Origin of the sequence: Hyphobacterium sp. CCMP332, from assembly GCA_014323545.1 — a bacterium.
Taxonomy (GTDB): Bacteria; Bacteroidota; Bacteroidia; order Cytophagales; family CCMP332; genus CCMP332.
Genome location: CP058647.1, coordinates 346,029 through 435,000, shown reverse-complemented (window position 1 = coordinate 435,000; position 88,972 = coordinate 346,029). Strand labels below are relative to the sequence as shown.

Genomic DNA, 88,972 nt, shown 5'->3' with positions numbered 1-88,972 from the left:
CCCTGAAACCATGCGCTTACAAGCGGTCGGAGCTCCGATTTATCGGGGTGACGGCGTGCCTTTTGCATAATGAGCCTACGAGTTACACCTATTTGGCAAGGTTAATCCTGTAGACAGGAGCAGCCGCAGCGAAAGCGAGTCTGAACAGGGCGCCATAGTCAGGTGGGGTAGACGCGAAACTTGGTGATCTACCCATGGCCAGGTTGAAGCTCCGGTAACACGGGGTGGAGGACCGAACCCGTTGACGTTGAAAAGTCTTGGGATGAGCTGTGGGTAGGGGTGAAAGGCCAATCAAACTGAGAAATAGCTCGTACTCTCCGAAATGTTTTTAGGAACAGCCTGGGAGGATGTCTGCTAGAGGTAGAGCTACCAATAGGACTAGGGGGAGTCACATCCTACCAAATCCTGATGAACTCCGAATGCTAGTAGATTACTCCTGGAGTGAGGGCTAGGGTGCTAAGGTCCTGGTCCGAGAGGGAAAGAACCCAGACCGTCAGCTAAGGTCCCAAAATATATGCTAAGTTGAACTAAGGAGGTCCAGTTGCAGAGACAGCCAGGAGGTTGGCTTGGAAGCAGCCATTCCTTCAAAGAGTGCGTAACAGCTCACTGGTCGAGCGACAGGGCATCGATAATAATCGGGCATAAAGCATATTACCGAAGCTACGGACCCGCAAGGGTGGTAGGAGAGCATTCCAATGGCGGCGAAGGCGTGTCGTGAGGCATGTTGGAGCGATTGGAAAAGAAAATGTAGGCATAAGTAACGATAAGGCGGGTGCGAAACCCGCCCACCGCAAGACTAAGGTTTCCTGATCAACGCTAATCGGATCAGGGTTAGTCGGGGCCTAAGGCGAACCCGAAGGGGGTAGTCGATGGATAACGGGTTAATATTCCCGTACTGGCTTTATAGAGTGATGTGGAGACGAAGAGGCGTAAGCTCTGCGAACTGACGGAATAGTTCGTTGAAGACCGTAGGTATATTTAGAGTAGGCAAATCCGCTTTGAATGCTGAAAGTTGACAGTACTACAATGCTTCGGCAGCGTAGATAATGAGCCCAAGCGTACTTCCGAGAAAATCCGCTAAGCGTTTACTATAAAGCGACCCGTACCGCAAACCGACACAGGTAGTCGAGGAGAGAATCCTAAGGTGCTCGAGTGATTCATGGCTAAGGAACTAGGCAAAATGACCCTGTAACTTCGGGAGAAAGGGTGCCTCCCATGGAGTAGTGTTTACACTCACTTCATGGAGGCCGCAGTGAAGAGGCCCAAGCGACTGTTTAGCAAAAACACATGGCTTTGCGAAGTTGAAAGACAACGTATAAGGCCTGACACCTGCCCGGTGCTGGAAGGTTAAGGGGGGGCGTTATTGTCTTCGGATGAGAAGCGCTGAACTGAAGCCCCAGTAAACGGCGGCCGTAACTATAACGGTCCTAAGGTAGCGAAATTCCTGTCGGTAAGTTCCGACCTGCACGAATGGTGCAACGACTTGGGCGCTGTCTCAGCCATGAGCTCGGTGAAATTGTAGTATCGGTGAAGATGCCGATTACCCGCAACGGGACGAAAAGACCCCGTGAACCTTTACTATAGCTTTGCATTGGCAATGGGTAAGAGATGTGTAGGATAGGTGGGAGACGTTGAAATGGCCTCGCTAGGGGTTGTGGAGTCGTTGGTGAAATACCACCCTTCTTTTATCTGTTGTCTAACCACTACGGTGGGACATTGCATGGTGGGTAGTTTGACTGGGGTGGTCGCCTCCTAAAAAGTAACGGAGGCTTTCAAAGGTACCCTCAGCATGGATGGTAATCATGCGCAGAGTGCAATAGCATAAGGGTGCTTGACTGAGAGACCTACAAGTCGATCAGGTAGGAAACTAGGATATAGTGATCCGGTGGTTCTGTATGGATGGGCCATCGCTCAAAGGATAAAAGGTACTCCGGGGATAACAGGCTGATCTCCCCAAGAGCTCACATCGACGGGGAGGTTTGGCACCTCGATGTCGGCTCGTCACATCCTGGGGCTGGAGAAGGTCCCAAGGGTTGGGCTGTTCGCCCATTAAAGTGGCACGCGAGCTGGGTTCAGAACGTCGTGAGACAGTTCGGTCTCTATCTGTTGTGGGCGTTAGAAGCTTGAGAGGATCTGACCTTAGTACGAGAGGACCGGGTTGGACAAACCGCTGGTGTATCTGTTGTGCCGCCAGGTGCAGTGCAGAGTAGCTACGTTTGGAAGAGATAAGCGCTGAAAGCATCTAAGCGCGAAACTCCCCTCAAGATGAGGCTTCTTTATAAGGGTCGTTGTAGATGACGACGTTGATAGGCTGCAGGTGTAAAGTCAGAGATGACAAAGCCGAGCAGTACTAATTACCCGTAGACTTTCAGGGTCCCGGTGCAAACCGGGACCAGAACCATTTGGTTGATGTTGCCGTTCTGCTTTTTGTCCCATTCATGTCTAAGGTATTTATCCCATTAGGGATATCCATCATTCCTGCCGCCGATAACTATCGGGGCGGGACAAGATGTTGTGGTGATTCTGCGAGGGGGTCCCACCTCTTCCCATTCCGAACAGAGCAGTTAAGCCCCTCAGCGCCGATGGTACTGGTCTAAAGCCGGGAGAGTAGGTCATCGCCACACTTTTATTTATAAACCCCAATTAAGAGTAATTTTAGTTGGGGTTTTTTTATGTCTTACTTTTTATAATTCACAACAAATTTTATAGTTTCTGACTGCGTTGTATTTTAGCCGCCTAATTATAAATAATGAACTCAATTCTAAAAGTACTCTGGATTTTGTCCTTTGTTTCTGCCGGTCTATTACTAATTCTATCTTATGGATATCTTCCCGATGACATCATCCTTTTTGATGCATCCTATTCGGTAATGAGCAAGTCAACATTTTTCAATTATAATCTTATTACCCTTGCAGTTTTATTCTTTATCGCCAGAATTTTTCATAAAGGAATTAGAGAAATGAACTGGGCATTTGTATTTCCTCTGAGTAGAAATTGGAGAAAAGACGCTGAAAAACGCGATGCCTATCGGATTCACATAGACTCATGGCTCACTTCAATTTTTATGGTTTTTAATGTGTTGTTTATGATTACCATATTTTTGATTTGGAGTGGCAATGATGGCTTGGTCTTTTCATATCAGAATGTTTTTATTGTGGCTTTATTATTATTTGCAACAATTTTAATTTTAACTTTAATTATTCCTCCTTTTATCATCTATCGTGGACCAGTAAATTCTGAAAATGGCAGCTAATCACAATTATACAGAAGACAATATTCGCTCTCTCGATTGGAAAGAACACATACAGCTTCGTCCGGGGATGTATATAGGTAAACTAGGCGATGGCTCTTCTCATGATGATGGCATTTATGTGCTTTTCAAGGAAATTATGGATAATGCCATCGATGAGCATATGATGGGTTTTGGTAAAAAAATCGATGTAAAATTAAGGGATAACCATTTGGAAATCAGAGATTACGGACGAGGGATTCCATTGGGAAAAGTTATTGACTGTGTTTCTAAAATAAACACTGGCGGTAAATACGATTCCGAAGCCTTTCAAAAATCAGTGGGTCTCAATGGTGTTGGTACCAAAGCTGTGAATGCCCTCTCAAGTTATTTTTGTGTTGAAGCTTACAGGGAAGGGAAAGTAAAAAAGGCCGAATTTAAAGATGGCGTATTAACCGAAGACCATAAAATATCTAAAACGGATGAAAGAGATGGCACTTTTGTGAGTTTTTACCCGAACAGTGAAACATTTAAGCATTATAAATTCCGTCATGAATTTATTGAGGATCAAATCTGGAATTACGCCTACCTGAATTCAGGGCTGACTATCTATTTTAATAGTCAAAAGTTTCATTCTGAAAATGGATTAAAAGATCTTTTAAGCAGAAAAATTGATGAAGAAAGTATTCGCTATCCATTTATTCATTTAAAGGGAGAGGATATTGAAATTTGTTTATCGCACTCCAGTCAATATGGAGAAGAATATTATTCCTTTGTGAATGGACAAAACACCACACAGGGAGGAACTCATCAGGCGGCCTTTCGGGAAGCGGTAGTTAAAACCATTCGCGAATTTTACAATAAGAATTTTGAACCTTCAGATATACGTCAGGGCATAGTGAGTGCAATTGCAATCAGGGTTCAGGAGCCGGTATTTGAATCTCAAACCAAAACAAAACTGGGTTCTCAAAATATTGCACCGGATGGAGTGACCATCAGAACATTTGTCAATGATTTTGTAAAAAAGAATTTAGATAATCATTTACATAAATTTCCAAAAACTGCAGAAGCGCTCTTAAAAAGAATTCAACAATCCGAACGCGAAAGAAAAGAACTGGCAGGTATTAAAAAATTGGCAAATGACAGGGCAAAGAAGGCCAACCTTCACAATAAGAAGCTAAGAGATTGCAGATACCATCTTAACGATAAAAAGCAGGAAAAGGCTTTAGATACGACCTTATTTATTACTGAAGGTGATTCGGCGAGTGGTTCCATTACCAAATCGCGAAATGTAGAAACGCAGGCAGTATTTAGTTTAAGAGGGAAACCTTTAAATTGTTTTGGATTGACTAAAAAGGTAGTTTATGAGAATGAAGAATTCAATCTCTTACAACATGCCTTAAATATTGAAGAAGGGCTTGAGGATCTTCGTTATAATAAAATTGTAATCGCTACTGATGCGGATGTGGATGGAATGCATATTCGCTTGCTATTGCTTACCTTTTTCCTTCAATTTTTTCCGGACCTTGTTCGAAACGGGCATGTTTCAATTTTAGAAACCCCACTTTTCAGGGTCAGGAATAAAAAAGAAACCATTTATTGTTACGATGATCAGGAGCGTCAGAATGCGATAAAAAAATTAGGGAACAAACCGGAAATTACCCGATTCAAAGGCTTGGGTGAAATATCACCAAATGAATTTGAAAATTTTATAGGCCAAGATATACGCTTACAACCGGTTCATCTTAACAATGAAACTCATATCAAAAAGCTGCTAACTTATTATATGGGTAAAAACACGCCTGAAAGACAGCAATTTATTATCAATCATTTAAAAATAGAGAAGGATTTAGAAGAAGAGCTGGTGGCTTAATCGATCAGCTGCTCAAAATCATTTCTTATTTCGATTTCATTGACATAACCCGTGGCATCAAATCTCAACTGGAGAAATTCACCGTATTCATCAATTGATTGATCACATTGCTTTCCTTCTTCCAGAAAATACACATAAAACTTTTGATGTCTTTTAGACAATCTGTGTCGATCCGGTCTCCCAAAAAAAGAGTTGACCTGTCTTTCAGGCCAGCGAAGAAAAACCTCTTTCGAATTTACAAGTTCGGATTTATTAGAACTTCTAAAACCTTCACAGGCATTTTTGTCTTTTTTCCATTGTGTTAGTTCAAAACTAAAATCCGGTTCTTCTTTACTGTCGCAGGAAATTAAAAAAATGGAAATCAGGAAAAAGTATAAATGTCTCATGTATTTTGGAATCGCAAAGAATAATTCTTTTGTGCTTTTCAATATTTTATAAATTCGCAAATCAATTCACTAACCTCTTAGCAATTTACAATGGCTGACGAAAATAAGGATGAAGAAGAGAATATCATACAAGATATACAACCTGTAAACGATCTTTATGAGAATTGGTTTTTGGATTATGCCTCTTATGTAATCCTTGAACGCGCTGTTCCTTCGGTTGTCGATGGTTTAAAGCCGGTTCAAAGGAGGATACTTCATGCATTAAAAGAAATTGATGATGGCAGATTCAACAAAGTGGCCAATGTGGTTGGTAGCACCATGCAATTCCACCCGCACGGTGATGCCTCAATAATTGATGCCATCGTTAATTTAGGTCAGAAAGAACTCTTGATTGAAACCCAGGGAAATTGGGGTGACATCAGAACAGGAGATAATGCTGCTGCCCCGAGGTATATCGAAGCCAGACTTTCAAAATTTGCCCTTGAAGTAGCTTTTAATGAGAAATTGACAGACTGGCAACTTTCCTACGATGGAAGAAAGCGCGAACCGGTATTTCTTCCTATGAAATTTCCTTTGCTGTTAGCGCAAGGCGTAGAGGGGATAGCGGTTGGTCTTGCCACTAAAATTATGCCCCATAATTTTATTGAATTATGTGATGCGTCAATCAGAATACTCAAGGAGAAAAAGATAAATATTGTTCCTGACTTTCCAAATGGAGGAATGGCAGACTTTAGTCAATACAATGATGGTTTAAAAGGAGGCAAAATAAAGGTTAGGTCTCATATCGAAGTGTATGATAAAAAGACATTGGTAATTAAAGATATTCCTTATGGCACAACAACTGTAAATCTTATTGATTCCATTATTAAGGCCAATGATTCCGGAAAAATCAAAATTAAACAGGTTGTTGATAATACAGCCAAAGACATCGAGATCTTTGTTTATTTAAGCCCGGGTGTTTCTCCGGATATTACAATTGATGCGCTTTACGCTTTTACCGATTGTGAGGTATCAATATCTCCTAATGCCTGTGTGATTGTTGAAGATAAACCAAGATTTATTGGTGTAAATGAGATCTTAAAAATCTCCACTGAAAATACCAAAGACCTGCTTAATAAAGAGCTGGAAATAAGAAGAAATGAGTTATTGGAAAAACTCTTATTTTCTTCACTGGAAAAGATATTTATTGAAAATAGAATTTACCGAGACATCGAAGAATGCGAAACCTGGGAAGCGGTAATTCAAACCATAGATAACGGCCTTGATCCATTTAAAAAAGAGTTTTACAGAGAGATTTCAGAAGAGGATATCGTCCGTTTAACGGAGATAAAAATTAAAAGAATTTCAAAATTCGATGCTTTCAAAGCTGATGAACTTATGAACAGGCTTCAGGAGGAGTTAAAGGAAGTTGAGCATCATTTGGCTAATCTCACAGATTACTCCATTGCCTATTTTGAAAAACTGAAAGAAAAATACGGTCCGGGCAGAGAAAGAAAAACAGAAATCAAATCATTCGATAGTATAGAGGCCCATGTAGTTGCTGCTAATAATGTCAAGTTGTACATCAACCGTGACGACGGATTTATGGGCTATGGTCTCAAAAAAGATGAATTTGTTACAGAATGCTCTGACCTCGATGATATTATAGTTTTCCGCTCTGACGGCAAATACCAGATTTCCAGAATTGCTGATAAGGTATTTGTAGGCAAGGGAATTATATATGCAGGCATTTTTAAGAAAAATGATGAGCGTATGGTTTATCACTGTGTCTATCTGGATGGAAAAACCGGGCGCTCAATGATTAAAAGATTTCAGGTAAGTTCTGTGACACGCGATAAGGAATACGATCTTACAACCGGAGCAAAAGGATCAAAAGTGCATTATTTCTCGGCTAATCCGAATGGTGAAAATGAGTTAATTACAGTAAAGCTTACCGCGGGGTCAAAAGCTCGAAACAAAGTTTTTGAATTCGATTTTTCTACCTTGGAAATCAAAGGTCGTAATGCAAAAGGAAATATTCTAACCAAATATCCTGTAAGAAAAATAGAATTATTGGAAAAGGGAGCTTCAACTCTGGGGGGTTTGGAAATTTGGTACGATGAGACAACAGGTAGACTGAATAGAGAAGAAAGAGGCTACTCACTTGGAGAATTTAACGGTGAAGAACATATTCTTGTACTGTACAAAGACGGATCTTATGAGCTGAGCAATTTCGAGCTAACGAATCGCTTTGAATCCTCTAAGGTCATTAAACTTTATAAGTTTGATGAAAACAAATCAATCAATGCCATTCATTACGATTCAGAAAATAAGACCAATTATGTAAAACGCTTTTTAATCGAGACAAGTACCCTGAATAAAAAATTCAGTTTCATAGGGGAGTCCAAAGGTTCAAAATTACAGTGGGCGGGTTATGGAGATGAAACAGAAATCGAAGTAACCATTAAAAAAGGAAGTAAGGGTGTTGAGAAAAAACGAGTGGATTTAAGCGAGATAATTGATGTTAAAGGTTGGAAGTCAATAGGAAATAAATTTCCGATTGAAAAATTTCACAAACTTGACTTAATCACAAGAGAAAAGAACAACGAGAAAACCGAATTGAGCAAGGAGGAATCTAACAAAGATGAATCCACAGAATTGGCTTCTGACAACACAAATCCGGAAAAGCCAAAGACAATTAAAAGTACCGATACTCAACTGCCTACAAAGACAAAAGAAGAGGAGAAAGAAAAGGAAGATGAGATTTTGAGTCCCGGGACCAGTATTGAACTTGAAATCAAGCCTAAAAAAGATGACAACTCCCAACTGGGAATGTTTGGGGAAGAAAAGTAGTATATTCTATTTATAAAAAACCTCCTCAATTTCTGAGGAGGTTTTATTATGTCTACTAGCAGTGTTTATTCAATCGTCAGTTTTTTAACTGCAGAACGATCACCCGAATACATGTTAACAAAGTATTGCCCGGCATCGAGATAGGATAGGTCGATCACTTTGTTAAATTTATTTCCCGCGCTGTACTCCTGTCTGAACACTTCCTGACCTTTAATATTAATTACAGAAATCAAGATTGTTTCTTCTGTATTAGGGATATCAAAAGTGACACTACCGGAACTTGGATTCGGGAATAAACTGATTTCCCTGGTCCAGCTATTCGAACTTAAACCCACACCCTGGCAATTGACAAATAAAGCTTTAGTGGTATCCTTTGAACAGGTTCCATCATAGGCTGTAAGTGTAATTAGAAATGACTGAGCACTGGCGTAAATGTAAGTTGGATTGATTTGTGTACTCGTTCCATTCAGTGGGTCACCAAATGTCCATCGCACGCTATCGGTGTTATTGCTAACCAATCCGGTAAAGTCCACCGTACAATTATTTACAGATTGCGTGAAATTCACAGTAGGTGTGAAGTTAACTTCTGCTGTAATGGTTTGTATTGGAGCAGTACATCCGTTAGAATTAATGGCCTGTATGTACAGAACGGTTGTTTGTGTAAAATTGGCTGTATATGTTGAACCGCTATTCACTTGATTAGTTAAAGCGGCATCGTCATACCAGTTGAGATTATCTCCTGTAAATAATACCTGAAGGGTTACAGAACCACCATTACAAACTTCACCGTTGATTATTGAATCAATTGTAGGCACGGCCTGATTGAAAATACAAAGTTGAGGCAATGCATTATTGGTTGAATCTTCATCACCAGCTAACACAACACGCACATCAATGCATTTCTGACCGGGACCTGAAAGATCCACACCGGAAATTGTATAGGTCTGTGTTTGTGCAAATGCTAAAGGTGCAGAAGCAGAAGCACCAATGATGTATGCCCCTCCATTGACAGAATATTCAATATCAAAGACATTCTGAGTATTGGCACCTTTGTTTTCCACATCTACGGTAAAGGACTCATTGCTACCTAATCCGCAGGCCGTTTGTAATCCGTTAATTGCAGTTAAAGCCAGATCATTATTTGGTGCATCTCTTAATCTCACTTCGTCAACGGCCATATCCCCGGTAAAGCTTGTTCCGCGAACACCCTGGAATCTGAATTGCACTGTATCGGTTGACGGGTTAAAAGGAACGGCAACATTGACCCAAGGATCAGTTGTTGTATTTTGTTGAGGTCCGGAAAGAGTCCAGATATTCACCCAGTTACCCGCACTATCCAATACGTCTAAATTCAATGTACCCATAGTAGCACCGTACATGTGATAGAAAAACTCAACCTGAGGTGCTGAAAGCCCGCTAATATCAATCGGCGGAGATTCCAATTCAGAAGTTTGACCTGCAGAACCACCACTGGTTTCCAGATAAACATATTTTCCAGTTCCACTTACATCACCGGCCGGACCAGTACTCCCTGAACTAGTCGTTAGGTCTTCTGTTCTCCAGAATGGCGCTGTCGTGGTTGTTTTATTCCAACACTGATCTATGTCAAATGGAGACACCAAACTCCAGGCGGGACCATCAAATGCTTCGAAGAAAGGTGCAATATAAATCGCACATGGAGTCGTGTAGCTCAAAGGTCCTGCCCATGCGGAAGTATCACCCGATGGACAAACTTCCCTTACATAGAAATCGTAAGACGTATTTTGAGTCAAACCTGTTACGGTTACATTTGGTGTGGAAGAAGCTGTGCCTATTCCACTTGGTAAATTACCTGCAGGCACGTTTACCCATAACCATGAATTGGCCAAAGCACCCGGATTCCATGACATGTCTCCTTGTGTAGAAAACAAATTATTCACTGCCAATCCTGTTGGAGGTGGTAAGCTCGATTGAACGACTCTACTCGCCGTATCATTTTGTCCTACCGTATCGGTCATTCCATTAGGATTCGATGTCCATACTGAGACATTGTATGGGTTATTTGTGGAGAAACTAAAACTTCCCAACAATATTTGACCTGTAGTCGCACCTGTACCACCGATAGTATCCAAATTACCGGTGAAGGTGACCGTTGGTTGCAAAACGCCATCAACTGACCAGTCAACGGTTACAGTAGTTACTTGTGTTGTTCCATAATTATTAATGGTTGCCCAAACATCTTCGGTACCCGGGCAGAATACTGCAGGAGAATCAATTCCTACAATACCTACATCATTTGGTGCACCAGAAGATAAAGGTCTTATTATTACAGTTCCATCATCCACATTTGCTCCTGCAAGGTTAAACTGGTTGGTTCCGGCATTAAAGGAACCACCACCTCCAGCTTCGGGGAAACCTGTAGTTCCACCGTGTGAACCTCCACCTCCGGAGTATCCACCACCACCGCCACCACGACGATTATTAAAACTACTGGCACCACCACCACCGCCAAAGCCGCCTTCTCCGCCACTTCCGGTCGTAATACCACCATTTCCGCCGTTCACAAAAGCAAATCCTCCGGCAGTACCAGTGCCATTTCCCAATAGTCCACCACCGCCATCGGCAGATATTGATGTAGAACCACCTTGGCCAGCAGTTCCTCCGGCTCCACCGGTACTACCGGTTCCGCCACCGGAATTACCGGCAGTTGTTACCGGCGCATCTGTAATATTTGTAAAAGCCGGGGCCCATGAACCACCACCGCCACCGGCAATGATTATTGGGTTATTAGAGTTATCAGTTATGAAAGTACCACCTCCACCACCAAATTGGTTGGTTCCTGAACCTACAGGGGGAGCACCTTTTTGTCCGACAAGGATTTTTACTGTTTCTCCACCACTAAATAAAAAGTCACCTTTCATTTTGGCTCCCCGACCACCAAAGGTTCCAAAACCCTGAGCACCGGAAACTTCAATCTCATAAAGTCCACCACCTGGAATCGTCCATTCCTGAATTCCGCCATTTACGGTAACTTGTCCAGAAAGGTTGGTACCATTATAGGCAGAATTACAATCTCCCTGACTTGGGCCAAAACGACCGCTAGCTCCACAATGTGTAAAACAGTAAGCATTCGGTGGACAGAAAAATGGCGTAGTATATGTAAAAGGTCCTGCCCATGCAGATGTGTCACCAGTTGCACACACTTCTCTGACATAAAAATCATAAGCTGTTTTTGGTGTTAATCCAGTTACCGTTGCAGATGCAGTACTTGCAACAGTTCCGGGACCAAATGGTGGGTTTCCCGGTGATACATTTGACCACAACCATGAGTTTGCAGATCCACCCGACCAGGTTAAAGTTGCCTGACTGGAACTAATTGCAGAAGTCATAATATTAGTAGGAGGCGGTAAATTTGATTGAAGAATTGCAATAGTTGAATCATTTTGAGTAACAGTATCAGCCACACCATTAGGTAAAGTAGTCCAAGAAGCAACAGAGAATGGATTATTGTTTGCAAAAACAAATGATCCCAGAAGAACAGAGGCTGTATTTGATCCGGTACCACCAGTTGTATCAAGTGTTCCGTTGAAATTAACAGAAGTTTGTAAAATTCCATCAACAGACCAGTTGACAGTAGCAGACGTTACCTGGTTTGTACCAAAGTTTTGAATTGTCGCATAAACATTAAAAGTTCCAGGACAAAAAACTGTAGGTGAATCGATTGAAACGATACCTACATCGTTAGGTGCAAAACTAAGTGGCAATTCCATATTCCAGGTATTTGCTATTTCCATAGCATCCAGAGCTCTATTATAAAACCTAAATTCATCCATGATTCCACCTGCAGGTAATGTAGAATTTCCACTATAGGCTCCAACAGTAAATGGACCAGCGCCGGAAATAGTAATAGGATTCGGTACTGTTACTGTTGTGTTCAAGACTCCGTCAACATATGACATTAACATTCCATTTGGGGAGTCGTATACAAAATGTGTTACGTGTGGTGCTACTGTGGCTGCGCCGTTCGCTAACAAATCGGGTATGGGACCTCTTAAAATCCAATTATTTGCCCCAGCTACACCGTTTGTAAAACAACGAAATCCTCCTGCCCCGGGATCTCCAAAAATATACCACAATGTTGCGCTAGGAGTGATGTTGGAAGAGTAAAATGATATAGTCCACGAACCTGTCAAACTCGTAGACCAACCAGTGTTTACATTATTACTTGTCCCTGTTCCTGTTGTGCCGACAAGACCAGTACCAAATTGGCCTGCACCTCCTTGACTAAAACCACCATTAATTATTGCAGGATTAGTGCCTACAGGGCTTGAAGCATGATTTTGAACATTGATTCCGGTACCGTTAAATTTGTAATACATCAACTCCGGAACTGTGCCATTTTGAGCTGTAATTGATAAACTCGAGGCAATTAAGACGAGTAACAGTAAATATTTTCTCATAATCCGAACTTATATTATTCTTTCAAGTTACAAATTTCATAATAAAAAAGCCACTCATTTTGAGTGGCTTAAATTCAATTTGAAAACTTGATTTGTTATTCAATCGTCAGTTTTTTAACTGCAGAACGATCACCCGAATACATGTTAACAAAGTATTGCCCGGCATCGAGATAGGATAGGTCGATCACTTTGTTAAATTTATTTCCCGCGCTGTATTCTTGTCTGAATACTTCCTGGCCTTTAATATCAATTACAGATATCAATATTGTTTCTTCTGTATTAGGGATATCAAAAGTGACACTACCGGAACTTGGATTCGGGAATAAACTGATTTCCCTGGTCCAGCTATTCGAGCTTAAACCTACACCCTGACAATTAACAAATACAGCTTTAGTGGTATCCTTTGAACAGGTTCCATCATAGGCTGTAAGTGTAATTAGAAATGACTGAGCACTGGCGTAAATGTAAGTTGGATTGATTTGTGTACTCGTTCCATTCAGTGGGTCACCAAATGTCCATCGCACGCTATCGGTGTTATTGCTAACCAATCCGGTAAAGTCCACTGTACAATTATTTACAGATTGCGTGAAATTCACAGTAGGTGTGAAGTTAACTTCTGCTGTAATGGTTTGTATTGGAGCAGTACATCCGTTAGAATTAATGGCCTGTATGTACAGAACGGTTGTTTGTGTAAAATTGGCTGTATATGTTGAACCGCTATTCACTTGATTAGTTAAAGCGGCATCGTCATACCAGTTGAGATTATCTCCTGTAAATAATACCTGAAGGGTTACAGAACCACCATTACAAACTTCACCGTTGATTATTGAATCAATTGTAGGCACGGCCTGATTGAAAATACAAAGTTGAGGCAATGCATTATTGGTTGAATCTTCATCACCAGCTAACACAACACGCACATCAATGCATTTCTGACCGGGACCTGAAAGATCCACACCGGAAATTGTATAGGTCTGTGTTTGTGCAAATGCTAAAGGTGCAGAAGCAGAAGCACCAATGATGTATGCCCCTCCATTGACAGAATATTCAATATCAAAGACATTCTGAGTATTGGCACCTTTGTTTTCCACATCTACGGTAAAGGACTCATTGCTACCTAATCCGCAGGCCGTTTGTAATCCGTTAATTGCAGTTAAAGCCAGATCATTATTTGGTGCATCTCTTAATCTCACTTCGTCAACGGCCATATCCCCGGTAAAGCTTGTTCCGCGAACACCCTGGAATCTGAATTGCACTGTATCGGTTGACGGGTTAAAAGGAACGGCAACATTGACCCAAGGATCAGTTGTTGTATTTTGTTGAGGTCCGGAAAGAGTCCAGATATTCACCCAGTTACCCGCACTATCCAATACGTCTAAATTCAATGTACCCATAGTAGCACCGTACATGTGATAGAAAAACTCAACCTGAGGTGCTGAAAGCCCGCTAATATCAATCGGCGGAGATTCCAATTCAGAAGTTTGACCTGCAGAACCACCACTGGTTTCCAGATAAACATATTTTCCAGTTCCACTTACATCACCGGCCGGACCAGTACTCCCTGAACTAGTCGTTAGGTCTTCTGTTCTCCAGAATGGCGCTGTCGTGGTTGTTTTATTCCAACACTGATCTATGTCAAATGGAGACACCAAACTCCAGGCGGGACCATCAAATGCTTCGAAGAAAGGTGCAATATAAATCGCACATGGAGTCGTGTAGCTCAAAGGTCCTGCCCATGCGGAAGTATCACCCGATGGACAAACTTCCCTTACATAGAAATCGTAAGACGTATTTTGAGTCAAACCTGTTACGGTTACATTTGGTGTGGAAGAAGCTGTGCCTATTCCACTTGGTAAATTACCTGCAGGCACGTTTACCCATAACCATGAATTGGCCAAAGCACCCGGATTCCATGACATGTCTCCTTGTGTAGAAAACAAATTATTCACTGCCAATCCTGTTGGAGGTGGTAAGCTCGATTGAACGACTCTACTCGCCGTATCATTTTGTCCTACCGTATCGGTCATTCCATTAGGATTCGATGTCCATACTGAGACATTGTATGGGTTATTTGTGGAGAAACTAAAACTTCCCAACAATATTTGACCTGTAGTCGCACCTGTACCACCGATAGTATCCAAATTACCGGTGAAGGTGACCGTTGGTTGCAAAACGCCATCAACTGACCAGTCAACGGTTACAGTAGTTACTTGTGTTGTTCCATAATTATTAATGGTTGCCCAAACATCTTCGGTACCCGGGCAGAATACTGCAGGAGAATCAATTCCAACAATACCTACATCATTTGGTGCACCAGAAGATAAAGGTCTTATTATTACAGTTCCATCATCCACATTTGCTCCTGCAAGGTTAAACTGGTTGGTTCCGGCATTAAAGGAACCACCACCTCCAGCTTCGGGGAAACCTGTAGTTCCACCGTGTGAACCTCCACCTCCGGAGTATCCACCACCACCGCCACCACGACGATTGTTCCAACTGCTGGCACCACCACCGCCGCCAAAGCCGCCTTCTCCGCCACTTCCGGTCGTAATACCACCATTTCCGCCGTTCACAAAAGCAAATCCACCGGCAGTACCTGTACCATTGCCGAGTAGTCCACCACCGCCATCGGCAGATATTGATGTAGAACCACCTTGTCCGGCTGTTCCTCCGGCTCCACCGGTACTACCGGTTCCGCCACCGGAATTACCGGCGGTTGTTACAGGGGCATCTGTAATATTTGTAAAAGCCGGGGCCCATGAACCACCACCGCCACCGGCAATGATTATTGGGTTATTAGAGTTATCAGTTATGAAAGTACCACCTCCACCACCAAATTGGTTGGTTCCTGAACCTACAGGGGGAGCACCTTTTTGTCCGACAAGGATTTTTACTGTTTCTCCACCACTAAATAAAAAGTCACCTTTCATTCTGGCTCCCCGACCACCAAAGGTTCCAAAACCCTGAGCACCGGAAACTTCAATCTCATAAAGTCCACCACCTGGTATCGTCCATTCCTGAATTCCGCCATTTACGGTAACTTGTCCTGAAAGGTTGGTTCCATTATAGGCAGAATTACAATCTCCCTGACTTGGGCCAAAGCGACCACTAGCTCCACAATGTGTAAAACAGTAAGCATTCGGTGGACAGAAAAATGGCGTAGTATATGTAAAAGGTCCTGCCCATGCAGATGTATCACCGGTTGCACACACTTCTCTGACATAAAAATCATAAGCTGTTTTTGGTGTTAAACCTGTAACAGTCACTGAAGCTGATGACACAGGGGTTCCATTTCCAATAAAAGTTTGTCCGGAAAGTACGTTACCCCATAGCCAAGTATTGGCTGAGCCGCCTGTCCATCCCAATGTAGCCTGGCTAGATGAAATAGCCTGCAAATTGATATTGGATGGTGGAGGCAAATTAGATTGTATGGCCGTTTCTAATGAGTCATTAGTGCTATTTAAATCTGCATTCCCATTTGGATTGGTGGTCCATGCCTCAATTAGATATGGATTATTTGTTGCAAAATTAAAATTACCGAGTAATACAAGTCCAAATCTGCTACCTGTACCACCGAGAGTATCCAGTAAACCAGAGAAACTTGCAGGAGATTGCAAGACACCATCAACGGCCCAGTTTACTGTAGCACTTGATATTTGATTGATACCAAAGTTTGCTATTCTGGCATATACATCAAATGAACCCGGGCAAAAGACAGAAGGCGAGTCAATAGAAACAACACCGGCATCATCGGTTATTAAAGCATATTCATCAGCTCCTATATCCGGAATGGTTGCACTTCGGGCATCGCCGTCAAGATCTATTGTAATAGGAGTAGGGGAACCCTGATTATTTGCCAATGGACCCACTACATGATAATCTCCCGGAGCGAAGAAAATTGGGTCTCCTTCATAGGACCCTGCGTTAAACTGAGGAAAAGAACCTTGCCATGTAATCAGATCCGGATAGGAGGTGCCTTCCCAAACCACAAATGCAGTTCCGCTGGTTTCGTAAATATTATTGTCAAGGCTTGTAACACCGGTTGTACCTGTATTGACATCTATTTCAAATGCATTATCATTATTGGAAATAAAAATATTATTTCTAACATCTAAACTATCTAAACCGTCAAAAGAATAGTCCAGATAAATGGCAGGCTCACCAAATATTGTGTTATGGAAAATATCAACGTTTTCACCATCAATGATATACAGACCGTAATCATTATTAGAAGTGATAAAATTATTCGCAATAACCGAATTGCCGCCAATACCATCTACATTTAAGTCAGCACAATAGACTGCCCAATCAGGCACATTAATAATGTTTTCTCTAAAAGTTAGGTTTTCAAAATCAAAGCTGTAAAATCCATCACCGTTTATGGCTTGTTGAATATCGCTTATAGTATTGCCTTGAAATACCAAGGAATCCTGCTCATCTCCATAAAAACCAAAATCATCAGCAAATCGAAGGGTATTATTAATAAATTTATTGCCAACATTCCAGCTTCCCGCGGTACCTCCTTCAAAAGTGATGTTTCTATCCCCACCTGAAATAACACAATTAGAAACTGTGGTATAATTGGCATTATTACCCTCGCCAAAATCTGTGGTTTCACTTGAAGAGGCTAGAATCCCGCATCGGTCATCATTTGTAGAAATGGGTAAGACAATATTACAGCTGTCAATGGTATTATGATCAGCCCCCATCATTAGCAATATACCCCATGAATCAAATCCTGTTGAAGTAGAAGAAACCGTCAAATTTTTAATCGTTACCCAATCTGCACCGGCGAGTTTTATTGTAGATGATTGAGTGGAACCATCATGCGAAATATTTACCAGACTGGTATCTCCACCGTCGATGGTAAGTGTATTGGTAGATGAACTACCAACTATAGGCCCTAAATTTATAAATTCATTGTAAGTACCCGGTTCTACTGAAACATTCACAGGTCCGCAAACACCTACAGCGTTTAGATCAGTAACCAAAGAGGAAAAATTAGCATAGTCGGCACCAATACTTGAACCAACTACAAGGTTCCCATTAAGGGAAGGTGTCAGCACTTGATAAAGAGAATCGTTGACGGTTACTGTATCTGTAGCACCATTTGGATTACTGGTCCAAACTTCGATGGTATCTTTATTGCTAATATTTTTGGTACCCAGGAAAACAGACGTTTGTGTATTTCCGGTTCCATTAACAGTATCCAATAGCTGAGTTACAGGTATGGGAGTTTCTAAAACACCATTAAAGGCCCAGTTAACAGTAAAATTATTGACTTGATTTGTTCCGTAATTTGAAATACGAGCGTATAAATTTTGATTACCTGCACAAAAAACTCCCGGGCTATCTAAAGAAGTTACACCAATATCATTGGGCGCTGTAGTCACAGGATATTCTAATCTTACGGTAACACAAAACGAGGAAAGATTTATACATCCTGTTAAACCACTATTAACTGCTGTTGTAGCCTGAGCTGTAATTACCACATTCCCATCGGAAGCCCAGTTCAAAAATGTTGCAAATGGTACTACATAGGTTGAAGAATCAATTCCTGTACATTGAGCCGGAATAATATTTGATGTTCCTAACAATACTCCTCCTTCTCCGAAAAAATCAATGGTTTCAGTAGTACTATTTAAATCGCCTCTGTAGGTAATTACAATTGTTGCATCACCATTTGCATTTGGAGGCACATTGTTAAAAGTAACAATTTCAGTCCCACCAGTATTCGGATTACATTGCTGAGGTAAGGTCACATTATATGCCTGAGAAAAAATATCAGGGCAATAGAAAAATGCTAAAAAAGTCGCTAGTATTATCAATTTTGATCTGTAAAAAGATTTCATGTGCTAAAGATTTTTGAGGATGTTCTTATAATAGGCTTATAAAGATAAAAAAACCGTTTAGACTAAAAAAAAGTGAAATAAGTATATGAATATGAAAAGCCTCTCATTATTGAGAGGCATAGGATTATTTGGCTTAATATTTACTTTATTGTCAATTTCTTGTTCGCCCTTTTGTTTCCTGAATTAAAACTTACTATATAAGAGCCCGGGTTTAATTGGCTAAGATTTAAATCAGTATTAAAATTATTATTTCCGTAAAATTCGCGCTTAAAAACTTCCTGTCCTTTTGAATCAATTATCAATATCAATATAGATTCCTCTACATTTTGAATATCGATTTTAACAAGACCCAAACTGGGATTTGGGAATAAGTTTATTTCTTTGGCCCATGAATTGTTTTCCAAACCGACCTGACAATTTACAAAAATTGCTTTTGTGGTATCTTTAAAGCAGGTTCCGTCATAAGCTGTCAAACTTACTAAAAAGGACTGAGCACTAGAATAGGTATAAATAGGGTTAAGTTGAGCACTTGTACCTACTCCATCTCCAAAATCCCATCTTACGCTATCGGTATTATTGCTGACAATGCTCGTAAAGTCTACCGTACAATTATTGGCAATGGAAGTGAAATTTACTGTTGGGGTGAAATTAACCTCAGCCGTAATGGTTTGTATAGGTGCTGTACATCCATTGGCGTTTATAGCTTGCAAATACAAAACAGTTGTCTGTGTAAAATTAGCGGTATATGTGGTACCACTGTTTACCTGATTCGTTAAAGCGGCATCGTCATACCAGTTGAGATTGTCTCCCGTAAAGGTCGCTGTTAATGTTACCGGCCCCCCATTACATACTTCTCCGTTTGTGATGGAATTAATGCTTGGTACGGCTTGATTGAAAATACAAACCTGAGGCAATGCATTGTTGAGAGAGTCTTCATCATTGGCCAAAACCACCCTTACATCGATGCATTTCTGTCCCGGACCTGAAAGGTCTACGCTTGAAATCGTATATGTCTGCGTCTGTGCAAACGGGAGAGGAGCACTGGCAGATGCACCTATTATGAATGGTCCGCCATTGACAGAATATTCTATGTCGAAATTATTTTGGGTAATGGCTCCCTTGTTTTCAACATCCACTGTAAATGACTCATTGCTTCCCAATCCACAGGCTGTCTGTAAACCATTGATTGCGGTTAAAGCCAAATCGTTGTTTGGCGCATCTCTTAATCTGACTTCATCAACAGACATGTCTCCCGTAAAACTAGTACCTCTAATGCCCTGGAATCTGAAATTGACAGTATCAGATGATGGGCTGAATGGAACCGAAACGTTAATCCATGGATCCGATTCAGAGGTTTGTTGTTGGCCTGAAAGCGACCAGATATTGACCCAGTTTCCGGCACTATCGGTAACATCAAGATTTAGCGTCCCCATGGTGGCACCATACATGTGATAGTAAAATTCAACCTGAGGCGCTGATAAAGCACTTATATCAATAGGTGGTGATTCCAATTCTGAAGTCTGACTTGCTGATCCACCGCTTGTTTCCATATAAATATATTTTCCATTTCCACTTACATCTCCCGAAGGACCCGTATTTAAGGAAGTGGTATTCAAATCCTCTACTCTCCAAAAAGGTGCAGAATTGGTTGTCCTGTTCCAGCACTGATCAATATCAAAAGGCGAAGTTAAGCTCCATTGGGCTCCATCGAAATCTTCAAAAAAGGGTGCTACATATAAGGCGCAAGGTGTTGTATATGAGAAAAGGGCCCAGGCTGAAGTATCGCCCGAAGGACAAACTTCACGAACATAAAAATCATACATGGTATTTTGAGTCAACCCTGTAAGTGTAACCGTAGCATTGCTCAAGGCAGAACCAATCCCGGTGGGTGATGTTCCTGCGGGTAAATTTTGGTATAGCCATGAATTGGCAGATCCACCGGTCCAGATAATGGTAGCCTGGGTGCTAAATAAAGCAGAAGCAGTAATATTTGTTGGGGGTGGAAGGTTGGATTGAATTATATCTACGATTGTATCATTTTGTGTTATTGTATCTAATACTCCATTTGGCATAGAGGTCCAGGCTGAAATGGTATAGGGGTTGTTTGTAGCAAAATTATTTGTACCCAAAAGAACAGATGCTGTATTTGAGCCGGTTCCTCCGGCTGTGTCAAGAAAACCAACGTAATTGACGGGCGCTTGCAAAACACCATCAATAGACCAGTTGATGATGGCAGAGTCAATTTGATTTATACCAAAGTTTCTTATTGTGGCATAAATGTCAAATATACCCGGGCAAAAGACCGTGGGGGAGTCTATGGAAACTATACCGACATCATTCGGAGCTGTAATAGGGAATTCCCAATAGACCTCAATTAAACCGAGATTTCCATTGAGCTCTTCACTAATAGCACCTGCAGGTCCCGTAGAAATGGACCCCTGATATAAAAGTCTGGTTAAGGTCACGGCATTTCCATCAATTGTACTTGTATATTGTCCGGTGGGCCCATAGGAAGTTAATGTTCCTGCCTGTCCTAATACTCCGACATGCTCTCCTGCTGAAATATCAATGTCAACATTTTGAATGACACCGTTGGGAGCGCCTTGTATATAGATTGCTGAAGTATAATTGGTTATTGTTCCGGGAAATGGTGGAGGAGGGGTGGGAAAAATAAAGAATTCAATATTTTGGGATCCTGCCCCAGCCCCTGAAGGAATTCTTAATCCGGTAATCTTCATATCTATGGGAGCTGTAAACCAAAAGCCTCTTACATTGCCATTATAGGTTGTGATTTGACCAGGTAGGGGTATTTGAGTTGCTTGTGCAAAAATTACATTATCAAAAGAAAAAATCGAAAATGCAAAAAACAGAGATAGGGTAATTATATTTTTCATAATCGGGATTTTATATTAAAAATAATGTTTTATCCTGATTATCAAATAACAAGGTCTAACAAATAAAAAAAGCCATTCCCGAAGGAATGGCTTTTCATCTAATCAATAATTAAAATTGTTTAACGCTGTATTATGAATTTATGTAATGCAATTTCATCTCCAAAGTTGAGTTTCATAATATAGTTTCCTGAAGCCAGATCAGAGACATTGATCTCCTTGGTTCCAACTATATTCTCATTTGAAGTTAGAATTGTACGACCCATCATATCTACAATTTGATAACCTTTAAGTGATTCGCTCTTTACTTCGATCACAAGACGATCTTTTGCAGGGTTTGGATAAACTTTCGCAAACTGCTCAAGTCTGTTGTTCAATCCTGAAATTACCATTACTGACTCACAAGTTGTATCACTACCACTGGCATTGCTTGCTGTTAAACATACAGTGTACGTTCCACCGGAAGCATAGGTATGACTTGGATTTTGAGATGTACTTGTATTTCCATCACCGAAATCCCAACTCCAGCTTGTAGGATTACCTGAAGAAGTATCAGTAAATGCTACAGTTTGGTTTGTTGCAGAATATGTAAATCCGGCAGAAGGAGGTGCAACCTGTGATACCTGAATATCAAACTGACCAACAGTTGCTGCCCATCCATCAACCTGAACATAAACTGTATCTCCCGCTGTTACAGCTGAAGTAGTCATTTCAGATAACCAGTTAGTGGCATCGATATCCTCACCACAACCGATTTCAGTGTAACCTGCATAGTCTCCACAACCATTACTTGCAAGATAGGCTGCTATTTGTGTATCATCATTTGGAGTACCTGGGAAGTTGGTTGTTACGAAGTAAGCGGCATTTACAGGCGCTACAAAATACATCCAAACCGTATTATCCAGGACACCGGATGTTCCACCTGAACCATCTGTCCAACATGAACCTGTAGGTTCGGCAGCATCAAATCCTGTACCTTCATTGGTAAACGAAGCAGGTGCGGCACCAACTACCAGTTCGGCGGCGTTACATGGCACATCATTTCCAACACCAAACTCAATTTCAATGTACTGTAGCGTACCCTGATCTGCACCGAAATTATCCTGATATCTCAGAATCCAGGTGCCGGCAGGAGAACCAGAATTGAATCCGGATAATGCACTATCAGGTGCATAAGGTCCAATAAATGGTGTTGTTCCAGCACTAATCGGCGTACTTGCTGTATCTGTGAATGTCAATACCGTATCACAAGCGCCATTGTTCAAACCAAAATGATCACCGCTTCCGCCATGTCCGTCAAATAATAAAACAGTGTCACCAGCAGGTGATACTAATTCCATTACGACATCACTGGTATAAGTATGATCTAATATCAGGTGAACCGCGCTAACAAATACATCTGCACCAAGATTAGCTCCTGAAGCATTGGATGCATCTATTGGAATTTCAAACCAGTTTGGTCCATTTCCATCAGGTAACAATTGATTAATACCACATAACGAAGGATTACCAATAGTTGTGTTGAAACTACCGGATAACCAAGTTGATGTATCTCCTGCACCACAAATTTCTCTAACGTATACATCGTATCCAGTGCTTTGCATTAATCCGGAGATTGTTGCAAAAGTATCTGTGCTCGATTGGAAAATACCTGTTCCCGGTACAAATCCTGCAGTATCATACTGGATTTCCCAAGTAGAACCGCTCGCATTAGAAGTCCATGATATGTCAGCCGTCATGGTTGTCACAGAATTAATCAATAATGCACTTGGCTTAGGACAAGTAGGTGCTTCGGTGATCGAGAATTCATCAATTGCCATATCGCCATTAAAACCACTTCCATAGACACCTACCCAACGGAATCGAATAGTTCCAAGTCCTGGCGCTAACACAATATTATTTTCAATAAATGGATCTGCATTTGTGGTTTGAACTGCACCAGCTTGTGACCATAAATTAGTCCAAACACCAGTGGCACTATCCTGCCATTCAAAATGCATACTTCCCATGTCTGAACCATACATATGGTACCAGAAATTTGCTTGAGGCAAAGTCATTCCGCTCATATCGATAAATGGTGTCAACAACCAAGCTGTATCTCCTACACCAGCAGGCGAACTCGCCTCAGTATACATGTACTGTCCACCACCACTTACGTCGTCTGCAGGACCCGTAGCAGTAGATGAAGTTCCATTGGCATCCGCTCTCCATGAAAAGCCGGAAGAACCTGTTGGAATTTTAGACCAGCAAGGATCAACATTCGCTGCTGTCCAAACGCTAGTACTATCAAAACTTTCGGATAAAGGTGCTGAGTAAGTCAAACAAGGTGTTTGAATAGAGACAGGTCCAACCCAGTTGGATGAATCACCAGGCGCACAAACCTCTCTCAGATACACGTCATAGGAAGTAGCAGGCAATAAGCCACTAATAGATGCCGGGGAACCGGTTCCAGCCACACCTGTTCCAGTACCTGCAGTATATCCCGGTGCTCCATATTCTAAAATGAATGAAGTTCCAGGTCCGCAAGAAGTGAATGAGAATGATGCATTGGTGGTTCCAACAGAAGTTGAAGTAAATAATGCCGGATCAGGACAAACACCTGCTGCAAGATTTTCAACCCTGATTTCATCAATTGCCATATCTCCTGTAAAACTTGTTCCTCTGATTCCTCTGAATCTGAATTGAACTGTGTCACTTGTTACACCAACACAGGCCAGAATCACACTTGCACTTAACCAAGGATCAGCACTTGCCGCTTGTTGTTGTCCACTAACATTGAATACATCATTAATCCAAGTACCATTGTTATTCACATCAACGGCCAGAGTACCCATGGTGGCACCATACATATGATATTTAAATGTTAATTCAGCAGCACTTAAACCACTAACATCAATGAATGGAGTATAAAGCTCAGCTACATCTCCTGCACCACCTGAAGTAGCTTCAGTATAGGCATATAAACCAGAACCGTCAGCATCCGCACTAGGTCCGGTGCTTCCTGAAGTAGTTGTTCCACTTTCTGGTAACCACACATACGTACTTGTACTTTGCGCAGACCAACAAGGATCAATTGTACTTGGTTCAGCCCAGTTTGGCCCTGCGATACTATCAACAAATGGAGCTGTGAAAGGCGCACAATTTGTAAATATAGAAAGTGGTCCTACCCAAAAAGATGAATCATTTGATCCACAAATTTCTCTCACATAAATATCATAACCGGTTGCAGCTGAAAGTCCGGAAATAGTTGGAGAAGTTGAAGATACAAACGAAGAAGTACCTCCTGTACCCGCTGTATAACCTGGAGCACCATATTCTACTTCCCATGCTGTTCCAGTTCCATTGCTATTCCAGGTAAGATCAACAGTTGAAAATCCAATACCCGTACTTGCCAAACCAGATGGAGCAGGACAGGTTATAGGCTGACCAATAATTAAATCATCCATATAGAAATAAAAATCTTCAGCGTCAGCAGTAATACCAGAAGTGGCATAAATTCCAACTAATACTTCATTACCAGCCGTTACACCTATAGGATATTGATTAAATGAAAATGATCCGGTAAGAATCGAAGAATCAGCTCTCGTAAAATCTTTAATAGAAGAATAAGAGGCTCCACAATCTGTAGATATCATAATACTAACGGTATCATCAGAACCCATAAGACTAGGATTGGTAGTTCCGCCACCAGACCAAGCCATTACAGCTGTTTTGATTGCTACAACTTCATTTCCGGAAACCGTTGTGAATTTTGGTCCTGAAATCCATTCTCCCGGATTTGCATTACTAAATATATTTATAGTAGCAGCTTCAGATCCAAGGAAAGCAGCCTGAGTAGTATTCGTTGAAAACCAATCTGATGCAGTGCCTGTTGGAGGTCCTTGTGCAGGTCCTCTCGCTTCTGTCCATCCAGCTGGAAGTGTGGCATTACTTCCTGTCCAGGCATCAAAATCCAATACTTGAGGAAGTGCAAAATTTGGAGAATTTGTAATTGAATAACCAGTTAAGACATCATTACTTGCATCTTGGTCTCCAGGCATCACTGCACTTGCAGTGAAATCATATGTGTTTGCTCCACTCATGTCGATTGTCCCAGGAATGTTCACCATCATAGTTGCTCCTGATGCTAAAGTACCCGTTGTTAATGTTGTAGAAATGGATGTGTACAAAGAACCATTTGTATCGACGCTTAAAGTAACCGGAGTATTATTAACTGAGAAATCAATAGAACTTGTTCCAAAATTTGAGATTTCAACAGTTCCTGTTTCACTAGCTCCTACACAACCATTGACAGGTGAAAGAATCGCAGTAGTTGCTAAATCATTTGCCAGGGGTGGTGCAAATTGCCAATATTGATTATCAGTATTACCTGAACCTAATCCTTGAAGGTTCCATGAACTGGAGCCATCTACACCCGTAGTATTATTGACCTGAACGCCAACTGAAGTTCCAGTAACACCAGTTCCACCGTACATTTCCATACAGTAAATTTTATTTGAAGTTTCCTCAAGGACAACCGCATTATAAAAAAATGCTCCTCCAGGACCCCATTCATATGAATGCCATCTAATCCAAAATTGACGATTTGGAGCGGTTCCAAATTCTTTCCAATAAACTCTGTCATTAGTACCAGTTGGTGCAAATCCAGTAAAAGGAGCCCAATAACTGGCAATTGTATTATTTGGCAAAGAATCCGAAGGAAGTGCTTCCGGAGTATTTGCCGGAACACCCGTTGCAGATGTGTCAAATGTTACAAGACCATTACCAGATGCTTTAAAATGAGTTACAGGCGTTCCTGCAAAATCAAATGCAAATGTAAGAGGAAATGCAGCAGACCACTGATTAGTTGATATGGATGGAGGTAGAACTTCAGTCCAACCCGTTGTTGAGAAGTCACTGTCTGTATTTGTGCCTCCAGGATTACCTGCAGATGCTCCACTTTGTGTGGCATTATATTGCGCCTGCACTACAATGGTGGATAAAAGCGTCAGCAAGGCTATTGCAAAAATTTTGCCATAAGAAGCCCAACCACGCCATCGATTTTGTCGAAGTATTGTCATAATAAGTGTATTTAATTAAAGAAAAGTTTCAAATAAAAAATGATCGAACAGCTAAAGTAAGGAAAACAGTTACAATTCACGAAATAAACGGTCGATATTTTAATATAAGCGGTCGATATCTGAGTAATTTAGATTGAATATAAAAAAAGCCAATCCGAAGATTGGCTTTAAATCATGTAAGATTTTTTCAATTATTCAATGACAATTCTTCCGTTGATCATAGTTTTGTCATTTCTGATTTTCAGTATATATGTGCCCTGCGCTAGTTTGTTTAATCGAATGTCGTGATTCAATTTATCACCCATCGCTTGCGCCTTTTCACTATAAACCACTGTCCCTGTCATTGACAATATTTCAATATTAACTTCTCCGTTTATATTTTCAGCAGAAATCCTAAATGTTCCGTCTGAAGGATTCGGGAAGACATTGAGATTCGTATATGCATTGTCATTAATTCCACCTACAGGTACAAACACGGCCTTGGTCGTATCTTTAATACAAGAACCTGCATAAGCCGTCAATGTAATCAAATACGATTGCGATTGAGGGAAAGTATGCTGAGGATTAGCAGCGGTAGCAAAAGTACCATCTCCAAAATCCCAAAGTACAGAATCCACATTCGGACTTAGTGAAGATGAAAAGGTAATGGTCAAACTTCCGGTGACCTGTGAAGTAAAATTGATTATTGGAGTTGTGCTGTGGAAAGCATAAACAGGTATTCTACCACTAAGGGTTACTGAATTACATCCAGTAGTGCTTTGTAATGATTCCACATAGAGCGTATCATCCTGAGTTACATTAGGAAGAGTATAAGTACTTCCAGTTCCTAAAGGACTTCCTCCTATCGGTACGTCAAACCATCTGTCGGTATCACCGGTAGAAAATACTTCCAATGTGACCGGCCCGCTTTCACAAGTCTCTCCATTAGCCACACTGTCTACAACCGGTGTAAAGAGCGAAGCGAATATTTTGGCACTTGAAGCATCATTGGTTGTGTCTTCATCATTTGCCAATGCTGACCTACCAATAACCGTATAAGTTTGCGGTACGGACAAGTCTGCGTTATTCGTAAAATTGTAAACAAAGGTAGAACCCGGATTAATTGGTCCCGGAATCGTTTCCATTGGTGAAGGTGTTCCATTTACAGTATAAAATACCGGAATATTAGACTGTGGTAAAATTCCCTTATTGGTTATTCTCATTGAGATAGGGGTATTGGCCGTATAACCGCATCCCGACTGAAGTCCAATTAATGAATCCACTTTGATATCATTATTAGGTGACTCGAGTATATGGAAGTTGTCAAATGCAAAACCTTCATCCTGAACACTTGCATCGGACCCAAATACCACGCGCATTAATACACCTGAATTTCCGGCATAACTTGTAAGATTATTTTCAGCCGTTAACCAGCCATTAGAGCCATTATTGCTTATTGCTCTTCCAGTCCAGCCTTCCTGATTTGTGAAAGACAGTCCATTGACGGTATTGTCAGTATACCAGTTGTCCGGATCACCAAATGCTCCGACCGGAGTCCATGTTGCGCCGGCATTGGTCGAAGCCTGAACCTGCGCTCCATCCCAGGAAAATTCGGAATTCCAGTTGACGTCAATTTTAATTAATGGCAGAGTTAAACTGCTAAAATCGAAACATGGTCCTAATACAAATGCTTCTTCATTGGCATTATAAACACCGGTTAAATTGGTATTCCAGGCATTAACACCCGATGAAGCTCCACTTATATTCGCAGTGGCGGGCGTTCCAAGAGCCCATGAACTATTGGTTCCACCTGAAGTCCAGCCACCATTACCTGATTCGAAATCTTCGTAATAAGGAAATGTTGTTATTACAGGAATACTTATTATATCAAGCCCAAGTGAATCATCCAATGGATTTTGATCGGCACTAAATGTAGCGACCGCTCCAAAGGCATATGTGGCAGGTACGGATAAATCCACCGTACTTGTAAATGTATAGAAAGCTGTATCACCCGGGAACAAATCAGATGCCAAGACCAGATTTTCGTTGGTTGCCACTCCATTTAAGTAATAAGTGAAATTCAAAGTAGTACCGGTTGTTATGGTATTTAGACCAATATTGGCATATTCTAAGATCACAGTGTCCGTAGCAGAAAGTCCACAGCCTGAGACAGGTGAAATAATATCGATTAACTCGACATTGAAAGGCAAAGCTGTTTCAACTAATTGGAAATTATCAAAGGCAACTCCTTCACCGGTTACTGATCCATCCGATCCAAACTGCATTCTGAACAGAGCATCGGGTTGTCCGCTAAGCGATGAAAGATCAGCAGTTGCTGTTAACCATCCTCCGGATTCATTACCAAACCTACCTCCCCAACCTTCAGGGTCTGAACCTGCATTTTGGAGACCGAAAAACGTACCATTATACCAGTTTGTTGAATTCGGATCACCAAGGAAACTTACTTTTTGCCATGTGAATCCGCCATCTAATGAATACTGCATTTGCATACCGTCAAAACTTGTTTCCGAATCCCACCACACATCTACAGAAACTTCAGGTGCGATCAATGAGTCAAATGCAAAACACGGTCCGGTAACAACTCCGTCTTCGTTATTGATATATGGCCCTGTCAAATTAGTTACCCAGGAGTTAGGAGCTGAAGCCGGAGCATTAATTATCGGTCCTGCAGGAGCACCAAGTGCCCAGGTTGAATTACCGCTGGACAACCATCCACCTGGTCCAGAATCAAAGTTTTCTGAATAGGGAAAATTGCTTATTATCGGAATACTAACCAAAGCGAATCCAAGTGAATCGTTTAAAGGATTCTGATCTAGAGAAAAGGTCGCTTTGGCACCAAATTGATAGGTAGCCGGCACGGATAAATCAACGGGGGCTGTAAATGTATAAAGTGCAGTATCGCCCGGTAATAGATCTGCAGTTAGAACAAAATTTTCATTGGTGGCAACACCATCTAGGAAATAGCTAAAGTTAATAGTAGTTCCTGATGCTACAGCGTTTAAACCAACATTGGCATATTCAATTTGAACTGTTTCAGTCGCAGTAAGCCCACAACCAGATCCAGGAGATAATATTTCTATCAATTCCAGGTTGAAAGGTAATGCCGTTTCAACGATTTGGAAATTATCAAAGGCAACACCATCAAAAGAACCGGTTAAGAAACTCGATGCAAATGCCATTCTAAACAATACATCACTTTGTCCCGCAACATTTGACAAATCTGCGGATGCCACAAGCCAACCGTTTGAGCCTGTAGTACCATTACCACTCCAGCCGTCGCCATCAGCAAATTGTGCTTGAAGTCCATCAACAGTATTGTCATTGTACCAGTTCGTAGAATTCGGATCGCCAAATGAACTTACTTTATTCCAGGTCATTCCAGCATCTGTAGAATATTGCATTTGTACACCATCCCATGAAAAGTTGGTATTCCAGTTAATACTCACGTTAACTTCAGGAACAATCAGTGAATCAAAATTGAAGCAAGGGCCGGTGACAAAAGAAACATCATTGGTTGGATATCCTCCTGTGAGATTTGTCATCCAGGCATTTGGTGAAGAAGCCGCGGTATTTATTACACTACCAGCCGGAGCACCCAATTGCCATGGATTTGTACCTGTTGTAGTCCATCCACCGGGGCCAGAATCAAAATCTTCAGAATAAGGATAATTCACGATTGTTGGAATATTTGTGATTAGAGCAAAAGCGGTATCATTCGTATTGGAAGAATCTCCGGGTAATTGTGTGTACACTTTGAAATTGTATCCACCGCTTGTACTTAAATCAATAGGCGTGCTAAATGTATAGCTCAAAGTATCCCCAGGTGCAAATGTTGATCCAAGTGTGATAGTTTCGGTAGTAATCAGTCCGTTTATATCCGCTTCAATTGGGAAAGTAAAGCCACTGTTAAACGTGGCGCTACCAAAATTGATTATTCTCGCTGATAGCGTTTCATTGGCTGTCAATGCACATCCAGTCAAAGGAGAATCAATGGCAATGACGGAAAAATCTTCCGGTATTGGTTGATAAATTCTGATTTCATCCAAACACATGTCTGCATTAAAAGAAGATCCTGTTGAACCTATCGAACTGACAAAAGATATTGTAATTGTGTCATTGGCAAAATTGGTCAATGGTACAGAAATAAAAGTCCATGGATCGTTAATTGAAGTATAGTTTGGATCAACGCCAACCAATGTTAATACGGTGTCTGTTGTACTTACACCATTAACAATTACATGGAAATCGCCCATTCCATTTCCAAATCTGTGATAATTAAAGTCCAACTGAGGAGCGGTTAAATTACTAACATCTACAGGAGGTGTTGTTAATGTTGAGGTTGCACCAACCGAACCACTCGATGCTTCCGGATAAACGTAAGTTCCCGGACCGTTGACATCACCGGTTGGTCCTGTAGCTGTGGAAGAGGTTGTGCCGGTATTTCCTCTCCAGGAGTAGCCTACCGTTGGGTTTCTCGACCAACACTGATCAATCGTTGCACCTCCAACCGGCCAGTTACCATTGTCGAAATCTTCAAAATATGGATTTGGAAAAATAGTACAGGTAGTAGTAAAGTTAGCAGGTCCGGTAAAAGATGATGTATCTCCGGCACCGCAAATAGATCTTACATAATAGTCATAAGAGGTATTTGAACTAAGCCCGGTAAGAGAAAATGGATTGCTAGAAGTAACAATAGAGCTCCCACTTCCCAGCACAAATCCGCTGGGCCCGTATTCGATTTCCCACTGGCTTGAAGAACCAATTTCCGTCCAGTTTAATTGAGCTGAATTAGATAAAACATTGGATGCAAATAAGTTGGCTGGAGCTTGAATTGAAGGGCTTAATGTAAGCTCCAAGGTATCATTAACATTTACTGTATCGGCCACGCCATTTGGAACAGAAGTCCAGACTTTTAATACATTAGTTCCTGAGATTGATTTATTGCCAAGCGTAATTTGAGCTGAATTGGCTCCCATTCCATTGATGGTATCTAAAGGTGTGGTTACTAAAATAGGAGTTTCAGGGGTTCCATTCCAGGTCCAGTTGACTGTGTAATTATTTACCTGATTGGTACCATAGTTTTGAACAGTAGTCACCAAATTATAATTACCGGAACAGAAAAAAGTACCGGGAGAGTCCAGGGAGGCAACGCCAATATCATTCGGTCCGGTTACTACAGGATATCGAAGCCTTGCAATTACGCAAAATGAATTTCCTGAACAAATATTATTAATTGTAGCATCGCCATCTGCAATTATAGTAACAGTACCATCTGAAGCCCAGTTGAGAATTGTGGCCAAAGGAATGATGAATGAAACCGAATCGTAATTAGCGCCACATTGTGCGGTCGCATTTGATTGGCCAATGGTATTTCCGTTTTCATCTATAAAAGTTATAAACTCAGGATTTGTCGGCGTTCCATTTAAATCTCCATTATAGGCAAATGTTAATGTGGCATCTCCATTTGCATTGGGCGGAACATTTGAAAAAATCAAAGTTTCATTTCCACCGGTAGTTGGATTGCATTGTTGAGGTAGAGTAACATCATAATTCTGCCCTAAGACCTGAATAAATGAAGTAAGAATGGATAAAATTAGAATTGAAAAGAATCGGTAAAAAGGAGTAAAATTTCTCATCATATTATATTTTGCAACATTAAAAGAATTAAAAAAAATTCTATTATTCAATTTATAGGTTTCATCATCGTTTGGAGGGCAATTTCCTTTCCTTTAATTTATCAATAGAACTATTTATCAAAAAAAAAGCCAATCCGAAGATTGGCTCTTTAAAAATAAATTTGAATTTATTTATTCAATGACAATTCTTCCATTGATCAAAGTTTTGTCATTTCTTATTTTCAGAATGTATGTGCCCTGCGCAAGCTTATTTAATCGAATATCGTGATTCAATTCTTCACCCATCGCTTGAGCCTTTTCACTGTAAACCACTGTTCCGGTAATTGACAATATCTCAATATTAACTTCTCCGCTTATGTTTTCAGCGGAAATCCTGAAACTTCCGTCTGAAGGATTCGGGAAGACATTGAGATTCGTATATGCATTGTCATTAATTCCACCCACCGGCACAAAAACAGCTTTCGTTGTATCTTCCAGACATGATCCGGCATAGGCTGTTAGTGTAATCAAATACGATTGCGACTGAGGGAATGTATGCTGAGGATTAGCAGCCGTGGCAAAACTACCATCACCAAAATCCCAAAGTACCGAATCCACATTCGGACTTAATGAGGAAGTAAAGGTTACAGTTAGGCTTCCGGTTACCTGAGATGTAAAGTTGATTACAGGTGTGGTACTGTGGAAAGCATATGCAGGAACTCTTCCACTAACAGTAGCAGAATTACAACCTGTCGTACTTTGTACTGATTCCACATAAAGCGTATCATCCTGAGTGACATTTGGAAGGGTATAGGTACTTCCAGTTCCAAGTGCAGTACCACCTGAAGGAACATCAAACCATCTGTCGGTATCTCCGGTAGAGAATACTTCTAAAGTAACAGGTCCACTTTCGCAGGTTTCGCCATTAGCTACACTATCTACGACCGGCGTAAAGAGCGAAGCAAATATTTTGGCACTTGAAGCATCATTGGTAGTATCTTCATCATTTGCCAAAGCTGAGCGACCTATAACCGTATAAGTCTGCGGCACCGAAAGGTCTGCATTGTTCGTAAAGTTGTAAACAAAGGTCGACCCCGGATTGATTGGTCCCGGAATTGTTTCAGTAGGAGATGGTGTTCCATTTACCGTATAGAATACCGGAATATTTGACTGCGGTAAAATTCCCTTATTGGTAACTCTCATGGAGATAGGGGTATTGGCAGTATAACCACATCCCGACTGAAGCCCAATTAAGGAATCCACTTTGATGTCATTATTTGGAGATTCCAAAATATGGAAGTTATCAAAGGCAAAACCTTCATCCTGAACACTTCCATCCGAACCAAATACCACACGCATTAATACACCTGAATTTCCTGCAAAGGTGGTTAGGTTGTTTTCAGCAGTTAACCAGCCATTAGAGCCATTTCCTGTTGATTGTCTTCCTGTCCAGCCTTCCTGATTTGTGAATGCTAAACCATTGACAGTATTATCGGTATACCAGTTATCGGGATCTCCAAAAGCACCAACCGGTTGCCAGGTAGTTCCACCATTTGTAGAAGCCTGTACCTGGGCACCGTCCCATGAAAATTCAGAATTCCAATTCACATCCACTTTTATTAATGGGAGTGTCAAGTTGCTGAAATCAAAACATGGACCTGTCACATAGGCTTCTTCATTGGCATTGTAAACTCCTGTTAAATTGGTGTTCCAGGCATTTACACCTGAGGATGCTCCGCTAATATTTGTAGTGGCAGGTGTACCCAGTGCCCAGGAGCTGTTTGTTCCGCTTGCAAGCCAGCCTCCGTTTCCTGATTCAAAATCCTCATAATAAGGGAAGGTCGAAATTACAGGAATATTGGTGATGATCTCAGAGATCGTATCGTTTACATTTGAAGAATCACCCGGCAATTGCGGATAGATGCTTACATTATATGAACCAAATGAACTGAAATCAAAAGGTGCCGTAAAGGTATATGCCAAAGTATCACCAGGGGCAAATGCAGCTGAAAGGGTTACTGTTTCAGTAGTCACCACTCCATTAACACTTGCGGCAATTGGGAAAGTAAAGCCTGTGTTGAAAGTTGCTGTTCCTAAATTTACTAACCTTGCAGCCATTGTTTCTGTACTGCTCAATCCACAACCACTGGTAATGGAATCAATAGCTATAGCACTGAAATCCTCCGGTATGGGTTGAAAAACTCTGAATTGATCCAAAGAAATATCACCGGCAAGTCCTGCACCTCGTGTAGCAAGAAATCTGAATTGAACGGTATCATCAGTTGTTGTAAAAGGAACATTTACCTGAGTCCATGGATCAGTTTCTGCCAGTTGTTGTTGTCCTGACAATGTAAAGATGTTAACCCATAAGCCATTATCAGATACCTCTACATCCAATGTTCCGATATTAGAGCCAAACATGTGATAATAGAATTCAATTTGTGGAGCAGAAAGGTTGCTGATATCAATTAGCGGAGAATAGAGCTCAGCAATATTTCCCGTTGTTCCAAAACTAGCTTCCGAGTATACGTATTTTCCGGTCCCATCTACGTCACCGCTCGGCCCGGTTCCGAATGAACCTGTATTGGCATCTTCAGGTTGCCATAGGAATCCGGTTGTTGGTGTTCTTGACCAACATTGATCAATGGTAAGCGGGAAAATTGCACTCCAGCCCGGACCATCAAAATCCTCCTGATAAGGATTAGGGAAAATCGCACAAGGGGTTAAGAAATCACTGCGGATTGACCATGCACTGGTATCACCAGGAGTACATATTTCTCTTACATACCAGTCGTAATTAGTGTTGGCACTTAAACCGCTTACCGTCACAAAGGTATCGGTTGCTGCCGTGATTGTTCCTGTACCTTGTGTAAATCCTGCGGCACCAAGTTCAACCTGGAAATTGTTTCCACCACCAAAGGATGACCAAAACAAGGTTGCAGAATTTGGTAGGATGTTAGTTTCACCAAAATTGGATAAATCCGGACAGGTTGGAGCCTGTCTTACTCTAAATTCATCAACAGACATATCACCGGTAAAACTAGTTCCTCTGGTTCCTGTAAATCTAAATTGTACAGTATCTGAAACCGTTGTAAAAGGAACGCTTACTTTAATCCATGGATCAGCTGACGTCGCTTGTTGTTGACCTGAAATGGTAAACAGGTTAACCCAGGTTCCATTATCATTGACTTCCAAATCCAGAGTGCCCATAGTTACTCCGAACATGTGGTAATAAAATGAAACTTCAGGAGTTGTTAAAGAACTGATATCGATAAGCGGGGATGTTATATCTGCCATCTGACCAGCAGTCCCACCACTTGTTTCCATATAAATATATTTACCTGTTCCGCTTACATCACCCAGAGGTCCGGTATTAGAAGAACTGGTATTGGCATCTTCAGGTTGCCAGACAGGTGCAGCAGTTCCATTTGGATTTCTTGACCAACATTGGTCGATGGCCAAAGGAAAAGTTGTAACCCAGGCCGCACCATCAAAATTCTCAGAATAAGGTGTTGAAAATATGGTACAAGTGGTTGTAAAGGATAAAGGTCCTGCGTAGGCCGAGGTATCACCGGGGCCACAAATCGATCTCACGTAAAAATCATACATTGTATTAGCAGTCAATCCGCTTAAGGCATATGGATTGTTTGTGGTATTAATGCTAGTACCTGATCCGGGTGTAAAACCAAGGGGTCCGTATTCAATTTGAAATGAGCCACCGGAACCTCCTATCCAGCTAAGGTCAGCACTGGTAGGTCCCAGATTTGAAGCCAATAATGAGGCAGGAGTCGGAATAGTAGATGTATAATTGACATTTATAGTGTCATCAAAATTCGTTGTATCGTTGGCGCCATTTGGATTACTGGTCCATGCTTTGATGTTATAAGTTTGATTGTTTACAAGATTAATAGAACCCAGAACGACCTGTGTTGTATTAGAACCAGTACCGTTAAGTGTATCTAGTAATGTTGACACATTTATTTGAGGCTGAGCGACGCCGTCCAATTCCCAGTCCACATCAAAACTAGTCACCTGATTTGAACCGTAATTTCCTACAGTTACAACAGCATTTTGAATGCCCGGACATGCTGCCTGAGGACTATCTAAGCTGGCTATTCCTATACTATTATTTCCAGTCACTGGAATATAAGTTACACTTCCATTCCATTGTCTCGGATTATTAACAGGAACCGGAATACCACCACCAAAACCAGAACTGGCATCGCAAGTGATGACGAGGTTACCATCGGTAAAAGTAGTTTGTCCGGATGGGTTGGAATATATTACACTGGTACCGCCTATATAAAATCCGTAGGTCTGACCAGCCGGAATTAAAAGGTTAATAGGTAGAGCAATTGGATTTACGAATCCAGTTCCACCTGCAGGGCAGGTACCTGTACCAATTAATGTCCATCCACCGGCCGTAGAAATATTTGGTTGTGTTGCTCCTGTGGCTAATACACCTCCGGGTCTGTACCAAACATCCAGATTTTGTACCGATGCATTAGATTGGCCAAACTCTGTAATTAAGACAGAAGTATTTGCGGATAGCTCAAATGTAGTTCCCTGCGATCCATTTCCTCCATTCAGAGGAGGTACTGTGGTTACTGTTAATTGAGCAAAAATTGAAAGGGGTAAAAATAATACCAGCGATAAGCTTAAGAGCCAGAATTTGCCGAAATTATATGATTTGGTAGAGTTTCTCATTATTATATTTTTTTCCAAGCTTAAAGCACCAAAAAAAAATGGTATAATTCAATTAATACCTTAAGTATTATCATAAATATTATAATGGTTTTTTTGAAGAGCTAAACTTCTTCTCTCAATTTAGATAGGATACGGATCACCATTTTTAATTCCTCACCTTTTATGGTTTGACTCTGTTCCTTATTGTTTAGCGCGATATAGTACAGAATGGCCTGATACTCTTCTGTTGAGCATTCTTTTAAGACATCGTATTCCCGGAAATATTCAAAAAAATTGGCAACAAACACCTTTAATTTTAAATGGTCTGCAAAAAGGTCGTTTAAAGGAGTAGACAATATCACATCTTTTAATCCGTGCCATTCGGATTGAATATTCATGGGATTAAGATCAATACTTTTAATTGTTAGTTTTTCCAATGCATTCGATAATAACGAATCAATAATACGCAGTGTAAAAAAAAATCCATGTGCATAACTCAAAAATTTATCCACATAGATGAAATTAAATTTCAAAAGGTCTGATTATCAGCAAATGAAGTTTTTGAACTTCCATATTTAAATTTAAAACCTTCCTTTTTCCCTTTGTATCTAAGGCCATCTTGATCGTGGACAAGATAAGTGCCTTCAGGTATAGCCAGAACAGTGGCTTCTTTATTTATGGTGATATATTCTTCCAATCTTTGGTCTCTTGTTTCCCCTTTATGCCCGGCCGGTAGAGCGTTGGTATAATGGGGATTAATCTGATAATCAATAAGGTTTAATGCTTTAAATTTTTCGGGTTCTATGATTGGCATATCATTGGTTGTGCAAATAGTAGGTCCTGCAAGATTAGACCCGGCACTCCAGCCTATATAGGGGATCCCATTAGTTACTTTATTTCTTATTTCCTCCAGAATATTAAAATGGTAACACCTTTCAAGAAGTCGAAATGTATTCCCTCCTCCAACTATTATTCCATGGGCTTCACGAATGGCCTTTACCGGATCATCAAAATGATGGATACTTTGTACGACTATCCCTATTTTGTTTAAGGCTTCATTTACTTTGTTTTCATATTCTTCGTATGTAAAAGTAACACCGGCAAATGGGATGAAAACGGCTTTCTTTGTTTCACCCATAAAATCGGAAATTGTATCTAATGCGAATTCGAGGTAGTTTTGGTCCGGTAAGGATGAATTGCTTAGTAATAGAAGTCTTTTAGTCATTGGGTGAAAATCTGAACTATGAGGATGAATTACAAGTTTTTTATCATGTATTACCTATGATGTGAAATTTTATAATGTTAGTACGGTTTTTCCGATATCTTGTATTTATTTCAGTAATGGCATTTTTTATCATTTTGATAGCAAATGTCATTGTTATTTTCAGTACGCGAAAAGGTATTTTAAATGCCGGGCAAAAACTTCCGGATCACTATTATGCAATGGTATTGGGAACCTCCAAGAAATTTGCCTCTGGTTCCGAAAACCTGTATTATAAAAACAGAATGATGGCAGTCAAAGATTTAATGGAAAAATCAAGTCCTAAGTTTTTAATTTTAAGCGGTTCAAATCCCTCTGTTTATTACAATGAACCAAGAGATATGAAATTGTCGCTTTCTGAATTGGGAATAGATTCATTAAATTTTATAATCGATTCACATGGAGACAATACATTTGAATCCTTGAAAAATTATTCTCAACACTATAAGAAAGATTCTTTAATAATAATTACTCAAACGTTTCATGCATATCGCACACTTCTTATTTGTAAACAATTGAATATCAATGCGATGGTATATCCGGCTGAAGAAGTTTCTGCAGATATCACCAACAAACCACTGGTCCGCGAAGTATTTGCGAGGGTTAAAGCGCTGTGGGAATTTTACCTTTTTAATGCTTAATGCTTTCTTTGCCCTTTCAAATTAAATAAAGCCTTGCCGGGTAGTATGTCGAAGTGTAAACTATTTATATTCTTTTTTCTGATAATCGGCCTCTCGGATTACTCATATGGACAATTTATTGTAAAAGGAAAAATTACGGATGCTAAAACAGGTGAGGGTTTGCCCTTTGTTAATGTGTTTTTTCCTGGATCGAGTATTGGTACCACTACAGATTTTGAAGGATATTATACTTTAAAAGCCCAAAATGCACAGGACTCAATAAAGGCCACGTACATTGGTTATGTTTCGAGGATTAAAGCACTCGAGAAAATTTCTGTTCAAACTATCGACTTTCAATTGAGTGAATCTTTGGTTCAATTGGATGAGGTAATTATTCATCCCGGTGAAAACCCTGCTTTTCCGATCATGAGAAAAGTGATTGAAAATAAAGATAAATACGATAAAAGAAGCCTCGAAGCCTATCAGTATGAGAGTTATAATAAAATTGAAGTAGATATAAATAATATCTCCGAAAAATTTAAGAATCGCAAGATATTTCAAAAAGTAGTAGACCTCTTTGATAGCCTGGAAGCCATGGCAGGAGAAGATGGCGAGCCTGTATTGCCTTTATTTCTATCAGAATCCGTTTCAGACTTTTATTTTAAAAGAGATCCGGAAAAAAGAAGAGAAATTATAAAAAAAACCAGGTTTAAAGGTGTGGGATTGGAAGATGCCAGCCTTGTTTCTCAATTGATAGGATCTACTTTTCAGGAATACAATTTCTATCAGAATTACCTCACCATTTTAAATAAACAATTTGTCTCACCCATATCGAATAGTTGGAAAACGTTTTACTATTTTTTGCTTTCAGACAGCTCATATATCAATGGTGAATTTTGTTACAAGCTGGATGTGGATCCAAAAGTGAAAACTGATCTGGCCTTTTATGGATCTATTTGGGTTTCAAAGGAAAATTACGCATTAAAACAGGTCGATCTCAGCATTACAAAAAATGCCAATCTTAATTATGTAGAAGCGATTACCATACAGCAGGAGTTAACAGAAACTACCGCAGGAGCTTATTTGCCAACAAAAAACAGGGTGATAATTCGCGTTGCGAATCTCGATGATCAATGGGCGGGTTTTTTAGCAAAATTTTATACCTCAAATGAAAATATCATTGTCAATGAACCAAAAGAGACTAGTTTTTATGATCAGTATTTGACGCTCTCAGAAGAATTTGACGACGATGATGATGCCTACTGGACCCAAATAAGGCATGACTCATTAAGCGATGCGGAGCAATATGTCTACAATATGATCGATTCTATTAATGACTTACCGGTTGTAAAAACTTATGTCGAAATCATTGATATACTTGTGAATGGTTACAAGGATTTTGGACCACTGGAAATAGGCCCGCACATATATACATTTTCTTTTAACAACATCGAAAACAGCCGATTCAGACTGGGTTTTAAAACAAACTATCTTTTTAGCGATCATTGGACATTGAGTGGTTACGGTGCTTATGGAAGCGGTGATGGTGTATTTAAATACGGGGCCAGGGTGGATTACCTGGTATCCAAACAGCACTGGACGAAATTTTCAATTTCCAGAACCTATGATCTTTTTCAGGTAAGCGTTGATCCCGAACGCTTGGAAAATAATAACCTGTTTTACGCCTCAACATTTTGGGGTAACCTAAGAAGGCCATTCTATAGTGAAATCAATGAATTATCTGCCAAATCAGATCTGTTTAGTGGAATTACAGCCGGAGTCAAAATAAAGACTCAAACCTTCGAGCCTCACTCCAGTTATGGTTTTGGTTATGGGCAATTGAATTCCAGGCGATTCAGAACAACAGAATTGGAAGGTTTTGTCAGAATAACCAGAAATGAAAAATTTATACTTAATGACAATGAAAGAATAAGTCTTGGCTCTCCGCGATGGCCAATATTTACCCTACGCTATACCAGAGGATTAAAAAATACCCTTGATGGAGATTTTGATTATGATAAAATGGAAATGAGAATTGAAAAAAAATTCAAAATGGGATTTTGGGGGTTGTCAAGGTATGATCTTAATTTTGGTAAAATCTATTCTACACTTCCATATCCACTACTCAATGCGCACTTGGGAAATGCCAATTCTGTTTTTTATACTTCAGCAGCCTTCAATCTAATGAATCGATTTGAATATGTAAGTGACGAATGGGTATCATTGAGATGGATCCATTTTTTCGAGGGAAATATTCTCAACAGAGTTCCTTTAATTTCGAAGCTAAAATGGCGAATGCTCGCACAGGCCAATGTATTATTTGGAAGCCTGGGTCAAAACAATATCAATATAATTTCAGATTTTGATGAAAATCAAAACTTTGTTGCGCCTCCTCTTGGGCTAAATCAGCGCGAACCCTACGTAGAATTGGGTTATGGAATAGAAAATATTTTCAAATTTTTAAGAGTGGACGCATTCCACAGAATTACTTATCTCTATCCCGGTTCACCAAAATTTGGTGTTAAAATGTCCTTACAATTCATTCTATAATCGCATTTGAATATTGTAATCCTTAGTCTAATTTTGAAACTTAATTAAGCCAATGAATAATATTAAATCTCTTTCTTACCTTTTTGCAATTCTCATTTTTCTGTTTGCCTGTAGTGGTGAAAAGAAAAAAGAAAGAAAGAAATTAATAGATACGGATATTTCAATTAACTCTCCGGAGTACAAACGAATGCAAATTTCTATTGTCTCTGAACAAATAGAAGAAACACCGAACATTGCCAGAAATTACGACAACCGGGCTAAACTATATCTGGAGCTGGAAAATTATGATTCCGCTCTTGCTGATGCGAGTAGAGCCATACAGCTCGATTCTACCAATGAATATTATTATTTCACACAATCCAAAGCCTATAAAGGGCTCCAGCGAATTGGGGAAGCTTTTCTAGCTGCAAAGAATGCAGAGAATAGATTTATAAAATCCCCTGATTTTTACTCGTATCTGGGAAAACTGTACTTTATCTCACAAGATTATGGGGCCTCTATTCACTACCTCGACCTGGCGGAAGATCTTGCACCATTTCATACAGAAACTTTTTTTATAAAAGGTCTTATTTATTTAGAGCTGGGTGATACGATAAAAGGAATTAAGTTTTTGGAATTGGCCATAGAACAGGTGCCGGATGATACCGATATATTTAATGTTATGGCTAGCGTATACAATGCCATGAGGCAACCGGAAATGGCCATTGAATATTTAAAAACAGGGCTGAGAATGAGTACCAAGGATCCTTTTCTTCACTATAATATGGGTGTAACAATGCTGGATATGGGCATGCCTGATTCAGCAAAATTTTATTTTGCAATGTCTACCCGGGTAGACAGCACATTTTATCTTGGCCATTACAATATGGGGGTATTGAGCTTCGCAGAAGAAAACTGCGAAGAAACAATAGAGTTTATGACCAGAGCCACTAAATTCAAGGAAGATGTAGAACGCGCACATGCGTATTTGGGTTACTGTTTAGAAAAACTTGGATACCACCTTGAAGCGCTTGATGCTTTTAAAAAAGCCTTAGAAAAAGAACCCGAAAATCAGAGCTTAAAAGCTGCTAAAGATCGTGTACAACAGAAAATTGATTTCGAACGACAATCCTCTTAATTAATGTCATCAAAGCAAATATTTATTACGCTTCCCAACGGAGAAAAAAAAGCCTATCCTAAAGGCAGCACAGGATTTGAAATCGCAAGTGATATCAGCGAAGGGCTTGCAAGAAACGCACTTTCAATTAAAGTAAATGGCAATGTGCGTGAAATCCACAGAGCTATTAATGAAGATGCAGAAGTGCAAATTCTTACCTGGAATGATCAGGAAGGCAAGGAAACATTTTGGCATTCTTCAGCTCACCTTTTAGCGGAAGCCGTCGAAGCACTTTATCCCGGTGTTAAGTTTGGAATTGGTCCACCTATTGAAAATGGGTTTTACTACGATATTGATTTTGGCGAACGTGAGTTTTCTTCAGATGACTTTCCAAAACTGGAAGCCAAAATGACCGAGTTGGCCCGGCAAAAAAATGAATTTGAAAGACGGGAAATCCCTAAATCAGATGCTTTATCTTATTTTAAAGAAAAAGGCGACGAATATAAAATTGAATTAATCGATGGTCTGGAAGATGGCGAAATCACTTTTTACCATCAGGGCAATTTCACAGATTTGTGTCGCGGGCCTCATATTCCAAATACGGGTCTGATTAAAGCCATTAAACTTTTGAATACCGCCGGAGCTTACTGGAGAGGGGATGAGAAAAGAAAACAACTGACAAGGATTTACGGTATTACCTTTCCCAAGCAAAAGGAGTTGAGTGAATATCTCGAGCTCTTAGAACTCGCAAAACAAAGAGATCACCGTAAACTGGGAAAAGAACTGGAATTATTTACTTTTTCCGAAAAAGTGGGAATGGGATTGCCACTTTGGTTACCAAAGGGCGCGAGGTTGAGGGAAAGACTTGAAAATTTCCTTAAAAAAGCACAGGTAAAGGCAGGCTATGATCCGGTTGTGACCCCACACATTGGTCATAAAAACCTGTATATAACCTCGGGACATTATGAAAAATACGGGGAAGATTCTTTTCAACCAATTCAAACGCCACATGAGGGTGAAGAGTTTTTGCTGAAACCCATGAATTGCCCACATCACTGCGAGATTTACAAAAGCAGGCCGAGGTCGTATAAAGATCTTCCACTTCGATTGGCTGAATTCGGTACAGTTTACCGTTATGAACAAAGCGGTGAATTGCATGGACTCACAAGGGTAAGAGGTTTTACACAAGATGATGCGCATTTATTTTGCACACCGGAGCAGGTAAAAGACGAATTTAAAAAGGTCATAGATCTGGTACTTTATGTTTTCAAGGCACTTGGATTTGAAAAATTTACCTCGCAGATTTCCCTTCGCGATCCGGAAAATAAGTCAAAGTATATCGGCGATGACGCGGTATGGGAAATCGCTGAAAAAGCCATAGTAGAAGCCAGTGAGGAAAAAAAGCTAGAAACAGTGACGGTTTTAGGTGAAGCAGCTTTTTACGGTCCTAAACTTGATTTTATGGTTAAGGATGTGCTTGGGCGACAATGGCAATTAGGAACCATACAAGTGGATTATAATTTACCGGCAAGATTTGAACTTGAGTACATCGGAGCCGATAATCAAAAACACCAGCCGGTCATGATTCACAGAGCTCCTTTTGGTTCAATGGAACGATTCGTGGCCTTATTGATTGAAAATTGTGGTGGCGATTTCCCGCTCTGGCTGGCTCCGGATCAGGTTGCTATTCTACCACTGTCAGAACGATTTAAAGAGCATTGCGATGAATTAATGCTAAAGTTTGAAGCCAATGATATTTCAGGTTTTGTAGATCATCGTGATGAAAAAATTGGTAAAAAAATCCGTGATGCAGAGATTTTAAAAATTCCCTTTATGCTTATTATTGGCGAAAAAGAAGCCAATGGAAATAAAGTATCAATTCGCAGGCATGGAGAAGGAGATATAGGACAAATGAATCCGGATGACTTTATTTCATTTTTTCAAAAAGCTGTACAATCATCAATTGAATTAAAATAATAGCCAGAAATTTTTTTAAGAATTTAGAATAAGCGATATTTGCAGCCTGTTTTTCAAAACTAAAAACTTAGAATAGTATTAAGAGACCGAAAAGAAGGATTTACCGGGGCCCGGAAAAAGAGCCTTACAGAGTAAATGACAAGATTACAACACCGCAAGTTAGAGTTGTAGGTGACAATGTTGAAGTTGGAGTATACCCGATTCTAAAAGCAATTCAGATTGCTGAAGAACAGGGGTTGGATTTGGTGGAGATTTCTCCAAAAGCAGATCCTCCTGTGTGCAAGGTAACGGATTATTCTAAGTTTAAGTACGAACAGAAAAAGAAGCAGAAAGAGCTTAAATCAAAACAACATAAGGTTGTTCAAAAGGAAATTCGCTTTGGACCCAACACGGACGACCACGATTTTGATTTTAAAGCGAAGCATGCAAGAAAATTCCTCGAGGATGGAGCAAAAGTTAAGGCCTATGTACATTTCGTTGGTCGAACAATTGTATTCAAAGAACGGGGAGAATTATTGTTATTGAAATTAATTCAGGATTTGGAAGATGTGGCCAAGGTAGAACAGCTTCCAAAACTAGAAGGAAAAAGGATGTCAGTTTTGTTGACACCAACAACTGTTAAAAAGAAAAAATAGAGCAAATGCCTAAGGTTAAAACAAAATCGAGCGCAAAAAAAAGGTTTAAGGTAACCGGAACCGGAAAAATTAAGCGTAAGCACGCTTTTAAAAGTCATATTTTGACGAAAAAGAGCAAAAAAAGAAAGTTAAAATTAACGCATTCAACACTTGTTCACCCAACTAACGAGCAACAGGTGAAGGATATGTTAAACATTTAATTATTGTTTCACTGATGTCTGGTACTAAGTCTTGTATTGAGCGCCAGCCGTCGAAAATTTATTAATAATGCCTAGATCGGTAAATTCAGTGGCTGCAAAAGCCAGAAGAAAAAAAGTACTAAAAGCGGCCAAAGGTTATTTTGGCAGACGCAAAAATGTTCACACTGTTGCTAAGAATGCAGTTGAAAAAGGAATGCAATATGCATACCGCGACAGAAAACAAAAGAAAAGAGAATTCAGAAAATTATGGATTCAGAGAATTAATGCGGGAGCCAGAGAAAACGGCCTTTCATATTCAGAGTTTATGGGTAAATTATCTAAATCTGATATGGAAATCAATCGCAAATCCTTAGCTGATTTGGCGATGAATAATCCTGAAGCATTTGCAGAAATTGTGAAGTCTCTGAAGTAATATATATTGAGACTTAATTGAAACCCATTCGCCAAACGGATGGGTTTTTTTATATAAATATTTTCCAGTAAATGATAAACTGAACCGCCAATAGGATCCAGATTATATTTCTTTTTAGGATGGGATTCTTAAACATGATGTTAGGTTTACGCAAAAGAAAAAAAATTATTGTATTTATAAAGGATCAAAGCTCATTTCATTAATATTTTTAGCAATGAACCTATTATAATATACGGGGGAATAAAAAATAACGTTACAAAATGTTCAAATTCTTCCTGTTGAACTAAAATTTTATAATTTCGAAATTCAATAAACTAAACCAATAACAATGAAAAAATTATCAGCACTAGTACTAAGTTTATTAATCAGTGCATCAATCTTTGCTCAAATTGAAACCCCAATGCCAAGTCCAACCGCAACGATTTCTCAGGATATCGGATTGACGGAAACTACCATCGTATATTCCAGACCCGGAGTAAAAGATCGCAAGATATTTGGCGACCTTGTACCGTATGGAGAAATGTGGCGTACCGGAGCCAACATGTCAACTAAAATTACTTTTGGTGATGAGGTTCAAATCAATGATCAAAATGTACCTGCAGGAACTTACGCGCTCTATACCATTCCCGGAAAAGAAGAATGGACAATTATCATTCATAAGAACATAAGCTATGGTGGAACAGGTGGTGACAGCTATACAACAGATGAAGATTTAATGAGATTCACTGTAAAGCCGAGCAGCTTAGAGGATATGGTCGAAACTTTTACCATAGATATTTCCAATAATAAAATGGACCGTTCAACAATCGATCTTTCATGGGAAAACACCAGGGTGAGCTTTGAAGTACTGGCGCCGGTTGATGAAAAAATCACGAAAATGATCGATAGAACTTTAAACCCGGGTGGCACTCCTTATTACAGAGCTGCAACTTATTATCATGAGTCTGGTAAGGATTTAAATGTTGCCCTGGGATACGTTAATACAGCCATTGAAAAATATACAGCAGAAGGTTCAAAACCATTTTGGGTGGCGAGAAGAAAAGCTTTGATACAGGCGGACCTTGGTAAATACAAAGAAGCCATTAAGTCAGCAGAGCAAAGTACAGTATGGGCTACAGAAGCAAAAAACGATTCATATGTCAAAATGAACGAAGAATCCATCGCCATGTGGAAAAAGAAATAATAAATTCAATCATCCAAATTGAATTGAAGGCACTGTCAATTGGCAGTGCTTTTTTTATATTTAAAAATGGCTGAAAAATCAAAAGGGAAACTAAAGGTCTACAAATCTTCCGCCGGCTCCGGCAAAACCTATACGCTTGCCAAAGAATACATTAAAATTTTATTATCGAACCGGGAAGTTGATAGTAATACTTATACGGAAAACTATTTCAGACATATACTGGCCATTACTTTCACAAACGATGCTGCCAATGAAATGAAGGACAGGGTGCTTCGCTATCTCCGCGATTTTTCTCAGCAAAATGAACAAAAAGAAAATGGATTACTTCAACAAATAATTTCGGAAATCAATGAGGAATATCCGCATCAAAAAATAAGTGTATCAATTGTTAAAGAACGTTCTGATATTATCCTTAAATCTATTCTGCATCGCTTTTCAGATTTTAATATTCAAACCATTGATTCATTCACAAACCAAATAGCCCGATCCTTTGCGAGAGAACTGGGACTACCCGGGAATTATGAAATTTATCTGGATACCAAAATAAAATTGGCCGAATCAGTAGATATTTTACTCAGCCGTATTGATGAAAAAGAAAAGCTCCTCTTAAACTGGTTATTTGACTTTGTCAAAAATAGAATAGATGATGACAGGAGCTGGAATATAGCCTATAACCTCAAGGATTTTTCAACAACATTAACAGATGAAAATGTCTATGAAATGCTCGAATCGCTTAAAGAATGGAATCTCGAGGATTTTAATAAAGCTAAAAATGAATTGCTAAAGGAATATTCCAGAATTTCTGAGCAATGCAGAAAGCTGGCTAAAGAAGGATTGGATTATCTGGATTCGGAAAATTTGGATCATGCTGTTCTCAATGAAAAAAAGAATGGTGTTAGATCTCTTTTTGAAAAAAATATTAAAGAGCCGTTTTCAAAGGATTTGGGTAAAAATCTTTATAAGCATCTCCAAAACAACGATTGGTTAAAGAAGGAGGCCAATCCTAAAAACAACTTTGACGATGTAAATACCAATATTTCAATCATTGCCGGGAAGATGCATGAATTTTTTGAAGTGGAGAATGGTAGGTTTATTTCACTGAAAAACATATTAATAAACTTCCCAGAAATGGCTTTATTAAATAACATTAAGTCGATTCTTGAAGAGCTAAAAGAAAAGGACGACCAGGCTTTTTTATCGGATCTCAATGAGAAAATCAGAGATGTAGTATTATCTGAACCTATTCCATTTATTTATGAAAAAGCTGGTGTTCGATTTAAGCATTTATTAATCGATGAGTTTCAGGATACTTCGGTTTTTCAATGGATTAATCTAATCCCCTTATTATCCAATGCCCTTTCAGAAGGGAAAGTCAATTTAATTGTAGGTGATGTAAAACAATCCATATACAGATGGCGTGGTGCAGATCCTGATATATTGGTGAACTTGCCCGAATCCAAAGATGAACTTAGTTTAGAACCAATCCGAGAACATGCATTATCATTGAAAAGTCAGGTGGAAATTAATCCACTTAATTCTAATTGGAGAAGCAATCCGGGAATTATATATTTTAACAACAGTTTCTTTGAATGGCTTAAAGAAAACAATGAAGAATTTAAGGGGCTAGGGAATTATTATGATGATGTTATTCAAAAAGCTGAAAAAAATGGCGATTCAGATATTAGGATTGATGTTTTAACAGAAAAAGAATTTCAAAACAAAGATGAGATGCAGGATTTTAAATCTAATCTTGTAATCGAATACATTGACCAATGTATAAATGCCGGTTATGCCTGGAAAGACATTGCAATATTATGCAGGAAAAATAATGAAATTAAGAATATCAGTAGCGCTTTAGTTGAAAAGCAGATTTCTATAATATCCGATGAGTCGCTTTTACTTGAATCTTCCACAGCGGTTAAGGTATTGATTAAAGTTTTTGAATTTTTGAACGAACCGGGAAATCAGGACACCCTCGCAGATCTGTTTATACAAATTGCCAATTTAAAAGATTTGAGCATTGATGACTGGACGGAAATTCAGAATAAAATAAAGCTAAAATCTGCTGAAGACTATGTGGACTTTGTTAAGGACTTTTTTAATCTCGAAATTGACGAAACCCAATTAATTGAAGGAAGCGTCTTTCAATTAGGACAGGCTTGGATCAAAGCCCTGAGAATGATGAAAGACACCAAACAACAGGTATATCTCGATTATTTTCTGGATGTACTTTTTGAATTTAGCAATAAACCCATTACTGGATTAGGGCAGTTTCTTGAATATTGGGAAGATAAAAAAGAAAGACTTTCAATTTCAAGTACAAGGGATCAAAATGCTATTCGGGTTTCAACAATTCATAAAGCGAAAGGGATGGAATATCCGGTCGTAATAATTCCCTATCCTGAACTTAATTATTCAATGAAAAAAGGATCCAAAGCTTGGATTGAATTGCCAAAAAGTTTTGAAACAGAACTACCGGTTGCTGTTTTGGGGCTTAATGCTGAAATTGAAAAAACTGAGTTTTCTGATTTTTATTTCAAAGAAAAGAAAGCCAAATTCATTGAAGAAGTCAATGCCTTATTCGTAGCGATGACAAGAGCAAAAGAAGGACTTTATCTTATTGCTTCTATTCCTAATCGCAAAAACATGTCAAATTTTATCGTGGATTTTCTTGAGGGAAAACAATATATCAATTCTGAAAAAAAATATCAAGATGTAAATTATTTATCCTACACTATTGAAACGCAAAAAGATCAAAAAGACCTGGGAATTGAAGCTGCTATACTTCCATGGGATAATGCAAAAAATAGAAGGGAAAGGATTCAAAAAAATCTAAGATGGTCGGTTGATTTTACTTTGAGCAAAGAACAAATAAACAGCATACAATCCGGGAAGTCATTTCACTTGTTAATGTCTTATTTTAAAACGGAATCAGATCTGCAAAAAGTCATTAAAATTGCCTCTGAGCTATTTCAACAAAAAGAATTTGAAGACTTTCAGAATTTCCTCAGGATGATATTGTCAGACTTGGAGATGAAATCCTATTTTCAAAATGACTGGAAAATTTATAATGAAAGATCGGTTATATATGAAGGTGAGATTTTAAGGCCCGATCGTTTTCAAATTCGGGATAATCGGGTGGTCATTATAGATTATAAAACCGGACTTCAAAATGAAATGCACCAATCACAAATAGACAAGTATCAAAAGGCATTGGCTGATGTATATTCCAATTATCAAATTGCGAAGTATATTATTTATTCCAAACCCTTTAAAATTGTCAGTTTATCCTGATATTTATTCGCTTGTCGGTCATAAACTCAAGGCTGCTGTTTTCAGGAATTATGATATTCCTGTTTTCTACAATTAAAGAGCTTACCGTACCGATGGTTGCACCAAGAAGAGCACCTTGCAACCATTCATCGTAAAATATACCACCGATAATAGAACCCGAAGCCGAACTCCCCAAGATTCGTTCTGCGGTGTAATTATCAAGAATTCTAATGTCTTTTGTTGTTGAAATCGGTATTATTTCTCCGTTGATATGAATGTCAATAAGCTCCAATTGCAATTGAGCGGTTTTAAAGGCATTGCCATTTCTGGCATATTTTACACGGCCAATAATCGGAGTGTTTTGTGGTAGAATAGCAAGACCGTCACGGTTAACAATAGCTTGAGTTAATCGGCATTCTATTATTTCACCTGTTTTAGTATACCTCGAATTCAATGCGCGATTCGTTTTAATAACCAGAAACTCCCCGGCGGGAATGGTATAAAACTCCGGCCCATCAGGTATTCTTATTTCGTCTTCCGCTTGATCGATAAAGGTGGGCTTATAATTTTCCTTAATCTCTGTATTTTGTATAAATAACCAGGCTGTATCGACATATATTTTGGTGATGTACTTATTCTGAGCATAAATGGAACCAATTATTGTATCCCCACTATGCAAAAACAGACTATCAAATTGTGCCATTGTGCTGAAGCAAGATAGAATAAGTAAAAATGACAATGTCCATTTCATGATTTTATATTTGGTGTGATACATCAAAAATCAGACCTAAATTAAAGTCTCTTCATTAAAATATTCGGATTTGAGCAAGGCGAATATCACATCGTCTTTCCATATACCATTTTGATAATAGCTTCTGATAAAATGAGCTTCTTTTCGAAATTTTAGTCTTTCAAAGAGTCGCATGGATGGAGAATTTTCTGGATCAACCGATGCGTAAATCCTGTGTTTATTTAAATTTTCAAATGCGTATTTAACAATTGCTTTAATGGATTCTGTAGCAAAACCTTGATTCTGATATTCACTGGCTAAACTTATACCCAGTTCCATTTGCATATTTTCAGATCCTATAAAATGCAAGCCGAGATCACCGATTATAGTGTCATTTAGTTTATGGATTAAAACCAATTGATACCAGGTATTTTCAATATTGATTTTTTGTGGGTTGGAATCAATCAAGCTATGTACTTCTTGCAGAGAATTGTAGGTCTTGCCCTGATATTGAGTTATGTCAGCTGAACTTTTATACTTGTATAATGCTTCTGCATCGCCCGGCACTACAGTCCGAATTTTGAGCCTTTTCGTACTAATTTGCATTGCTTGATTATTTCAACCTTGGATCAAATTTAAATTTTTGAATGTCTATTATTTTAACATTTCTTGAATAATCAGGGTGTTGACAGTTCAATATATAATTCGAAGCGGAGTTTACTACTGACGAAGGTACCTTTAGGCTGAGATATTGTTTGTCATTGTACCATTCAGAACCTATTTCAGATAGTATTTTGGGAGCAGGATAATGATTCCAGTTTTTAGGTAGTTTTTCTATATCTACAGTAAAAATTGATTGGTCTGGAATTTCTAATTGTACAAGGTCAAGATCTGGAACTATCATTGGAGGAGTGTGTACCAATAATTCAAGCAATGTGATTTCAGGACTTTCTCCGGTGTACAGCACTGTCTGGCCTTTTTTGTTCCATCTGCCACCATAGATTGCCGAACCCGTTCCCGAAATATCCTTTGAAAATTTTCTTTTACACAAGCGATATACAATCATCAGGAGATGATTCCGTGCTCAATCCTTCCCAGAAGGTCTTTTACCTTTGATATACCACCCGGTATTTCAAGCAATTCAATAGGCTCCATTCCACCAAATGCCTGATTGGGTAGGTTAAGCCATTTGATAAAATCTTCCTTACTCAAAAACACCTCGGACCCGTATAAAAAGAGATCTGTTAATTCAAATAACTGAACAGAAGAATTCCTATCTAAAACTTTATCTGAACGGATCCAACGGTATAAGGTAGGAGAGGAGATGTTCAACATATTGGCTGTTTCCTCTCGTGAAATATTGAAGTAATTTTTAAAATTTTTAATTATACCGGCTTTTATTCCTGCATTAGCCAGGTGAATAAAATCATAGGAACTGTCAATTCTTTCATTGACATAATTACTTCCAAGTACAGTTTTTAACTTGCGGTAATGACTGGTATTTGATTTTGAAGTGATATTCATTTGATAATATTATTTATCATATGAACGAAAATACAAAACTTTTAGTTTCATTCCAACTTCATCGATTCATCAACCTTCAAAAATAAAATTCGAAGGTCAGATTTGAAGTTTTTGTTCTTAATCTCGTATCTCGAATCTGTAATCTCGAATCTCCATTCTCCAATTGCTGGTATCTTATTCTATATCCAGCTTGAACCTCATAATCAAAGAAATTCAACAATTTTATAGCCTTATTATATTGCAATATTTCTATTGTACTTTTTTTTAATGGCTTTTTACAGTTTGAAATAGATGGTTTAAGGCTATTGCTTAGGTCAGTAATTAGGTGGCTGTCTAAGTCCTATAAAGAACAAATTTGGAATACTAGTCAAGTTCATTTTCAGTGCTTTTAATGGCTTCAGCGTACAAAAAAGCCATAAGATTTTCCTGTCCGGTGAGTTCAGAAAAGCGCAATTGAAATTGTAAAAGGGTACGGTCAATTTCCTTTAAATCATGGGCATCTGAATCAAAATAATAATCAATGATTTTCATTAGCGTTTTATCCGTAATGTTTTGCTGCATTGAATAAACGTGTGTTAGTTTTTGAGTGGTTTCAAAATCAAATTCCGAAACGATGCCCGTTGATCTTGCAGACTCCCAGGCTGTGCTCGTTAAAATCGCGTCGATTAAACTTTCATTATTGGTTAGAACACCCAGATTTAGATAATCGTATTGCATTAATTCAATTTTTAAACTATCCATTTCTCCACTCATTATCGAGCTTATTCTATTTCTAATTTCAACATGCTTATCTCTCCATTTTGTTAAAATTTCTTCATTTTGAACTAGCTCCTTATGGATGCTTTCCAAAGCAATTATTTTTCTTTTTTTGGTTTTATAATCTTCTACTAGTTGATTAATGAATAAAGCAAATAAGACACTAAACACAATCAGAAAACCTTCTGCCAAATATTTTTTTATGTTCATAAATACCGATTAAATAGAATTGAGATTGATTTCATTTAAAAATAGACAAAATCAAATTATTGGATAATCTATATATCCTTCAAAATTAACCGCAAGGCTTCCTTTTTGCTCAGATTACTGAGTTCCGTATTATCAACAAATTCTAAGACCCATGGTGGATTAATTCGACTGTATTCTCTTAAAACCCACCCGATGGCTTTATTGATAAAGAATTCTCTGGAACCGAGTAGATGATTGATGACAAAGGCCAATAATTCAGTATCTGTATTTTTTTTGTATTTCAGTTGAAATAAAATGGCCGAACGTTGAAGCCAGATATTATCAGAATTCAGGTATTTGTTAATTCGCGGTGGGATTTCCTCTGGGTATAGTCTAAAATATGCCCCCATCAATTTATAGGCTATAAAATCCACCGTATCCCACCAGGAATTATTCATCACCATATACTCTAATAAGTCGATGTCTGACTTCTCAAATTGTTTAGAATACTTTTCTGTCAATTCCTGGGCAAAATTCTGGAATTCCCTTTGAGGTTTCTGCCAAAGCGTTTTAACAATGATTTCCAGAGATGATTTTGGTGGTAATAATTGCTTTTGAATAAAAGGTTTAATGATTTCTGACCTCAAGCCAGCTTTTATCCCATAAAATTCAAATTGATCACGCATATAGGCTTTTTGATTAATTGCGTTTTGTGGATTGGCATTCCTTTTAAATTCATTTTCAAGGCTTTTCACATAGTCTGTTACACTAAAATCCTGCGACATTCGATTTTTAATTGTGATTAATTACAGTTTAAACAGGCAGTTGTATAAACGTGCTTTTTCATTGTGCTATTTAATTGAAGCTCTTAATTTATGAAATACAAGTATTTTATAGGGACTAACTGAATGATGATTTGATTCTGAATCATGGAAAACATATTCAATATCCTGCTCTAATTCTTCTTTGAACATGCCATTTTTTGCAAAAACCTCTTTAATAATTTCAATCTTTTTTCCGGTATTCTGATTACAGATAACCATTTTTGAGCTATCCATTGATTCATTCATAATTTTTGAGAGTAAATTTATTTCCTGCACTTTGTCATTTTTTGTAAAATGAAACATGCTGTCGAGAAGAATAAAATCAAAATTCTCATATTCCTCAAATGAATAAAAATGGAAGCCAACGTCCAGCTAAAGTACGTGCTCTTTGAAGGTAAAGTCAAGGGAGAGCATGGCCTTTAGCATATGTTAGGCAAAGTATTCATCTATTTCTTTTTGGATTTTATCCGGATCTTGTCTGTTGTCAAAGACGGTAATAATCTCTATTTCATCTTTTATTATTCTGTAGATGTAAGAGTTCTGTTTGTTTAAAACGCATTTAAAAATACCTGGATGGCTCTGAGATTCCTGATGACTCTTGGGGAACTGGGCAATACTTTTAAATGAAGCGAAGAGTTTTTTCTGAAATTCTCTTTAACTTTTTCAGACCATTCTCTATCTAAATAGTCATAAATCGAATCTAATTTGAATTCTGCAAGTGGCGATAAATAGACTTTCAAGCTTTATGAAACTTTTTCATATAGTCTTCCAATGAAATTCGTTTTCCTGAATTCAATTGATTCAGTCCGATTTCAATTTCATTTTTTTCTTGAGGTGATAATTCAAGGAAAAAATCTTTCTCATTGGACTTTAAAGCATCTAGAATTTTATTCAAAACGGATTGATTGTCTATTTCAAGGATCAATTTAACTAATTCTAATTTAGATGACTGAATATCCATAAAAGCGCTTTATGTAAAGTTAAAGATTTTTTGATATCCATTTAAAAAGTTAAATTCTGTTTAATGGAAATATATTTTGCCTAACGTCTGTATAAAGTCTACCTACGTTATACTTCGGTAGATAAACATGCACTTTATTTCAATTATAGCAAAAATTTACTCTCTGATCCGTTTTGAGCCTATTGAAACGTTTAAAACGTTTATAAGCGCTTTAAACGCTTATGTAAATCTGTAAATTAAGGATAGTGAATTATTCAAAGGATTTTGGTAAGTGATCTGCTTGCGGAATTTAAACCGGATCTACATCAATAATAACCCGAAGATTCGGTGCAGTTTTCTTTTTTTCAAATGGTTTGATCTGCTCTTCAATTAGTCTTTTTATTGCAGAAGGCTGAATTCCTTCTCGTTCATATTTTACAAATATTTCACGGATATAAAGATTCCGAATTCTCGCTACAGGGGGTTCTTCTGGACCCAATACCCTTTTGCTTCCGAGTTCTTTTATTAACATTGCGGCAAGAAGCCGTGAATCATTTTCAAGCTCACCTTGATCTCGACTTTTGAGTGTAAGTTTTATAATCCTGCTTATTGGCGGGTAGAAAAAGCGATTTCGTTCGGCCAATTCCCATTTGTAAAACCCATCGTAATCGTTTTTATGAATAAAAGAGAAGAGCTCATGATCTGGCATGTTGGTTTGCAACATGACTTTTCCCTGATTGCTTTTTCGGCCAGCACGACCTGAAACCTGTGTAATTGTCTGAAACGTTCGTTCTGTAGCCCGAAAGTCGGGAAAGAACAATAATCGATCAACTCCAATGACCAATACAAGTTCGACATTATCAAAATCCAGACCTTTTGTGACCATTTGGGTGCCTACCAGAAAATCAACCCTTCCCGAATCGAAAGCTTCCAGAATATTTTGATGAGCATATTTGCCTCGTGTCGTATCAAGGTCCATCCTTTGAATTCCCGCATCCGGAAAAAACAGTTGTAATTCTTCTTCAACCTTTTCCGTACCTGTACCCATAGTTTGGAAATGGGAGTGATTGCAACGCGGGCATCGGTTGGGCGGCTCTTCATAAAACCCGCAATAGTGGCAACGCAATTGTCTGGAATATTGATGTAATACCAGCGATACATCGCATTGATGGCACATTGGAATGTATCCGCATTGCATGCATTGTAAATAAGGTGAATAACCGCGTCGGTTTTGAAAAACAATAGCTTGTTTTTTATCATCCAGCGTTTTTTGAAGGGCGTCCAAACTTTGTTTGGTGAAAATGGATTTGGTTAAGCCTTTAATTTTTGCTTCTCTAAAATTTTGAAGAATTACCTTTGGTAAGCTTGAATCTTTATGAAAACGCTCATTCAGTTCTACTTTCCCCCATTTACCTATTTCACACAAAAAATTGCTCTCCAATGCCGGTGTTGCAGACCCAAGCAAAACTTTTGCTTTGTGCATTTGTGCTAGCATAATGGCACTTTCCCTTGCGTGATAGCGCGGGGCAGGATCGTGTTGCTTGAAAGATGAATCGTGTTCTTCATCGATAATGATCAGCCCCAGATCTTCAAAAGGAAGAAAAAGAGAAGATCGAACACCAACAATGAGTTTATATTTTTCTTTTTTCAGATTTTCCCAGATTTCAACCCGCTCATTATCTGAAAAACGCGAATGATAAACGCCAATGTCATTGCCAAATACTTTTTTAAGTCTTTCTACAATGTGCGTGGTAAGTGCAATTTCCGGTAAGAGATAAAGACATTGCTTTCCTTTTTCAATGATATCACTAATGAGTTCAATGTAGATTTCTGTTTTACCACTTCCGGTGATACCTTTTAATAAGACTATATCTTTTGTTTCCCATTCCTTTTTAATTTCCTCTAGCGCTATCGACTGATTTTTTGAAAGACTAAATGACCTTACTTGATGCTCCACTTCTGGAAAACGCGAAATTCTTTGATCAAAGAATTCCATATAGCCATTTTTGACCAAAGTGTTAATTGAAGACTGGCTTGCACCTTGTTTAACCAGTTCAACATTTGGAACCCCTTTGGAGTTATTTGATGGGTTTTCAAGAATCCCTGACTCTTTTAGGTATAGCATGAGCACGTCAATTTGCTTTTCACGCGCACTCAATTCTTCAAAAAGGCCCTCAATGATTTCAGAATTATTATAATCTTCAATCATTCTTACTTTTCGAATCTTTTTGGGTCTGTAGCGATCCACTACTTCTTCAAAAAATGCGATAAACTCTTCATCAGCTAGCTTTTTTAACAAGCGACCAGGGTTAATTTTATCGAGAAGTGCAGCAACCTCAGCCACACTCATTTGCTCTTTATCAGATAGGTACTTCAGTAAATTATATTCCAGATCTGATAATTCAACACTGCGATTTTCCCAGCTTTTATCAATTAACTCAATTCGCGATTCGCTGTTTATTTTTAAACCTGAAGGCAAGGCTGCTCTCAAAACTTCACCGGGATAACACATATAATACTTATGCATCCATTCAATCAACTTGAGCTGAAAAGAATTAATAATTGGTTCATCATCGGGAATTTCCAGCACCTCTTTAAGCTTTGGATGTGGTTTGGCACTCTGAAAAATAGCTGATATAATTCCTGTATATATCTTTTTTCTACCAAATTGAACAATTGCTCTTGAGCCAATTTGTGCTATTTTAATATCCTTTGAAGAAATAATATATTGAAATGTCCCTTTAACAGGCAGGGGTAGGATAATTTCGGCAATATAATGTTCAGAATTAGACATTCGTTTCGAATCTGATGCAAAAAAAAATCCCATCCAAATGGACGGGACTTTTTCAGCTTAACTTGACCTAAATTAACAATTGTTGACCTCCAAATTGTTATCTTTTATTAATATCACTTATCCCTGCTGTTTTTTCATCAACATTTTTAGGATTGCCGTAATAGTTTATTTCAGAAACGCCTGCAGCATATGCTGTGAGATAATTCGTGACATTTACTGTCGCCTCACTTTTGCCAAAAGCCTTGATGTCGGCGTCTTCAGCAATAAGGTCCCGGGCATCTAATTCTGTTTTTCCTGCGAGATTGGCTTCAAAATATTCCGCTGAACCTGAAATTTTAGCATCAGCAAGCCCTTCGAGACTCAAATCCAGATATGAAAAATCCCCACTTATTTCAGCATCAGAAAATCCAGCCATTTCTAATTTGAACCTGTCAAGGTTGATGTCTTTAACCCTGAGATCATTATGTCCATAAATATTCAATTCTTTAATATCTGCAGTACTAATATTGATAAAGACAGGTGCTCTTCCTCTAAAATCAAAATCATCCTCAAAATCTTCTACATAGATCTCCAGATTTCGATCATCACTATCATAATCAAATTCTACATCTTCCACTTTTGATCTTCTCCCGATTACTTCTACCTGAGATATTGAATCCTGACTTAGATTAATCTTGTATTCACCCTTGATGGTAATAGATATCATACTATCAGCGATGTCAAATACTTTGGTAAAATCCGTATTAGAACCAGTGTAATTGCCATTTTCCAAACTCGGATCACAGGTAAGGCAAGTCAGGTCATCAAGATTGTTAAATACAAATACATTATCACCCATGTCGCTTTCGCGATAATCATAGTGATAAATGGTTCTGTAAATAATTTCATCCAGAGTCTCCTTCATAATGAATTTCTGTCCGGTCGGCATATACATGGTCATATCAAGTCTTTGATCTCTGAATACAGCATTTTCTGTGAATTCGATATTTGAATCGAAAAGTATAATACTATCATTTCTGGTAATATTATAGGTGATCATTTCCGAATTCTTAAGCGCATCGCTTTTGCTTGATCCATTCGAACTGAATTCCTTGATGATCTTTACAGTTGAATCCTTATGAGGACGAATTGTAAGATGAACAAAACCTCTTATATCAGAGTCCAATTCATTCACGTCCAATACAAGATGATTTTCCATGGCTTCAAAGGTTTCAACTTCCGTTCTGCTATTGTCTTCAATGAAATTGCTGACTACAATAGGAATGACTGACAGGCTTATAGATACTGCAATAATCCATACACCAAACATGGACCATGCTGCTGTAGATGAAGTTTGAGCCTTCATTGTAATTATTCTAAGCCCCAATAATCCCAAAGCTAATATTGGAATCCCAATTGCGAATATTCCTGCTATCGCAACATAACCGGGGACAATTGAAGACACCAATTGAACAGGTAAGCCGTCAAAAACAACCTCGGGCGAAATAAATAATCCCAGTAAAGCGGCGGCAATAACCAGAACACTCAACAAAGTGAAAAAGGCAAATATCATAAAGAATAATCCGATGATCACTCTTAAAGCTTTCCCCATCACTACTAGTAATGGGCCAACTGCTTTACCTAAAACTTCAAATACTTTACCAATTAACCTGAAAGGGAAGAGCAGAATTGTTACCAATGCATTTTCTTCTTTGTTTGGGTCACCTTGTAAGCCCTTTTTTACAGAGGTTTCAATATTTGAAAGTGTAACAGGGTCACCTTTCATCTGCATTTTTTCGGTCATGGTTTCAGCCTCCGGCGCTATTAGCCATAAGACGATATATATAATTACACCTGAACCGAAGAAAAGAACAGAGAGTACAAAAATTAATCTGACGATAGCCACATCAACGTTGAAGTAGGCCGCCAAACCACTTGATACCCCACCGATAACTTTATCGTCCGGATTTCTGTACAGTTTTTTAATCCGCTTATCTTCTTCCAGATCATCTTTTCCCGGTACTGCAATCCACAGTGCGATATACACAATTAGTGCTAGCCCCGATGCAGGAGGAATGATTAGGAAACCAAAGAATACAATGAGAAAAAGAATTCTTGTCCAGAGTGCATCCACTTTAAAGTAATGTGCCAAACCTGCACAAACTCCTCCAATTATTTTTCTTTGTTTATCCCTGTAAAGCCTTTTATTTCCTTCCATCTCCGTTTCAGATGATGCTGATTCAAATTCCTCATCACCCTCTTCCATACTGGCAAAATCACTTACAGTACCCATTGTTACAATGAGTTGCTCAACATCTTCAGCATTAATGACCTCCTTGTCTTTATTTAACTTGGCTGAGAATATTTCGGCGATTCTGCTTTCGATATCGCTGATGATTTCAGAATAATCATCATACTTTTTGAAGTAAGTATTAATCTGCGTCAGATAGTTCTGAAGCTTTTCATATCCGTCTTCTTCGATATGAAAAATAATACCACCTATATTTATGCTAATATTCTTTTTCATGATTTCTTCTTATTGGAATTCTTAGAGTTGGAAATAATATTTTCTGTAGATTCTACCAGTTCTTTCCAGGTAGTATCAAGATTCTTTAAAAAATTTTCACCTTCAGGTGTTATGTTATAATATTTTCTTGGGGGACCTGAAGTTGATTCTACCCACTTATATTCCACCAAACCGGCGTTTTTTAAGCGAGTGAGTAGGGGATATAGCGTGCCCTCCACTACCATAATCTTGGCAGATGTCAATTCGCCTATCAAATCCGATGCGTAGACCTCTCCGCGGGAAATGATATTCAGGATACAATATTCGAGGATCCCCTTCCTCATTTGCACCTGTGTGTTTTCGAGTTTCATTCGCGTTTTTTTTTAAGTTAAAGGCAAATATATAAAAAGGTACTATGTAATGCAAAGTACAGGGTTAAAAAATGTACTAGGTATAAGTAAATGTTTGCTTAAAGGGCTTTTAAGGCAGAAAAATTTTTTAAATTATTTTAGGAATTACATTTTCAAGTAGGGAAGTATTAATAAAATAGAGAATATCGAACCTCTGAATTACTTTAGCAGTTTAATATCTTGAATAGGACAAACATCCCTTGAAAGTTTTAATAAATATCTTCCTTTTAATTGCTATACAATTTAATGTATTGGCATCAAATCCATGGATGGACTATTCTATGTCCTACTTTAAGATTAAAGTAGCAAAGGATGCTCTATATAAACTGGATCAAAATGACTTAGGCACTGCCCTGGCTTCTGCAGGTTTTAATATTGCAACCATTGATTCTAGCAAATGGGCCATTTTTTATCGGGGTCAGGAGATGGCCATTCATTATGAAAATGGAGACATTTACTTTTACGGCAAACACAATGATGCAAGCCTTGATACCGGTTTGTATTTTGAAGGAGGTCTTGCCAATCCTTATTTGAACATGTTTTCTGACAGCAGCGCTTATTTTTTGACTTGGTATGTGGACGCCAGAACAGGAAAACGCTTTGCTATTTCAAATGTGAGCAATCCAATCAATACGGACTATCACTTCGCAAATACACACTGGGAACCAAGCTCTTATCGTTATAATCCGGGTGAAAATTACAACAGCGATAATAGCGCTTTCTTATATATGGGCTCATTTCAACCCGGGGAAGGATGGTCCGGCGCATACAGTACTTCATCCATACAAATGCTAATTGATTCAATTACTAACTTCTCAAGTACGGGTCCTGCTCCATTATTAGATGTCCGATTGATAGCAGAGGGGAAGTTAAATAATTCAAGTTCAATTTCACTGGGAAACAGCAGTCCCAGAGTATGGAATTCCAATGTTTTTAAAAATCAAGCTGGCCCGGTTAAAATTGATGGCGAAATATTGGCCTCTGATATTGAAAATAACAGTCTGAAAATAGACGCTACAATTAATTCAGGTGCGTTTTCACCAACCCATGCCGAATTGTTTTACCCTCAGAATATTGGAATGTTTGGCTTGCAATCAAAAGTTTTTGTTCTGGATTCGAGCTTAGGCAATGAAATTAGCTTTAGCATCGATGATTTGAATATAAATTCAGCTAATGATGTTTTTGCTATTGATATCAGTGACCCGTTTAATCTTAGCTTTTGTGAAACAAGCTACAATTCACTTTTAAGTGAACTTAAAGTGGAAATCAACAATGCAAATGTCATAAAGCGCAAAATATTGATATGCCAGCGATCATCGATTGCAACTATTTCGGAAATTGATTACAGAGATTATCAAAATCTCAGTAATCCTGACCAGGATTTTATAATGGTTTATCCCAATCAATTTGATTCGGTGGTCCAGCTTTACTACGATTTTCGAGGTTCTTCACAGGGAGGAAACTTTAAACCTTTGAAAATTGAAATAGAGGAAGTTTTTGATCAATTTTCATTTGGGGAAAGTAGTCCTGTTGGTATAAGAGAACTGTGCAGATATATGCATAATAATAGTTCTGCGAGTTCCAATTATTTATTCCTGATTGGTAAAGGTTTATTTTTTAATCAAACGGTGAGGATCAATAATGTCGTATACAGATACCGGTTTAATCCCGAGCTTTTCACTTATAAAAACTTAGTACCAACTTTTGGTTATCCGGGCGGCGACTGGCCTTATGTGATGAATTTCAATCCACAGAATCCCAATGAAATTGCATTTGGTGTTGGCAGAATAGCATCCCGTACTCCACAACAGGTATTGGATTATCTTAATAAAATCAAGGAATTTGAGGATCCTGTTAATAATGGTTTATGGAGAAAGCGAATGCTTCACTTGAGTGGCGGTGTAACGGAATTAGAAATCCAAAGATTTTACAACCACGTCAATCAATTCAAGGCCATTGCAGAGGGCCCATTTCTTGGTGCTGAGGTCCAAACTATAAATAAAACAGAACCGGCGGGAGTTCAGAATATTTTTATAGATACAGTTATTAATCGCGGAATTTCACTTCTGACCATGTATGGTCACTCAAGTGCACAATTTAATGACATAGAAATCGGAGATGTAAATGATCCCAATCTGAATTATAACAACAGCGATGGGCAATACCCCATGTTTATCATCAATGGTTGTGAAACAGGAAGAATTTATGAAACTTTTGAATCCTGGGCACAAAATTGGATCAATGTGCCTGCAAAAGGAGCTTCTTTGATGCTGGCTCATTCTTTTGATGGATTTGACCCCATATTAAAATTTTACACAGAGCATTTTTATAAAACAGCTTTTGCTGACAGTTTGTATTTCGGCAAACCCGTTGGTGATATTTTAACTGAGTCATCAAATAATTTTAAAGATGAATACTCGGCCTTTTATGGGAAGTTCATACAATCGCAATTAGAACTTATGACTTTACAGGGTGACCCGGCACTTAGAATAAGCGGAGGATTAGGCCAGGCGGATTATGCCATTGACCAATCTGGAATAATTGCCAGAAGTTTTGATGGTACTGCCATAACTACTAATACAGACTCATTTCAATTGCTTATTCCTTTAGAAAATTTGGGTCGGTTTTCGGATGAATTTGTTGGTATTCTGGTCGAGCGCCAATCGCCGGTCAGCTCAATATTTGATACCGTTTATATCCCTTCTTTTGGATATTCTGATACCGTATTTTATACCATATACAATTATCCCGATAATTCAAGTCTTGGAGGATTGAATGAATTCTCCATAAGGCTGGATCCGGGCAATTATATTTCGGAGAGCGATGAAGTAAATAATATCGCTTCCTATAGTCTTCTCTTGCCTGTACAATATGTTCGAAATATAAGTCCGGTCAATTTTGGAATAGTATCAAATAGTTCTGTGCGTATGGTTTCAAGTGCCCAACTGCCAGAAGGTGTTTCTTCGATTCTTTATCAATTTGAGCTCGACAGTAGCTATTTGTTTGATAGTCCTTTTAAAAAAACCTTTCAATACCAAAGCGGAAACACCGGAATCTGGAATTTAGAACTGCCTGCTCAAAGCCTCAGCGATACTTCCGTCTATTTTTGGAGAAGTAAAAAACTGGAAGATACCATATGGTCCGGAAGTTCATTTACTTATATAGAAGGAAGCAATTCAGGATGGTCTCAAAGTGTTTATGGCCAGTTTATCGACAATGAATATTCCGGAGGATTGCGGTTAAACGATTCCAGTAGAGAATTGGAATTCCTGGATTTTTCTTCAGATCTGGAATTGCGTTTTGCAGGCCAAAAAGGTAATTATAGAGATACCACCTTAATAAAAATTGGCAATGCTCTGTTAAGAAAAAATTCTAATCTGGAAGCGCGTTCTTGTGCTGCAAACCGAATGCTCTTGGTGCGAATAAGTGGGCAAACCGGGCAACCTTACAGGGACCTTTCTCCTTGGGATGGACGAAATTGTGGTATCCAACCATTTGGAGTGCGTCAGTTTACCAATGTTGATATCCGGGTGGATAGTTTGGAAACCAGCCTTTTTAATTACATCAATGAAACCAATCCGGATGATTACATCATGCTCATGGCACACGGACTTATCAATTTTAATACCTTGAGCTCAGCACTGAGGGATACCTTGTCCTCTTTTGGTATTGATACTTTGTTATGGGATGACCTGGAGCGATTTGAACCCTTTATGTATTTGGGTCGGAAAAACTGGAACGGTTCATTTTATATTCGGGGAGATACCGCCTTAAGTCAGCCTATTGACTCCCAAGTTGTTGATTTGCCATATACGCTAACCGAGACTTACAGAAATGGGAGAATAAAAAGCGTTAGAATTGGCCCTGCAAAATCCTGGTCAAACATTGATTTTGATATCCATAAAGAACAAAATGATATATATCGCGTCGATCTTTTAGGATTGAAAAATAACGGCTATGAAGATTTGATTTTTTCCGATCTGACGAAAGGAGTAACAGACTTGTCAAGTATCGATGCAGATGCATATCCCTACATCTTTTTAACATCATATTTTGAAGACAGTATCGACCGAAGCCCCGCACAGTTACATCAATGGACCGTAATATATGAAGGTACGGCAGAAGGTCTTATTGATCCATTGGCGTTTGGAATTAACTATTATCAAAATATTTCAATTCAGGAAGGTGATACTTTGAACTTGGACTTTAGTTTTAAAAATATTTCTGAATTTGATTTTACCGATTCATTGAGGGTTACATTTTCAATTAATGAAACCGTTAATTCTGAAAAATATATTGATCCTCCAAAATCCGGTGATTCGAGCATTTTCAATTATGAATTAATTACAAGTGGCTTAATAGGTGATTTAACGCTACGAACGTTTGTAAACCCTTATGATGAAAGCGAATTATTTTATGATAATAATATTCTTGAGACTGATTTTAACGTTTTCGGCGATGAGGTCCCGCCAATCATCTCCGCAACTTTCGATGGAATTCGAATTGTAAACAATGATGTTGTCGCTTACAATACGGAAATAAGAATCAGTCTTCAGGATGAAAACCCCTTTCTAAAAATAAAAGACTCTTCAGCCATCTTTTTTGAATTATATAAAACCGAAAACTTTGTTGATTCATTGCTATCCATCTCCGATGAGAACATATTGATCATACCTCAAACAAACACTGAAAATTTTCAATTAATCATTTTTGCAGATAGTTTGTACGATGGAGAATATAAATTAGAATTCAATGGTAGAGATGCAAGCGGAAACCTTGCGGGCGTATTTCCTAAGGTGATTGAGTTCCAGGTTCAAACAGCAATTCCAAGTCAATATGATGAAATTAGCATATTTCCTAATCCATTTAATTCATCACTTAATATAACTTTCAATTTAAGTGGTAAGGATAAACCTGAGCATTTTGAAATTTCTTTTTATGATCTGCAAGGTAGAAATGTGTTTAGAAAGGATATAACTGAACAGATAAAATTGGGAAATAATAAAATTGAATTCTGGAACTCAGATAATTCAAATAAAGAAAATCTTCGTCCGGGGATGTATATCTATCGAATACAAATTGAAGGCATTGGTTCCGATGGCTTAATTTCAGCACCTTTGGTTGGGAAAATTTTATTTAATCCTTGATTTTTTCGTAGACTAAAAAAGTATAGTCATAAGGGTTTTTTTCATCGGAACTGTTCTTTTTTGAAGAGATCAGTTGCCATCTTTCTCCCGGTTCAGGGAAGTAAGTATCTCCCTCAAAAACACCGTGAATTCGTGTAAGATAAATCCTGTCCGCAATTGACATTGCCTGTTTGTAAATACTCGCCCCACCAATTATAAATACCTCATCGTCACCATGATTTGAAGCCCATTTTAATGCATTGTCTATGGAATTGAAAACTTCGGTTCCTTCCGGTTTATAGTTATCTCTTTTGCTGACGATGACATTCGTTCTGTACTTCAAAGGTTTGCCCAGAGATTCAAAAGTCTTTCTTCCCATAATTATAATATGGCCTTTAGTTTTTTCTTTGAAATAGCGGAAGTCGGCGGGCATATGCCAAACCATTTCATTGTTTTTTCCAATTACATTGTTTTCAGAAGCTGCAACAATCATTGACACTTTCATATCCTAAACCCCTTTAATAAATCATCCACTTTCATTCTTTTCTTACTTTCCAGTTGAACATCCTTTAGCCAAATTATGCCATCACTACAATAGAAACCCAATTTGGTTTTATTATCAGTAATTGTTTTGCCCAAAGGCGAATTGTGTTTTGTTTTTTCTTTCTCGGCCCAGTAAACTTTTAGTTTTTTATCATCAATTCTGGTCCATGCACAAGGGAAAGGCGACATACCCCGTATAAAATTGAATAGCCTATCGCAATCGCAATTCCAGTCAATTTCACTTGTCTCCTTAAATATTTTAGGTGCCTTTGGATCTTTATCTGAAAAGTCTTGTTCAAAGGTCTCAACGGTTCCATTTTCAATAGATTTCACCGTCTTTAAAACCAGATTACTGCCCTCATGCATTAGTCTTTTATATAAAGTCCCCGCAGTATCATCATCCCTTATTTCTTCCTTTTGCTGATCAATAATATCGCCTGTATCAATTTCGTGTTTAAGAAAAAAAGTACTTAATCCGGTTTCTTTTTCCCCATTTATAATAGCCCAGTTAATGGGGGCGGCTCCTCGATATTTTGGAAGGAGGGAAGCATGCAAATTGAAGGTGCCCAATTCCGGCATACTCCATACCGATTCCGGCAACATTCGGAATGCAACAACAATTTGTAAATTGGCATTGAGACTTTTAAGTTCCTCCTGAAATTCTGCGGCTTTTAAATTTTTAGGTTGAAGAATTCTTAATCCGGCTGCTTCGGCTGCTTTTTTCACAGGTGAAGAATTTAACTTTAAGCCTCTTCCCGATGGTTTATCAGGAGCTGTAATAACAGCAACTACATTGTACCCTTGCTCGATCAGTATTTCCAGACTCGGTACGGCAAAATCCGGCGTTCCCATAAATACGATTCTCAATTCTTTCTTCATCATTCAAAATCTTCGTAGAGAAGGTATTTTTTTCTTATTTCCTTAAATTCTTTTATATCGGCAATCCAACTTTTGCTGATTAATTCAGCACTTTTTCCTTCTTCTATCCATTTTTGGATTTGATCATTGCCTATTAATTTCCTGAAATAAGGATTAAAAAATTTACTTTTATCGGAAAAAGCATTGTAAGCATCGATCAAATATTTGAGAGTAAATCCAATCTCATTGACATCTCTTAAATCCTTACCATAACAATTCTGATTCATGTATTTTGGCTTGCTGGCATGCCCCGGCAAACTTCTTGGCGTAAAAGCAAATGACATTGATGCAAAGGATGGATGACCGTAAACCTGAAATGGAAAATGCGTTCCTCTTCCAACTGAAATAGCAGTCCCTTCGAATAGACAAAGGGATGGATACAATTTTATGGATTGGCTGTTGGGTAAATTTGGAGAAGGGCTTACCGGCAAATCGTATTTTCTTAAGTGATCGTAGTTTTTACATGGGATGACTTCCAAGATGCATTGCTTTTTTGAATATATTCCATCGCCAAGCCATCCTTCTTCATTGATCATTTTTGCCAATTCACCGACAGTCATTCCATGAACAATTGGGATAGGGTGGAGCCCGACAAATGATTTATGACTCAATTCTAATACAGGCCCATCCACGTAGTGACCATTCGGATTGGGGCGATCCATAACAATAACTTTTTTATCATTCTCGGCACAGGCTTGCATGACATAGTGCATTGTGCTGATATAAGTATAAAACCTCGCGCCTACATCCTGAAGGTCAAATACAATGACATCCAAATCTGAGAGGTGTTCGGGAAGTGGTTTTTTTTGATCACCATAAAGTGAAATAACAGGCAGGTTTGTGTGGGGATCTATCCCGTTTCTTACTTCCTTACCGGCATCCACATTTCCCCTCAGACCGTGTTCAGGAGTAAAAATTCGTTTTACCTTGATTTTAAGACTCAAAAGTGTATCGACCAGGTATTGATCATTCACCAGGGATGTTTGATTCATTACCACGCCCACTTTTTTACCCACCAATAAGGGAATGTATAATTTTGTTTGTTCCGCACCAACGATGATATCATTGCTTTGCTCATCATCCCAGAATTGAGCACTGGAAAAATCACTTATAAATAGTGTAAGTATTAAAAGTATATTGGGTAAAAATATTTTTTTAATCTTCATTTGTGAGCGAAATTAATATCTAAGCTTGAAGAATCTTAATACTTTTATTGCAAGACGTATAAATTCCGGAAAAGCCAGTGCTTTTACTCCAATTGTTATGCGAATTGCCATAGGAAGTGTAGCCATTGGTATAGCGATCATGGTATTGTCTTTTTGTATTCTCGAAGGATTTAAAAGCAATATTAAGGATACAATCCTAAGCTTTACAGGTCATATGGAAATCACACGCTTCAGTTTGACCAATATTTATGATAATCCTCCGATTTCTTCAAATTCAGAAATATATAAAAACGCAAAAAGCATTCCGAATGTAAAAGACATCCAAAAATTTGCCTATAAAGCCGGATTGCTTAAAACTGATAAAGACACCAAAGGTGTAATTATGAAAGGTATTGATCGCGATTATAACTGGTCGAGATTTGATAAAAATATTAAAAAAGGCAAAGCTATTTATTTACCTGATAGCAATTATTCAAAAGAAATAATGATCAGCGAGAGTTTGTCAAAACTTCTATTACTTGATACGGGTATGGATGTCCTGCTTTATTTTATTCAGGAACCGGTAAGGACTAGAAAACTCAGAATTTCCGGAATTTATAAAACCGGATTGGAAGATTTCGACGATAATGTGATTATCGGGGATCTGAAACTCATCCAAAGACTCAACAATTGGAATGATAGCCTGGTGGGCGGTTTTGAACTGTTTATTTCTGAATACGACAATCTCAATCAGACTTCAGAAGAGGTTTTTGAATTAATTGATTATTCCATGCAAATAGAATTAGTGGAAGATAAATATCCTCAAATATTTGAATGGATGAGTCTTTTAAACCGCAATGTGGCATTGATCATTGGTATAATACTGGTTGTGGCTACTTTTAACATGATCGCTACTTTGATTGTATTGATCATGGAAAGAACCAATATGATTGGTGTACTGAAGGCACTGGGAGCACAGGATTCTAATGTAAAACGTATTTTTATCAACAATGGCTTAATTATTATGGCTAAAGGCCTTTTATATGGTAATTCCATCGCGCTTGTCCTTGCCGCTCTGCAATTCTATTTTGAAGTTATTCCCTTGAATGCCGACAATTACTATATGGATGCAGTTCCCATTCAATTTGTATGGCCTTACATTATCGGAGTTAATTTACTTTCGGTCTTAATCATTGGGATATTTTTATGGATTCCAGTTGAAATAATATCAAGAATCAAACCGGTAAATGCAATTAAATTTAGTTAGACAATGAAATTGAACAGAACAGCAAAACTTGAAATTGTTTTAGCCGTTTTGGCAATGCTGTCTGCCCTGATATTGATTTCAGGCCATCATGTTTATTCTTATATTTTAGTTACTTCAACCACATTGCTAACAGGAATCTGGTTTTTGAAAAGCATAAATAAGTCTCAGTTCGGTGCCATTCCCTGGTATGCTTTTATTTTCATTCTGCCAATGCTAATTGTTCCCCTGGGGTTTTCTCTGAAACTATCGATTATAGAAGGTGGAGCTTTTGTATTATTTATTGGTATATCACTTTCTCTCATTGCGATAGCAGCCTTGTTTATATTAGTATTAACGGTGAGGAAAAATTTGACTTACCTAAAAAATGTATCCATTCGTTTGATTCCTGCAGTGGTATTAGGAATCATCGTTTATTTTACCCCTCAGATGCAGATTATTGAAATGGTTTATTCATCTGATCCCGACAGAATTGAATTTTTAGAAAATAAATTATCGAATCCTTATGCCGGCAAAGAGAAAAAACAAAGTATTGCATTTGTCAGCAATAGAAATGGGAATTCGGATATTTATGAAATACAAACCGATGGCACAAATCTAAATCCATTGCTTAACGGTAATTCAAATCAGTGGTCGCCAAGGGCCACAATCGATGGTAATTATTTGTACTATTTGGATGATAAGGATTCAATCCAGGCCATTTACCGATATAATTTGCGAAATGATGAAAATGAATTCATTAAGGAAATAATATTTGATGACTTTTATTTTCAAGTACATCCCCTCGAGAACAAAATTGTAGCTCATGACACCATCGAGGGTTACTTTCAGTTATTCATCCATGATTTTGATAATAATTCTGTTCAACGGATAAGTTTTGATTCCTCCAATAATAAGAAGCCTTTATTCATGAACGACGGCTATAGAATAGTTTTTCAAAGCGACAGAAATGGCAATGAAGATTTATTTATGTTAAACCTTAAAAATGATTCTCTTATAAATCTGACTAATTCGGAATGGAATGAGTGCAATCCTTCTGTAAGTCCATATGATGATGTAATTGTATTTCATTCGGATAAGGACAGTCTTGATTACATCAATTTATATTATCTCGAGCTCAATTCCGGCGAAATAGGGCAGTTGACCAATTCACCGGGAATGGAAATAATGGCAACATTTAGTCCGGATGCTAAAGATCTTGTCTTTGGAAGTAATAGAGACGATAACTGGGAGATTTACCTGATGAGCAACCGTGGAAAATTTAAAGACCGACTTACAAATCATCCGTCTTTTGACGGAGATGCCATTTATATTAATCGCCCTTATCTCAAAAAATAATATAGCCAAATGAAAAAAAGAGCTTTATTGATCAGTCTTGTAATCATAGCTCTTTTTATCATTTTTTTGAATAGCTGCATGCAATTCCGTATAAGTGATGAAGTCGTCCGGCGGGAATTTAATGAAACTGGAATTTCCGTTGGTATTCACTATTTCCAATTTGAAAACAGTCAGATCAGATATATAAAAACCGGAAGAGACAGGCAAAACCTTATAATATTTATCCATGGTGCTCCGGGTTCATCGCAGGATTATTATCATTTTCTCATGGACAGTACAATGGTTTCGATTTGTAGTATGGTGGCGATTGATAGGCCCGGTTATGGATATTCCGATTTTGGCAAATCTGAAAAGTCCATTAAACGGCAGGCGGAAATGCTAAAAAAACTGATAAATGAAGAATTGAGTTCTTTTGGGAATATCGTTCTTATTGGACATTCATTTGGAGGACCAATAGCCGGAATAATGGCTTACCAAAATGATACTCTAATCGATAAAGTTATAATGCTGGCCCCGGCAATTGATCCGGATAGGGAAATCATATTCTGGATTTCTTATTTGGCCAAGTGGCCACCTTTCAGATGGCTAACACCAAGGGTTTGGACAGTGGCTTCAGATGAAAAATTCAGTCATAAAGCAGCCTTATCCGAAATTGAAGGAATGTGGGCTGAAATATCAACCAATATAGTACATGTTCATGGCACAAAAGACATTTTGGTACCTTATGAAAATGTTTGGTTTACAGAAAAGAATATTCCCGAAGAATACCTGGAAATAAAAACAATTAAGGGCGCTAACCATTTTTTGCCATGGACACACCCAGAGCTGATTAAAAAGTTAATTATTGAGTCTTTAAATCAGGACTGAGATTTATTGCTGCTTTCCTCGCGTATGTATTTGGTAAACCAACTTTCCATTTTCAATTGAATTACACCAAAAAATGCTTCTTTAAAAATTCGCTTTGACATTTTTGAGGTGCCCTTGGTTCTGTCTGTAAATATTATCGGTACTTCCTTGATTTTAAAGCCGTATTTCCATGTTTTAAATTTCATTTCAATTTGAAAGGCGTAGCCTACAAAACGAATTTTATCTAGATCAATGGTTTCCAGCACCTTTCTTGAATAACAAATAAAACCAGCTGTAGCATCATTGATTGGCATGCTCGTGATGAATTGCACATATTTACTTGCAAAGAATGACATCAACACTCTTCCCATTGGCCAGTTAACCACATTTACGCCTGTGACATATCTGGAACCTATGGCCATATCATTACCCTCTTCTGCAATTGCTTTTCTGAGGTCAGAGAGAGAGTTAGGGTCATGGGAAAAATCAGCATCCATTTCATAGATCATCTCATAGCCATTTTCAAGGGCGTATTTAAATCCTGTTATATATGCTGTACCCAAACCCATTTTTCCGGGTCTCTCAAGCATAAACAATCTTTCGGCAAATTCGGATTGCAATTGCTTTACCTTGTCGGCTGTTCCATCAGGTGATCCGTCATCTACAATTAAAATGTGAAAAATGGAAGACACATCGAATGTTTTTCGAATAATACCTTCAATATTGTCGATCTCATTATAAGTCGGTATGATTACCAGGCTATCTTTCAATTGGCTTAAATCGATTTTAATTTTGGCGCTAAGATAACGATTGAAAGGACTTTATTGTATAAATTGTAATTATGAATAAATGTGTTTTTCTTGACAGAGATGGTGTATTGAATCAGGAACGCGGTGAATATACTTTCAATGTGGAGGATTTTGTCATAATTAAAGGAGTAAAAGCAGCGTTGGAGAAATTAAAGAAATCGAAATTCTTATTAATCGTTATTACCAATCAGGGAGGCATAGCGAAAGGCTTATATACAAAAGAACATGTTCATAATTGTCACATATTTCTTCAGGAACAATGCGATCATATTTTAGATGATATGTTTTATTCACCTTATCACCCTGATTTTACTCAAAGCATTTCAAGAAAACCGGATACTTTAATGTTTGAACGGGCTATTTCAAAATACAAAATTGATGTTTCCAATTCGTGGATGGTGGGAGATAGCGATCGCGATATTGTCTCGGCGGAAAAAATTGGCATAAAAGGCTTAAGAGTAAACAAGCCCTGGGAAAAAAACGAGAGACATTTCGCAAATCTTAGTGAAGCCGTCGAAACAATTCTCAAATACCGGGAATAATTGAAATGATTCTTTTCTGAGAATTCAAAAATTCATCTAAAAATCTGATATTTGCAGCCATTTTGAAAAGGCATGAGTAGTGTCTTAGAATGAAAAATCTTTTTACGATTAATGAAGTCCATTGAATTTATTGAAGTGCCCTCAGAATTAGGAGCAGGTACCAGGGGGGCAAGCTTAGGTGTTGACGCACTTAAGGTTTCCGCTAGAAATAAGAAGTCCAGACTCTTTGCTAAATACAAGTCATCAAAATTAACGCATCGAAATCACGATTTGGATTTACCACCCCAGAACCCGAATGGCAAATACATAGAAGGGATATTAGAAGTTGGAGAAAAACATGCTCAAAACGTGACTAAAGTCATTAATGAACAAATTTTCCCTTTGATTCTATCCGGAGATCACTCTATGGCTTATGCCAGTATTGCCGGAATAAAAAGAGCATTTCCCGATAAACGTTTGGGTATAATTTGGATCGATGCGCATGCGGATTTGCATTCACCATACACCAGCCCAAGTGGCAATATGCACGGAATGCCCTTGGCTATGGCTGCTGCTGAGGATAATCAGGATTGCCGAATAAACAATCCTAAAAAAGAAACTATCGATAAATGGAATAAAATTAAAAATCTTGGAATTGAGGGTCCAAAGTATAATTACAAAGATGTTGTTTTTATAGCTGTTAGATCAACAGAAAAACCTGAGCAATATTTAATAGATAAAAATTCCATGTTAAACATTCCTGTTGAGGAATTAAGGGAAACCGGGTTAGATGCGGCAATTGAGAAAACCAAAAAGCGATTGAATAATTGTGACATAGTATATATATCCTTTGATGTTGACAGCATGGATCCAAGCCTCAGTAGAGGAACCGGAACGCCGGTTGACAACGGTTTAAGTCATGAAGAAGCAATTGAATTGAACTCAAAATTGATTTCCTGGGAAAAAGTTGTTGCATGGGAAATGGTTGAAATAAACCCAACACTGGATGAACTCAACAAAATGGCAAATTTGGCATTTGAGGTTTTCGATAAAACAGTTCATGAACTTGAAAAAAGAAAGGGATGATCAAGGAAACCCAATTAAAAAATGACATTCTCAATATATTGAATGATGATTTTTCAATCAAGGATCAGAATATTGAATTGCTCATTCAACCTACTAAAAAAGAATTTCAAGGTAATATTACCATCGTAACTTTTCCACTGACCAGACTACTAAGAAAAAAACCCGAAGAAATAGCAGAATCAATTGGCTCAAAACTTAAAGAAAAGGCTATAGTTGCTGATTATAATGTAGTGAAGGGGTTTTTAAATCTTAGTTTAAAAAACCGAGACTGGGTATCATTTCTTAACAATATTGCATTTGATAATTCATGGCCAAATATTGACAATGGTGACAAACTATATGTTGTTGAATACTCATCTCCAAATACCAATAAGCCACTTCACCTAGGTCATTTGAGAAATAATTTCCTGGGATGGTCTGTTTCGGAACTCTTAAAGTTTGCAGGGAATAAAGTAAAAAAAGTCCAGATAATTAACGATCGTGGGATCCACATATGCAAGTCCATGCTTGCCTGGAAAAAATTTGGTAAAGGGGAAACACCCGAATCTTCCGGGTTAAAAGGTGATAAACTCGTTGGTAAATATTATGTAGAATATGACAAAAAATACAAAGCCGAAGTTGAAAAACTGATTGAGTCCGGCTATGAAAAAACAAGAGCAGAAAAGGAAGCGCCCATATTAAAAGAAGCCCAGGAAATGCTTAAGAAATGGGAGAAAGGTGATGAAGAGGTCAATGAGCTATGGAAAAAAATGAATTCATGGGTTTACAAAGGATTCGATTCCACTTATGATCTCATTGGTGTAGATTTTGATCAACTCTATTATGAATCTGAAACTTATCTCAAAGGTAGGGACATAGTAATGCAAGGACTTGAAAAAGGGATTTTCAGAAAAAAAGAAGATGGCTCTGTTTGGGTAGACTTGAGCGATGAAGGCCTCGATGAAAAACTCTTGTTGAGAGCAGATGGGACCTCGGTGTATATGACCCAAGACATTGGAACAGCAATTCAGAGGTATGAAGATTTCCCAAATCTTAATGGTATTGTTTATACCGTCGGGAATGAACAGGAATATCATTTTAAAGTCCTGTTCAAAATACTTGAAAAGCTAGGTTACGAATGGGCATCAAAATGCTATCATCTTTCATATGGTATGGTGGATTTGCCTTCAGGTAAAATGAAGTCGAGGGAAGGAACAGTTGTTGATGCTGACGATTTGGTAATGGAAATGCAAAATACAGCAGAGAGGCACACCAAAGAACTGGGTAAAATTGAAGATTTTGAAAGTGAAGAAGCACAATCACTTTATCATAATCTCGGTCTTGGAGCATTGAAGTTCTTTCTTCTAAAAGTAGATCCGAAGAAAAGAATGTTATTTGACCCAGAAGAATCTATTCAATTTCAAGGTCATACAGGTCCATTCATTCAATATACACATGCTAGAATTCAGGCAATTTTAAGAAGAGCAAAGACTGAAACAATTGAATTCAGCAACCTAAACCTGGAGATGGAAGCAGAGCTAAGCCAATCAGAAAGGGAAGTGCTATTTATCATATCATTATTTGAAGATAGAATTATTGAGGCGGCTAAAGCCTTTGATCCATCATTAATAGCAAATTATGTTTACGATCTGTCCAAAGAATACAATCGTTTTTATGCAGATTCTCCAATATTTAATGAAGAAAACAATGATATGATAAAGTTTAGGCTGGCACTGTCTCAGATCACTGCTCAAACAATAAAAAAGGCGATGGGTTTATTGGGTATTCAGGTACCAGACAAAATGTAATTATGAAAAAGATAAGTTTCCTTTATTTAGTATTTGTTTTATTCACTGCTTGTTTTAACAAGTCCACATCAAGACCGGGAAATATGAGTGAAAATAATTCGTCAGACTTTTACAGTTTTAAATTAAAATCGATTGAAGGAGATTTAATTAATTTTAGTAAGTATCAGGGAAAAAAGGTGATGCTGGTTAATGTAGCATCGAAATGTGGCTATACACCTCAATATGCTGAATTACAGGAATTACATGAAAAGCACGGAGATAGAGTTGTAATCTTGGGTTTTCCTGCAAATAATTTTGGTTCACAGGAACCAGGGAACAATTCTGAAATAGCATTATTTTGTCGAAGAAATTATGGTGTGGAATTTCAAATGTTTGAAAAGATATCTGTAAAAGGAGTCGACATGCATCCATTATATCAGTGGTTATCCACAAAAGAATTAAACGGTTGGAACGAGGATGCGCCCAATTGGAATTTTTGCAAGTATCTCGTCAATGAGAAAGGTGAATTGACTCATTTTTTTCAATCTGGGGTAAAACCGATGGGCGATAAAATTTTAAATGCAATTAAAGAATAATTGGCTTCACTAAAGCACTGGATAGTAGCGGCCCGGTTCAGAACATTACCATTGTCTTTCGCTTCGATTTTGGCCGGCTCAGCGATAACAGCAGGCAGAATTGAATTTAAATACGAAGTCTTTTTTCTGACTTTAACAACAACACTGTTACTTCAGATTTTATCAAATTTTGCCAATGACTATGGCGATTCCATTCACGGTGCAGATCACAAGGGTAGGAAAGGACCTGAAAGGATGGTTTCGGGCGGACAGATATCTGTTTCTTCCATGAAGTGGGCGATAATTATTTTTGCTTTTTTATCCTTTATTTCAGGAGTCTTGTTATTGTATTTGTCTTTCCCAAAGAATGAATTGATCAAAGTTGTTTCCATGTTTGTTTTAGGACTTTTATCAATTTGGGCAGCAATTAATTATACAGCCGGTAGAAATCCATACGGTTATGCCGGATGGGGTGACTTATTTGTGTTGGTATTTTTTGGGATTATCGGGGTTATGGGAACTGCCTTTCTTCAAATTCGGGAACTGATATTATCCGATGTTTTACCGGCAATATCATTTGGGCTATTCTCTGTAGCTGTTTTAAATGTCAACAATATGAGAGATATTGAGAGCGATAAGCAAGCGGGAAAATTCTCAATTCCAGTACGGATCGGATACAGATCTGCAAAAATTTATCACAGCTTTTTAATTATTATTCCACAAGTAATTTTAGTTTCCTACGCCAATCATAATAGTTACTCGGGTTATGAATGGTCATTTATGATTGTTTTCCCTATCCTTTGGCTTCACCTTGTGAAAGTCTGGAAAACCGATGATAACCATAAGCTCGATTCGCAATTAAAAGTTGTAGCGCTCAGTTCCTTTTTAATGTCAGCTTTGATGTTTATTTCCAGACTATAAAAAAAGCCCTTTTCAGGGCTTTGTGATTGTTATAATTAATCCTTGTAAATATTAAACCATGGCTTTTGGCGCACCGGCCATAATATCGGCGTTGGCAAAGTCTTCGTACTTTTGAAAGTTTTCCACAAATGCTCTGGCCAATTGATTGGCCTTATTATCATAGGCATCTTTGTCTGTCCAGGTATTTCTAGGATTTAGAATTTCAGAAGGGACATTCGGACATGATTTTGGTACATCCAATCCAAAAATAGGGTGTTTTTCAAATTCAACATTATTAATCTGACCTTTCAGCGCAGCGGTAATCATAGCCCGGGTATATGATAATTTCATTCGAGATCCCACACCGAATGGTCCACCGGTCCAGCCGGTATTAATGAGCCAAACATTTACTTTGTGCTCGTCCATTTTCTTTCCTAGCATTTCGGCATATTTTGTTGGATGTAAAGGAAGAAACGGACTTCCAAAACAAGCTGAAAAAGTAGTAACCGGATCTGTAATTCCGGCTTCAGTACCGGCTACTTTTGCCGTATATCCGGAAATAAAATGATACATGGCCTGTCCTTTTTGCAATTTTGAAATTGGTGGCAAAACACCAAATGCATCACAAGTAAGGAAGAAAATATTATCAGGAATTTTTCCAATTGAAGGTTCTACAGCATTGCTAATATGATCAATGGGATAAGCAGATCTTGTGTTTTCCGTAACAGAGGAATTGGTATAGTCAACCTGGCTGGTTCCAGGTAGAAATCTGGTATTTTCAACAATGGCTCCAAATTTAATTGCATCCCAGATTTCGGGTTCTTTTTCTCTTGTCAAGTCAATGACCTTGGCATAACAACCACCTTCAAAGTTAAACACTGAGTTTTTTGTCCATCCATGTTCATCATCTCCGATCAATCCGCGATTTGGATCGGCGCTCAATGTGGTTTTACCAGTACCGGATAAGCCAAAAAACACAGCAGTATCTCCATCTTCACCAATGTTGGCAGAGCAATGCATTGAAAGCACGTTTTTTTCATGTGGCAAGATATAATTCATCACCGAGAACATGCCTTTTTTCATCTCACCGGAATAAGCAGTTCCGCCGATCAGAATCATTTTCTTTTTAAAATTTATAATGGCAAAATTTTCCTGTCTTGTGCCGTCAACTTCAGGGTCGGCTTTAAAATCAGGTGCGCAAATTATTGTGAATGTGGGATCAAAACCTTTAAGCTCTTCTTTTGAAGGTCTCAAAAACATATTGTTACAAAAAAGATTATGCCAGGCCAATGTATTAATAACTCTAAGACTTAATCTGTAATTGGGGTCGGCACCAACATAAGCATCCCGGACATACAATTTTTGTCCTTCGAGAAACTTTAACATTTTGTCCTGTAAACCATCAAAATGCGCAGAAGAAATAGGAATATTAACTGGTCCCCACCAAACGGAATCTTTTGTGGTTTCGTCTTCAACTACGAAACGGTCTTTAGGAGATCTACCTGTAAATGTCCCGGTATCGCACATAAATGCGCCGTTGTCTGTAAGCACACCTTCGCTATTTTTAATTCCTTCTTCCACCAGTTGAGAAGGAGTAAGTTGGTATTTAATTTCAGAGGCTTTGCCAATACCCATTTTGATAAACTCGTCTTTCAGAGCCTGGTCAACGTTTGAAGTCATTGTTTTTAGTTTTTTATCAGGCCGCAAAAATAAACATAAAAGATGATCCATCCCTGATAAAAATCACTTTGTATATAAATCATTCAATTTTTAAGAATTTGACGAGAATCATAAATTTTGGAAAATAATTTGCATCATTGTACTTTTTGAAAGAATTAGAAACTAAATGCTTACTAAATGACAGATTCACCGCAAAATGAGGGACCTTCTTCTCTGCCTTCTACAAAAACATTTTTAGGCCACCCAAGAGGTCTTATGATCTTGTTTTTCTCCGAAATGTGGGAGAGGTTTTGTTATTATGGGATGAGGGCACTTTTGACCCTTTATCTTATTGATTCAATCATGAAAGGTAATAATGAAGCCTTTGGAATATATGGTGCCTATACGGCATTGGTTTATGCGGCACCGGTAATAGCCGGGAAAGTCGCAGACAAAATTCTGGGATACAGAATTGCAATCATTCTCGGTGGAATTTTAATGTCCATTGGAGAATTTTTAATACTCGGAGGTTCAGAATCCTGGTTGTACATCGGAATGGCTACAATTATAGTTGGAAACGGGTATTTCAAGGCTAATATATCTTCGGTGGTAGGTAAACTCTATGAAGAAAACGACCCACGAAGAGATTCAGGATTTACTATTTTCTACATAGGTATTAACGTCGGTGCATTCTTAGCTACGACAATTGTTGCTCAAATTGGTAGTGTATATGGCTATAGATGGGGTTTTGCAATGGCAGGTGTTGGTATGATGGCCGGATTTCTGATTTTTTATTTAGGCAGAAAATTGGTCTACCCACATGCAGAGCCACCTAATCCTCAAAAACTTTACGCCCCTTTCCTAGGGCCATTAAATCTTCAGACTGTTACCATTTTGGCATCTCTTGCGGTAATACCCATGCTTTATGTGCTATTTACTTATTATACTGTCGTAGGCTGGTTACTTGCTGCCACCGCAATTTATGTGGTCTTTAATTTATTAAGTACTGCATTTAGTAGCGATAATGTTCAAAGGGATAAAATATTTATGTTGATTATATTGATGTTATTCAATGTGGTATTTTGGGCCTTCTTTGAGCAGGCGGGGACATCTTTGACCATATTTGCTCGTGATCATATCAACAGGACTTTTGCCTGGTTGGGCAATTGGGAAATGGCTGCTGCAACCACACAATTTTACAATCCATTTTTCATATTGGTATTGGGGTCAATTTTTTCCTGGATGTGGGTCAAACTGGATAAAATGAAAATGAATCCAAATATTCCGGCCAAATTTGGCTTGGGCATTGCATTTCTTGGATTTGGGTATTTACTCGTTCCACTTTCTCCTGTAAGCGCAACTTTTTTGATTCCACATATCATAATCATTCTATTGTACTTTTTCCATACCACTGGAGAGCTTTTTATATCTCCGATCGGTTTGTCCATGGTCACCAAATTGGCACCAAAGGATTTAACCGGAACAGTAATGGGCGCCTGGTTCTTAACTTTTGCAGGAGCAAATTTTCTTGCTGGTCAAATTGCTCAGTTAACTGGAACGGTTGAAGGTGGAGATGGCGTAGAGTTGACCAGAGCTGAGAGCTTTATGGTCTATGAAGAAGTTTATACAAATATCGGACTTTTCGCCATGGGCACGGGATTATTTCTAATTCTGATTTCTCCCGTCTTGAAGAAACTATTACACGGCGTGAGGTAAATTATAAATTTTAGAAAGAAAAAAGTCCTTCTGATTTCAGGAGGGCTTTTTTTTTAAATATGGAAAGAGAATTGAAGTGTCTTTTTCGATTTCTTTCCAATCCTTTCTGAGTTTCCATTTTTCTTCCAATACTGGAATAGATATGAAGCGAATAATTAAATGAATACAAAGGGCCCCGAGAAGTCCTAAATAGCCATATTCAAAGGGTAGTGAAAAAAATCCTATACCCCACCATAGTATGATTTCCCCCAAATAATTGGGATGTCGAGATATTGACCACAGGCCACTATTTATTAAATGCCCGCTGTTTTTGTCATCTTTTTTAAAGTTTCTGAGCTGTAAATCAGCACTAACTTCTAATATGAATCCAATAAAAAAAATCAGAATACCGGGAATGAAATAAATAAAGGAATAATCTGTTGAACTGAATTTAATGGTTACATAAATGGGTAATGATACGATGAGCATTATTATTCCCTGCAAAATAAAAACCCTAAAATAGCCTTGTATTTCGGGATGGGGCTGCCATTTTTTTCTCCAATTGGCATATCTAAAATCTTCACCTTTGCCGATATTTCTAATTCCTATATGAAATGCGAGACGTAAGGCCCAGAGAGTGACAAGAGCGGAAATTGTTAAAGAAAAGATATTATAATTACGGGTATAAATAATTGCCATTATGGCGATTAACACAAAACCGGGCCCCCAGACGATATCTATAATCGACCAGTTTTTAATTATTGTAGCAAGGATATAGAATAAACTCACGTAAATTAAAACACCAAGAGCCAGATATTGTATAAGATCGATCATAAAATCATAACCGCAAAAGACTTAATCTGTTCAATCGCGTTTAAAGCAATTTAATTTATTATTTTTGAAGAAGCGATACAGGACTATGAAAATACTTTCTTTCTGCTTTTTATCATTTCTAATCTTATTCAAAGTAAATGCCCAAAGTGTAGATTTTAGCGGTGTTTATACCCATGAATTTGAAGGAGAAACAAGCTATCTTGAGATTGTCCAACAGGATGGTCAAATTTCCGGAGAATTGCACGATTACAGAGGTATATATTATTTACACGGTTCTGTGGAAGAAAAGAGAGGTAAAGGATTGATCAATCTGGGAGACAATGCCCATTTTTTTGAAATGGATATTTTGGGTGATCACCTTCATCTCTATATTATTGATATGACAGATTTTGGCGAACCCAATTATGCGACGCAATACGATTTGATGTTTCTACCTGATTCTTCGGCCAAAAAACCTCAAAAGACTTTGCATAATCCGTTTTCAGGAATTAGCAAAGGAGGAAATGATGCCAATTACATTTCAGCCGGCCGTATCAGTGCTCCATATCTCGGTTTGGAATTTAATATACCAAAAGGTTTTAAAGCAGAAAATAACAACAGCGATATCATTCTGATTCCCACTTCCGGTTTTGGTTTCATAATGATTTTCAGACACGATTTTAAAGAAATGTCACAACTGAAATCATTTTTAAGCAAGGGTTATTCTGATGAAGAGATGAATTTGATCATAACCAATATTCAAAATCAAACTGACAGTCTGATTTCATTTGATGCAAAAGGGTATTTTGAAGGCTATAAAGTTCAGGTTGAGGGAATTTCAAATATTGGAGATTATGGCCACGGAGTGATCATGTTTTATGTCATGAAGGAAGATGAGTATTTATCCACAGCTAATTCTGAATTGGAGCTAATCATTAACACCATGTCATTTTTCCCAATCACAAAACATCCTCTTGCCGAAAGGTGGTCTTATGATTTGAAAGGAAAGAGCCTCAAATTTGGAAAAGGAAGTACCTCTGATGTGGTATCATCTGAAATATTAAAGACGACTGCCTGGATCAACCTGTGTCCTGATATGACCTTCAAAATGGTAGAGCCAGGAAAAGATGGAAAAAGAAAAGTTATAGAAGGGGATTGGAATGTTGAAGTTCACTATGGAGTGCCGCATTTAAACCTAATGAGTTCTGCGGATAAGGTTCAAACATATCGTTTGTTTCATGAAAATGGCAGGTTGCTCATGAATAAAGAACGTTGGATTGTTCTTAAAGGCTTTGAATCCGAATGCGAGGATAATGAGAAAAATTAGCCGTTAACAATTTGCCATTTCAAAGCCAAAAACCCTATTGCGAATAATCTCTATTCATACTTTTTATAAAAATCACGGTGGTGGTGAAGATGTGGTTTTTAACAATGAGGCTAAGTTATTACGCGATAATGGCCATGATGTAGAATGCCTTGTCTTTTCAAATGAAAGCATTGGAGGCAGAATATCTCAAATAGTTTATTTTTTTAAAAGTATATACAATTCGAGAAGTGCATGGGTATTAAAAAAACGAATTCGTGCATTTCAACCGGATATTATACACGTACACAATACCTTTTTTGTTGCCTCACCTGCGGTATTTCGTGTGGCAAAAAAATATGGTATTCCTGTGGTGCATACCTTGCATAATTACCGGCTCATTTGTCCTAGCGCAACGCTCTATCACAATGGAAAGATTTATACCGAAAGTACAGATAAGCTATTCCCTATAAAGGCTATTCTTCGAAAAATTTACAGAGAATCAATGCTTCAAACAACGTTAGTTGTGCTGATAACGGCAATTCATAAGTTAGCCGGAACCTATAAAAACTGTATTGACCGCTTTATAATTTTAAATAATTTTTCTAAACCAATTTTTGAAAAATCATCATTGCGAATCGATAAAAACAAAATGGTTTTCAAACCCAATTATGTGGATGAACCGACAATAGTAAGTTCTAAAAAAGAAGACTATTATATCTTTCTTGGAAGATTGACCCAAGAAAAGGGAGTTTTGACAATGCTGGAAGCCTTTAAGTCTTCCGGATTGAAAATAAAAATATTCGGATCGGGTGAATTAGAACATCAGGTTTTAAACGCCTCTGAAAGGAATGAAAATATTGAATTTCATGGCTTTAAAGAACGTTCTGAATTAATGCAATTAATTTCAAGCGCAAAGGCCCTTATTTTTCCATCTGAATGGTACGAAACTTTTGGTTTGACAATTATTGAAGCATTTTCGGTTGGAACACCGGTAATTGTCTCTGATATCGGAGGCCATTCAGAGTTGGTTTTAGAAGGAATCAATGGGTTTCATTTTAAAGCTGGCGATCCCGAGGATCTCAATTCAGTTTTAGAAAAGTTTGAGGACCATGAAAACAAAGACCAGATGTCAATAAATGCTAAAAAAGAATATGCATTGAAATATACACCTGAAAAAAACTATAATCATTTAATTGAGATATACAATTCTTTGATCCATTAGTGTCTGTTCAGGATATCCCCGCATTTAATATTGCCGGATTCCGGATTGCTCACCAGTGTATTTATTGCAAACATATAATAATGCGGGAAGAGCTTTTTATCCACTGAAACCGATACATTATTCTTTCTTTTTTCTGTGAATGTTTTCTGAAAACCCCTGTAGATTTTACCATCAATCGAGTTTCTGGTAGGCACAGGACATCGGGGGCAAGGTTTTACAGCTTGGAATTCAATATTTCCCAATTGAAATAAACCGTGTTTCATATCACTTAATAAAAGTTCATCTTCCCAAAAACCATCCAGGTCGGCATCCAATTCTATATTGCCTCTAAATCTTCTTCTCAGTTCATTAATACTCAATTCGGGAAACCAGCATTTAACCAGTTCCAATGATTGATAACTGTAAATAGTAGGGCCGGGCCTTTTTCTGTCATCCGGGTAACCCATTTCACTATTTCTGTGAAGCTTAACTTTCTTTTTAAAATATTCTGAAAACCATTCTTCTATTAAGTCGATTTCATCAAAAAGGTTAAAGCTTAATTTATTGTTTGCGTTTTTTAGATTTAAAAGGCCTTTATCCAGGTCAAAATCGGATCTGAGCTTAATTATTTCAGGATAATTTTTAGCATTAATGTATTCGCCATTGAAATCCTTAAATGCAAAAAGCCGGTCATTTACTAGACCTCCGCTTCTATTAAATGCAATATTATCTATCTTAACACCGTCTAATGATTTGATAGGATAGATATAAATTGACTTTATCTTTGCTCTTTCAGTCATTGAGATTTTGAAATTAAAGAATTGCAATGTCTAAATTATTCCACGGAGAATTTTTTATTCGCATTATCTGCTATCTCTCAAATCAGGTTTTAAATTATGAAAAAAATAAAATCCATTAATCCCTACAATTCTGAAGTTCTAAAAGAATATGATCAGCTTACGGATGAAGAGGTGTTAAAAATTCTAGAAAAAACCTCTGTAGCTTATGAAGATTGGCGCGAATCTAGTTTACAGGAAAAAAGTTCTTTTCTTATAAATGCATCCGAATATTTAATGGAGCATCAGGGACGGTTTGCTAAAATAATAAGTTTGGAAATGGGCAAACCCATAAGAGAAGCCCTCGCAGAAGTTGAAAAATGTTCCTGGGTATGCCGGTATTATGTACATCATGCCGCAGAACATCTTGAGGATGTGGAAATTGAAACAGAAGCCCAAAAGAGTTATATTCATTATCAACCTTTAGGAGGGATTCTTGCTGTTATGCCCTGGAATTTCCCATTTTGGCAGGTTTTCAGATTTGCAGCCCCAGCGGTAATGGCGGGCAACGTTTGCGTACTGAAACATGCTTCGAATGTGCCGCAGTGCAGTATGGCCATTGAAGAAGTTTTTGAAAAAAGTGGATTTCCAAAAGGTGTATTTCAATCATTGCTTATCGATAATACGCAAGTAGAAAACATCATTTCTCACCGTTCAATTGCTGCTGTTACCCTCACAGGAAGTGAACAAGCCGGAAGTATTGTTGCGGGGATGGCTGGGAAATACATTAAGAAATCGGTAATGGAACTTGGTGGTTCGGATCCCTTTATAGTATTAGAGGATGCAGATTTAGATTTAGCGGTTGAAAAAGCAATAGATTCGAGAATGATAAATACAGGTCAGAGTTGTATTGCTGCAAAACGATTTATTATTGTAAAGGAGGTCTATGAAGAATTCAAAAAGAAGGTCTTGGAAAGAGTAAAAAACTTAAAAGTTGGAAACCAGATGGACGAACAAAACCAGCTCGGTCCAATGGCGCGTCCCGACCTTGCCTCAGGACTTTGGGATCAGGTTGAAAAAAGTATTAATAAAGGTGCAAAAGCAATTATTCCAGGTAAAAAACCTGAAAACGGGAGTTCTGTTTTTCACCCTGTAGTATTGGAAAATATCAAACCGGGAATTCCGGCATTCGATGAAGAGCTTTTCGGTCCGGTATTCTGTTTAATGCGTGTTGAAAATGAAGAGAAGGCTATTTCCTTTGCAAACAATAGTGTTTTTGGCCTTGGAGCTTCTCTATGGACAAAAAACAAAATAAAGGCAGCCACCTTAGCTGCTAAAATCAATAGCGGTGCTGTTTTTATTAATGAAATGGTGAAATCAGACCCAAGACTTCCATTTGGAGGTATTAAAAAATCAGGGTATGGTAGAGAATTATCAGCTTTGGGAATCAGAGAATTTGTAAATGCAAAGACTATTTGGATCAATTAGATGTATCCTGCGATTTTATAAACTATTATCCCCAGCCATTCTTTGATTAATAGATTCCAAAGATGAAATGCATCGCTTTTGGGAATAAATGTTTGTACCGGCGACCAGTTTATCTCATTACCATAATAGTCAGTCGGGAAAGCTGTGACTTGAATTCCTTCTTTTTCAAAACAAGCTTTGGCTCGTTTCATATGAAAGGCAGAAGTAATCAGTAAAAACTTGCCTCCTTTGTATTTTCTATTAATTATTTCTCTGGAAGCCTTGGCATTTTCATGCGTATTTCTTGAATTTGCTTCAAGCAAAATTGAATCTCGGGGAATGCCCATATTCAAAAGAAAAGGCATAACTGATCTGGCTTCACTTATTTTTTCACCTACAATTCTCGATGAACCCCCACTTAATAAAAGGCATTGCGATTTGCCGATTTTATATATTTCTATAGCATGAATTAGTCTATCTGCGCCTTTAACAAAATGTACGCGATCCCGCGGCGGCCTGCTGGCATTACTAAAGCCTCCGAGCACAATTACTAGATCATAATTCTCAAGTTCAGAATAGCTTTTTGGAGCCGGTTCCCAGTTATTGTACAATTGATTGATAAGAAAAGGATTGCTAAAAGTAATAAGGAGAAGAAAAGCCAAAAGATATAATCTTGAAGCCCTTTTCTTATTTTTGTGAAAGATTGCTAAAAGCAAAATAATAATTATCCAATTCAGCGGTTGGATAAGAAACATAAGAATTTTAGAAACGTAAAAGAACATAGTCATAGATTATGAAATCTTTATTATTATTTGAATTTCGATTCAATATTATTGCAAAAACTTTCAATTCATTTATTAAAATAAATTTTGAATAACATTTTTAACGATCCTAAACTTAAAAAAATCTATTCCCGACTTTATATTGTTGTTGTATCCGTTTTAATTGTGTCTTGTAGTATGCCGCCGGTAGTTCTTCACACTGACAGAACCGGAAACAAGCCGATGATATGTTTTAAGAAAGCTTGCAGAAAAAAGACACATCAACATAATATGCGAAAAAAAGCGGCTAAAGAAAGATTCAAGGAAAGACAAGCACGTATAGCCAGAGGTGATACAGCCGATCGAAGAGCAGTGCAATTCGAAAGATTAGTGAAGGCTGAAAAGCAAAAAAATGTTATCTCAGATAAAGTTGAGCAAATTGATGAAGGCAAGCCGAAATGGGAAGAGAACATGACCTTTATACTCAATAATATTTATTTTGAAGTCAACAGCTCAGAACTTAAAACAGAATCATACGACCAATTGGATGAACTTGCAGATTGGTTGATAAAACATGAGCGCTCTATTATCGAAATTTCTGGCCATACCGACAGCACCGGCAATGAAAATTTTAATGAAAAGCTATCTAAAGAAAGGGTGAGATCCGTAGGACTTTATTTGATTAAAGTAAGAGGGATCAAAAAAAATCGCCTAATGGCCAAAGGTTATGGAAGTTCACATCCAATAGCAGATAATAAAACGGAAGAAGGAAGACAGAAAAACAGGAGAGTGGAATTTACTATTCTGAAAAAATAATTGTCATATGATATTCTTTAATCTATTTGACATTTAAGCCATTTTGATACTTATTCAGCTGCTAAATTACCTAGTTAGAATAGATATACGCAACTTTATTGAAATCATTTAAAAAATTGAAAATCAGTATTATATAAGATATTATTGAATTTATAATTTAATTAAATAAAGATATTTTGCTATGTATATTGTTCATATTTGGCTCTTAGCTTACATGGATTGTTTTAAATCTATCCTTTCCTAAACGCTTTCTGCTAATCGTATTAATATTGGTACTTTAAGATGCCTTTGTTATTGAATACCATTCGCGCTCGTCTTTTGTCGGGATTTTTTCTCCTGATACTAATAACCGTTGGCATTTTTAGTCTTATTTTTTACTTCTATGGGCAAATAGAAACCATGAATAAGGTTGAGGATAAAATTGACGAATTGATGATGTCAAGCCTTCACATGATGTCTTTGGATGAGCAATTTCTTAAAAATGATATAGAGAATTCTGAATTTTTTGAAAAGAGAACAAGTCCGTATCTGGTCTTCAGAGATAGTCTTGAATCTGAGATTTTCCGACAATTGTATAAATCCAAAAAAGAACCTTTAAACTCTGGTCTCGACATTAATTTTGAAAATTTGATTCTTGAATTGGAGGAATACAATAATGTATACAATGAAGTTCTTGATTTATACAGGGAAAAAGGATTTAAGGATTTTGGTGTTGAAGGAGAAATGCGGCATTGGGCAAAATTATTGGAGGATTCTGCAAGTCTGAATTTTAGAAAAGAATGGATATTATTATTGAGACGCTATGAAAAAGACTACATTATTCGAAAAGATAGTTTATACGTAAATAAATTCGAGAATTATTCTCAAAGTCTGATACAAAAATTAAACAACCAAAATAAGTATGAAGCGGGCATAGAAA

At 38.1% G+C, this 88,972-nt stretch carries 56 protein-coding genes and 2 rRNA genes (2 of these 58 only partly in view); 29 read left to right on the top strand and 29 right to left on the bottom strand.

What is annotated here, in order from left to right; translation table 11 throughout:
* The 4 genes from HZR84_01800 to HZR84_01785 all read left to right on the top strand — a co-directional run.
* Positions 1-2,371, top strand: a 23S ribosomal RNA gene (locus tag HZR84_01800); it begins 534 nt to the left of the window's first position.
* Positions 2,372-2,513: 142 nt separating this feature from the next.
* Positions 2,514-2,624, top strand: a 5S ribosomal RNA gene (gene rrf / locus HZR84_01795).
* A 125-nt stretch (positions 2,625-2,749) separates the two neighbouring features.
* Complete coding sequence (locus tag HZR84_01790; protein QNL20731.1) at positions 2,750-3,253, top strand: hypothetical protein; 504 nt, start codon at positions 2,750-2,752, stop codon at positions 3,251-3,253.
* The gene (locus tag HZR84_01785) at positions 3,243-5,102 is read left to right on the top strand and encodes a type IIA DNA topoisomerase subunit B (protein QNL20730.1); all 1,860 of its coding nucleotides are present in this window, start codon (positions 3,243-3,245) and stop codon (positions 5,100-5,102) included. Before HZR84_01790 ends, HZR84_01785 begins: the two co-directional genes overlap by 11 nt.
* Here the strand turns inward: HZR84_01785 and HZR84_01780 are convergent.
* Positions 5,099-5,530 (bottom strand): hypothetical protein, encoded by a 432-nt coding sequence (locus HZR84_01780; GenBank protein QNL20729.1) that lies wholly within the window; start codon positions 5,528-5,530, stop codon positions 5,099-5,101. The genes HZR84_01785 and HZR84_01780 overlap by 4 nt on opposite strands.
* Before the next feature lie 48 nt (positions 5,531-5,578).
* Between HZR84_01780 and HZR84_01775 the strand changes: the two genes are divergently transcribed.
* The gene (locus tag HZR84_01775) at positions 5,579-8,320 is read left to right on the top strand and encodes a DNA gyrase/topoisomerase IV subunit A (protein QNL20728.1); all 2,742 of its coding nucleotides are present in this window, start codon (positions 5,579-5,581) and stop codon (positions 8,318-8,320) included.
* 65 nt (positions 8,321-8,385) lie between these two features.
* On the opposite strand, the gene HZR84_01770 is transcribed toward HZR84_01775, so the two are convergent.
* The 8 genes from HZR84_01770 to pepE form a co-directional block, all read right to left on the bottom strand.
* Positions 8,386-12,759 carry a T9SS type A sorting domain-containing protein gene (locus HZR84_01770; GenBank protein ID QNL20727.1) on the bottom strand — a complete coding sequence of 1,458 codons (4,374 nt, stop codon included), beginning with the start codon at positions 12,757-12,759 and terminating at the stop codon, positions 8,386-8,388.
* A gap of 95 nt (positions 12,760-12,854) precedes the next feature.
* Positions 12,855-18,611, bottom strand: a complete 5,757-nt coding sequence (locus HZR84_01765; GenBank protein ID QNL20726.1) for a right-handed parallel beta-helix repeat-containing protein — start codon at positions 18,609-18,611, stop codon at positions 12,855-12,857.
* A gap of 140 nt (positions 18,612-18,751) precedes the next feature.
* The gene (locus HZR84_01760; protein ID QNL20725.1) at positions 18,752-21,505 is read right to left on the bottom strand and encodes a T9SS type A sorting domain-containing protein; all 2,754 of its coding nucleotides are present in this window, start codon (positions 21,503-21,505) and stop codon (positions 18,752-18,754) included.
* A gap of 119 nt (positions 21,506-21,624) precedes the next feature.
* On the bottom strand, positions 21,625-26,562 hold the full coding sequence (locus tag HZR84_01755; GenBank protein QNL20724.1) for a PKD domain-containing protein: 4,938 nt from the start codon (positions 26,560-26,562) through the stop codon (positions 21,625-21,627).
* 191 nt (positions 26,563-26,753) lie between these two features.
* On the bottom strand, positions 26,754-32,201 hold the full coding sequence (locus tag HZR84_01750) for a T9SS type A sorting domain-containing protein (protein ID QNL20723.1): 5,448 nt from the start codon (positions 32,199-32,201) through the stop codon (positions 26,754-26,756).
* Between the two features lie 168 nt (positions 32,202-32,369).
* Complete coding sequence (locus tag HZR84_01745) at positions 32,370-36,884, bottom strand: T9SS type A sorting domain-containing protein (GenBank protein QNL20722.1); 4,515 nt, start codon at positions 36,882-36,884, stop codon at positions 32,370-32,372.
* Positions 36,885-36,985: 101 nt separating this feature from the next.
* Positions 36,986-37,375: a hypothetical protein gene (locus tag HZR84_01740; protein ID QNL20721.1), complete on the bottom strand. Its 390-nt coding sequence runs from the start codon at positions 37,373-37,375 to the stop codon at positions 36,986-36,988.
* 17 nt (positions 37,376-37,392) lie between these two features.
* The gene (pepE, locus tag HZR84_01735; GenBank protein QNL20720.1) at positions 37,393-38,088 is read right to left on the bottom strand and encodes a dipeptidase PepE; all 696 of its coding nucleotides are present in this window, start codon (positions 38,086-38,088) and stop codon (positions 37,393-37,395) included.
* Positions 38,089-38,162: 74 nt separating this feature from the next.
* Between pepE and HZR84_01730 the strand changes: the two genes are divergently transcribed.
* From HZR84_01730 to HZR84_01690, 9 genes are all read left to right on the top strand, one after another.
* Entirely contained in the window at positions 38,163-38,765 is a 603-nt protein-coding gene (locus HZR84_01730) for a YdcF family protein (GenBank protein ID QNL20719.1), read from the top strand.
* A 45-nt stretch (positions 38,766-38,810) separates the two neighbouring features.
* A complete protein-coding gene (locus tag HZR84_01725; protein ID QNL20718.1) occupies positions 38,811-41,294 on the top strand; it encodes a carboxypeptidase-like regulatory domain-containing protein in 2,484 nt (827 codons plus the stop codon).
* A 52-nt stretch (positions 41,295-41,346) separates the two neighbouring features.
* Positions 41,347-42,411 carry a tetratricopeptide repeat protein gene (locus tag HZR84_01720; GenBank protein QNL20717.1) on the top strand — a complete coding sequence of 355 codons (1,065 nt, stop codon included), beginning with the start codon at positions 41,347-41,349 and terminating at the stop codon, positions 42,409-42,411.
* Between the two features lie 3 nt (positions 42,412-42,414).
* Positions 42,415-44,367, top strand: a complete 1,953-nt coding sequence (gene thrS, locus HZR84_01715) for a threonine--tRNA ligase (GenBank protein ID QNL20716.1) — start codon at positions 42,415-42,417, stop codon at positions 44,365-44,367.
* Positions 44,368-44,465: 98 nt separating this feature from the next.
* Positions 44,466-45,002, top strand: a complete 537-nt coding sequence (locus HZR84_01710) for a translation initiation factor IF-3 (GenBank protein ID QNL23159.1) — start codon at positions 44,466-44,468, stop codon at positions 45,000-45,002.
* Between the two features lie 5 nt (positions 45,003-45,007).
* A complete protein-coding gene (gene rpmI, locus HZR84_01705; GenBank protein QNL20715.1) occupies positions 45,008-45,202 on the top strand; it encodes a 50S ribosomal protein L35 in 195 nt (64 codons plus the stop codon).
* 67 nt (positions 45,203-45,269) lie between these two features.
* Positions 45,270-45,614, top strand: coding sequence for a 50S ribosomal protein L20 (gene rplT / locus HZR84_01700; GenBank protein ID QNL20714.1), 345 nt, complete (start codon positions 45,270-45,272; stop codon positions 45,612-45,614).
* A gap of 328 nt (positions 45,615-45,942) precedes the next feature.
* Positions 45,943-46,797 carry a DUF2911 domain-containing protein gene (locus tag HZR84_01695; protein QNL20713.1) on the top strand — a complete coding sequence of 285 codons (855 nt, stop codon included), beginning with the start codon at positions 45,943-45,945 and terminating at the stop codon, positions 46,795-46,797.
* A 66-nt stretch (positions 46,798-46,863) separates the two neighbouring features.
* Complete coding sequence (locus HZR84_01690; GenBank protein QNL20712.1) at positions 46,864-50,091, top strand: UvrD-helicase domain-containing protein; 3,228 nt, start codon at positions 46,864-46,866, stop codon at positions 50,089-50,091.
* Here the strand turns inward: HZR84_01690 and HZR84_01685 are convergent.
* The 12 genes from HZR84_01685 to HZR84_01630 all read right to left on the bottom strand — a co-directional run bounded on the left by HZR84_01685 (position 50,078) and on the right by HZR84_01630 (position 60,683).
* Positions 50,078-50,821, bottom strand: a complete 744-nt coding sequence (locus HZR84_01685) for a hypothetical protein (protein QNL20711.1) — start codon at positions 50,819-50,821, stop codon at positions 50,078-50,080. The two genes, HZR84_01690 and HZR84_01685, sit on opposite strands and share 14 nt — an antisense overlap.
* A 36-nt stretch (positions 50,822-50,857) precedes the next feature.
* Complete coding sequence (locus HZR84_01680) at positions 50,858-51,406, bottom strand: GNAT family N-acetyltransferase (GenBank protein QNL20710.1); 549 nt, start codon at positions 51,404-51,406, stop codon at positions 50,858-50,860.
* 7 nt (positions 51,407-51,413) lie between these two features.
* Positions 51,414-51,866, bottom strand: coding sequence for an RES domain-containing protein (locus HZR84_01675; GenBank protein ID QNL20709.1), 453 nt, complete (start codon positions 51,864-51,866; stop codon positions 51,414-51,416).
* Positions 51,866-52,324 carry a DUF2384 domain-containing protein gene (locus tag HZR84_01670; protein QNL20708.1) on the bottom strand — a complete coding sequence of 153 codons (459 nt, stop codon included), beginning with the start codon at positions 52,322-52,324 and terminating at the stop codon, positions 51,866-51,868. Before HZR84_01670 ends, HZR84_01675 begins: the two co-directional genes overlap by 1 nt.
* 363 nt (positions 52,325-52,687) lie before the next feature.
* Positions 52,688-53,290, bottom strand: coding sequence for a hypothetical protein (locus tag HZR84_01665; GenBank protein ID QNL20707.1), 603 nt, complete (start codon positions 53,288-53,290; stop codon positions 52,688-52,690).
* Positions 53,291-53,358: 68 nt separating this feature from the next.
* Entirely contained in the window at positions 53,359-54,054 is a 696-nt protein-coding gene (locus HZR84_01660) for a DNA alkylation repair protein (protein QNL20706.1), read from the bottom strand.
* A gap of 66 nt (positions 54,055-54,120) precedes the next feature.
* The gene (locus tag HZR84_01655) at positions 54,121-54,339 is read right to left on the bottom strand and encodes a hypothetical protein (GenBank protein QNL20705.1); all 219 of its coding nucleotides are present in this window, start codon (positions 54,337-54,339) and stop codon (positions 54,121-54,123) included.
* 302 nt (positions 54,340-54,641) lie between these two features.
* Positions 54,642-54,833, bottom strand: coding sequence for a hypothetical protein (locus tag HZR84_01650; GenBank protein QNL20704.1), 192 nt, complete (start codon positions 54,831-54,833; stop codon positions 54,642-54,644).
* Positions 54,830-55,054 (bottom strand): hypothetical protein, encoded by a 225-nt coding sequence (locus HZR84_01645; protein QNL20703.1) that lies wholly within the window; start codon positions 55,052-55,054, stop codon positions 54,830-54,832. Before HZR84_01645 ends, HZR84_01650 begins: the two co-directional genes overlap by 4 nt.
* A gap of 289 nt (positions 55,055-55,343) precedes the next feature.
* Positions 55,344-57,827, bottom strand: a complete 2,484-nt coding sequence (priA, locus tag HZR84_01640; GenBank protein ID QNL20702.1) for a primosomal protein N' — start codon at positions 57,825-57,827, stop codon at positions 55,344-55,346.
* Positions 57,828-57,924: 97 nt separating this feature from the next.
* Positions 57,925-60,333, bottom strand: coding sequence for a PspC domain-containing protein (locus tag HZR84_01635; protein ID QNL20701.1), 2,409 nt, complete (start codon positions 60,331-60,333; stop codon positions 57,925-57,927).
* Positions 60,330-60,683: a PadR family transcriptional regulator gene (locus HZR84_01630; protein ID QNL20700.1), complete on the bottom strand. Its 354-nt coding sequence runs from the start codon at positions 60,681-60,683 to the stop codon at positions 60,330-60,332. The genes HZR84_01635 and HZR84_01630 overlap by 4 nt, the downstream gene beginning before the upstream one ends.
* A 239-nt stretch (positions 60,684-60,922) precedes the next feature.
* Here HZR84_01630 and HZR84_01625 point away from each other — a divergent pair, with 239 nt between their 5' ends.
* Complete coding sequence (locus HZR84_01625) at positions 60,923-65,869, top strand: T9SS type A sorting domain-containing protein (protein ID QNL20699.1); 4,947 nt, start codon at positions 60,923-60,925, stop codon at positions 65,867-65,869.
* On the opposite strand, the gene HZR84_01620 is transcribed toward HZR84_01625, so the two are convergent.
* From HZR84_01620 to HZR84_01610, 3 genes are read right to left on the bottom strand one after another with little or no spacing between them, the layout of a single operon-like run.
* Complete coding sequence (locus HZR84_01620; GenBank protein QNL20698.1) at positions 65,859-66,353, bottom strand: dihydrofolate reductase; 495 nt, start codon at positions 66,351-66,353, stop codon at positions 65,859-65,861. The two genes, HZR84_01625 and HZR84_01620, sit on opposite strands and share 11 nt — an antisense overlap.
* A complete protein-coding gene (locus HZR84_01615; GenBank protein QNL23158.1) occupies positions 66,350-67,270 on the bottom strand; it encodes a methionyl-tRNA formyltransferase in 921 nt (306 codons plus the stop codon). The genes HZR84_01620 and HZR84_01615 overlap by 4 nt, the downstream gene beginning before the upstream one ends.
* The gene (locus HZR84_01610) at positions 67,270-68,475 is read right to left on the bottom strand and encodes a DUF1343 domain-containing protein (GenBank protein QNL20697.1); all 1,206 of its coding nucleotides are present in this window, start codon (positions 68,473-68,475) and stop codon (positions 67,270-67,272) included. Before HZR84_01610 ends, HZR84_01615 begins: the two co-directional genes overlap by 1 nt.
* A gap of 25 nt (positions 68,476-68,500) precedes the next feature.
* Between HZR84_01610 and HZR84_01605 the strand changes: the two genes are divergently transcribed.
* From HZR84_01605 to HZR84_01595, 3 genes are read left to right on the top strand one after another with little or no spacing between them, the layout of a single operon-like run.
* Positions 68,501-69,721, top strand: a complete 1,221-nt coding sequence (locus HZR84_01605; protein ID QNL20696.1) for an ABC transporter permease — start codon at positions 68,501-68,503, stop codon at positions 69,719-69,721.
* A gap of 3 nt (positions 69,722-69,724) precedes the next feature.
* Positions 69,725-71,056, top strand: a complete 1,332-nt coding sequence (locus tag HZR84_01600; GenBank protein QNL20695.1) for a PD40 domain-containing protein — start codon at positions 69,725-69,727, stop codon at positions 71,054-71,056.
* A 9-nt stretch (positions 71,057-71,065) separates the two neighbouring features.
* On the top strand, positions 71,066-71,923 hold the full coding sequence (locus tag HZR84_01595) for an alpha/beta hydrolase (protein ID QNL20694.1): 858 nt from the start codon (positions 71,066-71,068) through the stop codon (positions 71,921-71,923).
* Here the strand turns inward: HZR84_01595 and HZR84_01590 are convergent.
* Positions 71,914-72,672: a polyprenol monophosphomannose synthase gene (locus tag HZR84_01590; protein QNL20693.1), complete on the bottom strand. Its 759-nt coding sequence runs from the start codon at positions 72,670-72,672 to the stop codon at positions 71,914-71,916. The genes HZR84_01595 and HZR84_01590 overlap by 10 nt on opposite strands.
* Positions 72,673-72,743: 71 nt before the next feature.
* Between HZR84_01590 and HZR84_01585 the strand changes: the two genes are divergently transcribed.
* From HZR84_01585 to menA, 5 genes are all read left to right on the top strand, one after another.
* Entirely contained in the window at positions 72,744-73,253 is a 510-nt protein-coding gene (locus HZR84_01585; protein ID QNL20692.1) for an HAD-IIIA family hydrolase, read from the top strand.
* A 111-nt stretch (positions 73,254-73,364) separates the two neighbouring features.
* A complete protein-coding gene (locus HZR84_01580) occupies positions 73,365-74,318 on the top strand; it encodes an arginase (GenBank protein ID QNL20691.1) in 954 nt (317 codons plus the stop codon).
* On the top strand, positions 74,315-76,105 hold the full coding sequence (locus HZR84_01575) for an arginine--tRNA ligase (protein ID QNL20690.1): 1,791 nt from the start codon (positions 74,315-74,317) through the stop codon (positions 76,103-76,105). Before HZR84_01580 ends, HZR84_01575 begins: the two co-directional genes overlap by 4 nt.
* 2 nt (positions 76,106-76,107) lie before the next feature.
* Positions 76,108-76,680, top strand: coding sequence for a glutathione peroxidase (locus HZR84_01570; protein QNL20689.1), 573 nt, complete (start codon positions 76,108-76,110; stop codon positions 76,678-76,680).
* The gene (menA, locus tag HZR84_01565) at positions 76,681-77,580 is read left to right on the top strand and encodes a 1,4-dihydroxy-2-naphthoate octaprenyltransferase (protein ID QNL20688.1); all 900 of its coding nucleotides are present in this window, start codon (positions 76,681-76,683) and stop codon (positions 77,578-77,580) included.
* A gap of 51 nt (positions 77,581-77,631) precedes the next feature.
* Here the strand turns inward: menA and pckA are convergent, their stop codons facing one another.
* Positions 77,632-79,239, bottom strand: coding sequence for a phosphoenolpyruvate carboxykinase (ATP) (gene pckA / locus HZR84_01560; protein ID QNL20687.1), 1,608 nt, complete (start codon positions 79,237-79,239; stop codon positions 77,632-77,634).
* Positions 79,240-79,416: 177 nt separating this feature from the next.
* On the opposite strand from pckA, the gene HZR84_01555 reads away from it, so the two are divergent.
* A complete protein-coding gene (locus HZR84_01555) occupies positions 79,417-80,934 on the top strand; it encodes an MFS transporter (GenBank protein ID QNL20686.1) in 1,518 nt (505 codons plus the stop codon).
* A gap of 36 nt (positions 80,935-80,970) precedes the next feature.
* On the opposite strand, the gene HZR84_01550 is transcribed toward HZR84_01555, so the two are convergent.
* Positions 80,971-81,747, bottom strand: coding sequence for a DUF1295 domain-containing protein (locus HZR84_01550; protein QNL20685.1), 777 nt, complete (start codon positions 81,745-81,747; stop codon positions 80,971-80,973).
* Positions 81,748-81,811: 64 nt separating this feature from the next.
* Between HZR84_01550 and HZR84_01545 the strand changes: the two genes are divergently transcribed.
* A complete protein-coding gene (locus tag HZR84_01545) occupies positions 81,812-83,053 on the top strand; it encodes a hypothetical protein (protein ID QNL20684.1) in 1,242 nt (413 codons plus the stop codon).
* Positions 83,054-83,090: 37 nt separating this feature from the next.
* Positions 83,091-84,254, top strand: coding sequence for a glycosyltransferase family 4 protein (locus tag HZR84_01540; protein QNL20683.1), 1,164 nt, complete (start codon positions 83,091-83,093; stop codon positions 84,252-84,254).
* Here the strand turns inward: HZR84_01540 and HZR84_01535 are convergent.
* Positions 84,251-85,033 carry an MOSC N-terminal beta barrel domain-containing protein gene (locus HZR84_01535; GenBank protein ID QNL20682.1) on the bottom strand — a complete coding sequence of 261 codons (783 nt, stop codon included), beginning with the start codon at positions 85,031-85,033 and terminating at the stop codon, positions 84,251-84,253. The genes HZR84_01540 and HZR84_01535 overlap by 4 nt on opposite strands.
* Before the next feature lie 96 nt (positions 85,034-85,129).
* Between HZR84_01535 and HZR84_01530 the strand changes: the two genes are divergently transcribed.
* Entirely contained in the window at positions 85,130-86,497 is a 1,368-nt protein-coding gene (locus tag HZR84_01530; protein QNL20681.1) for an NAD-dependent succinate-semialdehyde dehydrogenase, read from the top strand.
* Here HZR84_01530 and HZR84_01525 read toward each other — a convergent pair.
* Entirely contained in the window at positions 86,494-87,138 is a 645-nt protein-coding gene (locus HZR84_01525) for a YdcF family protein (GenBank protein QNL20680.1), read from the bottom strand. The genes HZR84_01530 and HZR84_01525 overlap by 4 nt on opposite strands.
* A gap of 207 nt (positions 87,139-87,345) precedes the next feature.
* Here HZR84_01525 and HZR84_01520 point away from each other — a divergent pair, with 207 nt between their 5' ends.
* Positions 87,346-88,053: an OmpA family protein gene (locus HZR84_01520; protein ID QNL20679.1), complete on the top strand. Its 708-nt coding sequence runs from the start codon at positions 87,346-87,348 to the stop codon at positions 88,051-88,053.
* Positions 88,054-88,452: 399 nt separating this feature from the next.
* Positions 88,453-88,972: the start of a HAMP domain-containing histidine kinase gene (locus tag HZR84_01515; GenBank protein QNL20678.1), read on the top strand. Its footprint extends 1,142 nt past the window's final position; the window shows 520 of its 1,662 coding nt (coding positions 1-520); the start codon lies at positions 88,453-88,455; the stop codon falls past the right edge of the window.

Coding starts and splice junctions, on each gene's coding strand:
- rplT (QNL20714.1), top strand. CDS start 45,270: ATGCCTAGATCGGTAAATTCAGTGGCTGCAAAAGCCAGAAGAAAAAAA.
- HZR84_01595 (QNL20694.1), top strand. CDS start 71,066: ATGAAAAAAAGAGCTTTATTGATCAGTCTTGTAATCATAGCTCTTTTT.
- HZR84_01730 (QNL20719.1), top strand. CDS start 38,163: ATGTTAGTACGGTTTTTCCGATATCTTGTATTTATTTCAGTAATGGCA.
- HZR84_01765 (QNL20726.1), bottom strand. CDS start 18,611: ATGAAATCTTTTTACAGATCAAAATTGATAATACTAGCGACTTTTTTA.
- HZR84_01675 (QNL20709.1), bottom strand. CDS start 51,866: ATGATTGTATATCGCTTGTGTAAAAGAAAATTTTCAAAGGATATTTCG.
- HZR84_01685 (QNL20711.1), bottom strand. CDS start 50,821: ATGAAATGGACATTGTCATTTTTACTTATTCTATCTTGCTTCAGCACA.
- HZR84_01600 (QNL20695.1), top strand. CDS start 69,725: ATGAAATTGAACAGAACAGCAAAACTTGAAATTGTTTTAGCCGTTTTG.
- HZR84_01550 (QNL20685.1), bottom strand. CDS start 81,747: ATGATCGATCTTATACAATATCTGGCTCTTGGTGTTTTAATTTACGTG.
- HZR84_01670 (QNL20708.1), bottom strand. CDS start 52,324: ATGAATATCACTTCAAAATCAAATACCAGTCATTACCGCAAGTTAAAA.
- HZR84_01530 (QNL20681.1), top strand. CDS start 85,130: ATGAAAAAAATAAAATCCATTAATCCCTACAATTCTGAAGTTCTAAAA.
- HZR84_01645 (QNL20703.1), bottom strand. CDS start 55,054: ATGGATATTCAGTCATCTAAATTAGAATTAGTTAAATTGATCCTTGAA.
- HZR84_01755 (QNL20724.1), bottom strand. CDS start 26,562: ATGACAATACTTCGACAAAATCGATGGCGTGGTTGGGCTTCTTATGGC.
- HZR84_01585 (QNL20692.1), top strand. CDS start 72,744: ATGAATAAATGTGTTTTTCTTGACAGAGATGGTGTATTGAATCAGGAA.
- HZR84_01680 (QNL20710.1), bottom strand. CDS start 51,406: ATGCAAATTAGTACGAAAAGGCTCAAAATTCGGACTGTAGTGCCGGGC.
- HZR84_01655 (QNL20705.1), bottom strand. CDS start 54,339: ATGAATGAATCAATGGATAGCTCAAAAATGGTTATCTGTAATCAGAAT.
- HZR84_01690 (QNL20712.1), top strand. CDS start 46,864: ATGGCTGAAAAATCAAAAGGGAAACTAAAGGTCTACAAATCTTCCGCC.
- HZR84_01575 (QNL20690.1), top strand. CDS start 74,315: ATGATCAAGGAAACCCAATTAAAAAATGACATTCTCAATATATTGAAT.
- HZR84_01775 (QNL20728.1), top strand. CDS start 5,579: ATGGCTGACGAAAATAAGGATGAAGAAGAGAATATCATACAAGATATA.
- HZR84_01620 (QNL20698.1), bottom strand. CDS start 66,353: ATGAAAGTGTCAATGATTGTTGCAGCTTCTGAAAACAATGTAATTGGA.
- HZR84_01760 (QNL20725.1), bottom strand. CDS start 21,505: ATGAAAAATATAATTACCCTATCTCTGTTTTTTGCATTTTCGATTTTT.
- HZR84_01785 (QNL20730.1), top strand. CDS start 3,243: ATGGCAGCTAATCACAATTATACAGAAGACAATATTCGCTCTCTCGAT.
- pepE (QNL20720.1), bottom strand. CDS start 38,088: ATGACTAAAAGACTTCTATTACTAAGCAATTCATCCTTACCGGACCAA.
- priA (QNL20702.1), bottom strand. CDS start 57,827: ATGTCTAATTCTGAACATTATATTGCCGAAATTATCCTACCCCTGCCT.
- HZR84_01725 (QNL20718.1), top strand. CDS start 38,811: ATGTCGAAGTGTAAACTATTTATATTCTTTTTTCTGATAATCGGCCTC.
- HZR84_01635 (QNL20701.1), bottom strand. CDS start 60,333: ATGAAAAAGAATATTAGCATAAATATAGGTGGTATTATTTTTCATATC.
- HZR84_01580 (QNL20691.1), top strand. CDS start 73,365: ATGAAGTCCATTGAATTTATTGAAGTGCCCTCAGAATTAGGAGCAGGT.
- pckA (QNL20687.1), bottom strand. CDS start 79,239: ATGACTTCAAACGTTGACCAGGCTCTGAAAGACGAGTTTATCAAAATG.
- HZR84_01615 (QNL23158.1), bottom strand. CDS start 67,270: ATGAAGAAAGAATTGAGAATCGTATTTATGGGAACGCCGGATTTTGCC.
- HZR84_01535 (QNL20682.1), bottom strand. CDS start 85,033: ATGACTGAAAGAGCAAAGATAAAGTCAATTTATATCTATCCTATCAAA.
- HZR84_01750 (QNL20723.1), bottom strand. CDS start 32,201: ATGATGAGAAATTTTACTCCTTTTTACCGATTCTTTTCAATTCTAATT.
- HZR84_01630 (QNL20700.1), bottom strand. CDS start 60,683: ATGAAACTCGAAAACACACAGGTGCAAATGAGGAAGGGGATCCTCGAA.
- HZR84_01695 (QNL20713.1), top strand. CDS start 45,943: ATGAAAAAATTATCAGCACTAGTACTAAGTTTATTAATCAGTGCATCA.
- HZR84_01790 (QNL20731.1), top strand. CDS start 2,750: ATGAACTCAATTCTAAAAGTACTCTGGATTTTGTCCTTTGTTTCTGCC.
- HZR84_01570 (QNL20689.1), top strand. CDS start 76,108: ATGAAAAAGATAAGTTTCCTTTATTTAGTATTTGTTTTATTCACTGCT.
- HZR84_01745 (QNL20722.1), bottom strand. CDS start 36,884: ATGAGAAACTCTACCAAATCATATAATTTCGGCAAATTCTGGCTCTTA.
- HZR84_01770 (QNL20727.1), bottom strand. CDS start 12,759: ATGAGAAAATATTTACTGTTACTCGTCTTAATTGCCTCGAGTTTATCA.
- HZR84_01720 (QNL20717.1), top strand. CDS start 41,347: ATGAATAATATTAAATCTCTTTCTTACCTTTTTGCAATTCTCATTTTT.
- HZR84_01610 (QNL20697.1), bottom strand. CDS start 68,475: ATGAAGATTAAAAAAATATTTTTACCCAATATACTTTTAATACTTACA.
- HZR84_01665 (QNL20707.1), bottom strand. CDS start 53,290: ATGAACATAAAAAAATATTTGGCAGAAGGTTTTCTGATTGTGTTTAGT.
- rpmI (QNL20715.1), top strand. CDS start 45,008: ATGCCTAAGGTTAAAACAAAATCGAGCGCAAAAAAAAGGTTTAAGGTA.
- HZR84_01660 (QNL20706.1), bottom strand. CDS start 54,054: ATGTCGCAGGATTTTAGTGTAACAGACTATGTGAAAAGCCTTGAAAAT.
- HZR84_01555 (QNL20686.1), top strand. CDS start 79,417: ATGACAGATTCACCGCAAAATGAGGGACCTTCTTCTCTGCCTTCTACA.
- thrS (QNL20716.1), top strand. CDS start 42,415: ATGTCATCAAAGCAAATATTTATTACGCTTCCCAACGGAGAAAAAAAA.